We start from the raw sequence: 115,343 nt of genomic DNA, 5'->3' as shown, positions 1-115,343 counted from the left end.
AGATTGAAGAAAACGAAATGAAAAGACCTATTCAAGATGCTATTATAGCAGCTTGCTTACAACGTTTTAGACCTATTTTATTAGCTACATTTACAACCGTGTTAGGTTTAATTCCACTATACTTAAGTGGAGGTGAAATGTGGGAAGGTATGGCTGTAAGTATAATGGTTGGTTTATTGTTTGGAACCTTTATAACATTGTTGTTTATTCCATCATTTTACAGTGTGTTGTATAAGGTAAATTATAAGGATTACACGTTCAATGAAGAATTAATGGAAGATTAACATGCTATTAAAAAAGCTTTATACATATCGCTTTGAGTTATTCTTTTACAGCTTAATTGTTATTTTATTTGGTTCATTAATATTTCCAAAGCATGTTTTAAATACGGTTATTATGCCACTGTTATTTGTTTTAAATATTGCTTCTGGTTTGGTGATATTTAAAAAAAGGAAAAAACAAACGTGGGTTGTGGTAATTATGTTAATCCTCGTGTCATTAGTTTTTCTTTATCGATTGATTTCAAAAACAGATGAACGCATACTTGACTATATAAGGTTTTTTGTTTATTTCGGATTTTATGCTTTGGTCTCTGTGGAAATTATTTCTCAAGTGTGGAACTCCAAACGCGTCAATAAAACAGTTATTTATGGTTTAATGAGTGGCTATATTTCTCTTGGGCTTATTGGTTTTTTTATATTTAATTGTATCGAAATGATACAACCTGGTTCCTTTAATGGGTTAATTGAATCAGGAATGACCACTACTAATATTGACGACTTAATGTATTACAGTTACATAACACTTATGACTATTGGTTATGGCGATATTACACCTATAACTGATGTGGCTCAAAAAGCGTCCATATTTTTAGCTATGATTGGTCAATTTTATTTGGTGATTGTTACTGCTGTCGTTATCGAAAAGTATATCAAGCATTCTCAAAAAGAGTAAAATTTCACAGTTTTTCAATAATTAGAATTGTATTTTTGCAGCACAAAAGAGGCAATATGTATAAATTACTAATCCGACCATTATTTTTTCTTTTTGATCCAGAGAAAATTCATCACTTTACCTTTTCAACTATTCGTTTTTTTAACAAATTACCGTTTGTTTCAGGCATTATTAAAAGCCTTTATAAAGTTGATAATAAACAATTAGAACGTGACTTATTTGGGTTGAAATTCAAGAATCCAGTTGGTTTAGCTGCAGGTTTTGATAAGGATGCAAAACTGTTTAATGAATTATCGAATTTTGGATTTGGTTTTATAGAAATAGGAACACTAACACCAAAGCCGCAAGATGGCAATCCGAAAAAGCGTTTATTTCGATTACAATCAGATTCAGCTATAATAAATAGAATGGGTTTTAATAATGGTGGTGTAGAAGCTGCTGTTGAAAGACTAAAGAAAAATAAAGGCGTTTTAATTGGTGGTAATATTGGGAAAAATAAGGTAACACCTAACGAGGAAGCTGTTGAGGATTATAAAATATGTTTTGAAGCCTTGTTTGATTATGTCGATTATTTTGTAGTCAATGTGAGTTCGCCAAACACACCTAATTTACGCGAACTGCAAGACAAGGAACCACTTACCAAGTTATTAAACACTTTAAAAGAAGAAAACAACACCATGTCACTTCGAGCGGAGTCGAGAAGTCCCAAGCCTATTCTATTAAAAATAGCACCTGATTTAACCGATTCACAATTATTAGATATTATTGATATTGTTAGCGTAACGCAAATTGATGGTGTAATTGCCACCAATACAACTATATCACGAGATGGATTGACAAGTGCTAATAAAACTGAAATGGGTGGCCTAAGTGGAAAACCATTGACCAATCGTTCTACCGAAGTAATCCGGTTTTTATCAGAAAAAAGCAATAAAGCATTTCCGATAATTGGAGTAGGAGGAATTCATTCTGTTGCTGATGCTTTAGAGAAATTTGAGGCAGGCGCAGACCTCATTCAACTTTATACTGGGTTTATATACGAAGGTCCTAAACTTATTAAGGATATAAATAAAGCCTTACTTAATAATTAGTTTTTGCGTTTTAACTTGACCATCAACACTTTCCAATCGCGCTAAATAAATTCCTTTTGTAAGATTAGTTAAATAAATAGTATTATTAGCATTGGTTTTTAATGGCATATCTTGTACTTGATTACCAAGAATATCATAAATACTAATTGTACTCAATTTGGCTGCAGTATTATTCTTTATTGTAACAACACCATTACTTGGGTTAGGATAAATCTTAACATTGTCTGAAAAATCAGGAGTTTCAATACTTAAAACAGATTTAAGAGTTAGTGTTAGTGTACCCATTTTATTTCCGTTAATAGGAAAACCGTTAATCATACTTACAGGAACTGGTGTATTTGCGTTATTTGCTGAATCATAATTGGAACCATTATCTGTTCCAGCATCATATGCAAAAACATCAATTGTGAAGGTGTCTTTCCAGTCATTATCCGCATCATTTCTTAAATTCAAACTATTTACTGCAATAAACCAATCTGGACTTGGTGCAACCATTGAAACTAATGTGAGTAACGGAAAATCTTCGCTAATTTCAATATCTGCCAAAGTAGTAACAGCTTGGGCTATGTTGGGCGAAAAACCCATTTGCAACCACTTATCTGCTTTATTTTGATTGATTGCCATATTTATTTCATCTTCAAAAGCTGCATTATTCCCTAATTCAGCAACATCTTGTATTCCAGGAGTAGCATTTTGACCAAGTTGTACAAATTCATTTGCTGTATTGTGCGTGGCTCCGACTAAATTAGACCAATGGGCATTATTAGGAATTGAAGTATGCTCGGAAGCGTTCCAAGTACTTTGAAATGTTATGTCATAAGTTGCAACAGATTGACTAAATATAAAAGAAGCATTAAGAAGTAAAAAGACAAAAAAGTAAGTTTTTTTCATGGCAAGATGTTTTGAGTTAAGTCGTGCCATACTATAGATTGCTTACAAACTAAGAGTTAATTTATTAGTAGTTCTAATAGATAATCGTCCATTACATAGCCGTTCCCTATATCCATTACTATTTCTTTTATTATTCTGAACCCCTTTTTTTCGTACCACTTTATAGAGTTTGTATTGTATTTGTTTACTGTTAACCAAATAGTTTTAAAGCTTTCTGTTTTAGCTTTTTTAATGGTGAATTCTAAAAGTTTAGTACCCAAACTTAAGCCTCTGTAATCTATGTCAACATAAATTTTACTAATCATTAATTTATTTTCTGATTTATTAGGAACTAAAGCGAGATAGCCACATGGTTTTGACTGATGTTCAATGAGAAAATATAGGTAGCCATCCTCTAGCTGTTTGGTTATGGCGGATTCACTTTGAAATTTATCAACCATATAATTCACTTGGTCTTGCCCAATTATGGGCTCATAATGTTGGTTCCAAATTTTATGGGCTAATTGAGTAGTTAATTTTATGTCGGCTATTGAAATTACTTGTTTTATCAAAGCAAAAATTTATTTGTTTTTAATCAGTTAAGGTATTATAAATCTATTAAAAATAGAATCATGCCTAAATTGTTTTTTACTAATGTTTAAATATTCTATTTTTGAGAATATGACAGAAATCAAAATCATAGAGTGTCCACGTGATGCCATGCAAGGTATCAAAGCGTTTATACCCACTGAAAAGAAGGTTCAATACATTCAATCGTTATTGCGTGTGGGATTTGATACTATTGATTTTGGAAGTTTTGTGTCACCTAAAGCCATTCCACAAATGGTGGATACAGCCGAAGTTTTAGCACAACTTGATTTATCGAAAACAACCAGTAAGCTATTGGCTATTATTGCAAACACAAGAGGCGCGCAAGATGCTTCACAACATACAGAAATCGATTATTTAGGGTATCCGTTCTCCATTTCAGAAAATTTCCAGATGCGTAACACGCACAAAACTATTGCACAATCGGTTGTAACTTTGAAAGAAATTTTAGAGATAGCCGATAAATCAAATAAAGAAGTGGTGGTTTATATTTCTATGGGATTTGGTAATCCTTATGGTGATCCTTGGAATGTTGATATTGTAGGGGAGTGGACTGAACGCTTAAGTAATATGGGTGTCAAGATATTATCCTTGAGTGATACCATTGGGAGTTCAGATCCAGAAAATATAGATTATCTGTTTTCTAATTTAATTCCAAAGTATCCTGAAATTGAATTTGGTGCCCATTTGCATACTACGCCATCAACCTGGTTTGAAAAAGTTGATGCGGCTTATAAAGCCGGCTGTAATCGTTTTGATGGCGCGATCCAAGGTTTTGGTGGTTGCCCAATGGCTAAGGATGAGCTTACTGGAAATATGCCCACTGAAAAATTACTGTCGTATTTCACAACAAAAAAGAAATCTGATTTAAATGCTATGAGTTTTGAGAGTGCTTATAACGAAGCAACTAAAATATTTTCAGCATTTCACTAATCATAAAAAAAGCTACTTGAATCAAGTAGCTTTATAAATTTAGACTAATTCATAGTTTTAAAACCTGAACTCTAATCCTGCATTAGCTGCAAAAGGCATACCTGGCCTCAAGCCAGCAGGTACTCTTGAAACGGCATACGTCGTATCTAAAGCATTAATTATATTTCCAGTTAAACTGAAGTGATTATTAAAATGGTATTTAGCTGAAAAATCTAATACAAAATTCGAATCAACTTTTTCGTTTTCTGGTATCGCACCAGATCCAGCCATTGTTCTAAATTCACCTAAATAGCGACCACTGGCATTTAGTTCGTATTTTTCATGTTCCAATGAAATCATAAGGTTAAATTGATGTTCTGGAATGTATGGTAATTGATCGCCTTCTTGCACGTCTCCCCATAAACCATCATCGCTACCAAAGCTATTTTGGAATTCCGCATGAGTATAAGTATAACCGAATGAGATTGGTAAAGAAAGTTTAGCGTTATTGGCTAGCAGGTCATAATTAATTAAAGCTTCAAGACCAGCTACGTTTACTTCACCAGCGTTAAACTGTTCTAATGAACCTGTTCCACCAGTTGCAGCTAAATCACTACCTAACAGGTTACTGTAATCATTGTAAAAAACAGCGATTTCACCTTTTAATTTTGAAATAGCAAATCTACTTCCTAATTCATAATTTATACTTTCCTCAGGCTTTTGTCCGGCTTGATTACTTGGTGGAGAGAATCCTTTATGAACACCGCCGAAAATTGATGTCATATTGTTAAACTTATAACTAAATCCAATACCAGGAATAAAGACATCTACTTTGTTTTCACGAGAGGCCAAATTTACACCTGTACGGTTTACATCATTTTTACCATAATCATCACGAGTAAGAACAATGTTTTCATAGCGCAACCCAGGAGTTACGGTTAATTTATTATATCGAAATTTATACATGGCGTAGGCAGCAAATGCTGTAGCTGCACTAACTCTGTTTGCATCCGTTCCAGGAGTGCCAGCAGAAGTTAAAGTCATTAATCCTTGATTATTTATCCTGTAATTATCTACCCATTGAAAACGATCTTCTTCATCATAATGATAACGCAATCCAACTTCTATATCGTGGAAGGTATTATCGCCTTTATAATGATAATCTAGTTTGGTTTGAATACCCTTTGAATGATATAATCTGTTATTGGCTTTTACTCGTAAGGCATCATCAGGTGAGTCGACTTCACCTTTTACAACCTGCATATAATTCGCATAGGTTTCTGGGTCGCTGACAATATTGGCTATTCCAACACGGTCATCATTTAGGGTCACATCATTTAATTTATACCAGTTACGTTGAAATCTGTTATAATATCCTGTTGTAGTAACTCGAAAATCTGGTGTAAAGTCTAATCTATGCGTTGCCATAAATTGAATATGTTCAGTATCCATTCTATCAAATTGAGACGAGGCGTATCTATCAAAAGGACTAGTTTCAAAATCTTCATCTGTTAACCCTAAATAGGTTTCGTTTGAAAGTTCATCTGAATATTGAAATTTAAATTCTAGGGCTTGATTAATTTTTGCTCCTGGACTAGAGTTCACTCGAAACTTGGCAACCACATCGTTTTTGTCAAAACCTGTGTTTTGGTTGTCTAAAAGATTTTTAAAACCATCTGAATTGTAGTTTAAATACTCAACCATGTAACCAAAGTTTTCTTTGCTATCTCCAATTTTGGCTTGAAATTGCCCAGTATTGAAGGAACCATAACTACCAAAAACTTTTCCATAGAAAGAATCTGGTATTTGAGTTGATACCATATTTATGGCACCACCTGTTGTAAATGGTCCATATTGTACTTGGCTACTACCTTTTAATATTTCAATGGCTTCCATTCTTGCAATTGATGGAAAGTAATAGGCTGCAGGAGCACTGTATGGAGCAGGAGCAATTAAAACACCGTCTTCCATAATTGAAATTTTTGCGCTACGTTCTGGTGATGTACCACGCAGACTAATGTTTGGTCGAAGACCATAACCGTCTTCTTCATATATGTTGACACCAGGAACTGTACGTAAAACACGATTAATGTCAGTATAATTAAATTTTGCTAATTCTTCTGGTGAAATGTAATACGCGGAACCTGTTCTGTTTTTGGCTACATATTTATTTCCAAAAATAACGTTTGTGGAAATTATAACTTCGTTTAAATCTTGAACAGAATCAAGAGGTTTTTCATTTTGAGCAGCTAACGATAAGCTTAAAAGTACTGTAAATATTGATAAGTAGTATTTCATTTTTATTTAGACTTATTATAAATAGATTTGATTTTCCGGCTGCAAAAATAATATCAAAAGTTACTTCTTGCAAGTTTATTTAGAATAAATAAAAATAATATTTCTTAATGCTTTGAATATCAGAATTTAAATTCGAAATAAAATTTATATTATTGTTTGGCTTTTATATTTATAGTTAATTTAGGATATGAATAAAGAGGTAATTTATTATTTAATAGCAGTAATGACTATTTGTTCGGGCTTAGAATATTCATTTGCTAAAGAATATAAATCTTTAAATGATTTTCAAAAACAAACTGGTTTAAAAGAATTAACAGCCTCCGATTGGTTGAAATCGGACAGGAAGCGTCATACTCAAGTTTGGCATGAGGCCAATATTTATAATTTGAATAACCAACAGCCCTTTGAATATACTACAATAGTTCAAAGGCGTGATTTCTACGAATGGCTATATCATTGTTTAGAAGAAAAAAACAGTGAGGTTGTTTGGCCAAAAATGGCACATTATATCTCAAAAAAGTTGCGATTAACCAAAGCGTTTCCGTTTAATATTTTTACAAAAAAGAGCGTACAGGATTATGCTTATCAAGGCAGTGAGACTGTTTTTAATAATGCCTTTGAACTTATTACTCGATTGGTAAATTCAAACAACAATTTAAAAGGGCAGAATGCTTTAGAATGGGATAAAATGTTTTTACAAAAAGAACAATATGTGTGGTTGTCAGAAATTTATTCTGATGTGGATAATGAAACCTTAAAAACGATAACAAAAATGGCAAAAGGGAAGGGGTTTTATGCACTTTTGGTGCCAAAAGCTATTCGCTTTGAAGGTGATATTAAGAGCGCTGAAATGCGCTACGAATACGCACTAAACAAGTTGAGAACTTATTGTAAAAAGCATTACCAATAAATTAACGCTTGCTAAAAACGTTATTCCTATTTTAAGTTGTATATTTGCATGCAATTATAATCGTAATTGCATCATGATTGCACATCAAAACAAAATTGTCGGAGAAGGTTTAACTTATGACGACGTTCTTCTTGTCCCAGCTTTTTCTGAAGTTTTACCACGCGAAGTCAGTATTCAAACAAAATTCACTAAAAACATTACCATTAATGTACCTATAGTTTCAGCAGCTATGGATACCGTTACCGAAAGTAAAATGGCTATTGCCATGGCACAAGAAGGCGGTATAGGTGTGTTGCATAAGAATATGACTATTGAGGAGCAGGCATCAAAAGTTAGAAAGGTTAAACGTGCAGAAAGCGGTATGATTATCGATCCAGTGACACTTCCTTTAACGGCTATTGTTCGTGATGCTAAAGAAAACATGGCAGAGCATAGTATTGGTGGTATTCCCATTGTTGATGATAATGGTGTTTTAAAAGGTATTGTGACCAATCGTGATTTGCGTTTTGAGAAAAACAACAATCGTCCAATAGTGGAGGTTATGACTTCTGAAAATTTGGTGACAGCAGGTAAAGGAACGTCATTAATGGATGCCGAAGATATTCTTCAAGAAAATAAAATTGAAAAATTACCTGTAGTTGACGAAAACTTTAAACTTATTGGTTTAATAACATTTAGAGATATTACGAAGTTAACACAAAAGCCAAATGCCAATAAGGATTCTTATGGTAGATTGCGTGTTGCTGCTGCTATTGGTGTTACAGGCGATGCCGTTGATCGTGCTGAAGCTTTGGTAAATGCAGGTGTTGATGCTATTATAATTGATACAGCTCATGGTCATACTAAAGGTGTAGTAAACGTGTTGAAAGATGTCAAGTCTAAATTTCCAAATTTAGATGTCATTGTTGGTAATATAGCAACAGCTGCTGCTGCAAAATATTTAGTTGAAGCGGGAGCAGATGCCGTAAAAGTTGGTATTGGTCCTGGTTCTATTTGTACAACACGTGTTGTTGCAGGTGTTGGATTTCCGCAGTTTTCGGCAGTTTTGGAAGTAGCTGCAGCCATTAAAGGTTCAGGTGTTCCAGTAATTGCAGATGGTGGTATTCGCTATACAGGCGATATTCCTAAAGCCATTGCAGCAGGAGCAGACTGTGTAATGTTAGGTTCTTTGTTAGCTGGTACCAAAGAATCACCAGGCGAAACAATAATTTATGAAGGACGTAAATTTAAGTCCTATCGCGGTATGGGTTCAGTTGAAGCCATGAAGCAAGGTAGTAAAGACCGCTATTTTCAAGATGTCGAGGATGATATTAAAAAATTAGTTCCAGAAGGTATTGTTGGACGCGTACCATATAAAGGTGAATTAAACGAAAGTATTCATCAGTTTGTAGGCGGTTTAAGAGCTGGAATGGGTTACTGTGGTGCCAAAGACATAGAGACATTAAAAGAGACTGGACAATTTGTTAAAATTACGGCTTCTGGTATTAATGAAAGTCATCCACATGATGTGACAATTACTAAAGAATCACCTAATTATTCACGTTAATCGGTGTCTTTCTTTTTGTAGGCATTTGAATTCGATTTGATTAAAAGGTATGGTAAACCAGTTATTGTTGCTAGAATAATAGCGTACAGGCCAATTTTGTCATTTTCATAATATTTAGACAGCAGATAACCAAGTATCGTAATAATGGCCATGTAAAACATGACATTTCTAAATAGTATAGCTATTTTTACAATATTATATTTGGCTTTTTCTTCTTTGGACATGGTATTGTAACCAGCAATGAGATTATAAAATTTGCCATGCTTTATTAAAACTCCTAGAACTATAAAAATTAAGGCTGTTAGTATCATATTTATTCTTGATATAGTTGGCCACGATGTGGTTTTAAGGTATCACGAATGGGTTTCATAATATTTTCTGGTACAACCATAAAAGCAATTGCATGTATATTGGATATAGATTGAAATCCAGTTATATCTGTCTGTAACTGTTCAGTTTTAATGTAATCTTTTAAATGAATTTCATGGTGTTCAGCTGTTTTTAGGGCATCTGGTCCTCTGAAATCCCAAATTAATTTTAATTGTCTCATGCAATAATTCGATTTTGTTAAGTCTAAATTTGAGGAATTTTAAAAGGAATTCAATTTTTTATTCAAAATTAGGTAATTTTGTGTTATTATTTACACAAGTTAATTTTGTAATTATGAAGCCACGAGTCACAACAGAATTTCAAACAGGTCAAGCGCAGATTTTTAAAAATCCTTTTTTAGAGCGTTTGACAAAAACAGACCCTGTATCCAATATCATAGTATATGGTATAACTAATTTAGTTTTAGGCTACATTGCGATTGAAGTTATGGGCTTAAGTGTATTGCAGTTTGCTGGACTATTTGTTATAGGCTTATTTTTTTGGACTTTTGCGGAATATGTTTTACATCGCTATGTATTTCATTGGGTCACTGAAGCCAAGTGGTCACAACGTTTTCATTTTATTATGCATGGGTCTCATCACCATTTCCCTAAAGATGAGGAGCGTTTATTAATGCCTCCAGTACCTGGATTAATACTAGCGTCAATCTTATTTGTTTTTTTCTTTATCATTTTTTGGATAACAGGTTACACACAATTAGTCTATGGCTTTTTCCCAGGGTTCTTTGTAGGTTATCTCATGTATTCATTTGTGCATAGAGCAACCCACATAATGAAGCCACCTAAACGATTTAAGCATTTATGGCATCATCATAGTTTACATCATTATCAATATCCAGATAAAGCGTTTGGTGTTTCTAATACCTTTTGGGACAAAGTATTTGGTACAATGCCGCCAAAGGCCAAGCGTAAAAAGTAACCGTTATTGTTTTTAAGATTTTAAATTTCTAATTCTATTCAAAAGTGTTGGATGCGAATAATGCATAAACACATAAACTGGATGAGGTGTTAAGTTGCTCAAACTATTTTTAGATAGCTTTTTAAGTGACGTTATTAGCGGTTCAGCTTTGTAAGTTTCTTTGGCATAATTATCGGCTTGATACTCAAACTTTCTTGAAACCCAATTCATGATGAGTCCTGTAATTTCTGAAATGGGCGAATACAGTAGTCCAAAAGCAATAAGTCCTATATGGAAACTTGGAATTTCAACACCCAATGCGTTAGATAAAAGCGGATTAGAAATAAAGATTGATAGGATATATAAGGTCAAACCAGTCAGAAGTATTGAAGTTATAAGGTTAAAAATGATATGCTTCTTCTTATAATGCCCAACTTCATGCGCTAGAACAGCAACTATTTCCTCATCTTCCAAATCATTGATTAGGGTATCATATAGTGTTACCCTTTTTTCACTACCAAACCCAGAAAAATAAGCATTTGCTTTGGTGCTTCGTTTTGAGCCATCAATCACAAAAATCTTATCTAATTTAAAACCAACTGTTTTTGCGTAAGATGAAATTTTATCCCTTAAAACCCCAGCTTCTAATGGCGTTTGTTTATTAAATAGCGGTACAATAAGTTTAGCGTAAAACATATTCATAATTACAGTAAATACAGTAACAACGGCCCAAGCATATAACCAAAAGTTGTCTCCAGTAGCTTGATAGAACCAAATAATAAGCGCTAAAATACTACCTCCTAAAACAGCTAACATCAGCCAACCTTTTATCTTGTCTAGGACAAACGTCTTTTTTGTGGTTTTATTAAATCCAAATTGTTCTTCAATTACAAAAGTTTTGTAATAGGAAAAAGGAGTCGTTATTATATCACTACCAATCATGATAATACCAAAGAAAATCAAAGCAATGATTATAGGATTGTCTGAATAACTTCTGGCGAGGTTATCTACATATTCAAAACCATCAAGGAATAAAAACACTAAAGTTAAAACCAACGAAAATGTTGAGGTTAAAATCCCGAATTTGTAATTTGTTTGTTTATATGCTTGTGATTTATTGTATTCGTCTTCATCATAAACATCATTGATAGCTTCAGGCAAGTCGTCATTAAAGTGTTTGGCATTCAGGGCATCAAGTATTTTATCAATGATAAAATTAATGAGGATTATTGCAATTATGATCCAGAATAGAGTGTTTACTGTCATGATAATTATTTAAAATCGCGTTGTCTTTTGGCTTCAAAAATAAGAATTCCTGCCGCAACAGATACATTCATAGAGTCTATTTCGCCATGCATGGGAATGATAATATTCTGGGTAGATTCCTCGCGCCATTCATCGCTTAATCCAGTCGCTTCTGTGCCAACTACAATAGCTGTGGGTATTGTGTAATCTTGGGTATGATAATCTTTTGATGCCTGCAGGGCAGCGCAAAAAATATGGATATTGTTTTTTTTCAAAAACCGAATAATTTCAGATGTTGTTCCCATCGCAATTTGATTGGTAAACACGCAGCCAACACTAGAACGAATAATGTTTGGGTTGTATAAATCGGTTTTCGGGTTAGCAATAATTACAGCATCCAAATTGGCAGCATCAGCTGTACGCAATAAAGCACCTATATTGCCCGGTTTTTCAGGAGCTTCTGCAACCAATATTAATGGGTTGTTTGAGTTAAATTTCAGATTATCAATTTCATGCTCTTTAAATTTTGCTACTGCTAAAACACCTTCGGTTGTATCACGATGTGCTAATTTTTGATACACATCTTTTGAAATTTCAATGAGTTCTGTAGGCGTCCTAGTTAGTTTGGTTACAGCTTGTTCCGATATTAATTCTGGTAGAAATAGGATATTTGATAAATTATAGCCACCTTTTATAGCAAGTGTTATTTCGCGGACGCCTTCAATTAAAAATTGACCAGATTGTTTTCTGATTCGCGATTTTTCCTTGAGCTGAAAGAGTTCTTTGATAAATGGGTTTTGGTAACTAGTTATTTGTTTGTGCATTCAAAAGACGTATTTTAAAAGTCAACTCAAAATTAATTCTTATTTGTAAATTAATGTTTCTTTTCAACGATTATTAAAATTAATCATTAAATTAACGCAACCTTTTGGAATTTTTTGCATCTAATGCATGTACGCTAATACTAATTAACCAATCTTTATGAAAAATTCTTTTAAAATAAATAAAATTACAATTTGCATATTGCTATTAATTTATCCAATAATTTATATTTCAGCTCAAGTGTGTCCGCCAAGCGTTTTGTCTAGTGGTCAAGGCAGTCATAACTTAACAATTGTATCTAGTGATGAAGATTTTATTATTTCGGAAGGAGAATGTGTTGATTTAACAGCAAGTTTTAACGAAATAGGACAAACTAATACATACGCCGTTCGTTCAATACCTTATAACCCTTCGTATAGTTTTGGTGATGTAGGTACTGATACAGGTCTCTATTCTGATGATCAATGGAGTCAATTAATTCCATTAGGTTTTAATTTTACATTTTATCAGCAGTGTTACACCGAATCTAGATTATCTACTAATGGTGTTGTGAGTTTTGATCCAACATTATTAACAAATGAGTTTCATTTTTGGACACCAGCAGCAGGCGCTACAATTCCAAACAATACAGATGCTGCATTAAGAGATGGTAATATTTTCGGAGCTATTCATGATTTATTTCCTCTTGCACCAGGAGTAGATCCTGATTCATATTTCATAACTTATGGTGTAAAAGGTGAAGCACCATTTAGGGTGTTTACTTATAATTTTTATAATGTACCACAATATAGTTGTACTAATTTAAGAACCTCGCAGCAAATATTTTTATATGAAACAACCAATGTTGTTGAGGTATATATTTATAGCAAACCAGCTTGTAATAGTTGGGCAGGAGGAAGAGCAGCTTTGGGTATTCAAAATATGGCAGGCACTCAAGGATTGGCTCCACCAGAGCGAAATACAGAACAATGGGAAGTAACAAACTTTGAAGCTTGGCAATTTTATCCTACTGGTGATTCAGTTAATGAAATTAGGTGGTATGATGATACTAACACAGTCATTGGAACTGGAAATTCTATCAATGTATGTCCTACAAGAGCATCAAATTATACTGCAGAGTTAACCTATACTGTTCTGAATTCATTCTGTCAAGAAACAACAGTAGTTGTGACACGTTGTGTAACTATTAATATGGATGGATCTGAAGCGGCAGCTTTTGAATTGTCACCTACTTGTGATGGCGCAACTGCAACTATAATTGGAGAATCTGGAGGTGTTTTCTCTTTAGTTCCAGATTCTATTGGAAATAATGACGTTGTTATTGACCCAGATACTGGTGAAGTGACCAATGGAATTCCTGATACTAACTATTGTGTTGAATATACAGTTACAAACTCTGAAGTTGTATCAAGCATAAGCTGTTTTGAAGTTTTATCAGCTACTGATGCTAGTTTTTTTATGACACCAACTTGTGATGGTGGAACAGTGAATATTACAGGTACTCAAGGAGGTGTTTTTTCTTTTGAAGAAGAACCGATAGATGATGCAATACTTAATACCGAAACAGGAACCATTACAGGAGGTACATTTGGAATGACATATATTATTAGATATACGTCCCCTGGAGCTTGTCCTGACTCTTCGATACAAAGTGTTACGGTGTTATTGCAGGATGATGCTAGTTTTTATATGACACCAACCTGTGATGGAGCTATAGCGACTATTACAGGTGATGATGGAGGTATTTTTAATTTTAATCCTGATCCAGCAGATGGCGCGGTTATTGATCCTGTAACTGGAACAGTAACGGGTTGTATTCCTGGTGAGACCTATTATGTAGAATATATCGCAAATGGAACATGCTCAAATTCAACTATTGAAAACTTTACGGCAGGTTGTGTTGGTGTCATTGAAGTTAAAGCCTTTATAGATGAAAATTCTAACGCAATTTATGATACTTCAGAAATGGACTTCAATCAAGGTGTTTTTACATATGAAATTAATAATGACGGTATAATTCATTACTTAAATTCAAATTCCGATAGTTTTTTAATTTATGTAACAGAAGATGGCGATATGTATGATATTGGTTTTACTATGTACGATGAGTATAATACTTGTTTGAGTCAGACTTTGAGTATGGTTGAAGATGTTACAGCTACTAATAATGAAACTGTTCAAGTTGAATTCCCTCTAGAGGCAATTAGCAATTGTGGTGATATAGCGGTCTATCTAACGGCAAATGCTTCACCGAGACCTGGTGTTTTATATAATAATACATTAACCATATCAAATTTAGGGCTTTTACCTAATTCTGGTTCTATTGAATTCACTTATGATCCAATGCTAACATTAGAAGGTGTTTACAATGTTAATTCTGGAAATTCTGTTACAAATACGACTACAGGTTTTATTTTAAATTTTAATGATTTACAACCTGGTGAGTCAGAAACTGTAACAGTTAGATTGGATGTTCCTGCAAGCATTATGGCTGGAGATTTACTTACAAATTCTGTTGTCTATAATATAAGTGATCTTAATATTGTCAATAATGAATCTACATTAACACAAACTGTGGTTAATTCTTACGACCCTAATGACAAAATGGAATCCCATGGGCCTGAAATTATTTTGAATGATTTTACCAGCAATGATTATCTGTACTACACTATTCGATTTCAAAACTTGGGAACTGCCGAAGCTATAGATATCCGTATTGAGGATTTATTGGATTCCCAATTGAGTGCCTCGACATTTAAAATGTTACATGCCAGTCATGATTATGTATTAACGCGCATAGATAATAATTTGACATGGCAATTTGACGACATTGATTTGCCAAGTGAAAGTATGGACGAACCCAACAGTCATGGCTATGTCTATTTTAAAATCAAACCTACGCCTGGTTATGCTTTAGGCGATGTTATTCCAAACTTTGCAGATATCTATTTTGATTTTAATCCCGCAATTACGACGAACACTTTTGAAACAGAATTCGTTAATAATCTATCAGTAACAGAATTTGATAGTTCACAATTTTCAATCTATCCTAACCCGACAAATGATTTCCTGAATGTGAACATGAGCAATCAGATAGGAAGTCAGTTATCTGTGGCGATTTATGATATTCAAGGAAAATTGATTTCGGATCAATTGTATAAAACTGACACAACAAATTTCCAAATAGACGTTTCTAACTTATCTACTGGTTTGTATGTTATTAAGTTATATAACGAAGAATTCCAAGAGATAAAAAAGCTTATTATAAATTAATACAAAAAAGAAGCTGTCTAAAAAATCGAAAATCTGTCATTCTGAATTTATTTCAGAATCTTATTTCTTTTTGATTTTCAGTTTGTTTTAGAATCTGAAACGCGTTCAGATTGACAAAACAATAATTTTTTAGACAGCTTTTTTTTATTCGTTTTTATATTTATCCGAATACCGTTTCGCTAATTCTGTTTGATGGGTCTCTAAACTAATATTTCGACCTTGTATAAAAGCGTGGGTTAAAATATTGGTTCGCATATCAAGTGCATCGCCTTCACTAATGAAAAGTGTGGCATCTTTGCCTTCTGCAAGAGTGCCACAAAAATCATCTATACCTAAAATTTTAGCTGTGTTTGAGGTTAATAATTTTAGAGCTTCTTCTTTATCTAATCCGTATGCCACACACGTGCCAGCATAAAATGGTATATTACGTGAATTAATACGTTCATTTCTACTTTCAGATTGTAAACCAACCAATACACCTTGGTCAACTAATAGCTTAGCAGCTTTAAAGGGAAGATCATAATCATCATCATCACTTTTAGGTAAGCTGTGAACACCATTTAATATCACAGGAATATTGTTTTGTTTTAACAAATTAGCAACCTTGTAAGCATGATAACCTCCAACAATTACAATATTCAATTTGTTTTCTTTAGCAAATTCAACAGCATCAGTTATACCTTTTTCATCATTAACATTTATAAACAGTTTTTGACTACCATCTAAAACACCCTTTAATCCTTCATATTGGAGATTTTTAGTTTTTCTATCACCTTCTAAATACGCTTTTGAAGCAGCAAAAAAGTCAGTGAGTTCTGTAATTTGATTGTTATAATTTTCATTAGGTTTTAACACATTTGGCTCACCTAACCACCAACGACCTCTAGAATAGGGGCTAGGCCAGTTTAAGTGAACACCATCATCAACTTTTAGTGCTGCATCTTCCCAGTTCCATGCATCAAATTGTACAATGGATGAGGTACCAGATATACGACCGCCTTCTGGCTTTATTTGACCTATAAGTACACCACTTGGTCTCATGGATTCAACAATTTTAGATTCGGCATTATAGGCAATTAAGCTTCTTATATTTGGATTCATTTGCCCAACTTCATCACTGTCTTGCGTGGCACGTACGGCATCAATCTCTACCAAACCCAAAGTAGAATTTGGAACAATAAAACCTGGATATACATGTTTGCCTTGAGCATTGATGATATCAGTTTTAGTTCTATCTATTCTTATAGTAGATCCATCTGCTACCGTTTGGATTTTACCATTTTCAAAAATAATGACACTGTTTTCAATAACATTACCATCTCCAATATGCGCTGTTGCTCCAACAATAGCTATTGTTTTTGATTGTTTGGGAGCTGGTGTCTGTTGTGCTTGACTCATATTTGTTATTAAAAAGCAAGCAATTAATATATATAGTTTTCTCATGTTCATTTTTCTAATTTATAGTTTCGCAATGAAATTCTTTATCTATTTTCTTTTCAATAGGCTTTGTTTTTAAACCTTTGTTTTTGGCTTGAAGCATCATGGTTGTGAGTTCATTTTTTTCACGTTTCATGGATGCTCTCATTTGTTCATCGCGCTCCATGTCAAAATAAACCGTGCCATCAATAAGTGTTTTTTCAGCTTTGGCATAAATAGATAATGGATTATCACTCCATAAAACTATATCAGCATCTTTACCTACCTTTAAACTACCTACGCGATTGTCTATATGTAATAGTTTTGCAGGATTGAGTGTTACAAATTTCCAAGCTTCTTCTTCACTGATACCACAATATTTAATTGATTTTGCTGCTTCTTGATTCAAGCGTCTAGACATTTCTCTGTCGTCACTATTTATTGCGGTTATAACTCCTTGATTGTGCATAATTGCTGCATTTTGTGGAATAGCATCGTTCACTTCAAATTTATAAGCCCACCAGTCACTAAATGTAGAACCGCCAACACCGTGTTCTTTCATTTTATCAGCTACTTTATAGCCTTCTAAAATATGTGTAAACGTATTGATGTTAAAGTCAAATCTTTCAGCTACTTTCATGAGCATATTAATTTCACTTTGAACGTATGAATGACAAGAGACAAAACGCTCTTTGTTTAAAATTTCAGATATGACTTCCATTTCTAAATCTTTACGATATGGTTTGCCACTTTTTTTGGCAGCATCATAAGCTTTAGCTCTGGTGAAATAATCTGTGAACATTTGCTCGACACCCATTCGTGTTTGAGGAAAACGAGAACGTACGTTGTCACCCCAATTGGATTGTTTTACATTTTCGCCTAATGCAAACTTTATAAATTTTGGTGAATTGTTATAAATTAAATTATCTGGTGATTCACCCCATTTTAATTTAATGATTGCTGAACGTCCACCAATTGGGTTTGCAGAACCATGTAATATTTGGATGGAAGTCACACCACCAGCCAAATTTCTATAAATATTGATATCTTCAGAATCAACAACATCTTCAATACTAACTTCGGCAGTAGAATTGTGCCCTGCTTCGTTTACAGCTGCTGTTGCTATATGAGAATGTTCGTCAATAATTCCAGAAGTTACATGTTTGCCAGTAGCATCAATTACTTTAGCATTACCAGCGCTCAAGTTTTGCCCTATTTTTGCAATTTTTCCATCCTTAATTAAGATATCGGTTTGTTCTAAAATACCTTCTGATTCATTGGTCCAGACCGTTGCATTTTTAAATAGAATAGTTTCTTGTTTTGGTTTTTCACTAAAGCCATAGGCTTCATTTGGATAGGTTACTGGGAATACTTTTGGATGGTCTTTCTCTTTCTTGGCATCAGACTTTTTATCTTCAGAAGTGTCTTCATTAACTTTTTTGGTAGCATAAAAAGTGGTCTCGTTACCGTTTGGTAAAATGGCTACACCATTAAAGTTTTCTGTTGATTTTATTTTAAATGTTAAACGCACAAAATCTTGTTTCGTGGTATCAATACTTGAGAAAATTAGAGTCATCCAATCATCAGTCATCGAAATACTAGAGCCTAATTCTTGACTGTCTGTTTTGACTTTTGATTTTGGCTTATTGACATCTCCAGAAATAGAAACTTGGTATTTCTGTCCAGCTACATTAACATCGTAATCACCACGCAAATCTACTGCATTCATTGGAGTAATTTCATGTCTATCACCAATCACCCAGTTTTCGTATAAGGTAGTTTCTTTATCAAAAATATCTCCTGATGTAATTAGAAAATTGGCATAATAGCCAGCTTTTAATTGCCCTAAACTAGCTTCTTTACCAAGTGTTTTAGCAGGAATAGTCGTTAGTGATTCTAATGCAGCTATTTCGTCAAAACCATATTCAATAGCTTTTTGAAGTTTCTCTTTAAATTCTTTAGGAGCTTTTAAATCGTGCAGTGTTAATGCAAATGTTACACCGTTTTCATTTAAGACTTTTGGGTTTGTTGGGCGTTGATTCCATTCGCGTAATTCAGATAAGCCAACAGCTTGAGCTAAAAACGGATCTTCCATGTCGTAAGCATCTGGGAAGTTTATTGGAATAACAAATGTGGCATTTGTTGCTTTTATGTTATTTATCATTTCATATTCATCACCACCTCCAATAATAACATACTGTGTGTTGAATTCATCGCCAACTTTATCAAATCGTAAAGCATTCATTTTATTGCCTGCTTCTATGAATTGCACTAATGACTTGTTGTTATTGAAAGCTTCTAAAGAACGATCTGTTACTTTTGACAATCCTTTTCCATACCAATCGGCATCGTAATTTACTTGTTTAAGTAAAGCTATAGTGCCCATTAATGATGTAGGATAGGCTTGGTTAGAGGTCACACTTTTACGTGTTGAATAATATTGTCCAGATCTATCATCTAAAATACGTTCAGCATCATTAGTATTTGGTGCTAAAGCAATTAGACTTCCCGAACCTCTAATGATACCATCAGCAATATGGGTGTTAACAACTCCAAAACCAGCTTCACGTAGATCTTTAGCGGCTTTTGAGTCAAAATTATAATGCTCTATAGCGTTTTGTTCAGGCCTGATATGGTCATTCCAATAGTATCCTTCTCGAGAAGCATCGTATTGAGGAGCATTGGAACGTTCAGAACGTTGTGGTTTTTTAACCCCAAAATCAGAGTAAACATCAATAAATGACGGGTAAATATGCTTGCCTGATAAGTCATGAACGACAGCATTTTTTGGAATGCTAATATTTGTTCCAGAAGAAACCACTTTACCATCTTTAATTAAAAGTGTTCCGTTATTAATGACCTCTGAAGGTGTGGTATGTATAGTTGCATTAGTAAATGCTACATAATTAGTATTTTCAGCTTTTACGCCATCGTTTTTAGGAACATAGTCTTGTGCGGAAACGAAATAAAAGCACAAAACCAGAACAGGAAATAGAATTTTTTTAATCATAAAATATTGGTTAGAAATTTTGAAGTCTAAAGATAGGCAATCACGAGTCTATAAAAACTATAAGACCCTATTTTTAACATTTAGGGAGCAGGTTGATTCAAATAATTCACAAGCAAAGCAACGACATAACTATAGCTTTGCATACCATCTTTTTGATTATTTGCAATAAGGTAGCTGTCATAGGTTTTTTTGAATAAGGGTTCTAATGGGTTTTGGTAGGAATCCCAGAATAGCTGAACTTCTTGATAGTTTTTTATAATGCCTTTGTTAATAGTTTCAACTAATTCATAATATAAATCTTGGTCTCTTTTGTAAACTTCAAATAAACAATGCCTCAACGCAAACGTATAGCCACTATATTTAAAGTAAATATCGTCATGAGATATGGCTGCAAGTGCACCAATAAAATTAGCTTCGTTTTCAGCAGCATAACCTAACTGATGTGCAATTTCATGTGAAACTGTTGTTGGAAACTTGTAAGTTGGAATCAGCTTGTCAATATGGGCTTCGTTGGTTAATGGATTCAAATAACCGCTAAATCCCATATATGTTAAAGGTAAACTAAACAAGGATTTTTTTAGGCTAGGAGGTGAGTAAGCTAGATGTGGATAATCATTTTGTAGATTTTGATAACCTTTTGGAGATAAATCTAAAATATCGTTTTTGGAATAGGGTAATTCAATTTTGAGACTATCATTTTTGGAAATGGATGTATGTAACTCATTGGACTTATCAATAAGTTTTTTAGTAACCATAAGCAATTCTTGGGTGCTGTAATTTGCTTGTAAACCCAAATTTTCATGAAGCGGTTGTCTGTAATAATTTAAAGCCCACAATACATGAAAGGCAAAATAAATAACAGATACAGCAGAAAAGACATCAATTATCCAGCCTTTTAAATCTTTAACAAAACGCCACCTATTTTTTATGAGCCATCTTACAACATAAATAATAGCTAGTGCGTAAAAAATGTCTCCAAATGAAAATGGAAGCCAGCCAAAAATATAACGTGATAATTTTGAAATCCATTGATATAATCCATTACTATAATATGTTTCAACAAATTCTGGGAAGTAGGTTAGAATTTTAATGATAATGAGTTGCGGAATTAAAGCAAGCGCTAAATAAAGTTTTGGGTTTCTTCGCATGATTCAAAAATAGCGAATTGTTTGTAATACGCTATACATTAATTACCTTTGTTCGACTTAAAAAATAGACATATGAATGAAGCAATAAGAGAATTAGAACCCAAAGCCTTATGGAATAAATTTGTCGATTTAAATGCTGTGCCCAGACCTTCAAAAAAAGAAGAACGTGTCATAGCATTTATGAAAGATTTTGGAGAGCAATTAGGATTGGAAACTACAGAGGATGAAGTTGGAAACGTTATCATAAAAAAACCAGCAACTCCAGGGATGGAGGATCGTATGACAATCGTCATGCAATCACACTTAGACATGGTGCATCAAAAAAATAACGACACTGAATTTGATTTTGATTCGCAAGGAATAGACATGTATGTTGATGGCGATTGGGTTCGCGCCAAAGGAACTACTTTAGGAGCAGATAATGGATTGGGCGTAGCAACAATAATGGCTATATTAGAAAGTAAAGATATTGAACACCCTGCTATAGAAGCCCTATTTACTATAGACGAAGAAACAGGGATGACTGGAGCGATGGGTTTAAAAGGTGGTTTACTTGAAGGTGATATTTTGTTGAATTTAGATACCGAAGAAGATGATGAAATTGGTGTTGGCTGTGCAGGAGGTGTTGATGTTACGGCAACACGATCTTATAAAGTTGAAGAAACACCAGAATTTAAAATCGGTTATAAAATTACTGTAAAAGGATTGCAAGGTGGTCATTCAGGCATGCAAATTCATGAAGGATTAGGAAATGCTAACAAAATTATGAACCGCATGGTGTTTGATGGTTTTGAAAATTTTGGTTTGCGTATATCCGAAATACAAGGCGGTAGTTTGCGTAATGCCATTCCGAGAGAAAGTGTTGCAACCGTTGCTATAGATGCCATTCATGAAGATGCTTTTATTATGGAAATGGCACAATTAGCCCAGACTATTAAAACAGAATTGCGTACAATGGAACCTGATTTAGAGATTGTTATTTCTAAATGTGAAACTCCTAAAGCTATAATGGATTTAGGTGTTCAAGAAGGAGTAACTCGTGCCTTATATGCTGCTTGTAATGGTGTTTATAGAATGAGTGCAGATATTCCCGATTTGGTTGAGACTTCTAATAACATTGCGAAAGTTTCTATTAATAATGGCGAAATAAAAATTGAATGTCTAACACGGTCCTCTGTTGAAAGTTCAAAGTGGGACTTGGCAAATATGCTTCGTGCAACATTTGAACTAACAGGATGTGAAGTAGAATTTTCTGGTGATTATCCAGGTTGGAAACCTAATATGGATTCAAAAATTTTGAAAGTATTAGAACGCATTTACGTTGAAATGAATAATGAGAAGCCTCACGTAGCAGCTTGTCATGCTGGATTGGAATGTGGTATTTTAGGTCAAAACTACCCGGAAATGGACATGATAAGTTTTGGCCCGAACATTAAAGGAGCGCATTCACCTGATGAACGTGCACAAATTTCTTCAACACAAAAATATTGGAAGTTTGTTTTAGAAATTTTAAAGCAAATTCCTAAAAAGTAATATGATTGTTAAATAAAAAAAGCAGCTATCGAGCTGCTTTTTTTATTTATATATTCTCAAAATTATTTTATTCCAACAAGTTCTATGTCAAAAATAACATTCGCATTAGGTGGAATTGGTCCAGAACCTTGTTCACCCCATCCTAAATATGATGGTATAAATACACGTGCTTTATCACCAATATTCATATTGAGCATGGCATCTCTAAAGCCAGGAACAACTCTTGCAGTTTCATTGTAGGCATCATCGAATGGCTTATAACCGCCTTGTTTGTCACGTTGTTCATTGTACACATTATTTTCTTTGGCCACATCTGCCCAACTCGTATCAAACAAACGACCATCTTCAAAATAGCCAGCATAATTAATCAATACACGATCTGCACTACTTGGTTTTTTACCATCTTTATTCTTATTGTGGAAAATCATGACAACTCCAGTATCTAGTTTTTCAACTGGTCCAGGCAAATCACTGTTCTTTTCAATGAAATTTTCAGCAGCGATACTTGCAGATTCTTGAAGTTTTTTGCGGGCCTCTTCTTTAAGTGCTTTTTGTTTTTCTTCTATTTTTGGTAATTCTTCTGTATAGACTTTAACTGCAGCAAAACTCGCTGCATCTTGACCTCTTCTTAAAATATTTAGTTTTTCAATTACTACGGGATCAACAGGTTTGTTGTTTCCAGGAGCCACTTTTACATTTGAAATTGTATCTAATACATCTAAACCAATTACGAGTTCTCCAAAAACTGAATGTTTGTTGTCAAGATGTGGTGTAGGGACTTCTGTGATAAAAAACTGACTGCCATTTGTGCCAGGTCCGGAATTGGCCATTGACAAAATACCCGGCTTGTCATGCTTTAAATCTGGATGAAATTCATCAAGGAATTTATAACCTGGCCCACCAGTACCAGTACCAGTAGGATCACCACCTTGAATCATGAATTTATCAATTACGCGGTGAAAAACGATACTGTCAAAGTAAGGTTTTCCTTTAAACTGTTCTGAAACATTAGGATGCATACCTTCTGCTAATGCGACAAAATTAGCAACTGTTACAGGAGCTTTGTCATAATAAAGCTTGGCAACCATAGTTCCTTTGTTGGTTACAAATTCAGCATACAATCCATCTTCTAAATCTGGATATTTTTGTTGCTCACAAGAATTTAAGCTCATTAAAAGAGCAAGTACTAAAATTTTCATAGTATGTTTTAAAATGTTCATATTATTTATGTTTGTATTGTGATTGGTACTTATTGTATATCTTTAATATTATGGACAGTAACCTCACATATGAGAGGCATGCTGGTTCCAATTTTATTCTCGTCTCCATAATAGCCATAAGCTTTTTGGGAAGGGAATAAAAAAGTAGCTGTCTCACCTGGGCGCATTAGTTTTAAACCTTCACGCAAGCCAGTAAATAGTTCTTGTTTGTCCATAACATAATTTTGTGTTTGTAAGGTTTCTTTCGAGTAAATTACTGAACCATCTATGGCTTTGACATTGTAGTCAAAGTTTACTAAATCACCAAACTTTGGAGTGTTTAATGAATCTGCTGCTTTGTCATTGAAATAATACCAAAAACCACTTTCAGACGCTATATAATCAATCTCTGGGTTATTAGACATAAGCTTTTCAAATCGTGCTGTTTCGCGTTCATTCAGCTTAATATTACGTTCTACTGATTGATCAATAAATGAGCCAGTTGAAGCAGATATAGGTCGTCTTGCTTCTGGAGACTTGCAGGCTGAAAGAAGCAACGAAAAAACTAATATGTATAAAAATTTATTCATTATTTAGGGCATTTTTATAAGCCGGTAAGATACTAATAAATTTATCAATAGTATCTTGTAAATTGAAATCGCTTTTACCACCAGCAGCATTGGTATGTCCACCACCATTAAAATGTGCTCGTGCAAATTCATTCACGGAGAAGTCGCCTTTTGAACGGAATGATATTTTTACAATATCCTGTTGTTTATCCTCAATGAATATGGCGGCAAAAATAATATCCTTTAATGAAAGGGCATAATTTACAAAACCTTCGGTATCTCCTTTTTTAAAATTGAACGCATTTAATTCTTCTTGAGATAAGGAAATATAAGCTGTTTTTGATTCTGGGATAACCTTCAAATTTGACAATGCTTTTCCTAATAGCTGTAAACGCTCATAACTATTTGTGTCGAAAATTTGATTGTGTATTTCAGAATGATCAGCACCACAATCCATTAAAAAGGCCACAACTCGAAGCGTATCACTTGTAGTTGATGGAAATCTAAAAGAACCGGTGTCTGTCATAATACCTGTATAAAGACAGGTAGCTATATGTGTATCAATAATATTTTTGTCACCCAACATATCTATAAAATGATAAACCATTTCACAGGTAGAACTCATTTTACTATCAGAATAGGTATAAGTGGCATAATCATCAGGTTGTTGATGGTGGTCTATCATGATTTTTATCGCTGAACTGTTCGACAGAGCAGTTTCCATATCGCCAACCCTATTTAGAGCATTAAAATCTAGCGTAAAAATGATGTCAGCTTCTTTAATTAAGGTATCACAAGATTTAAAATCAGAATCATACTTTAATATTTCCGATTCATTGGGTAACCATTTCAGAAAGTCTGGATAATCATTAGGAGCAATAATAGTACAACGGTGCATCTTCAATTCCAAATAAAGCTGTAAGGCCAGAGTAGAGCCCAAGGCGTCACCATCAGGATTTTTATGTGGCACAATCACTATTTTTTTTGGTGATTGTAAAAGTTGCTTAATTGCTTTTAAATCGTCATTTGTCATAGGCAACGAATATACAATTTTTTAATAATGAATTGTATGGGTTTTTTATTTAAAAGTCTTACTTTTGCAGCCAAATTAAAACAAGAAAATGGCAACAAATAGAACATTTACAATGCTTAAGCCAGATGCTGTTGAAAAAGGACACATTGGCGCAATACTAGAAAAAATTAACGCTTCAGGATTCAGAATCGTCGCAATGAAGTTAACGCAAATGACAACTGCTGACGCTAAAGAATTTTACGCAATTCATAAAGAGCGACCATTTTTTGGTGAATTGGTGGAATACATGACACGTGGACCAATTGTTGCTGCAATTTTAGAGAAAGAAAATGCAGTAGAAGATTTTAGAACCTTAATAGGTGCTACTAATCCAGCAGAAGCTGCCGAGGGAACTATCCGTAAGTTGTATGCTGCCTCAATTGGTGAAAATGCGGTACATGGAAGTGATAGTGATGAGAACGCTGCCATTGAAGGTGCTTTTCATTTTTCAGGGCGTGATATGTTCTAAAACAAACATAAATATTAGCATAAAAACCTGTACAATTTGTGCGGGTTTTTTTGTGTCTGAATTTCAGTGTTTTAATCCTCAAAACTAAAATTATAAACTGTTTCTTTTGGTTACGTTCATCCTATAAAATTGCATTTTTGTGACGATAATCTATAAAAACATGACACTCATCTATTTTCTATATTTCTTTAACACTTTTTTTAACAATTTTTCTATTTTTAGAAATGGTTTTTGCTATTAGAACCATAACACATATATTATTTATTTGATTTATTGACAGTTAAAATACAGTTTTGAGATTGTAATAATCTTCAAATCAATAATATATTCCAGATCTACATTTTAAGCCTAAATATTACAAATGATTTTTGTGGTAATAATCATGGGTTTATAATGAACCTGCATAATTAATTTTTAACCAATTTTTAACAATTATGAGAAAAACTAACTTGGAGTCGCGTAATCGACTTAAAAATCAAGAAAGTTGTTGTAGTTTTAGAGGTTTACTCTATTCTAAAGCAACTTTGTTTTTTGCGTTATTGTTACTCCCTGCATTGATTTTTGCACAAAGTAACAGGCAACAGCAATTAACAGAAAAAGAAGCTAGAAATCAAGCTTATTTGGATGCCAAATATGGTAACAAAGTAGAACTTGATCAACCTATGGTGTTCCAGAAACAAGCTGTTCAACAAGTATCATTAAGTACTCAATCAGTTTCAACTGAAGCAGAAAGAATACTTCAAAAAGAAGAAATTAAGTTACGTCAGAAAGGCCTATCTGATATTCAAATCCAGGCTGAATTAGATGCAATCAAGAATCCTGAAAGTGTTCCTGCATATTATGCTAGACAAGGTAGTAATGATTGCTCAAACGCTGTTGAAATAGACTGTAATGATGGTCCAATTGCCGGTAGTACGGCAGGATTTTCTAATGCTGGATTTATTAATTGTGGAGGCGGTGCTTCTGCAGGAAATGGCGTTTGGTATGTGATGACTGGAGATAATGCCAATAATGTAATTTCTGTCACGGGAAGTGGTGGTTTTGCACCTAGAGTACATGTATATTCTGGTTCATGCGGTGCAATACAATGTCAAGGTGGTGTTATTGGACAAGGAACTGGTTCGGCATCGTTCTTTGCTGCTGGAGGGGATACCTATTATCTATATGTAACAGGAGGAGCTACTGCTTCAGGTGCTTATACTATAGAGTTGACTTCTGCTAATTGTCAAGCACCAACTGGTGATGGCTTATCAGCTGCAACGGCTTATCCAGCGTCATGTGGTGATCAATATTCTGAAGATACTTCAGGTACTTCATCTATTCCAGGACATCAACAAGGACCTTCATGTAATGGTGCTACAAATCCAAATGGAGTTTGGTATGTATTGAATGTTACGGGAGATTATTCGGATGGTACTGGTGTAACTTTAGATTTATGTGCTTCTGATGATTATGATACTGAAGTTCATGTTTATGAAGGAGTTGCTTTAGATTGTGTTGGTAGTGACGATGATTCCTGCGGTATTAATGGTTGGAGATCTGAATTTTCTTTCGATGCACAACCTAATACAGATTACTATATATATGTAGGTGGTTTTGGAAGTTCTTCTCAAGGTGTATTTGTAATGGATGTTCTTTGTGATGGTATAGCACCACCACCACCACCTAGCATTCCAGCAAACGATTTATGCGCCGATGCTACAGAATTAAATTGCGGTGAAACTTTAGTTGATCAATCAACTATTTTAGCTACAGGAGGAAGTTCTACTTCTTGTTTTGGTACTATTGGTAATGATGTTTGGTATTTGGTTGAAGGCACAGGTTATGGTCTTAATCTAACGGTTAATGCTACTGGAGATGAAGAATTACAAGTTGAAGTTTATGAAGTTGTTGACGCCAATTGTAATAACTTTACATTAGGAAGTTGTACGATAGGTGATGATGGTTTTTCTAACCCATCAGTTGTTGATTTCGTTTCAGATGAAAATATGATTTATTATGTAAGAGTTGGTAGCTGGATTAGTTCTTCACCTGATACAACTTTTGATATTACACTTACATGTCAAGATCCACCTTCACCACCAGACAATGATAACTGTGAAGATGCTGAAACTATTGTATGTGGTGACACGGTTTCTGGTGATACTTATTTAGCAACTAACACAGGAGTGCCTTTTTGTGATTCAGATGCACCAACTAACTCTCCAGGCGTATGGTATGCGTTTACGGGTACTGGTGAAGTTGTAGATTTAGATTTAGAAGGTGTTAATTATGATGCAGTCATTTCAGTTTATACTGGAGGTTGTGATGGATTAACGTGTGTTATAGGTGAAAATGGAGATTTTAGCGATGATTCTTCTGTAAGATTCTTATCTGAATCTGGTACTGATTATTTAATTTTTGTATCAGGTTTCTTTGGAGCGGTAGGTGATTTTAATTTAGAAATCTCTTGCCAACCAGATCCATGCTCTACAGCGGAGCAAATATCATGTGCAGATACTTTAGTTATTGGTAACAATTCTGGAGCTAATGGTTCTACAGCTGGTCCTGTGGGAACTTGCGGAACATCGGCATCATCACCAGGTGTGTTTTATGAATTTATTGGAAACGATCAGTTTGTAAATATTACAATGTGTGGTTCTAATTTTGATACAAAATTGAATGTTTATACTGGTTCTTGCGGAGCTTTAGAGTGTTTAACAGGAAATGATGATGGTCCAACATGTGGTGCTTTTCCTGAAAGGGGTGCAGAAGTGGATTTCTTTGCAGATTCTAGCCAAACTTATTATATATGGGTAAGTGGCTTTAGTGGAGCAACAGGTGATTTTCAAATGAATATTACTTGTCAAAATGCAGCTGTTAATGATACATGTGATTCACCAACAGCTTTAAGTTGTGGTTCGACTGATGTTCCAGGTTCAACTGAACTATCTACGGATAGAGATGCACCAGACTCTGTATGTGATACAGGTGTGGCTGGACCAGGTGTATGGTATACAGTTATAGGTCAAGGAGGTGATTTAGTAGTTTCTACTTGTGACTCTGCTAATTTTGATACAAAAATTATTATCCTTACTGGTTCAGGTTGTGAAGACTTAACTTGTGTAGATGGTAATGATGATGGTGATGGTTGTTCAGGCGGTACTTCTGAAGTTCAATTTAATGCTGTTGATGGTCAACTATATTACATCTATGTGACAGGTTTTGGTGAGCAAAAAGGTGACTTTACAATAAGTGTTGATTGTGTTTGTTATACTGAAAGCACCACAGCTGAATGTTTAACATTATATGGTGGATACACTGATGATTACTCGCAAGCTGTTTTAAGTGGTAATCTGCTTGGGACAGATGGCGATGTAACTTATTCTTGGAATACAGGCGCTACAAGTCAGTCCATTACCGTGGATGCTGCAGATGGCACACAACAATATTCAGTTACTATGACTGATGAATATGGTTGTTCTTCAATTCAAGAATGGTTTGTTTATTCTATAGATGCTGATTGTGATCGTGGTAATAGTAATAAAGTTGAAATATGCCATAATGGTACAACCATTTGTGTTAATGAAAATGCGGTTGCATCTCATTTAGCTCATGGCGATTCTATAGGAGCTTGTGGTACTCCATTATGTGATGAGTTACTACCTTTCTGTGATGCTAGTATTACTGCTCCAGCTAATGGGGAAACAGGAGTGTCACTTACGCCAACAATTTCATGGTCTTCTGCAACAGGAGTTGTAGATTATTATAATCTAGTAATTAGTATTGGAGGAACAGAAGTTGTTAATGAAGATGTTTATGGTTTATCCTATACTGTTACTACAGAATTAGATTATGAGAGTGAGTATAGTATATCTTTAGTACCATTCAATGTTAATGGTTCAGGTAATTGTGATATCACATCGAGTTTTACAACTATTGAAGATCCATTACCAAATGATGATTGTGATGGTGCTATAGCATTGACCGTTAATGCAGACCTTAATTGTGGTGTTGTATTTGCAGGCAATAATATAGATTCAACGCCTTCACCACAGCCAGATGATGTAACAGGTACACCTAATACAGATGTTTGGTTTAGCTTTGTGGCTACGTCAAGTCTTCATAGAATATCTTTAAGCAATGTTGTAAATGTTGGAGGTGGAACTTCTACTAGTACGGATATGGGTATGGGCGTTTATAATGCCGATAGTGGATGTGAATCTCTAGTATTCGTTGACGATAGTGATCCAAATACGTTGAATTTGTCAGGTTTAACACCAGGTGACACTTATGTCGTTCGTGTTTACGGATGGTCTTCGACTATACAATATACTACGTTTGATATTTGTGTAGGAACACCACCACCACCACCAGTAAATAATGATTGTTCAGGTGCTGTTGCTTTAACAGTAAATACTGATGGAACATGTGATATAACATATTCTGCAGATCATGGAACTGCAACTGATAGTGGAGGAACAACAGTTACTGGTTGTGATTTATTTGGAAATATTGATACTTGGTACACGTTTGTTGCGCCAGCATCTGGTGTGGTTGAATTGAGCACCATTAATGGAACTCAATCTGGAAACCCAGGTTTCCAAGTCTATGATACATGTAGCGGGACTCAACTATTTTGTTCTAATAACTTATCAGGAACTCAAACTGTTAATGGTTTGACTGCTGGAACAGAATATACTTTAGCAGTTTGGTTTGATAGTGGAAATGGAACATTTGATATCTGTCTTTCTGAACCTGTTGTTCTTCCTCCAGGAGGAGATGTAGTGACTTGTGGAGTACCTGTAAATGTAACTTATTGCTATGGTAGCAATGAAATTACTGAGTGGGCTTACCAATCATCTGATGGTTCTCCATTAACTTTATTTTTCAATTCAGGTGAGATAGAAGAGTCTTCTTTTTCTGGTAATGCTTGGGATGATTTATATATTTATGATGGTTTTGATAATGGTGGTATATTATTACATGAACCTAATGATGGTATAGTTGGTAATGCTGATTTAACTGGTCAGTCATTTACAGCTAACAGTGGTTACTTGTATATGTATTTTGATTCAGATGGTTCTGTTTCATGTCAGTCTAGTTCATCTTATGACCCTTGGGATTTTGATGTGACTTGTAATGGATCTCGTCAAGCAAACCCAGATTTGGAGTGGAGTTTATATCCAAACCCTTCTAGAGGTCAAGTAAATTTAGACTTAAAAGATTTTGTTAATAATGATATTAACGTTCAGGTAATTGACTTGAGAGGCAATGTTGTTTTAAACAGAACGGTTCAAAATTTACAAGATCCTAAATTACAAATAGAGCTTAATAATGTACCTTACGGTATGTATTTTGTTCGCGTACAGTCTCAAGACAACGTATCTACTAAACGATTAATTATTAATAACTAATTGTTTAAGTAATATTAAATAAAAGAAAACCACCAGGAAACTGGTGGTTTTTTTATTGTTATAAACGCTGTGGAGTATGTGTTTTTTTAGCGTAAACTTAATTCAGGATATCCATGATAAAGTCATACCAAAAAATTGTTATAAACTACCTTAAAACTAGTTTTTTAATAAGCTCTTTTCCTAGACTTTCATTGAGCATACTTATGATTTTTTGATTCCCATAGCTTAATTCTTCGCGTAACACGCTTGAGCTTAATTGTACATATAACACATCACCTTTTAATTGAATATTAGTTGTGTAATTATTAACACCATTACCCATCATGTTTTTCCAAGCATCTTGTACGTTAACTGCATCTAAACCTTTATCCAGTTTATTGGTTTCAACAAACTCTTTTAAAGCATCAGCTATATTTCGGTATTCTGTGTGTCGTTTTGCCATGAACATTTCCTGCGAAAGCAGGATTCTTTAATTTAGGTTGTTTAAATTTATGGGTTCGTAACGTTTATAGTTATAAATCACATTATTCGCATTGATAATTGTTAGTTGTGTTTCGGTTGCTTTTAAAACTGTTTCCTTCCAATTATCAAATGGTGTTTCATAGTACATATTTAAACTGTCATTTTCAAATTTTATAGTAAAACTTTCAGAGTTTTTTGAAGTTTCAAATGTACCACTAAAATTAGGTTTTAATTTTTTTCTTATACCATTAAGGCTATCGTTGATTGAAATAAAATCAATGGTATTGCTAAACCTATAATCTATTTGCTCACCATTATTTAAAATAACGGATTCTATTTCCCAGTAGCCCTCAAGATGATTTAGATAATCAGTTGTATCAGGCTTGCAATCTAATAATAGCAAAAAAGTTAATAGCGTTAAGGCGAATTTATAGTTTGAATATTTCATAAGATTGATGTACTTGTTTTATAGCAGCTTCCGTTCTATCAGCATGTGTATCACTAATAAATAACTGACCAAAGTTTTCATCATCTACTAATTTGATTATTTGTGAAACACGCTGTTCATCTAATTTATCAAAAATATCATCCAATAATAAAATAGGGTTTACACCACTTTGTGCTTTTATAAAATCAAACTGTGCCAGTTTTAGAGCAATTAAGAAAGACTTTTGCTGGCCTTGGCTACCAAATTTTTTAATGGGATGATTATCAATGTTAAAGAGTAGATCATCTTTGTGAATACCAACGCTTGTGTATTGCAGTGCTTTATCCTTATTGATAACTTCTGCTAGTAGTTGTCCTAAATTTTTATCAGTTAAATCACTTTCATAAAGTAAATTTACTAATTCATTGCCATTGCTTATGGCTTTATAACGATTTTTAAATATGGGTATGAAAATCTCTAAAAAACGAGTCCGTTTCTTATGGATATCGTGACCAAATTGATTTAGTTGTTCATTATAAATGAGCAATGTATCATTGTTGAACGTATTGTTTAGCGCAAAATATTTTAGTAATGAATTGCGTTGTGCCAATACCTTGTTGTATTTAATGAGTGTTTCTAAATAAGCTTTGTCACTCTGCGAAATAACACTATCAATAAACTTTCTGCGTGTTGCACTACCTTCAATAATCAAATCACGGTCGGCTGGTGAAATAATGACCAATGGCAAAAAACCTATATGATCACTAAAACGCTCATAGGCTTTGGCATTGCGTTTAATTACTTTTTTCTGTCCTTTTTTTAAGCTGACAACTATTTTTTCAGTAGCATCATTTTTATCATATTCACCATTGATAACAAAAAAAGATTCATCATGCTTGATATTTTGAATAGCGATAGGATTAAAATAACTTTTCCCAAATGATAAGTGATAAATGGCATCTAATACATTTGTTTTACCCACGCCATTATTTCCAACAAAACAGTTGATTTTTTCATTAAAATCAAACGAACGATTTTCAAAATTTTTATAATTGAGTAAGGCTAATGACTTTAGAATCATAAAAAAGCGACGTATTAATAATTTTTGTGTTTTTTTCGCTAAAGGATGTGCAAATTATTGAAAAATAACAAATAAATACCCTTTTAAATCTAAAGAAAAATTATATTTTTGCGGCGCATTAATTTACAATATATGGCAACGTACAAGAAGAGAGGATATAAACCAAAGACGAAAGAAGAAAAGGAGCACAATATTGAGGATAACTCAACAACAGCTGAAGTATTTAATACACTTGATGAAACGGCATCAAAAACCGAAGATTGGGTAATAGCAAATCAAAAGTATATTTTTGTTATTATCGGAGTTGTCGCAGCCGTAGTTTTGGGATATCTTGGTTACAATGAATTTATAGCGAAGCCTAAACAAAGTGAGGCTATGAATGATATGTTCCAAGCTCAAAAGTACTATGACCAAGCAGTTACTTCAACCACTGCAAAAGATTCGCTTTTTAATTTAGCATTAAATGGTGGTGAAGGAAAGTATGGCATGTTAGATATTGCTTCAGAATATAGTGGCTCAAAGGCTGCTGATATGGCTAATTACTATGCAGGAATGGCTTATTTAAATATGAAAGATTATAAAAATGCTGTAACCTATTTAAGTGAGTTTTCTGGAGAAGATGAAATTTTGGCACCAATGGCAAAAGGCGGAATTGGTGATGCTTTCGTTCAACTGAATCAAGAAGAGGATGCATTAGGCTATTATGAAGAGGCTGCTAGTATGCGTAGCAATGATTTCACAACACCATTATATTTGTATAAAGCAGGTATCGTTGCTATGGAATTAGGTAAGACTGATAAAGCTTTGAAGCACTTTGAAAGTATTAAGGAGAATTATCCAGAGTCATCAGAGGCTGCCAATATTGATGTTTTTATAGGTAAAACAAGAGCATTAGCCAATAAATAATTGGCCAAATACTCATAAAGTACTATGGCAACAGAAAATAAAAATTTATCTGATTACGATAAAACAACAATCCCAAACGCGAAAAATTTTCGGTTTGGGATTGTTGTTTCAGAATGGAATGATACCATTACCGAAGGCCTTTACAATGGCGTCTACAACACATTAATTGAAAATCAAGTAGGTCAGGAAAATATCCTGCGTTGGAACGTGCCTGGCAGTTACGAATTAATTTTTGGTTGTAAGAAAATGCAAGAACAACAGGTTGATGCTGTGATTGCTATAGGTAGCGTGATTCAAGGAGAAACAAAGCATTTTGATTTTGTTTGTGATGCCGTTTCACAAGGTATCAAAGATTTAAATATACTTCATAATACACCTGTTATATTCTGTGTGCTTACTGATAATACTATGCAGCAAGCCATTGATCGTTCAGGCGGTAAACACGGTAATAAAGGTACAGAGGCTGCCATTGCTGCTATTAAAATGGCTCATTTGAATACGATAAGCTAAACTTGAAAACTTAAAGTTCAATAGCGCTTTAACTTCTACTTGTTAACAATTTTTGGGACTATTACTTTAGTATTTCTGTGTAAATTCTGTATTTTTGAATTTATCTCTTAACAGTAGGTGCTTTGGCAAAATCAAATAGAAATTTTAATTACAAACCGAGATTTCAAGATGATGCGGCTAAAGATAATAATGCCAATATTAAGACAGAATGGCAAAACTTAAAGCACTCTAGGTCAAGAAAAAAGAGTTTTTTAAGCTCACCGCTTTTTTTGGTCTTGTTTTTGATTACAGTACTGATAATTATGTATGTTTTAAGTCAATATGAATAAGTAAATTATGGGTGTTTTTAAGACAAGAAAAAATAAAAAATTCAGCTATACGCCAAGACACTACAAAGGTGAAGGAAATCCGTATGAAATAAAACATAAGTTTGATGATTTTAGAACAACGGTTGGAAGTAATAAAGGTCTGAAAACGAAATTTATTTCGGCATGGGACGATTATCGAAATAATGCCGATAAAAATGCCGATAAACGTGTTTTAATTATTGTTTCCATATTAGTTCTCATTTTCCTGTTTATAATTGGTTTTGATTTGTCAATTTTCTTTTCTAAAAGCTAATGGCAGATATCATACAGTTACTTCCTGACCATGTAGCCAATCAAATAGCAGCTGGAGAAGTGGTGCAAAGACCAGCTTCAGTAGTAAAAGAATTACTTGAAAATGCTATTGACGCAAATGCTACTATCATAAAATTATTAATTAAAGACGCTGGTAAAACATTGGTTCAGGTTATAGATAATGGTGTGGGTATGAGCGTTACAGATGCGCGCTTGAGTTTTGAGAGACACGCTACATCCAAAATACGATCAGCTGACGATCTGTTCCAATTGCATACCAAAGGATTTCGTGGTGAGGCATTGGCAAGTATTGCAGCCATTGCACATGTAGAATTGAAATCAAAGCAAGAACATGATGATGTTGGCACACAAATAGTCATTGAAGGTAGTGAAGTGACATCTCAAGAAGTGATAGTAACACCAAAAGGAACATCAATTGCTGTTAAAAATTTATTCTTCAACATTCCAGCTAGACGTAATTTTTTAAAGTCAAATCCTGTTGAGTTAAGACATATTATTGATGAGTTTCATCGTGTAGCTTTAGCTCATCCCAATATTGAGTTTGTGATGTATCATAATGGGAGTGAGGTTTTCAACTTACCAGAGAGTAATTACAGACAACGTATTGTCAATATTTTTGGAAGCAAGACCAATGAGAAATTGGTTCCTGTGAATGAAGAAACCGAAATTCTCAAAGTGTCAGGATTTGTGGGTAAACCAGAGTATGCTAAAAAAACAAGAGGTGAGCAATTTTTCTTTGTAAATCAACGATTTATAAAAAGTGCTTATTTAAACCATGCTATCAATGCTGCTTTTGAAGGTTTATTGAAAGATGGTACACATGCCAGTTACTTTTTAAATTTAGAAGTTAATCCACAAACTATAGATATCAACATTCATCCAACAAAGACAGAGATCAAGTTTGATGATGAGCAAACACTTTATGCTATTTTAAGAGCATCAGTAAAACACAGTTTAGGGCAGTTTAGTATTGCACCTGTTTTAGATTTTGATAGAGATTCAAATCTAGATACGCCTTATAATTATAAAGATAAAAATGCGTCGTTTCCAACCGTAGAAGTTGATAGCACTTTCAATCCATTTAAAGAAGAAAAAACAATGAGGTCTGCCGTAAAAACCGCATTCAGAAAAGAACCTGTTGCCAGTTGGGAGAGTTTATATGTTGGTTTGGAATCAAAAGGTACCAAGTCCCCAAATGATTTTAGTGAATTGCAGTTTGAAAGTGAAGAACAAACAGGCGATATGTTTAGTGATGACAAGGATGCTGAAGCCATTCAAAACACCTATCAACTGCACAATAAGTACATTATTAGTAATATAAAATCTGGGATGTTAATGATTAATCAACATCGTGCGCACCAACGTGTATTGTATGAAGATTTTTTAAAGCAAATTACAATCAAAGAAAGTGTTAGCCAACAATTGTTGTTTCCTGTTGAAGCACATTTTTCTCCAGAAGAGGTTGAAATAATAAAAGACGTTAGAGACGATTTAGAGCATACAGGGTTTGTTTTTTCTAATTTCACCAAAGACGTAATTGAAATAACGGGTGTGCCAATTAATGTTCCAGCTAGTGAAGTGTCTTTGATTTTTGAACAATTAATTGCTGATATTCAAAACGAAGTTCCCGAAAGTAATTTTAGTGCTACAGATTTATTGGCTAAATCCATGGCAAAAAGTTTAGCTATTAAAATTGGGCAATCATTAACAGCAAAAGAACAAGACCACTTGGTGAATAGTTTGTTTGGATGTAAAGAACCAAATATTTCACCGGCTAATAAGCCTACGTTCATAACCTTGAGTATGGATGAGTTAGATAGAAAATTTGTATAAGCGAAACATATGTTGAATAATATTACTGATACCGTCAAACACTTAATAATCATCAATGTGATTATGTTCATTGGTACGCTTGCAATAGGAGGCGCTGCTTTTGGTGAAAATACGGTTTTCTATGATTGGTTTGCATTACATTTTCCTAAAAACCCTGCTTTTAAGCCTTGGCAAATCATCACACATATGTTCATGCATGGCGGTTTTATGCATATTTTCTTTAATATGTTTGCACTTTGGATGTTTGGGACTGCTGTAGAGCAACGTTTTGGAAGTAAAAAGTTTTTGTTTTTCTATATTTCATCTGGATTGGGAGCAGCTTTGCTTATGATTGGATACTACTTTTTTCAATTTTATTCAGGATTAAATATTTTAAATGCAGCAGGTTTTGATCAAACACAGACATTAGAAACACTAAAGTCTGGCTATGCTATGTACGATACAAGGTGGTCTGAATTTCTGACTGAAGATAAATTAAAAACTTTTATTACTGTCTTTAATGGTACAATGGTTGGTGCATCTGGAGCTATAATGGGTGTGCTAGTTGCATTTGGTATGATGTATCCTGAATCTAAACTGATGCTTATATTCTTACCAGTTCCCATTAAAGCCAAATATTTTATACCAGGAATTATTGCTTTAGATTTAATTTCTGCCATAACTGGTCAGTCATTTTTTAGTCCAAGTAATACAGCTTATGTAGCACATTTAGGAGGTGCTTTAACAGGATTCTTAATCATGTTGTATTGGAAAAAGACACAGTTTAATAAAAACCGTTGGGATAGGTAATGACAAGTTTGAACTACGATATCAAAGATAAACTGCAACGACTTAATGTTTTTGAAAAACTTATAGTAATCAACTTTGCTCTATTTGTCATTGGTTTGTTATTGAAAAATATTTTCCATTTTGGATTTGAATGGTTTGAACTACCTAGTGATTTCAATGATTTCATTTTAAAACCATGGAGTATTATTACCTATGCTTTTATTCACTATGACTTTTGGCACTTTCTATTCAATATGGTTTGGTTATACTTTATTGGAGGGATGTTTTCTAATATGTTCAGTATTAAAATGGGCTTGAATGTCTATTTTCTAGGGGCTATTTTTGGAGGTCTCTTGTTTTTACTGGGTTATAATTTATTTCCTAATATTTTTCAAACCAGTCCAAGATTGGTTGGAGCATCAGCAGCTATTAGAGCGTTGTTGATTTTTCTTTGTGCCTATATGCCTACAATGGAGGTACGTTTTTTTACCTTCAACATTAAGCTATGGTATATTGGTGCTGTGATTGTGGTTTTTGATGTTTTGGGCGTTGTAGCTGGTATCAGCGATCCTATTTATGGGAATGCTGGTGGAAACCTTGCCCATTTGGGAGGTGCAGCTCTAGGATATGTTTATGCCAAGCAACTTGTAAAAGGGAACGATATTGGTAAGGGGTTTGAAAAAATGATGGATCGTATTGCTAGTCTATTTAAATCAAGTGGCAAATCTCCCTTAAAAACAGTTCATAAAAAGAAGTCAGGTAAAGTGGCTGGTTATACTAAAGCAGAATTTAATGAGTTTAATAAACAGAAAAAAATAGACCTCATACTTGATAAAATTAGTAAGAGTGGCTACGACAGTCTGACAAAAGAGGAAAAGGAGTTTTTGTTTAAGGCAGGAAAATAATCATGAAAAACCTAAAGTTAATAGACAAAATAATCTACCTAATTAATGGTCTATTAGCTTTTATGCTGTTGCTTTCATACGCACTTACTTATGTGCCACCAAAATCATTTGCACTCTTATCTGTGTTAAGTTTAGGCGTTCCGTTTTTAATACTTGTTAATGTTTTATTTCTGTTATATTGGTTAATTAAGCTGAAGAAACAATTGATTTTACCACTGACAGTTTTAGCTATTGGTTACTTTAGTTTTGGTTCGCTTTACAAGTTTTCTTCTAATGAATTTGTATCGCATGATGATAAACTTGATGTGATGAATTTTAACGTTAGGTTATTTAACCTATATGATTGGATACCTGAAAAGCATGTCGAAAATACTATTGTTGATTTCATTAAGTTAAAAGCACCTGATGTTTTAAGTATCCAAGAATACCATCCTCACAAAAATATTGATTTATCATTTTTCAAGTATAAATTTGAAAAACTTTCAGGTAATAAAGTAAAGAACGGACAGGCTATTTTTTCACAGTATCCTATTGTCAATTCAGGTTCTATAGAATTCCCAAACACTTCCAACAATGCTATTTTTGTTGACATTGTAAAGGCTTCAGATACTTTGCGAATTTATAATATCCACTTACAATCTATGAAGATTGATGCCAATGCCGAATTGAAGCAAGAGGATTCTGAACGCCTTTTAAAACGTGTTGAGAAAACATTTGAAATGCAACAAGAACAAACAGAATTATTTTTGAAACACAAGAACCAATGTCCTTACAAAATGATAATCTGTGGTGATTTTAATAATACGGCTTTCTCTTACGTGTATAAAGAAGTACGAGGTGATTTAAACGATGCTTTTAAGGAAGCTGGAAATGGATTTGGTAGAACCTATGAGTTTAAGTTTTTTCCTGTACGGATAGATTACATTTTTTCTGACCCAGAAATTGAAATCACCAGTTTTAAGACCTACGACAATAAGTTGTCTGACCACTATCCAATAATGGCTCGTTTTAAATTACATTAACCAGCAATCCACATAATCTGCTAGTATGTGAATAATCAATCCCAAGCCAATTATTCTAGTACGTCTAGGTATTATTAAAATAAAATAAGCAACTATAGCATAATAAGTATGCAACGGATGAAAATTGATGCTGCATCTGTTTGAATCAAAAATTGGACTAGCAAGCAGATGATCTAAATCAATGAGCATGCATGCTAGCATAATTATATATACTTTTTTCCATTGTTTAGGATAAATAAAAAGAGCAACGAGCAAAGGCAGAATAAAATGAATACCATAATGCCATGTAGTTCTAATCATGGCAATTTAGACTTTGTGATTCTAGATAAGAAATAGCATTTGGACCTTCATTGAACAATAAATCCAGAATACTTAAATTTTCAATAAATCCGTGTTTTTCACTAAACACCTGTACGTATTTTTCAAAGCCAAACGGTTTTTCGCGCTTGGCATTAACGAGTTGTCGATAATCAACTTTATCTGGTGGTTGATGTATATATTCTAACGATTTCTCTACTGGTAAATCCAATTGTAAACACGTGCAAATGGTATTAAAACAAAGTGTGTTGAAATCATATAAGTTTTCAAATGGCGTTTCAAATAGGAATTTTAAATCATCTTCGTAAAACTCAAAGAAAGGCGACGTTCTATACGCAGACTCCAAAGATTTCCAGTGATTTCGTTGCCAGTTTTCAGTATTCTGAATCTTGACATTTCGGTATTTTTGACGTTGCTTTTGCGTATGAATTACTGGAACATTAAGTGACAGCTTGCCATTAGCGCCATAAACATAACAACGATTTCTATAGGTTTGCTTTTGGAAATTATCATCCCATTCAATGGTTATGGAATCAGCCTGAAGCATTGCCACAAAATGAGCTATGTTAGGAAAATATGTAGAATGAATCAATATATTACTCATAGCCATATTTCCAATTTAACACAGGATGAAATTGATTAAGATTTTGCTTTTTTACGCTTGCGAAATTGATTAAAACCAAACCAAATAGCCAACAGGACTAAAAATGGAATAAAGAAAGATATCGGTTTGCCACTACCATTAACAGTCGTAAACAAACGTTCCCAACGTATTTTTTCTTTAATGCCGTTTCCGTTGCTGTTCCAGCTCATCCAAATAAATACAGGTTTCCCAACAACATGGTCAAAAGGCGTAAAACCCCAAGATCGTGCATCTAATGAGTTATGGCGATTGTCTCCCATCATCCAGTAATAATCTTTTTTAAAGGTATAGTTGGAGGCTAATTCACCATTCACAAAAACCTGGTTACCTTTTACTTGAACTGTGTTGTTTTCATAATCAGTAATAATACGTTCATAAAGCGGTAAAACCTCTAAATTAAGATCAATGGTTGCGCCAGCTTTAGGGATATATAACGGACCGAAATTATCATTGTTCCAATCGTAATTGGCATTATGAGGGAAAATACCACTATCTCTTGTTTTAGAATTGTTTTTTACAACCGATATAACATTCGGGTCATTTTTTATAGTATTTGCCAATTCTAAAGTAGCGTTGGCACTTATTTTATTACCTACAAAATTGAATTTCAGCCTATCAAACGCAGTCTGACTCATTTGCCCAACTAAATGCACATTTGTGCTGTCCTTATGTACAACATCTAAATGTGTATTGTTGGTATTTAAAAAATCTTGAACACGTGAGTCATTCCAAACATTAGTTGGTAACATATAAACACGCGTGTATTCAGTTATACCATATTTATCTAAAAAATTCTGGCTGATATCTGATTTTGTCTCAACAGTATGGAAGAACTGTAATTTGGCTCTATCTGGTAATACATTCTGTTTACCATTAATATAAACGAAACCATCCTTTATTTCTAGAGAGTCACCTGGCAATCCAACACAACGTTTTACATAGTTGGTTTTTTTGTCAATAGGCTTTAAATATTTTCTATCTGGATTGTTTACAGCCATGCTATATGATGAATCTGCAGGCCAGTTGAAAACCACAATATCATTGTGCTTTATATTTTGAAACCCAGGAATTCTTAAATAGGGAAGAGACAGCTTATTTACAAAAGCATCTTTATCATTGTCATTGTATAAATACGATTTCTTTTTAAGGACTGGAATGGTATCATGAACCATAGGAGCTGCAACCGTTGTCATTGGTACTCGAGCACCATAGTGAAACTTGCTCACAAATAAGAAATCGCCAACGAGTAAAGATTTTTCTAAGGAAGAGGTTGGAATGGTGTAAGGTTGAATAAAATAGGTGTGAACAATAGTAGCGGCTACAATAGCAAATAATATAGAACTTACCCAATCACCTAAACCAGTTTTAGGATGTAAGTCTCTATCTTCTTTGTAATCTAAATCAAGTGCATAATTAAGGTAGTAATTATAAAAACCAAAAGAGATAATGGCTAAAAAAGTATCTAAAGATGAATTTTTGCCAAAGCTTCTAGCCGTTTCAACCCAAACTACAGGAAACATAATAAGGTTAACTATGGGAAGAAATAATAAAATAACCCAATACCAAGGTCTGTTAATTATTTTCATTAAAATCACAGCATTGTAAACAGGAACAAATGCTTCCCAGGCTTGTCTGCAAGCTTTAACGTATAATTTCCACGTTCCTAATCCGTGTATAAGTTGAATTACTAGAAATACAAAAAATAATTGCGTAAGTGTCATATCTTATTTTTTTCTGTCTTAATTAGTGGTTCAAAATTCTAATTCGTTACCACAAGATTCTATCTTAACCAATATTTAACACATCTTTCATGGTATAAACACCAGTCTTGCCCAAAAGCCATTCAGCAGCAATAACTGCTCCCAATGCAAAGCCTTCACGATTGTGTGCTTCGTGTTCAATTTTAATACTATCAGTCTCGCTCTTATAATTAACAATATGCGTTCCAGGTATATTGTCAATGCGCTTGGCTTTTATAGAAAGAGCATCTTCTCTGTTTTCATCAAGTGACCAATTACTATATCGTCCTTGTTTGTTAATTATCGATTCTGCAAGGGTAATGGCTGTGCCACTTGGAGCATCAAGCTTTTGAGTGTGATGAATTTCTTCCATGGAAACATGATATTGTTCCAGACCATTCATAAGTTTGGCCAAATGACTATTCAATTCAAAAAATATGTTGACACCCAGACTAAAATTAGATGCATAAATAAAAGCGCCATTTTCATCTTTACAAATTTCAATAGCTTTATCATAATTATGCAACCAACCAGTAGTTCCTGAAATTACGGGAATTTGATGCTTAAAACAGTTTACTATATTAAAAAAAGCTGCAGTTGGAACGCTAAAATCAATAGCAATATCGGCATCAGTAATGTCGTAGCCATCTTCTTCTGACGTTTTTATGACTATTTCATGACCTCTATTTATGGCTACTTGCTCAATGATTTTGCCCATTTTCCCATATCCTAGTAATGCAATTTTCATAAACTAAAATTTAAAATTTACGGTTAAACCTAAATCACCAGTGTTATCAAATTCATTGATTTTATAATGGGGCTTAAAGGATAAATTTTCATCAACATTATATTGAAGTAAATGTGCGTCAACGTTGGCATCTATGATATTTAAGGCATAAATACCAATGGTTACTAAAAGTGAAATTTCTTTATTTCGGCGAAGGGTTTTTTGAGCCTCGCGTAAACCATCATCTGTTACGGTTCCGAAAAATTCGTCATCCTCAAAACCGGCTAATCGTCGTTTATAAGCATCTCGGTAGCGATTATATTCTTTATCATTATCCAAATAAAAATACATACCAATTCCCAATCCAGCATAAACAATGGGTATTTTCCAATATTTTTTATTGTAAGCTTGCCCTAACCCAGGTAATACAGCAGAATAAAATGCAGCACGTGCAGGTGACAGCGGATCTATAGGGTCACTGATGACTGTTTTTGCTTCAACATTCAGCTTTTCAGTTTCAGTTAATGCTTTTTTGTCTTCCTTTTCATCATCCTCTTGGGCAAAAGATGTGGTAACAAAGCCAAAAATTAATAAAAGCGCTATTGAGAATTTATTTAGCACGCTTAATCAATTTAATTATTCTATTGAAATCTTCTTCGGAATGAAAAGGAATGCTAATATTGCCTTTGCCATTTTTTGAAACTTTCACATCAATTTTATGACCAAAATAGTCAGAAAAATCCTTAACACCTTTTTTGATGTATTTAGGAAGTTCAGGTTTTTGTTTTTGTGAGGTTTTTGAAGGCTTGTCTGATTGAAAATTTCTTACCAAAGCTTCCGTTTCACGAACAGATAATTTATTCGTGATAATTTGTTCATAGATATCCAATTGCAAACTTTGGTCGTCAATATTGATAATAGCTCGACCGTGTCCCATGCTTATAAAACCATCACGCATGCCTGTTTGAATAATGGGATCCAGTTTTAATAATCTCAAATAATTGGCAATAGTCGAACGTTTTTTACCAACGCGTTCGCTCATTTGCTCCTGTGTAAGATTAATTTCATCAATTAAACGTTGATAAGAAAGCGCAATTTCTATAGGGTCTAAATCCTGACGTTGAATGTTCTCAACCAAGGCCATTTCAAGCGATTCCTGGTCGTTGGCAATGCGAATGTAAGCTGGAATAGTTTCCAGACCAATAGATTTTGATGCTCTAAAGCGACGTTCACCAGAAACCAATTGGTATTTATTGAAATTTAATTTTCTAACCGTAATAGGCTGAATAACGCCTAGTTCTTTAATAGAAGACGCTAATTCACGAAGTGATTCTTCATTGAAGTTGGTACGTGGTTGAAACGGATTTATTTCAATAGCGTTGACATCCAATTCAACTATATTTCCTATGACTTTGTCTGCGTTTTTATCTTTGGCTGAAGCAATATCATTTGAAGGATCTTTCAGTAATGCCGATAATCCTCTACCTAAAGCTTGTTTCTTGGTTGCCTTCGCCATAACTAGGAGTTTTTATTGATAATTTCTTTGGCTAAACTTAAATAATTGTTGGCACCTTTACTACTGGCATCGTAATTAATGATGCTTTCACCATAACTAGGTGCTTCACTTAAACGTACATTTCTTTGAATGATTGTTTGAAAAACCATATCATTAAAATGTTTTTGTACTTCTTCAACAACTTGATTAGATAATCGTAAACGCGAATCATACATGGTTAAAAGAAGCCCTTCAATATCCAATTGTTGGTTGTGAATTTTTTGAACACTTTTAATGGTATTCAACAATTTACCTAAACCTTCTAAAGCAAAATATTCACATTGTATGGGAATAATAACAGCATCAGAGGCTGTTAAGGCATTTAATGTCAATAAGCCCAAAGAAGGTGCACAGTCAATTAGAATAAAATCATAATCATCCTTAATATCTTCTAATGCTTTTTTGAGCATGTATTCGCGCTGATCTTTATCAACTAGTTCAATTTCTATAGCAACTAGGTCTATATGAGCAGGTATAATATCTAAATTTGGTGTACCACTATCAATAATGGCTTCTTTAGCATTATTTGTGTGTTCTAATAATTGGTAGGTGCCAATTTCAACAGATTCAACATCAATTCCCAATCCAGATGTGGCATTGGCTTGAGGGTCTGCATCTATAAGTAGGACTTTTTTTTCTAATACACCCAAGGAAGCGGCTAAATTAACCGAAGTGGTTGTTTTCCCAACACCGCCTTTTTGGTTAGCAATTGCTATGATTTTACCCATTAAATGATTTGGTTTTAATACGCGTAAAAATACAATTATTTGTGGGTTTAGAAAACGTAAGTTGTTAACAAACGTTAAATAATTATAGGCGTTTTTTTATAGTATAAAATGTTATGAATTACGCTTTTTACTGCGAATCATTTCTTCCAATTGATCCCACATTTCTTGCGGAATTTCTTCCAAAAGATTAAATTCACCAGCACCTTTAAGCCATTCACCACCATCAATGGTAATAACTTCGCCATTGACATATGCTGAAAAATCGGACACTAAATAAGCCGCTAGATTAGCCAATTCTTGATGTTCACCAACGCGATTTAAAGGGACCTTTTTAGCCATATCAAATTTATCTTTCAAATTGCCAGGAAGTAATCGGTCCCAAGCACCTTTGGTTGGGAATGGTCCAGGAGCAATAGCATTAAAACGCATACCATATTTGGCCCATTCAACCGCCAAGCTACGAGTCATAGCAAGTACGCCAGCTTTGGCTGCAGCACTTGGCACAACGTAGGCAGAGCCTGTCCATGAGTAGGTAGTCACGATATTTAAAACAGCAGTATTGGTTTGCTTGGTGTCTATCCAATGTTTACCAATAGCCAAGGTGCAGTTTTTTGTGCCTTTTAATACAATATCAATAATGGTATCAAAAGCGTTGGCTGAAAGTCGCTCGGTGGGAGAAATAAAATTACCTGCTGCATTGTTTAATAACACATCAATTTTTCCAAATTTTGCAATCACGGCATCACGCATGGCTTCTACTTGGTCGTAATGGCGCACATCGCATTGTAAGGGTAGGCACGAGCCACCAGTTTCGGCTTCCAATTCTTTGGAGGTGTTTTCCAGTTTCTCTAAATTTCTGGATGTAATAGCTACATTGGCGCCTAATTCCAAAAAGTATTTGGTCATGGCCTTGCCTAAACCAGAACCTCCACCAGTTACAATAATAGTTTTGCCTTTTAAGGCGTCATCTCGAAGCATTTTTTGTGTGTGGTTCATTTTTTAAGTTTCGTTTACGGTTTGGGCTATGAGTAGTTGCGTGGGTTAGCACGAAACTTTGCAAGTACACACCAGACTGAAAATCCGTGAGGATTTTCAGAAGTAGGCGAGAACAAGCAATTACTTATAGCCATTGTTGTGCTTTCGTTATTTTTTTCCAAATTGATTAAGTTAGATAGTTTTTCAATTTCTTTGAGCAATTTATTATAATTACTTACCTCATAATCGGCAATATCTCTCATATGACTAAAATATCCGTAGAACACTAAATCTTCTTCGGTTGTTAATTCAATATTTGAATTTTTCTTGTAGAAAAACTGCATAAGCCTTTTCCGTTTAATTATTTCATTTGTGTAATTTGACATTTGAGTATTTAGATGATTAAGCTCTTCTTGATTCACTTGTTCAGCAAGTGCATAATATTCTGAAATTGCCTTTTGTAGTTCAACCTCATCAATTAATTCTAATATGTTACTTGATTGAATTGCCTGGTAAGTAGATTTATGCACTATAAAGTTTTTCCATAAGGCTGAATACCTAAATGTTTCGTTGCTTAATTTTAATCTACCAGAGCCAATGTATTGATTCAATAGCCGACTTTTTGTAGAGTCAAATTCAATACATTTCAAAAGGCTTAATTTATCCTTATTTAAATCTTCAATTAGTGATGATAAATATTTATCCAGTTTTTTTTGATTTGATTTATTTTGTTCATTGACATTAATTTGAAGAGCAATCAAGATTCCAATAACAACAAGTATAATTTCTCCTATAGCATAAATAAGATACTTACTGAACTTATTTTCAGAGAGTAATTTTTGTCTAATTTTTCTAAAGAATTTTATCATTGGTTAGCGGTTTGTCATAATGAAGCACAACGATTTGATATGAATCCGTTTCAATGATTTATATCTACTGTAAACGAAGTTAGTTGATTTTTGATTTAGAATCAAAACAAACTAATCAATCAAAATCTCCAAAATTTTAATGGCTGCATCACTAATTTTAGTCCCTGGACCAAAGACAGCCACAGCACCAGCATCAAATAAATATTGGTAATCCTGTTTTGGGATTACGCCACCTACAATCACCATAATATCATCGCGACCATAGCCCTTGAGCGCTTCAATGACTTGTGGTACCAATGTTTTGTGTCCTGCTGCCAATGAGGAAACTCCTAAAATATGGACGTCGTTTTCTACAGCTTGTTTGGCAGCTTCTTGAGGTGTTTGAAATAATGGGCCAATATCCACATCAAAACCAACATCAGCATAACCCGTAGCCACTACCTTGGCACCACGGTCATGACCATCCTGTCCCATTTTGGCAATCATAATTCGTGGTCGTCTGCCATCTTGTTCTTCAAACTTATCGGCCAGTTCTTTGGCTTTTTTGAAGGATTCGTCGTCTTTTATTTCTTTGCTATACACCCCTGAAAATGATTTGATTTGTGCTTTGTAACGCCCAAATTCGGCTTCCAGAGCATCACTGATTTCACCTAGTGTTGCACGTTCACGAGCCGCTTCAACAGCTAAAGCTAATAAATTTTCTTCTCCTGTTTGCGCTGCTTTGGTTAAATTTGCTAATGCCTGATTAACTTTATTGGCATCACGCTCTGCTTTAATTTTGTTTAAACTGGCTATTTGCTGACTACGAACCGTTTGATTATCAACTTCTAGCGTTGTAATAGGATCTTCTTCATCCAATCGATATTGGTTAACACCCACAATAATATCTTGACCAGAATCAATGCGAGCTTGTTTACGAGCAGCCGCTTCTTCAATGCGAATTTTTGGAATACCAGCTTCAATAGCTTTGGTCATACCACCTAAATCTTCAACTTCTTCAATAAGTTTCCATGCTTTTTGAGCAATGTCGTGAGTTAGTTTCTCAACATAATAGCTACCAGCCCACGGGTCAACCGTTTTGGTAATATGTGTTTCTTCTTGTAAATAGATTTGTGTATTTCTGGCAATACGTGCAGAAAAATCTGTTGGGAGTGCAATGGCCTCATCCAGTGCATTGGTGTGTAAACTTTGCGTTCCACCAAAAGCCGCAGCAGCCGCTTCAATAGTGGTTCTCGCTACATTGTTAAACGGGTCTTGTTCTGTTAAACTCCAACCAGATGTTTGGCAATGAGTACGTAATGCTAGGGATTTTTCGTTTTTAGGATTGAATTGTTTAACCAATTTTGCCCAAAGCATACGTGCCGCACGCATTTTAGCAATTTCCATAAAATGATTCATACCAATAGCCCAAAAGAAAGACAAACGAGGCGCAAAGGTATCGATGTCCATACCAGCTGCAAGTCCTTTTCTAATATACTCTAAACCATCGGCTAGGGTATAAGCCAATTCAATATCACAGGTAGCACCAGCTTCCTGCATGTGATATCCAGAAATACTAATACTGTTGAATTTAGGCATGTTTTGACTCGTGTATTCAAAAATATCCGAAATGATTTTCATAGAAGGTGTTGGCGGATAGATATAGGTATTTCGCACCATAAATTCTTTGAGAATATCATTTTGAATGGTTCCAGCAAGTTGCTCCGGCTTGACACCTTGTTCTTCAGCTGCCACAATATAGAATGCCATTATGGGTAATACAGCACCATTCATAGTCATAGAAACTGACATTTTATCTAGTGGGATTTGGTCAAACAGAATTTTCATATCCTCAACCGAATCGATTGCCACACCAGCTTTTCCAACATCACCAACAACACGTTCATGATCGGAATCGTAGCCTCTGTGTGTTGCCAAATCAAACGCTACGGAAAGCCCTTTTTGTCCGGCTGCTAGATTACGTCTGTAAAAAGCATTACTTTCTTCAGCCGTTGAAAAACCAGCATATTGACGAATTGTCCAAGGTCTTCGGACATACATAGTACTGTATGGACCACGTAAGTTTGGTGCAATACCAGCAACAAAATTCAAATGTTCCACACCTTTTAGATCAGTTTTAGAATAACGTGATTTAACAGGGATATCTTCAGCTGTGATAAAGGAACTGTTTGATTTTAGGTTTTGTTTGCCTATTTCTAATTTTATATGTTGGATATTTTTTCTTGACATTTACAGAATATTATAAGCTAGTGAGTTCTAGTCATGATCATGACCAGCATGTGGGTCATTAGCAGGAGTTTGGTTTATTGTAGGCTTACTAGGCGTTGTTTGAATAGCTTCATCTGTTTCAGGTTTTTCAGTTACTTTAGTAGGATCTACGTTAAATAAGTTTGCATAATACATGTCTAAAGCAATATACGCAGCTAAATAGCGATCACTATTAGCATTTTTTATTACTTTTTGTAAAGGCGCAGCTATTAAATCCAATCGCATGCTATTGGTTTGTACCAATGCGTTAAAAGTAGTTGCTAAACTTTGATTTTTGAAATTACTGCTTAAGCAATTAAAAATATCAGCACGATAATTAATGCTATTGTCATCATTCCATAAGTTATGCTGACCCTTTAAGGCTTCAAATACTTTCATACTGTGCGGTGAAGCGACGTCTTGAAATTGAACACGGTTACCTTGTAAAGTTCTGAAGAATGTGGTGTATGCTACTCTTAAGTCGTTATTACGACTATTAAATGCTTTTAAAATGTCGTTTTCAAAAGACAGTAATGCTTCATTATATAATTTGGTGTCAATGTCATTACAGTTTAAAACATTTTCTGAATCTACATACTTATAATCATCAAAAGTAGCAGCAGAAGGCTCATTTTTACAACCATAAAATGATAAGCATAATACAAGTACAGTAAGTTTTAATAATGTTTTCATTGTTTTTAAATTTAATGTTTATTCAGTTTGTAATCGTTGTTGTTCTATTTTTTCAGAAAGTCTTTTTTCTATTATTGGTTCAATTAATGTTTTACGAATATTCGTTTTTACAAAAGGATACAATTCCAGTTCATGTTCCATTTTGTCATTTGGATTAGGATGTTTATTTGTACCTAAAAGCGTAATCTCTCCATTTTCAAATTGTTCTTGTTCCTTCTGGTCGCTTTCTTTTATTTTTCGTTGAATAGTACCTTCTTTTAAAGCAGATAAGAAACCACCTTTGGCTTCAATTTCTTTAAAAAGAATTAAAGCTTTTGTGGCCAATTGATTCGTTAGTTCTTCAATATAATAGGCTCCATCAGCAGGATTATTGACCTTGTCAAAATAGCTTTCATGTTTTAGTACCAACAATTGATTGCGGGCAATACGCTCACCAAACTCATTGTTTTTGTGATAAATGGCATCATAAGGCATATTGCAAATAGCATCACTCCCTCCTAAAATTGCACTCATACATTCCGTAGTTGTGCGCAACATATTGGTGTTATAATCATATATTGTTTTGTTGCGTTTACTTGGTTTTGCAAAAATGGTACAAGTCTCATTAAAGCCATATTCACTTGCTAAAGATTTATATAATACTCTCAAAGCACGAAGTTTGGCAATTTCAAAAAAGTAGTTTGAACCAATTGAAACGTTAAACAAGCATGTGAAACTAGCTTTATCTTTTGGTTTTATTTTGGCGTCCAAATGGTTCAGATATTCATTAACGTGCGAAAGGCTATAGGCTAATTGCTGAACAATATTGGCACCTGCGTTTTGGTATAATGATAAATTTATGGTTAAGGCATTTGTAATTGAAACGATGTCATAAAGATTATCATGATCGGTATTTAAATTTTGAAACCAATTCCCAGTTTTACAAAGATTGCCAATAATGTCTAACTCAAGTTGAATATTATCTTTACTTAATAATTCTTGGTGTTTTTTTATGTATTCTGGATCTATAAACAAACACTCTAAATAAACGTTTACAGCGCTTAAATCAATTTCAAGTAATAATTCACTTAATGAAATATCTGTGGAAGGTATAATAAATTTAATAGCATTAGCACCTCTTTTTAGGGCATTAATGGCTTTTTGGTTAGAGGCTTTGGCGCTGTGTGCGTAAATTGTTTGGCAAATTGACCACTGGTTTAATGAGTTGTCAATTGCCAAAGGCTCTTCTACTATATCTTGATGATAAAATGGTTTAACATTAATACCTTCAATGGTTTTCCAAATAAGAGTGTCATTATAATCAGCACCTTTTAAATCGGCTTGTATTTTTTGTTTCCATTGCTTTGATGAAACTTCTGGAAATTCTTGAAATAATGGTTTAGTCATTTTTGTCTTCTTTTGGAATACTATCTTCATATTCTATAATAAAGATTTCTTCATTGTCTTTCTTCATATAGTATTTCTCTCGGGCTAGTTTTTCAATACCCTCCTCATTACTCAATTCTTTTATTTCTTTACGGTCTTTTTCAATTTCTTTTTTATAGTATTCTTTTTCATCCTCTAATTTATCAATTTCACTATTCAATTCATGATGAATAAACCAAGAATTTGCATCAAAAAACAACATCCAAATAGCAAACACAACAAATATTAATAAAAAAATATTTTTGAATGGCTTCAAGTATTTACTTTTAAATTTTGCCATTTATACTAAACGTTGATTAATGATGGTTTTGACAATATCAACAGCAACCGTGTTGTATTTATTGTTTGGAATAATAATGTCCGCATATTCTTTCATGGGTTCAATAAACTGTTGGTGCATCGGTTTTAATGTGTTTTGATAACGGTTTAAAACTTCTTCCAAATCACGACCACGTTCTGAAATGTCACGTTTCAAGCGTCTTATTAAACGTTCGTCACTATCAGCATGCACAAATATTTTTATGTCAAACATATTGCGTAATTCAGGATTTGTTAAAATCAAGATGCCTTCAACAATCATAACCTTCCGTGGATTGGTTTTAATAGTGTCTCCAGTGCGATTGTGCTTTACAAATGAGTAAACAGGTTGGTCAACAGCATTGCCTTTTTTTAACTCTTTTAAGTGTTCCTCAAGCAGTTCAAAATCAATAGACCTAGGATGGTCAAAATTGATTTTTACACGTTCATCATAGCTCAAATGTGAGGTGTCCTTGTAATAGGAGTCTTGTGATATGACACCAACTTCACCTTCAGGTAATTGATTTAAAATTTGATTGACAACTGTGGTTTTACCACAACCAGTTCCACCAGCAATTCCTATTATTAACATGCATGAAAAGTTTACAAACACAAATTTAGTTATTTAACCAATAAATGAAAGGCTTTGATACAAAGCTTTTAATTTTATTGGAATTTTATTTTTGTTTTGTAGAAAAACTATATATTTGCAGTCCTTTAAGATAACCAATTTTCGGGGTGTAGCGTAGCCCGGTTATCGCGCCGCGTTTGGGACGCGGAGGTCGCAGGTTCGAATCCTGCCACCCCGACTTTAAAGCTCAACATTTTGTTGGGCTTTTTTATTTGCGATACTTTTTTAATTGAAACAATCACATAGAATTTTTGAAATCGATTATCATTGAATGTTATGATAAAGATCAAAACCTATCTAATCAGTTTTTTAATCGTTTCTATGAGTCAAACCAATGCACAGCATATTATTCCCAAATCTATTAGCAATGAAGCACAAGTCGCTTTCATGCATTTTCCAGAATTGGAAAATATACCTATTGAAATTCGGTTTAAAAAGAATATAAAAAAATCTACTATGCTAGCCCAACCAAAGTTTGGTAGTTTTTTTAGGAAGAAATCATATAGAAGTTATGTGATATTAATAAGTGAAACTTTTAAAATATCTAATAAACAATTCTCAACACGTGATATACCCTCAGATATTTTAATTGGATGGATTGGCCATGAATTAGGGCATATTATGGATTACCAAAATCGTAGTAAAATTAATTTGATTTGGTTTGGATTGAAATACTTATTATCAGAAAATCATATAGTTGAAGCAGAACGTGCTGCAGATCGTTTTGCGGTTAATCATGGTATGGCAGATTATATTTTAAAAACTAAAAATTTCATACTTAATCATGCTGATATATCCGAAACCTATAAGAACCGTATTAAGAAATATTATTTGTCACCTGAAGAAATAATGGAAATTGTTGCAGAACAACATAAAGCCTCAAATACTTATGAGTAATTGTTGACAAACTGTTCCCATTCTTCAAATTTTTCTTCACCCATGACACGTTCCATTTTTACTTGACCGCCTTTCTTTTTATTGGCTCCACTCCATTCATAAAAAACGTCTGATGAAACAATTTGAACTTTAACACCTTTCAATGCTTTAGACCGTGCAACTTTATAGTTTTTATTGGCGTCACTCAAATGTTTATCTAGTTTTTCTGCCAATATTTTAGAGTCTATATTCAATTTATCACACGCCAAATACCAACTGTGATAAAAATCGTCATCATAGCGTTTAGCTGACAAGGTATATTCCGGTATTTTTAGATTTAATTCTTCCTCTAAAAACTGAACAGCTTTATCAAGTTTATTGACTGATAATTGTGATCCAACGGTATTCAAGAAAAACTTTGTTCGACCAGTAATTTTAATTTCAGCGTTTTCAATATCAGTAAATTCAATGGTGTCTCCAATGAGATATCGCCAAGCACCACTTACTGTACTTATGATTAGAATATAGTCTTGATTGGGTTTTACATCAGCTAAAGTAATAGCGGGAGCATCAGCCACAATAGATCCATCTTGATTGATATATTCAGGTTTAAAAGGAACAAATTCAAAATAAATCCCATTATCCGTAATTAACTTCATTGATGATGTTTCTGGTCGCTGTTGGAATGCAATGAATCCTTCAGAAGCCAAATAAGTGTCAATAATGGTAACAGGTTTTCCCATTAAAGCCTCGAAACTTTTTTTATAAGGTCCAAAGGCAACACCGCCAGAAGTGAAAACCTGAAGATTAGGCCATATTTGGTGGATGTTATCGAGATTATGATGTTCAATAACTTTTTCAAGCATGAGTTCAATCCAAGATGGAATGCCACTCAACGCACCAATATCCCAGTCTTTCGCACGTTCTGCAATTCGTTGAACGCGCTTATCCCAATCGTCAATTTTTGCAATTTCTTCTCCTGGCTTGTAATAACCATTAAACCAACTGGGAATGTTACTTGCGCTAATACCACTAATTTCTCCTTCAAGAAATTGATCGTTTTCATTTAAATCTGTTGAGCTACCTAGCATCATAATTTCTTTCTCAAAAAAATCTGCAGGGAGATCAAAATTCTTGAGTGCAAAAACTTGCTTAATTCCAGCTTGCCTAATAACTTCAATCATATCATCAGTAACCGGAATACGCTTACTTTTTTTACCAGTAGTCCCTGAACTCAAAGCAAAATAACCTAAATCACCTGGCCATGTAATATTAGATTCACCGTTGTGAAGTCTGTTCCACCAATCAGTATTCATTTTGCTATAGTCATGATAGGGAATACTTGTAGAAAAAGTAGTTTGGATATTATCAGAAGCCAGTATGTTTTTAAATTGATAATGTTTTCCAAATTCAGTGTCTTTCGCTTTTTTCAATAAATCAGATAGCACACTTTTTTGCTCTTCAACAGGATTAGGATCTGATTCCAAAGTTCCTTTTAAGTTTATAACTCCTTTTATTAGGTTTCCTATAATTGCCATAAAGCAAAATTATTTTTAATCCCAATAGGACTGTTACTTTTTTACTACAAGATTTAACTCAATCACAATTTTAAATAGTGTTTAATGTAATTGATTAACTTTTATTATATTAAAGGTATGTTTAAATTATATATAATTGGAGTAAGCATTCTCATTATTGCCATTATCGCAAATGCACTAGTTGTGAAAATTGGCATAAAATCTTGGTATGATTTTATTGAATTATTAAACGAATTTGGAATACACGCTTTTGGTAAATTAGGTATTGTAGATTATTTGTGGCTATTTATTGGTTATCCATTCATTTTAGGTTTTGGATATTGGATTGGTTCTAAAGTACATAGTCTTCTAATGTAGTATTTCAATAGTGAGTGTCTTATTGAATTTATAATTATTAAATACGATAATATAAATTTTATTAGCGTTACATATGTAACTGAATTTCATGTTATTTAAGGGTAAACCAAAAAATAAAATAATTATGAAAATTCTAAAAACATGTCTTGCTGTTTTCTTAATGATTACAATGACAGCAACATCCCAAACAGAAAAAGATAAGAAAATAATTAACGATGCAGAAGCTGCTAAAACTGAACTTATTAAAATGAATTCAGACATTAGCCCATTTTTTAGTACATCTTCTGGTTATGTCATTTTTCCAAATGTTGGAAAAGGTGGTCTCATTATAGGAGGAGCAAGCGGCAATGGAGTAGTGTATGAAGATGGTATGAAGATTGGTATGGCTGATTTAAAAAAATTGAGCGTTGGTCTTCAGGCTGGTGGTCAAGCTGTAATTGAAGTTATATTTTTTGAGACTGATGATGCATTATCTGATTTTAAAGAAGGTAACTATGAGTTATCAGCTGAAATTTCTGCAGTTGTTCTTGACAAAGGAAAGTCTAAAAACCTAGATTATAGCGATGGCGTACTCGTTGTCACTATGACAAAGGGCGGATTGATGGCTGATATTTCAGTAGTTGGTCAAAAATTTGATTTTACAGCTTTCAAATAAATCATTAAATAAAATTCCTAAAGGTTGGCGTTAATGCTGACCTTTTTTCTTACTTCTAATAAATTTAAATTCTATTTATGTCAGATGTTAATGAAAAACATTTTAAGATTAATCACCTTCCTAGGTTGCTTGTTGAAACTTACAAAGCGTGGGAAAAGGATAAGCCTTTTAGGTTAAGTGCCATAGTAGCATATTATGCAGTTTTATCATTGCCAGGTTTACTAATTATTATCATTAATTTGGTAGGCTCGGTTTGGGGTACTGAAATTGTTCAAGGACAATTGACTGATGAAATTTCTAGAGCATTAGGAAGTGATGCAGCTAATTCTATTCAAACTATGCTTGCGGAAACCCAAAATAATACCAGAAACACAATGGCTACTATTTTGGGTATTTGTACTATAATTTTTGGCGCAACAGGTGTATTTTATCATTTACAACTATCATTAAATCATATATGGGAAGTAAAAGTAAAAGATGATTTAAGTATTTTAAAAATGTTTATAAGGCGCTTGAGAAGTTTTGCTTTTATACTTGCAATTGGTTTTCTTTTACTTATTAGTTTTATAGTAACAACAGCTATTACAGTACTGACGACTTATATAAAGAGTTTGTTTCCTGATTTGGTGGTGTACATTGCTTATGGTTTAGATGCACTACTGTCTGTTGGAATTATTACTGTGTTATTTGCTTTAATGTTTAAATATTTACCTGATGCTAAAATTAAATGGAAAGCAGTATGGGTTGGTTCCATAATTACTGCAATTCTTTTTGTATTAGGAAAATCATTATTAGGTTTTTATTTTGGAGAAGCCGATCCAGGTTCAACTTATGGAGCTGCAGGTACAGTTGTACTTATTTTATTATGGGTATCGTATTCTTGTTTAATCCTATTTTTTGGTGCAGAGTTTACGTGGGTTTATGCCAATGCATATGGCTACAATATTGAAAAAGATTTAAAAACAATTGCATAAAAAAACCTCAACATTTGTCGAGGTTTTAAATGAGTGAAATAAATATATTACCACTCACTTATTTCTTTTCTCAAAGCTTCTTTTTGTTTGCCGGTTTTCTCTTGTAATTTACCTAGCATTTCATCAAATTTTCCTTCAGCAAAAGTTACGTCATCATCGGTTAAATTGCCGTATTTTTGTTTGAATTCTCCTTTGACTTGATTCCATTTTCCTTTTAATTCTTCAGAATTCATAATATTGTGTTTTAAATTAATACTTCATTTTCGTTACTGTAAAATTAACTCAAGGTGACTTGTTAAATTATCGCAAACCAATAAATCCTTGACTATAACCATTAATAAGCTATTAAAGGCGTTAAGTTTTATAGTAAATGTGCTAAATAATTATCTAAAGGAAGCTAATCTTTGTAAGTGAATTAAAAATATTAATATCATGGACATTCCCAGTGTGAAAAATGAAGAACAGTATGAAGCTCTTAAAGATAAAGGATATAGTTAGCAAAAAGCTGCTAGAATTGCTAATACACCCAATTCAAGTGAAAAAGGAGGTAAGGCTTCAGCCTATGAAGATCGTACAAAAGAGGAGTTGTACAACAAAGCTAAAGAGATTGGTATTGAAGGTAGATCAAAAATGTCTAAATCTGAATTAATACAAGCATTAAGGAATAATTAAAAAGTGTATTTTTATAAATAATTACATATTAATTTATGATTGAAGCTAAAACCATCAGACAAATTTTTGTGCTCTTAACAATTGTTTTAATGGGCACATTAATTTTCAAGGAAATGTTACCATATTTTTCAGGTGTTCTGGGAGCCATAACGCTATATGTTTTGCTCAAAAAGCCATTGGTTTTTTTAATTAATAAAGGATGGAATGTTAATCTTGCGTCGGGTTTTCTCATGTTTATGTCATTTATTATCATCTTAATTCCAGTAGGAGGTGTGATTCTGATGCTGACCAATAAAATTGGTTATGCTATTGATAATTCAAAAGAAGTTGTAACGGCTTTTAAGAAAGAGTTGAATCATATTGAATCGTTTATTGGTCGTGATATTTCCTCGCAAATAGATGTTTCGGCTATTTCATCGTGGCTTTCAGATAACTTACAAAGTTTGGCAGGAGGTACTTTCAATGCGTTTTTAGCCATTACAATCATGTATTTTTTATTGTTCTATATGCTTACTAACAGGAAAATGTTACGAGAATCACTTTATGAGTATATGCCAGTAAGTACGGAAAATTTAAAAACATTAGGTAAGGAAATTAGAGAAATGGTACGTTCCAACGCTTTGGGAATTCCATTAGTTGCCATTGCTCAAGGTTTTGTAGCCTTAATTGGGTTTTTAATTTTTGGTATTGATGATCCGTTGTTTTGGGCTGCAGTAGTTGCTATAGGGTCAATGATTCCATTTGTAGGTAGCATGCTGGGAACCTTTCCTGTTTTTATACTCTCCTTATCAAATGGTCATGCATTCCAAGCGTGGGCTATTTTAATTTATGGAATTGTTGTAGTTGGAGCAACAGATAATATTATTAGATTATTTATTCTCAAAAAATTAGATAATGTTCACCCTTTAATTACACTCATTGGTGTTATCATTGGTATTCCTTTATTCGGATTTATTGGTTTAATTTTTGGACCACTTCTAGTAAGTCTGTTTTTAATAATTGTGAGAATTTATAAAAAGGAATACGCATCAAAACCAAAAGGAAATCTCTAAACAAAAGCTAAACTGCTTTTAAAGTATGTCATGATTTGACAATACTATTTGCATCAAAATTAATTTTTTTACGGTCAAGATATTTGGAAAAAAGTATTTAATTAATTGTAACCATTAATTAAAAAATAAAATTATGATACGTAATTATGAAGCATGCATAAAAGCCTGTCAGGACTGCTTAACAACTTGCCAAGACTGTTTAAGCCATATGTTAGGTAAAGAAAGCTTTAATGATTGTCCTGAATGTTGTTTGCAGTGTGTAGAGGCTTGTTCTATCTGCATAAAATTTATGATAATGGACAGTAAGTTTACAAAAGAGTACTGCCTCTTATGTGCTGAAATTTGTGAATGGTGTGCCGAACAATGTAAGCAACACGAACATGAACACTGCCAAAAGTGCGCAGCCTCATGTTTAGCTTGTGCCGAAGCATGTAGATTGCAGGCAGCATAATAAAAGAAACTAATAATTAAAAAAAATATAAAATGAAAAATAGAGATTATACAAAAGACAAAAATGGATTGGAAAAAATGCGTGAACTCATTGATGCACCAAAAACGGTAATGTTAATCACAGGATTGAATAAAAAACCACTTTCTGTGTGTCCTATGACCTTGCAACAAATAGATGAACAAGGAGAGTTATGGTTCTTTACTTCAAAACAAAGCGATCATTTTAACGATATTGACTATAATAATAAAGTTCAGATTGTATATGCTGATGAGGCTAAAAATAGATATATCTCAATTTATGGAAATGCGACGCACATAGAAGATAACACCAAACTAAATGAATTATGGAAACCAGAATTAAGTCATTGGTTTAAAGGAGGTAAGGATGATGAAAATTTGGCTCTTATGTGTGTTAATATGGAGGATGCCTACTATTGGGATGGTCAAGACCAAAAACGTGTTTACGTTTTAGAAATGGCTGAAGATTCCATGGGTTTTGTTCACGAAACTAATAGTGAGAAAGGTTATGTTAATCTTCACAACCATTAACCTTAAAAATAATTGCTATATTAAAGAAAAGCCCAACACATGTTGGGCTTAATTTTTTATGTTATTTGGTTTTAAAACCATTCAAAATAGAATCCTGAAACTATTACAGCTATTACTAATACTATTAAAGCTACAATAACAAAAGTTCCAGTAAAAATGGTTGTTTTGTCATCTTGTAATAAATAATCTTCTCTATCTGAATCACTATCTTTTATAAAAGGCATAATATAATTGTTTTTATTTGTTAATATAAATTGTTTTTCTGTTCACAAACTCATGAATTCCCTCTCTGGAAAGCTCTCTGCCGTATCCTGATGCTTTGGTGCCTCCAAAGGGTAGTCTAGGGTCAGATTTTACCAATTCGTTAATAAAAAAGGCACCATCACTTATTTTTGATGATTGCTTTAAGGCTTTTTCTGTGTTTTCGGTAAAAACCATTGTACCTAAACCATACTTGGTTTTACTAGCAAGCTTGTAGGCTTCTTTTTCTGTATTAACTTTTGTTATGGCGACAATGGGCCCAAAGGTTTCATCATCAAAAACAGGCATGCCAGGTTCGACATTGGTAATAATTGTTGGCTCAAAAAAGGCCTTATCTTGATTATTTCCAATTAGGATTTTGCCTCCTTTTTTTACCGATTCATCAATTTGCTCTTTTAAGGTTTCAGCCAAATCAACTCTAGCCAATGTGCTTATGGTTGTTGATTTGTCCTTGGGATTACCATATTTAAGGTCTTTTATCTTTTCTGTAAACCGTTCTATAAATTCGTCATAAACAGATGCCATTACTATAAATCGTTTTGCAGCAATACAACTTTGACCTGTATTTTGCATACGTGCATTCACAATGGTGTCCATGTACTTATTCAAATTGGCATCTTTTAAAATTATACAGGCATTGTTACCTCCTAATTCCAAAACAGTTTTCTTCAGATTTTTACCTGCTACTTCTGCGATGTGTTTACCTGCTTTTTCGCTACCTGTCAATGATACTGCTTTAATTCTTGAATCTGATATGAGCTTTTCAATTTGGTCATGCTCTGCGATTAGAGTCTGGAAACATCCTTTTGGGAAACCGCTATTTTCAAATAATTCTTGTATAGCAAGAGCGCAACCCGTTACATTGGATGCATGTTTTAATAGAACGGTGTTACCAGAAGTCAGTGTTGGAATGGCAAATCTTAATACTTGCCAAAATGGATAATTCCATGGCATGATACCTAAAATTATTCCCATAGGGTCATAACTTACAAAACTTTCTTTGGCATCAGTTTCTATTATTTCATCAGACAGAAAAAGGGCTGCATTTTTAGCATAAAAATCACATAAAAACACACATTTTTCAATTTCTGCCCGACTTTGAGTGATGGGTTTTCCCATTTCTTCAGTCATCAACGTACTATAGCTGTCAATATTTTGCAATAGTGTTTTTGAAAGTCTTTCAAGAAAATCTGTTCTTATGGCAAGATCTTGGTCTTTCCAATGACTAAATGCTTCTTCTGACATTTTTAAACAAGCATCAATCTTGTTGTCAGAAAATAATTCATAAGTTTTTATCTGATTACCCGAGTAAGGGTTTAAGGTTTGTATAGTCATCATTTATCTTTTCTTTTCAAAATTATTTACAAAGAGCTTTTCTGCTTATCTTTAAACGTGAAATAGTTAACTCTTTTACGTAATTTTGTTTACGTTAAGATTTAAATTTATAACGATAACATAATTCAACATTTATCTTGATATTGCTGATAAGAAATTTAGTTTAATTAAAAACAAAAAATAGACATGAGTAATAACGGAAATACAGTTTTAGGAATTTTAGCAGGAACAGCAGTAGGTGCTATTTTAGGCATTTTGTTTGCTCCTGATAAAGGAAGCGTGACAAGACAGCGAATAGCAGACGAAGCTGAAGCTCAAAAAGAAAGATTAGCATCATCTGCAGTAGATTTAAAAGATCGCGTAGTTAATAGTGTTGGAGCTCAAAAGCAAACATTAGACGAACAAGTAGAATCTATTGTTTCTAACGCTAGTTACAAGGCAGAAGATGTGATAACAACATTAGAGGCTAAGCTAAAAGACCTCAAAGAAAAAAACAAAAAGTTTCAGAAGAATTCTGTTAATGTATAATAATAATTCAATTTATGAGCGTATTTGATTCATTAGGAGAAACTGCTGATAAAGCAACAGATACTGGTGAGAAGTTTTTAAAAACTTCTCACCAGTATTTTAAACTGAAAGTCTTTCAGCAAATCACATTCTCTATTAGCTTGATTACTAAACTTATAGCTATTGGTTCCTTTGTATTTATTGGCTTTATTTTTGGAGCTGTGGCTGGTGCAATAGCTTTGGGAAATGCTTTAGAGAGTATGTCGCTGGGCTATTTGTTAGTTGGGCTAATATTTATCTTGATAGGCGTTATTATTTATGTTAATCGTTCGTTTATCAATAAAATAGTTTTGGAGAAATTGGGATCAAAGTTTTTCTCTGAAGACAATTAATGATATTTTTTAAATAAGAATTGCACATTATGAAACCAACATATAGAAATTTTCAAGAGGTTGAAGCCGATTTAAAACGTCTAAATCTAGAACGAAAAATTGCATGGGAAGAACTCAAACTTGTTAAAAATGATTTCAAGGAAGATCTTCAACCTTATAACTGGATACAAAGTATGATAAGAATTGCAGGTAAATATGGCGCTTTTATTTTGCTCAAAAAATTGTTTAAAAGATAGATTTAAACACTCACCGATAAAGCTTGTTTTTTAAACTCATGGGGCGTAATGCCATACTTTTCTTTAAATATTTTTGAAAAATAACTTCTACTCGTAAAACCAATTGTATATACTACTTGTGAAATGTTTAATTCAGAATTACGAATTAAATCTCTTGCTGTTTGCAACCTTATATGTCTTATATAATCTGTAACCGTTCGGTTATAAAGGTGTTTAAAGCCATCCTGTAATTTTAACTGTGATAAACCAGATTCCATGGACATGGATTTTAGGTCATAATTTTTTGAAGGATTATCAACAATCTTTTTTGATAGTTTCCGTATGATACGCAACTCACTTTTTAAAAGCGAATCTGGGATTTTAATATCGTCTAAAGTGTTTTTGTGCGTTTGAATGTGAAGTGATAATATTTCATAGACAATAGCCTCTATCTTTAAAATCCTTATCATACCTTTAGACTTAAGATTCTGAAGCTCATTAATTTTATCAGCGATTTTTAAATTAAAACTTCCGAAAAAGCGAAATTTATTTTCATGATCGGTGTCCATAAACACCTCGTATAGCTGTTTGTTTAGTTGGGATACGTTTGAATGCTTTTTCTTTAAAAACTCTTGTCGTACGATTTGTATTATAGTTATTTGCAGATTTTGATCTTTAGGAAAAACAAAATTATTTTTACTACCATCTTTACTGGTAAGAATTAAGGTGTGAAATTCTTCAACATATTGTAGATCTTTAGGATCTTCATAATAATGCCCTAAACGCCCATTTGACGAATAAATAAATTGAATGGGATTAAACTCACTAGCATCAAGTGTTAAGTTATAATATTCTGAAAATCTAATATCTAATTGAATAAGCTCAACACCCCAATCTAATTGGAGATATTTTATAGTCCCAAAACCATTACTATTATTAACAGTAAGCTTAATTTTTCCGAATGTCTCTGTTATGTTGCCTCCTAACTTTGTTTGCAGTTTTGATAGTAAATCAGTATTGTTTCTTGGAAGTATATGTAAATTGTTCATGATGATTAAATAATAAGTGATTGCAATTTCGACTTTTTTTTCAAAATAATTTAACTTTTTACTTTATTGAGTTAATTTATTTACTCAAATGAGACCATGCGTTATGGTCTTTTTACAACAAACACATGCTTTTAGACTTCATCGCGACGCACTAATAATGTTATAACGCATAATCATATAAGTCATTAAATACACGGATTGTATCCAAAGTTTACGATGATAGGTATTAATTTCGTAACTATATTAACATTAAAACCAATTTTCAATGACCATTTTTGAAGCTATTAGACATGACCATGACATTCAACGAGATTTATTAGATAAATTAATAAATACCAGCGGAGACACAAAAAATCGAGATTCTATATTTAAAGAACTAAAACAGCAACTGCAAATACATGCTGAAGCTGAAGAACGCCATTTTTATAAACCATTAATTAGTAATGACATGATGCAAGAACACGCAAGACATGGTATTGCTGAACATCACGAAATTGATGAATTAATAGAAAAGCTTGAAAAAACAGAATACGATTCATCAGCTTGGCTTAAGACAGCAAAGGATTTAAAGGATAAAGTTGAACATCATTTAGAAGATGAGGAACACACATTTTTTCAGTTGGCAGGAAAGGTATTTAATGAATCTCAAAAGATGAATTTAGTCAAGCCGTATAAATCTTATATGTCTGAAAATTTATAACATATGTATACACATACGAATGTACGTGATAATTTTGCCAGCAGTCTTAATAATATGTGAGCTATTTCTAAAATTATACACCAAAAATTGTGGTATAATTCAATTTTATCTTATCGAGTTAATTTAAAAATCTATTGAATTAATTACTCAAATAATGAAGTGTTAATTTTACTGTGAAAGCAAAAAAAAGGTGCGATATGACGAGCATCGAATAGGTTAATCGTCTGTAATTTTAAAATTAATAGAATGGAAACTTACACAGAAAAAATTGGCAGTAAACTCAATGAGTTATTAGAAAAGAATTATGATGCAGAAAAAGGATATAAGAAAGCTGCGGAAAATACAGAGAATTTAAGTTTAAAGAATTTCTTTCAAAGAAAAGCCCAAGAACGATACAATTTTGGTCATGAAATAAAAAGTGAATTACAAACTTTTGGAGAAGAACCTGATAAAGGAGGAAGCTTCACAGGTAGCATGCACAGAACATGGATGGATGTTAAAGCAATATTTTCTTCTGATAATGAAGAGGCTATGCTCGAAGAAGCCATTCGAGGAGAAAAAGCATCTGTTGAAGAATACGAAGATGTATTAAATGAAATGTCTTTGCCTGATTCCACAAAAAACGTGTTGTTAAATCAAAAAAATACAATTTATAATGATCTTAATAATATTAAGCGTTTAGAAGATCTAAATGATTAATAATAGTTAGTTGGTTGGTTAGTAAAAAAGGATGAACTCATAGTGAGTTACATCCTTTTTTCATAAGTAGAGGTTCTATTTTCAATATTTTGAGTAGCTTATTGTAATAAGCTAGGGCGCTTTTTGTATTCTCTTGGACTGCAGCCATATTTCTGTCTGAAAATTTTACAGAAATAACTTCTGCTGGTAAAACCTATAGAGTAAACAACTTCAGAAATGTTTAAATCCGTGTTTGCCAACAAAATTTCGGCCTTTTCAATTCTTGCATTTCGCACAAAATCTGCTACTGTTGTAGCATGCATACATTTAAATCCTTCTTGCAGTTTTGCTGGAGAGAGTCCAGTATGATCACATAATTTTTTAATTGAGTGGTCATGATCAGGATTGTCAACGATAAATTCGGTAACCTTGCAGATTTTATTTAACTGTGTCTTATTAAGTTTGTTGTCTTGTTTGGAGCCATAGATTTCACCAAATAGCTGATCTAAATGGAGAGCGACAATGAAATAATAGCGACTTTCTAAGCGTATAGAGTCTACAATTTCAAAAGTTTCAGTTTTATTATGAATCACGCGTAGTTGTTCAGCGATTTTCAGACTATATGACGATACATGTATATGATTTTTTAACAATTTAAAAGAGTCAAACAGTTTATCATATTTATTAGTGCTTTCATTATTTCTGGCAATGAAACGCTTAAAATATAATTCTTTGTCCAAGCTAATTATATTCATGATAAAGTGCATATCCTTACTAATAGATATTTCACCTTCGTTTCCTACTTCACATCGCGTTGAGCTCGATTTATATTCTTCAATACGTTTAGATTTATGATGATTTTTAAATTCATAGAAACAGATACCTTGAGTAACATACATAAAATATAGAATGTCCTTCATATCATTTCCCAACTCCAAAGTAAGATGATCTTTAAGTCTGAAATTTAAGTCTATGGAAGTAAAACCTCGTCCGAAATCTATAAACCTAACATAACCTGAACCCTCATTTGTACTCAAATTATATTGATGAATACCATGACTTAATACAGGGATTTCTGCAATAAAATCAGCTAGATAACTTGCTTGAGTGTTGCAGCTCATTGTAATTAATTGATTTTCCATTCTAATTGAGTTAATAAGGTCTTGAATGTTAAAAAACATATTACTGTAAATTTATTGCAACTAATTGAGCTTGGTTAACACTATTGGGTTTATGTGTGTCGTTATTAAGGCAGTTAAGAGATAAAGTAATTTCTAACACTTTTTTTTAACATTTTAAATTCATATGTGTCAAAAAATAATTTTATTCGAATAATTCCAATTATTGATTTTCACGTACTTGCGTCTATAAAATATGTTTTACAAATTATCAAATACGGCTTCAAAAGAGCGCATTGAAAAAGAGTTCAATGCGAAGTTTAAATATCCAAATCTGTACGAATCAAACCCATTGATTAACGGATTCAAGGAAGAGAGCATTTATATCATAACAGATGAAATGCCCCATCAAATTGTTCCTGGAATTTGGGGTTTACTTCCGAAAGATTTTGAAGATGATTGGATTATTTTTCAAAATGTTAATAACACCTTGAATTTTGACGAAGACATGTTACAGAACGACGATACATTGAATAATCAATTCTGTAGTAAAAGATGCCTCATTATTATAACAGGTTTTTTCACCTCCTATATAAAGAATGGAACAATATATCCATATTATGTTTATACTAAACTAAATAATCCAATTAGCGTGGCAGGATTGTATAATAAACTAAATGATGGTTTTAAAACTTGTACTATACTAGTTTCTGAAGCGAATAATTTTATAAGGAATATTCACAATATTAATGTAAAAATGCCCTTAATTATACCAAAAGAAGCCAGGGAAAACTGGTTAAAAAATGAATCTAATATGGATATAGAGAGTTTTGCAAAAGCTTCGAACGAAATTGATTTACATGCTCACCCAATTGCAAAAGAGTTTTTTAAAAACGACATTGTATTTGAATCTATGTTGGATCCGGTTAGATATAAAGATTTACCTTAATCAATAATATTTGCTTTAAATTTATTTTTCAATTGAGATCGGTATTCGGTTGGTAAAATACCATAGTATTCAAAAAACCGCTTTGAAAAGTAACTCCTGCTTTTATAACCTATAGCGTAAACAATTTCAGATATATTCATATCAAAATCCTTTAATAAGTCTCTAGCTAGTTCAAGTTTTAATTTGCGCACATATTCATTAACAGATTTGTTATATAGTAATTGAAAACCTAATTGCAACCGTTTCGGGCTTAATCCAGATTCTCGAGATAATACCTCAATGGACAAGGGACTTGAAATATTGTCAATAATGTAATCTGCCAACTTATGAATTTGTTTTAAATCGCTCTTTGAAAGTGAATCTGGTAATACGGTCCTATTTTCGTAATTACGATGCTCTAAAAGTTGCATGGCTAAAATAAGATTCAATTGACCTTCTATAGTCAAGGACTTTATCATTCCTGTCTCCGAGCATGCATTCAAATCTTTAATGTAATCAGCAATTCTAATGTTGTAATTACCTAAATGTTGGAAAGCAACATCCGGATTATCCATTCTAAATATGGATAGTATAGAGTCTTGTAACGAATTAATATTATTATTCGCTTTTTTACGATACTCTTGCTTTATTATTTGAATAAAATTAACTTTAATTAATTCATTAGCAGGAAATAAGAAAGAGTTTTCTGCATTTGTCTTATTCGATAATATAACGTTTTGAAAACGCTCAAGATCTACAAATTTTCCATTCGGACTATATTTTAAATTACCTTCAGATATAAATAGAAACTCAATAGGACTATTTCCTGATATTTCAAAAACCATTTTTACGTCTTCATAAAATAGGACATTGTAATCTAAAAGTGAGATTCCCCAATCAAAACCAATAATTCTTATACTACCCTTACCTATTTTATTGTCAAAATGCAAAGTTTGCTCACCAAACTCATTTTTTATTGTGCCTTTTAGGCCTTTGTTGATCTCATCAATAATCTGCTTTATTCCAACAGACTTAACAAATATTGTTATCATTTTAAAAATAAAAATTAAATTTTTAGAATAATTTCAATTCTGGTTGTTAGTGATGCAAAGCACGAATAATCAACAGATTTTGTTTAACATTATACGCACGAAGTTTAACACTATTGGGTGCTTTTAGAGTATAATGATACGTGAAGAAATATATGTAAATGTTTCGCTATGAGGCTTTGTTGCGAACTTGCGATAAATATTGGTTTGGAGTTACACCAAATTTTTCTTTAAATACTTTAGAAAAGTAGCTACGAGAATTAATACCTATTTTGTAGGTGATTTCAGTTATATTTAAAGCAGAGTTTTCAATTAAATCTTTAGCCTGTTCTAATCTTTGATGTTGTATATATTCATTGACCGATTTCCTAAATAACGTTTTAAATCCGTTTTGAAGCGTATTTTGGTTAAGTCCAACTTTTTTTGCCAGGGAATTAACACTTATTCTGGTTTCGAGTTGACTTTCAATAATATCAACTGCATTTTTAACTTTATTAATGGTTGCATTGCGCAATAACGTGCGTCCATCTGGTCCGTTCTTATTGCTTAAATAATTTTCTAATTGTCTTGTGAGAATTTCATAAGCTTTACCTTCTAAAAAGGTTGCTTTCATGAAATCTGTTAAGTCACAATTTTTAAACTCTTCAATTAATTTAGAGATTTCTAGTGTAAAAAAGTTTTTATAATCAAACTGATTAATTCCGTTAACGTCTCTAAATAACATTTCAATATTATCGTCCATGTCTTTAACAAACGCTTCTACTTTAGATTCAAATAATTTACGATTAATTATTAGCGTAAATACATTTATTGGATTGCCTTTTTTTAGTATTAGTGAATGTGATTCATTATTTCCGGCACTACTCATCAAGCATTCCAATTGTTTTATTGAATTGGCTTTGCCGCTCGCGCTGAATTTATGACTTACTGATGAATCTAAATTGAATAGAACGTATAAAGCATTTATGGAATCTTTTTCAAAATTGATTACCAACTTCTTTTTTAGTAGCACATCGATTTCAAAAACACTAAATCCAAAATCAAATAATACCGATTTAATATGACCAGATCCTACTTCTTCAGGAAGATTAAAACATAATTCATTTCCGTCTTCATTAATAGTTGTATTCAGTTTATCTGCAACAATTTGAATTATATCGTGTGCATTTTTTGCCTCGCAGTGAATTTCCAAAATAGAATTTGTTTAAGGAATTAAAAATACTATAATTATTTTTAACGTATTGACTCAATCCATAATTTAAAAATTAAAGAAATTTTGTCTTTCATTTGAGTTAATGAATAATTCTAAAGAGCAAATAAACCTATGTGAATAGTAAGATATTTATACTATAGAAATTTGAAAGTCAAGTTTCTTTTTTAACTTAAAACACAAACACTATGTTACGTTGGACAATAATTTTTATAGTTCTTGCAATTATTGCAGGTATTTTAGGTTTTGGTGGTATTGCCGCTGGAGCTGCTGGAATAGCCAAAGTGCTCTTCTTTATCTTTTTAGTTCTTTTTATCATTTCGCTTATCAGAGGTAAAAAAGTCTAGATTTTATTAATTAACAAATCACTTAAAACAAACACTTATTATGAAGAAACTAGCATATCTATTTTTATTGCTATTTACATTTTCTATTACTTTAAATAGCTGTAGAGATACTAAAGAAAGTGAAGCCGAAGAAGCTGTAGAAGAAGTTGCGGATGATGTTGAAGATGCAGTGGATTGATAACATAAAGAAACTAGTAGTTAGTTAATTAGTTAGTTGGTAGACGGTATGTTACTGAAACATGCCTCTACCTTTTTTTAAATTGAATATTATGGAACAAGAAAGAAATGAATTAGATTATATAGAAAAATATCAGGCTAGGGGTTACACCAGTAATTTCAGATGTGAAAACAACAGTTTAATTGAACTGAAAACAAAAAAAGCTTATAAGCCAGAGCAAGTCATTATAAAACGAGAGCATAGATTTGAGGGCTTAAGTAATCCATCAGATATGTCTATACTTTATGTGATTGAAACAGAAGATGGTATGAAAGGTTTGGTCACAGCTAATTATGGTTCAAATAGTGATACGGAACTCGATGAGTTTTTTAAGAATATTCCCAAAGAAAATGATCAGTCAAATGAAGACATTTAAATTCAGTCTGAAGATCGTGCATCTTGAGAATACTCTTCACCTTCCAGAATTTTAGCGATTTTTGAAGGCGTTTGAATGAGATGATAATTTTCACCATTTATTAAAACAGGACAACAAAGAACTTTAGGATGCTTTTGAAGTACTTTTATCCAATCATCACTTGATAATTTGGTAGAGATATCATAATTTGATTTAAAATCAGGATGATCTTTTGCAACTAAATCTGATAAATTCATGTTTAGTTTTTTAGCAATTTCCGCCCACTGTGTACCAGTGACTTTGGTCTCGGAAATATCTATAATCCGAATATCAAAATCTGATGATTTCAAATATGCTAATGATTGTTTCCCTAACGAAGATTCTGAATGAAAAAATAGCGTATTTTGTCTATTATGAGTTGTTATGCTTCCCATGAGTTTAATTTTAGATAAAATTATTTCTAAAAATCAAATCACTGTAACCTTAATACTTTTAAAATTAACCCAATTGCAATTAAATGAAGGAATTTTTAAAACAAAATAAGAGAGCTATATATGGCGGACTAATCACTTTTATTTTTGTTGCCTTAAGCGTATTTCTATTAGGAAATATATCAGGTTATGAGGCAAAACAGCTGTTAAGTGCGTCACTACCAGGTATAAATATGCTTTGTAATACTATTGTATTGGCTTCGGCTACCATTTTGGCATTGTTACTTACCCTGTTAGCAATAAGCACAAGTACCAAATCAAAATTAAAAGATGGTCATTATCTCGAGGTATTGAATATTGCGAAAATTGATACTTCACTCTTTATTGTTACGCTCATTTTGTTTCAATTATTTAACATACCCATTACAGAATCTGATAATGTGCCAACGGTATGGTTTACTGCTATTTATTGGGCAACATTATTTTTGTCATCCCTGTTGAGTGGTGTTATGGTGGTAGTAATTTTAATGCTATATAATACTGTTAAAAATATTATCCTTATAGTTGGGCTTAAAAAAGATCATTCTTTGTTGAGTGAGGAACAAGAAAAAGTAAAAGAAAACCACGAGGATTTAGAGGACGAGAATGCTAGTTAGGTCGATAAATACGTTTTTCTTATGGCTTTATAATAACTGTTGATAACTTATAAGTAAGGTTTTTGACAAAAATTCTACTTTTGTCTTATAAATTATAATCAAATTATGTCAGATACAATCGAAAAAGTAAAATGTCTTATCATAGGTTCAGGACCTGCAGGATATACTGCGGCAATATATGCTGCAAGAGCCAATATGAAACCAGTTTTATATCAAGGTTCGCAACCTGGAGGTCAGTTAACAACCACTAATGAAGTAGAAAATTTTCCGGGTTATCCAGATGGAATTACAGGACCAGAAATGATGATTGAACTGCAAAAACAAGCCGAAAGGTTTGAAACAGATGTTCGTGATGGTTGGATTACCAAAGTGGACTTTTCAGGAGATGTTCACAAGGTTTGGGTTAATGATACCAAAGAAATACATTGTGATACCGTTATTATTTCAACTGGAGCTTCTGCAAAATATTTAGGTCTAGATTCTGAACAGAAATATCTAAAATTAGGAGGTGGCGTATCAGCTTGTGCTGTATGTGATGGATTCTTTTATAGAAATCAGGAAGTTGTGATTGTTGGAGCAGGAGATTCTGCGTGTGAAGAAGCACATTATTTATCAAAACTTTGTAAGAAAGTAACTATGTTAGTGCGTCGTGATGAGTTTAGAGCTTCTAAAATTATGGCAGCGCGTGTAAAAAATACTGAAAACATTGAAATACTATACAATACTGAAACCGATGAGGTTTTAGGTGACGGTCAAGTCGTAACAGGTGTGCGTGTATTTAATAATCAGACTAATGAAAAGTTTGAAATTCCAGCAACAGGATTTTTTGTAGCCATTGGACATAAACCGAACACGGATATTTTTAAGGATTATCTGGAACTAGACGAAACAGGTTACATTATTAACAAACCAGGAACATCCAAAACCAACGTTGAAGGTGTTTTTGTTTCTGGTGATGCTGCGGACCATGTGTATAGACAAGCTGTAACTGCAGCAGGAACAGGATGTATGGCTGCTTTAGATGCTGAAAGATGGTTAGCTGCTAAAGATTCAACTTTTGAAGTAAGTACATCTACTTATAATTAAATAGTTAAAGAAATTAACTTTATTTTAAAATCCGGGTTATCCCGGATTTTTTTGTTTTTATAGCTAATTGACTCTTCATGATATAAATCATGTTTTAGATTACTCATAACCCCGAAATTTGTAATGCAAAATTAATTTATAGAGGTATGAGAACAATTAAACAAAACGGAATGATGTGGTTATTCGCCATATTAACAGTAATCTTCACAAGTCAAAATATTTTAGCTCAACAATTCAATCTTAATAATTCAAAATCTGACATGTCTATTCTGGGAACCTCCAGTTTGCATGATTGGGAGGAGGTAGTTGAAGAACATTCTGGTAGTATAGAATTGATTGCAGAAGAGGAAACAGATATCAGTAATCTCAATGTTAGTATTGTTGCTGAAAGTATTAAAAGTGGAAAATCTGCAATGGATAAAAATACTTACAAAGCTTTGGATACAAAAAACCACAAGACCATAACTTTTAAAATGATAGATTCTAAAAAGGTCACTGCTTTGGGGAATTCTGTTTATCAGGTAACAGTTTCGGGTAAATTAAGTATCGCAGGTGTCGCAAAAACGATTGATCTATCTTTTAAAATGAAAGTAGCTTCAGGTGTAGTAACCTTGGAAGGTGAGAAAACATTTAATATGACAGATTACGGTATTGAACCGCCTAAAGCTTTATTTGGAACCATAACTACAGGTGATGAAGTAATAATTAAATTCAATTCAGTTTTTAACTAATTAAAAATCAATCTTTAAACTATTAATAACATGAGAACTACAATTAAAAGGACGCTAATTTTTTCGTTAATGTTAATGGGTATAAGTTTATACGCCCAAAAAAGAGATCTGGATAACTACAGAGCTCCAGATAAAAGAGGAATCAATGTGTTTGAAGCACCAAAGGATACCGTATTTACTTTTGAAAATGTAAGAGTAAGAATAGGTGGATCTTCTACGCTTCAATTTCAAGCATTAGATCATGAGAACGGTGTGTCTCAAGACTTAATAGATGATGGTACAGTCATGCCATTGAAAGAAATAGGTTACAACTTTAACTTGGCTACTGCAAATTTAGATTTAGATGTGGCTTTAGCCAAAGGTGTTAGAATGCACTTAAGAACGTATTTATCATCACGTCACCATCCAGAACCATATGTGAAAGGTGGGTATTTTCAAATTGATAATTTGGACTTCATTTCAGAAGGACTATTAACTAATGTTATGAAATATACAACGGTAAAAGTTGGTCACATGGAAAATAACTATGGTGATGCACACTTTAGAAGAACAGATAATGCGCAAGCTATCTACAACCCATTTGTAGGAAACTTAATTATGGATTCTTTTACTACAGAGGTTGGTGCCGAGTTGTACTATCAACGCAATGGTTTTTTAGGTATGGTAGGGTTTACTAACGGTAAGTTGAATCAATCAGTAGCAGAAGGTTCAAATGAGAAAACTGGAGGTGCTTCATTCATAGCTAAATTAGGGTACGACAATCAGTTAACAGAGGATTTAAGAGTGAGATTAACAGGATCAATATACACAACAGGTTATGTTCCTAACAACTATCTTTATACAGCTGATAGAGCAGGTTCTAGATATTACTTTGTTATGGAAGATGTTGATGCTACTGCAAAATCTCCATTCAGATCTGGACGTTTTGATCCTGGATTCAGAAATAGAATCACAGCGGTAATGTTCAATCCTTTTGTAAAATATAATGGTTTGGAATTCTTTGGAACAGTTGAACTTGCAAAAGGTAGAGCATCTGCTGAAACAGATAATCGTAGTACTACACAATTAGCAGGTGAAGTAATCTACCGTTTTGGACAAACTGAAAACTTCTTCCTAGGTGGTCGTTATAATACGGTAAGTTCTGAACAATCATTCGGTGATGTAGATATCAATAGATTCCAATTTTCTGCTGGATATTTCTTAACGAAGAATATATTAACTAAACTAGAGTATGTTTCTCAAACGTATGATGGGTATCCTGTAGATAATATTTTGTATGACGGTAAATTCAATGGTTTAATGGTTGAAGCAATAATTAGCTTCTAAATAACTAATGGTAATTTTTAATTTTCATGTCTTATGTTCACAGATTTACAATTTGAAATTTGTAGCATAAGACATGTTTTTTTAAATTTAATTCTATGAAAAGGATATACCTTTTAGTAGCGTTTTTAATAATCACAGCTTTTAGTACGTCATATTTATCTGAAAAGGAATCTTTAGAAATAAAGGTCAAAAGTGAAAGTGAAGTTTCTATTTCTGGCACTAGTAACATAAACTCTTTTAATTGTTTTTATAATGTTGCCAATTTAGAAGACCCTATTTCTGTTAGCTTTGAATCTAGAGACAAAAAAATGTTTTTTCAATCTACTGTTCTTGAACTAGAGAGTGACTGTTTTGATTGTGGTCATAAGGCTATAAATAAGGACTTTAAAAAGCTTTTGAAAACAGAGTTGTATCCTAAAATAAGACTAAAACTAATTGCAATTGAAAAAGCCTCAAAATTAAGTAACACTTATGATGCACGAGTAAAAATTCACATAGCTAATTGTGCCAGTACTTATACTTTTCCTGTTCATGTGACTAAAGATAACGATATTCAAATTAAAGGAAGTCTCTTTTTAGACTTACGAGATTTTGATTTAGAGCCACCAAAAAAAATGATGGGCTTAATCGTTGTTAACCATGATATTGAGGTGAATTTTAATCTTTATTTAAATCAACTTTAGAAGGCTCTGTCTCTTTAAGTTTGCAATATTTTAAAAGTATCTAAATATATTCTTTAATTCTCAAATTATAACTTTACTTGATAGTTATAATAATTTAAAAACCATTTCAATCTAAAATGTAAAGATTAAAATGGTTTCTTCTTTTGGTTGGTTTTAAATAAGTGTGATTATTTTTTCCGAATTTCTCCAGAAACACCTTCAGTTTTTTCTAATTTTTCAGGATTCCCAAAGTATATAACATCGCCACCACTATTGGCACTCGCTATAAGTTCTTTAGAAGTGTTAACACTAACGCTGGCACCACTTGTTGCTTTAACATTGGATGTATGAGCTTGTAAATCGGCTGCATCTATGTCGCTTCCGCTATTGGCTTCAGCATCAAAATTAGTAACCTTTCCAGTTAGCTCCAAATCGCTACCACTTGTAGCTAAACAAACCAATGAGTTCACGTTAAGGTCTAAATTCATATCACTACCACTATTTGTTTCTAATTTTAAATTTTCAGTGGTTATGGTTTTGGTAGAATAAACATCACTGCCACTTGTTGCCACAATTTTATGAGCATTTTTAAAACTTACTAATACTTTTTTGGAACTTGCAGTTCCAATATTCTCTTCTGTGGTAATTTTAAGAACATTATTATCAATATGCGTTGTGATAATGTCATGCAGATTCCCATCGGCTTCTATAATTATCTTATCAGTATCAGCAGGAGTCAGATAAACATCTAGTCCACGGCTAACATGAATTTCATTAAAACTACCTTCAACGGGTCGTTCTTTGGTTATCACATTACCATCTCCTTTTATTCCTGAATTCCAGTTGGTACTGAACTCACAGGAAAATAAGAGTAAGGCCAAGATTGTAGAAACAATTAATTTAGTTAAAGTTGTCATGATTAGTTGATTTTTTGATTGATTGATTGATTGATTGATTGATATATTTTTTTAATTGTCTTCCGATGTTATTTCAATACCGTTTTCGTCAATATTTACTTTTACTTCCTCACCATTTGCTTTAAAGCCATCGTCATTGATTTCAAGACTTGAATCGGTAGTTTTAATTTCTATTCCTTTATCATTAATTTTAACGCTAGCGCCATCATTATCAACATCTACCTTTAATTGAAAATTTTCATCTGGACAATCTGAACAGATAACATCATCATCAATAACTTTAAGATAGTGTTCTTCCATACCGTTATCTAGAATATCATTATAATAGCTTGAATTTCTATGGAAACTATATGTGTTATCATCAGCATAAAGTGTGGAGCCTTCTGGTAAGTACAAAATAATTTCAACTTCTTGATCACTAAACTTATTTTCTATTTTAGTAGTTAAATAACCATCAAGCAATAATTCATTTCCTTTTAATTCGTAATTATAGTTTATGTTGTTGGCGCGCTTTTTTGCTATTTGATAGTCGCTACCTTCAGCATTTTTTTCAATACTAATTGATGCTAAAGAATCTTTAGTTGAACGTACTATCAAACGAACATCTGAAGAGTAAATAATTTTTTCATCATTTTCATCGCGTAATAGTCTGTAGGAACTTCCATGTCTGTAAACACCTTTTCTATATTCATCATTTCCAACCATTCTAACCTTTAAGGTGTCGTTGGCACTAATGTTTAAAACCTCTTTTTTAGTAACACTAGCATCAAAGGCATGTTCACTTGCTTGTCTAAGTCCAATAACAGTTAAACTAATTATTGATACTAACCAAACACCAAGCAATACGAATTTAGCTATGTTTCCAATGGATTTAAGGTTGTTTATCAGGATTTTTAAACCTAAATAAAACACAAAGAAGAATGGAATGCCTACAGCAAATAATGTTAGCATAGACACCAACCAAACTGGTGTATTGGCTGCATTTGCTGCATCAACAAAATCAAAACCTGGAACGTTAATGAAGTCAGATGCACCAAAAGTAAACAACCCAATTATTAAACCAATTAAGGCCGAAGCACCTGTAATAATTAGAATAACTCCAATAAACTTGGCTAGTACTTTAAAGAAGAACATAAAGATGTCTCCAATGGCATCAAAAAAGGATTGAGACCCTGACTTTATCTTATTACCTTGTCTCTTTAAATCGACGTTTTTAGCAGCATCAGAGACTGATTCTGAAACATTTTTTGCTGCTCCAGTTACAGAATCAGTAACATTTTTTGCGACATCCGATACGCTATCAAATCCGTCCTTGATTTTTTTTTCAATGTTTGAAATATTCACTGGCTCACCACGCATCATTAATTTGTCTGCTGTGGTAACTGCTTCAGGTAATAAAATCCATAACAGTATGTACAGTAGGACACCGGTTCCTGCTCCAAAAATCAATAATATCCAAGCCAATCGAATCCAAAGGGCATCAATACCAAAGTAATGACCCAATCCAGCTGATACACCACCAATATAAGAGTTTTCAGTATCTCTGAATAATTTTTTGGAAGGCCCTGATGGTCTTTGATATGATCGTTTTGGTTCGTCTTCAAAGATTTCATCATCAACAATGTAGTCTTCGGGTTGTCCCATAATGGTAATAACTTCATCTACCTCTTTGTTACCTATGACTTGTTTATCGTGTTTAATACGTTCGCTAAATAATTCGGCGATTCTAGCTTCAATGTCTGAAATAATTTCTGAACGACCTTGAGAGTCTGTAAATGAACGTCTTATAGCCTCAAGATAGCGTTGTAGTTTGGCGTATGCATCTTCATCTATATGAAAGAATATACCTGCTAAATTTATGTTGACTGTTTTATTCATTTTGATTTTTGTTTTTGACTGGTTACTATATTAACTGCATTTTGTAATTCACTCCAAGTTGTATTCAACTCCTTTAAAAACAACTTGCCTGTTTCGGTAAGACCATAGTATTTTCTTGGCGGTCCAGATGTGGATTCTTCCCAACGATAGTTGAGTAGTCCAGCGTTTTTAAGCCTAGTAAGCAATGGGTATATGGTGCCCTCAACTACAAGCAACTTGGCGTCTTTTAAGGTGTCTAGTATTTCTGCTACATAAGCATCTTCATCCTTCAAGACTGAAAGAATGCAATACTCCAGAACACCTTTACGCATCTGTGCTTTTGTGTTTTCTATCTTCATATTCTAAAGCGTTTTAAATTTTTTAAACTGTTCATTTTTTGATTGATTTGATGAAGCTGAAAATTATTCAGCGTTTATTTTAAAAAGTTGATGGTTAAAGGGTAATTAAATAACTCACCTTCTTTAGCTGCTAAACCAGCTCTAACAATGAATACCATTTCTAATAAAAAAGCAATGACTGCCAGAAATCCTAATCCACCTCCAATGTATAATAGAGGAGAAGGCTGGTCAATATTTATGTGGATACTATCAAAAGCGTGAATGTCAATAAAATCTAATCCATTAAAGATGTTAAATAGAAAAAAAGGAACGGTTATCATACCAATTACTAGCGCATAAAGCAAAATACTAATTTGGAAATTGATTATTTGCTTTCCATGTGCATCTATAAATTCAGATTTATCCTTATTGGCTATCCATAATATGATTGGTCCAAGAAAATTTCCAAAGGGTATTATAAACCTTGAAAAGCTAGATAGATGAATAAAAGTGGCTATGTTTTTTTGGTGATTATCGATCATTTTTAAAATCATATAATAGTTTCTTATGCAAATATATATCTAAAAGAAGGTATTATGCAATACAAAGTACTAAAATTTAACAAAAAATTAACAAATTGAGTTGTCGATTATTTTCAATAATTTTAGAAAATAAAATATCACAAAATGAAGCTAACACCTAGAAAAATAAACCTATTCAACCTATTTAAATTACCTGCTGCTTACTTTACAGGCGTACGCGTTACAGAGATTGATGATGTATCTTGTACTGTTTCAGTCAAACACCGTTGGATAAATCAAAACCCATTTAATTCTATGTTTTGGGCTGTTCAAGGTATTGCTGCCGAGTTAACAACTGGCGCTTTGGTGTTAGGAAAAATTAAAACCAGCGGCAAAAATATATCCATGTTGGTTTTAAATAATAATGCCACATTTACTAAAAAGGCCACAGGACGAATTAATTTTATTTGTAAGGATGGTTATAAAATTGACGAAGCTATCAATAAAACTATTGAAACAGGTGAGGGGCAAACCATTTGGATGCAGTCCATAGGTATAAACTCCGAAGGAATTGAAGTATCTACATTTAATTTTGAATGGACCTTAAAGCTGAAAAAATAAGAAGATTTGTAACAAACTTATATTTTAAACAACACATAGTAGTATCAATCAATTAAAATAAATTACAATGAATGCACACGAAATAGACTATATCATTTACGGCGAGGAAATGCAATATGTTGAAATAGAACTAGATCCACAGGAGGGCGTAGTAGCTGAAGCGGGAAGTTTTATGATGATGGCTGATGGTATCAAAATGGAAACCATTTTTGGTGATGGCTCTACCAAGAACAAAGGATTTTTAGGTTCTATATTAGGAGCCGGAAAGCGTATATTGACAGGTGAAAGTTTGTTTATGACCGCTTTTTATAATGATTTATCAGGTAAGCGGAAAGTGAGTTTTGCGTCACCTTATCCTGGTAAGATTGTTCCTATTGACTTGACCAATTACAGAGGAAAATTTATTTGTCAAAAAGATGCTTTTTTATGTGCGGCAAAAGGCGTGAGTGTAGGCATAGAATTCAGTAAACGTTTGGGTCGTGGACTATTTGGAGGTGAAGGTTTTATCATGCAGAAACTGGAAGGCGATGGTATGGCTTTTGTACATGCAGGAGGAACCTTGGCAAGACGCGAATTGCAAGCGGGTGAAACCTTGCGTGTAGATACAGGTTGTATAGTGGGCTTTACACAAGATGTAGATTACGATATTGAATTTGTAGGCGGAATAAAAAATACCATATTTGGAGGTGAAGGTCTATTCTTTGCAAAATTACAAGGACCAGGAATAGTTTATATTCAATCACTACCATTTAGTCGTTTGGCAGGACGTGTGTTAGCATCTGCACCTAGAGGAGGAGGAAAAGACAAAGGCGAAGGCAGTATTTTAGGTGGCTTGGGTGATTTATTGGATGGCGATAATAGGTTTTAATGTTTGAACAAACTTATTAACAAATTTAAATGAATCAAATCCTTATTTATGCTTGAGTTTAATTGATTATTTCTAGATAGATGCAGTTTTCATCTGTTAAAATTTTCTATATGGTGAATTTTGAATGTAATTTTTTTGTACATTTAATCGGAATAATAAAACCGTTCGCCTATAACTAAAACTACTTTTTTAACCAAAAAACCTTAAGATTAATGGCAAGAGCAATGTTTGAGTACACCAAAACGGTACTTAATAAAGTAAGTTTTGATGCTACGTTGTTTTGCAAAGAAGTACAAAAAGCGCTTCAACGATTATTACCGTATGAAATTGAAGAGTTAAAGATTTTTATTCAATCTTTAGTACAGCAAAACCCCGAATTAAATCAATGTCTAATTTATTTAAAATCATAAAAATTAAAAAGCGACCAATTGGTCGCTTTTTTAATAAATTAAACGTGCTATTTTTTGGCCTTACACACTATGGTATCTGCTTCTGGTAGGGTAGTAATATATTGTAACTTGTAATCTTTAAATGAGAATACTTTTTTCTCCTTATAATTGCTTACGTGTAAAAGCCCTTTTGCATTATAAGTGAGCCCTACAGGAACATCCAATGGGTATCCTTTATAGAGTTTGGTGATTTTTCCATGCTCTGAAAGTTTATTAATACTGTTGTCCGTAACGTTTGTAAAAATCATAGCATCTGAATCAAATGATTTAATAATATGAAGAGGATAACCATCTGTGACTTTAAAAGTATTTAAAACTACGCCATCTTCATCATACTTAACGATTTGTGATTTGCTATGTTCTACAACATAAATATGTCCTTTACTATCAAACGCTAAACCATTGGTTTTCTTTAAATCCCCAAATAAGTCATCAGTTGATTTAGTTTTTATTACAGGAACATTTGCAAGGAAATAGGAGCTATAGAGCATGGTACTGTAATTCAGGTTTTGATCTTTCAAAGATTTGTTTACATGAACAGGAGGATATTGAATTTGCAGATAAACAATTAAACAAAAAACAAAAATGATAGATGAGTAAAGATATTTCATAGCAATTTGTTTTGGTGATTGTACAATCAAGGTATTCAAAATGGTACCAAAACACTATTGATAATGAGTAAACGGGTCACTTCAATGAGTGAAATGACTTAAAAAAGGTATGCGATTTCCTTTTATTTTGAAATGGGGCTAATAATTTGCACATTTTGAAATGTAATGGCTCCACGTATAATACCTGAAATAACGGTTTGCATAGCCTCAATAATCTGCATTTTTAATTCACTCTTATGATAAATTAAACTGACCTCTCGAGCTGGTGCTGGCTCATTAAAATAATGTAAATTTTGTTTGCCTTTTTCACTTAAATCTAACGTGTGTAAATAAGGCAATAATGTCATGCCCAAGCCCTCATCAGAAAGCTTTATTAAGGTTTCAATACTACCGCTTTCCAATTGAAACTGATCATCATTGTGATCCTTAAATGCTTTACACAAGTTAATGACACCATCTCTAAAACAATGCCCATCTTCCAATAAGAGCATGTCATCAATTTCTAAATCCGAAACATCTATTTTCCCAGCATTATAGAGTCTGTGGTGATTAGGAATGTAGCCCACAAAAGGCTCAAAATACAAGACACGCTCCTTTATGTTCTCATGTTCCAGTGGTGTTGACGCAATGGCAGCATCCAAATGACCTTCATTAATACGTGAAATTATCTCCTCGGTTGTGAGCTCCTCAATTTTTAATTTGATTTTTGGGTGCTTTTTTATAAATGTTTTTAAAAACATAGGTAATAAAGTGGGCATTACTGTGGGAATGATTCCTAATTTAAATTCTCCACCAATAAATCCTTTTTGCTGATCTACAATATCTTGAATGCGATATGACTCATTAACAATGTTTTTTGCTTGATTAACTATTTTACGACCAACATCAGTCAATTCAATAGGTTTTTTACTTCTGTCAAATATTTGCACATCCAATTCGTCTTCTAATTTTTGAATTTGCATGCTTAATGTTGGTTGCGTTACAAAGCATTTTTCAGCTGCTTTAGTGAAGTTTTGATTTTCGGCAACTGCCAAAACATAATATAATTGTGTGATTGTCATGTATATCAATATAATTGTGTGATTGTCATGTATATCAATATAATTGTGTGATTGTCATGTATATCAATTTAGGCTATAAAAATATAAAAACTATCAATAAAATTTATGGAAATAGCTGTTAATTATAAATTAAATTTGTGGTAATAATAAAAAATATAAAAAAATGACATTAAATAGTATAGGATTAGACGAGAATAAAACAAAACAAATAGCTGATGATTTAAATCAATTATTAGCAAACTTTCAGATATATTATCAAAATTTAAGAGGTATTCATTGGAATATTAAAGGGAAACGTTTTTTTGACTTACATGTGAAATTTGAAGAATTATATACTGATGCCAACTTAAAAGTTGATGAAATAGCCGAGCGGATTTTAACATTGGGTGTCACGCCCTTACATACATTTGAAGATTATTCAAAAGCGGCTAAAGTGCCTGTGGGACAAAATGTTTCACAAGACGAAAAGGCTGTTCAATTAATCGTAGAGTCTCTAACCGAATTATTAAAAATAGAGCGTCACATTTTAGACAAATCTGATGATGCTAATGATGAAGGTACTAACTCTATGATGAGTGATTTTATAACAGAGCAGGAAAAAACAGTTTGGATGATGAAAGCTTGGTTGGGAGAAACCGTTTAAGTTTCTTTAATTGGTTAATAGTTTAAAGTGGTTAGGTTTTACAGGTATCAAATCTAACCACTTTTATTTTTGAATAATGTCAGTTTGACTCCACTTATCATAGATACTCGACTTACCGTTTGACCATATGATACTTATGCAATACAAGAATACTGTAGCTTGTGGCGTGATCAAGCAAAACCATACCCAAAAAGGTGTTTCAATATTCTTATTGGAGTAATAGAATATCCAATGAACACCTAAATGGGCCATTTCCCATGGCAGGAATTTAAACAAGTTACGTTTAAGTATTGAACCTGTGGAACTAACTTGAATTTTAGTTATTCGTTTTCCAATGGTTGCCCTGTGACTGCCTTTTTCTGAAAAATAGAAATATAAAAATACTGGTAATGTTAAAGTTATAAACCCAATTAATTGACCATTAATTGGGTTTGATGTTTTAAGTAGTGCTTCAAGCGGAGCGACAGAAGTAACAACAACATAAAGTGCCAATGCATAAATTCCTATAACTACATAATCCAAGAAACCTGCTATTAAGCGCTTTAGTAAAAGTGTCATTTAGAAACGAATTACAACTTCTTTGTCTTCAGTTAATTCAAACTTGGCGTCGGTAAATGTAGGAGGTCCATATAGCATTGGGTTATTAGACATACCATATGATTCTTTTGGCATACCATTGACTTCCAAATCCATACGTTGATTATCGTTTTCATCATGCAATACCATAATGGCGTAATCACCTGGTGTTACATTTTCAAATGTTACAATTATCTGTCCATCTTTAACTTTTTCTTTTGCGTTTTGAACACCTTGTCCTTTCATAAAGGTATCTACAGTGTGCAAGCCAATGAGAACATGACCATTGTCGTTTAAAGGGTTGTCAACCTTTACTGTTATTGTAAGTGTTTCTGATTTGTCTTGTGAATAGCCAAAAATTGCCGTTAAGGTTAGTGCAATAAATAGTGCAAGCGTTTTCATATTAATTGGTTTTTTATAATTACAATGTAAAAGTCAGACTATTTTAAAGAAGTATATAATCTGTTTTACCGAATTGTAGTATCTGTATGATGAACTGTAATTATGCTATCCACTATCCACTAAATAAGTCCTCTAGCTTTGATTTCTAGATATTTATTTATCGTATTTATGGTTAAGTCTTCAGGAGCTGTTAGAATACTTTGAATACCGTGCTTTTGAAGTTCTGTGATAATCAGCTTTTTTTCATAAACAAATTTTTCTGCAATGGTCTTTTCAAAAATATCATAGGTGCTAGAGGATGGTTTTTGAACAAGTTTATCCAATTCGGTATTTTCAAAAAAGATAACCACCAAGACATGATTTTTAGCAATAGCTTGCAAATACGGTAGTTGCCTGTGCAGTGCATCTAAAGTTTCAAAATTTGTATAAAGTAATATGAGGCTTCTTTGGGTAAGACTACGTTTAATGTCAATGTACAGCCTAGAAAAATCAGATTCTGAAAAATCAGTGTTTAGGTTGTATAGGGTTTCCAGTATTTGATTCATTTGCGAAGGTCTTCGTTCTGCAACTACCTTATTTTCCACTTTTCTTGAAAACGAAAACATGCCTGCTTTATCCTGTTTTTTTAAGGCGACATTACTAATGACTAACGTGGCATTTATAGCATAATCCAATAGACTTAAGCCGTTAAAGGGCATTTTCATAGCACGACCTTTATCAATTACAGAATAAATAGGTTGTGAGCGTTCATCCTGATATTGATTGACCATTAACTGGTTACGTTTAGCCGTTGCTTTCCAATTGATATTACGTATGTCGTCACCTGGTACATAATCTTTTATTTGTTCAAATTCCATAGTATGGCCAATACGACGGATTTTTTTCAATCCGAACTCAAAAATCTTATTGGAAAAAGCGATGAGCATATACTTTTTGAGCTGTAAAAATGATGGATAATTAGGAACCATAGATTCATTTCCAAACTGAAAGCGCCTAGTTATAATACCTATAGGAGAAGTAGTGTAAATGTTCATATGACCAAATTGGTATTCGCCACGTTTTAAAGGTCTTAATGTATAAGTGATTTTTTTATCAGCTCCTTTTTTAATTATGGTTTGAATTTGAAAGTCACGTTTTTGATATTGAAAAGGCAGCTCATCAATAAGATTGAGCGAAACAGTAAAATTATAATTATTATGTATTTTGATTTCTATAGGATTCTCATCGCCATTGCTCAATTTTTCAGGTAAAATTCGACTAGCTTTTATTCCTTTTTGCTTAAAAAGTAAAATGCTATCAATAATTACGATAGCCAGAAAAACATAGAATAACATGTTTGTAATGACCAATAACCCTGGAAATTGATAAGACAGAATATACAGGAATATCAAGACCATTAAGCTTAAAAAAAAGCGAAACTCTAAATAAATATTTTTAAAAATACGCTTCAATTATCTAGGTATTTCAATAGTTTCTAGGATTTGATCAATAACTTTTTCAACGGTGAAAGCCTCCATTTCACGTTCAGGTGTTAACACCAATCTATGTTTTAAAACGGCTTTTGTACAACGTTTAATATCATCTGGTGTTACGAAATCCCTTCCGTTAATAGCAGCATTTGCTTTTGCTGCATTCAGAATAGCTATGGAAGCTCTAGGTGAGGCTCCCAAATACAAATTGGCATTAGCACGTGTGTTATTTACTATAGATGCAATGTAGTGTAGTAAATGATCTTCAACTAAAATTTGCTTAATCAAACTTTGATACTTTGTGATATCGGCAGCGTTAAGTACAGCATTTATAGTACTATAGTCTAACTTGTCTTCACGTTTATGATTATCAACCAGAATCTGAACTTCATCTTCTAGTGATGGGTAATCCACATCAATCTTGAATAAAAAACGGTCTAGTTGAGCTTCAGGTAACCTATAAGTACCTTCTTGCTCAATTGGGTTTTGGGTAGCAAACACTAAAAAAGGAGCTTCCATTATAAACTTATTGTTATCAATAGTTATTTGACGTTCAGCCATAACTTCAAAAAGAGCAGCTTGGGTTTTAGCTGGTGCTCTATTTATTTCATCAATAAGGATTATATTAGAAAATATAGGTCCTTTTTTATATTCAAAATCATTGGTTTTTACATTAAAAATGGATGTTCCCAATATGTCGCTCGGCATTAAATCAGGTGTAAATTGAATACGACTAAAATCAACATTTAATGTTTTGGCAAGTAGTTTGGCAGTAACGGTTTTGGCAACACCAGGAACACCTTCTATTAACGTATGTCCATTTGATAAGATTGAAATGATAAGCAATTCAATCATATCGTTTTGGCCAACGATTATTTTACCAATTTCTGTTTTTATTTTTTCAACATGGTCTTGCAATGGTTTTAAATCAATTCTATTTTCAAAATTGACATGTTCTGGCGTTGCTTGATTATCGCGTGTTTCGGATTGATTGTCTTCCATTTGATTTTACGTTTTTAAGAATTCTTCTATTTTATTGTTAAGTTCAATGAGTTCCTTTTCTGTATGGTAGCTTTTGGATTTTAAATAAGTTATAAAGTCTATTAGTGCTTTAGTGTCCTGTAAAGTGTTTGATGATTTAACTGCTAATTTCTGAATAAAACGCTCACTAAACTCATTGGTATCTAAATAATAACTACTGCGAACATGCTCAAGAAAGTAAGTAATTTTTTTATGTATGATGTTGGAGTAATCACCATGCTGAAAATATAAGTCACCAATGGTTTGTGTATAATCTATCGTAGCATTTTTTAATGGCTCAATAACTGGAATAATACGCTGTGTACGTTTTCCTTTAAAAATCACAAATAATATAAGAGCTAATAGACTTGTGTAAAATGCCCATTTCAAGGCTTCATTTGATAGTATAAACCGTAAGGGACTTGAGACTATCTTACGACCGCTTTTGTAGTAGTTGTCCCAAATTATTGGTTGTTTGGGTAAATATGATAGTACAGAAGCTACATAATTTTCCTTACCATCCAACATGTGGTAATTAGTAAAAGCAAAAGGATTGCTGTGAAAATAAAATGAGCCACCGTTAATGCCAAAAGCTACTTTTATAAAGTTAACTTCAGAGACTTCTTTGTCTTCATCCCAATAGTAACCCAAAACAGTCGTACTGCTTGTGTCAATAGATGTGATGTAATTATTTTCAATTACATCTGTAAAGAACGTGTTGTTTTTTTCTAAAATAGGATTAGTAAAGGTGCTATGGGAAGGACTTTTTAAAAAGCCTTCATAATTCCTATCAAACTCTAAATGGAGTGTGTCAGCTATTTTTCCATAAAAATAATTGGTGCTAATAAATACTGTATTGCCTTTGTCCACAAAATCTAATAATGATTCTGAACCTTCATCTTCAATACTGATATAATTATTTATTAATAAAATAGTGCTCTTGGTTGAGTCAGGAATTTCTTTGAGTTTTTCGTAAAGACTTTTGGAAGATGTTTCAACCTTCTTGTAGCTACTATTTTTTAGTTCGTTAAAAATGACATAGCAACCTAAAGGAATTTTATCAGCAGCCGAGTATGAGTCACGCCAATTGAGTGCCTTGGGTTTTGATATTTCAGCAGCCATTAATAACAGAATTATAAAGCCAATACTATACAAAGCGAATTTAGAACGTTTATCCATTAAGCACTTTGTTTAGTTTATTAAAATCTTCTTGATTCTTATTGAATGCTGATTGATCAATGCTAAATTCGCCATACCAAACATAGTCATATATATAGGAAATACGTTTAAAATATCCTTTAATAGTAACATCCTGTATTTCGTTCAGATAGTCAGAATTGGTTTTGTCATAATGCCATTCAATGACATTTTTGCTAGTTAATTTTTTGAGTGATGCTAAATATAAATAACGCGTTGCCAGACGATAGTTGGAATCTTTCAAAGCCTTTTTAATCAACGCATCAAAATTGACTTCGGTAATGTTTTCTTCTACATATTTAAAGTTCTCTATAGATTGTTCTTCTGTTTTAAAAACAGTGCTCAATGGTGCTTGTAAAAAGAATTTAAAAAGCAGATAAATGGAGCCGAGAGCCAATAAACCGTACACAATATATTCCATGGTTTGATAGTCAATAAAATCAATGTCAATTCCAAATAAATCGCCTAACCATCTAAAGAATTTTCTGAAAATATCTTGAATAAGATTAACACCTCCAGAATCATTAATATTATAATTGAAATCATCTCCATTGTAACGGTCTTTTATTCCGTCTTTAAAATACTCTACGGTTACAGTAGAAGAGTCTTTTTTTATCTTTTCTTGGCCGAAAAAAAAGTGAAATGGGATGATATATAACCAAACTGAAAAATAAGTTGTGTATGTAATTCGTTTATTCATTAACACCAATTTCTTCAATACGTTCTCTTAAAAATAAATTATATTTTTCTTCATGCAGATTAAAATATAACACGCCATAAGCCAGTTGTGACAGAGCTTGAGAAAAAATAAATGTTAAAATAAAAATGGCAAAACCCATTGTGAACATGACCGTTGCAAACACGCTCGTAGATAAGTCGATACCGCTTTCTGCTGAAAAATAAGTGTAAATAGCTAAAATAAAGCCTGGAATAGCAGCAATCAAACCAGCAATCATTAAATTTAGAATACCAATGATCAATCCGTAAAATACTACACGCATAAAATTACCTGTTGTATAATTCATACCTTCGGTGAGAGCTTGCCCCACACTTTTTCTGCTTGAAAACATGACCATAAATGATAATCCAAAAAATGCTGAAACTGTAAAATTTAAAGCATATTGTGCAATCATACCCAAGAATGGTATAATGGCCAAAACAAATGTGGCTATGAGGTAAATGATATAAATTACAATACCAATCAGGATTAATAAAATTAAGTCGCCTAATTTATTAACGATAGCCTGCCAAACACTTTTGGCTTCAACATGACCTTTGTTTTTTACATATTCACTTATATAGGCACTTGAAAGGCTATTGTTAAGAAAAGCTGTTGCCGCATAAATAATTAGGAGTACAATGGCACCTAAACCAACATACATGTTATTATCAATATTGCTTCCCATGCCAAACCGAAAATCACGACTTGCCAAACCCATAAAGCCTGTTACTAAAAGATAGGTTCCAATTATGGTTAAAATGATACTAATGGCGTTATAGCGTAGATACAAATTACTGTAATGTTTGAAGTTGTACTTTAAGAATAAAAAATACGTATTGATTATGTCTCCAAAAGTATTTCTTGTACGTAGTTCAATATAGGGTTTCTCACTCATGAGTAGGTTACTTATTAATTACTGATAATTTTCGATTCAAACGGATTGGGTAAATAATATAATAATAAACAATAAGGCTTAATGAAGCTAAAATAATGCTGTAGGATAAGGTCCAATGCATGTGTTCGCCAAACCGTGTGAAAAAGCCTTCAATAAAACCAGCAATTATGAAAAAAGGAATGGTGCTTACCACTATTTTTAGCCCGTCTTTAGCGCCTTTCATGAAGGCCACACGTCTGGAGTAGGTTTTAGGAAAAAGAAAGCTATTGCCCATTACTAGTCCAGCACATCCTGCAATAACAATTACAGATATTTCGATGGTGCCATGCAGCCAAACGGTTGATGTTTTTTCTAAAATACCATAATTATAGAAGAATGTAATAAAAGCACCTAGCATGATACCATTACTAAATAGTACATATATAGTTCCAACACTAAACATTACACCAAGCGCAAATGCTATAATGGCCACTCGGATGTTGTTGATGGTTATCCCCAAAAATGTGCCTACCTGACTACCACTTTTATAAACTGCCATGGGTTCGCCATTTTCAATATTTTCAATAGTCATGTTTACGTAGCCATCACCTAAAATAAGTCTCACAAAACTAGTGTCATTTAAGGTTGAAATCACACCAATTAAAACAGCTGACATAAAAATTAAAAAGGCGTATAGGAGGGTTTTGTGATATTGTTTAAAGAACAATGGAAATTCATGTTTCCAGAAAGAAATAATCTTGTTTTTTGATTCTCTTTTAGTAATGTATATTTTCTGATGTGCTTCAGATGCCAACGAATTCAAATACAACAACGTCTTACTATCAGGGTAGTAGGTTTGAGCATAAGACAGGTCATTTGTTAATTGTATATAGTATGAAGCAAGGTCATCAGGATTTATTTTTACATTATTGTGTAATGCCTTTTCAAATACCATCCATTTTTCCTTATTTTGCTTCACGAAAGATGCTTCGCGCATAGAAAAATTAAATTTAAACGAATATACATTTCCATGAGCAAATTAGCAATTAACACTGCCCAAAATGTCAATTTAGATTATAAACTTATTGGCATCGGTGAACGCTTTGTGGCTTTCTTGATTGATGGGTTAATTTTAACGGCTTATATGTTTGTGGTTGAGAATTTGGTTGAGATTTCTGCAATTTTTGATGTAGATAGTTGGACACGACGAGGGTTTTTAGGACTATTTTTATTGCCAGCCTTTTTTTATTCACTACTCTGTCATGTGTTGTTTGGTGGACAGACTGTTGGTAAAATGATTATGAAAATAAAAGTAGTTCGTTTTGATGGTTCACCCACGCAGTGGTATAATTTTTTAGTAAGGTGGATGCTGCGTATTGTGGATATATGGCTGTTCTTTTCCTCTATTGGTGTTATGAGCATTTTGCTATCAGAAAAAAAGCAACGTATAGGCGATGCTGCGGCTGGTACAGTTGTTATTAGTGTAAAGAAAAAACACAAAATTACAAGTACTATTTTGGAGGACATTACAGATGATTATCAACCCGTATTTAATACAGTAACCCAATTAAGTGACAAGGATGTGCGAATAATTAAAGACACGTTTATCATTTCTAAAAAGAATAATGATTTTAAAACATTAACAATCTTACGCAATAAGATTTGTGATGTCCTCCAGGTAGAATCTGATTTATTTGATAAGGAATTTATTGACACCATCTTAAAGGATTATAACTACTATACACAAAATATGTAATGTTTTACTTTATTGATATTTTAGGAACCATTGCCTTTGCTATTTCAGGGGTTTTGGTAGCATTGAGTAAGAAGATGGATCCCTTTGGAATATTAATCATTGCTTTTGTAACGGCCGTAGGAGGTGGAACATTACGTGATATTCTTATAGGAGATACACCAGTAAGTTGGATGGAAAATCTAACCTATACTTATGTAATAATTGGTGCTGCTTTTTTTGCAGTAATCTTTAAAAACAAAATTGATTATTTAAGAAAATCATTGTTTTTGTTTGACACCATTGGTATTGGGCTATATACGGTTGTAGGAGTTGAAAAAGGTATTTCGGCAGAATTGCATCCTATAATATGTATAGCTTTAGGTACTATGTCTGCCTGTTTTGGTGGTGTTATTCGTGATATTCTTTGTAATGAAATTCCTGTGATATTTAGAAAGGAAGTTTATGCAACTGCTTGTATATTGGGCGGTTTATCTTATTTTCTCATCAAAAAACTGCCAATTGATAACAATGTGGTTTTTATTATTTCTGGAATGGTAGTTATCGTAACGAGGTTACTAGCGGTACGTTTTAAAATTAGTTTGCCGAGTATTTATAAAGAATAAAATTTACTCACGGTTATTTTTCACTAACCACTATTCAATAATCTCCACATTTTTAATATAAATATTGCGCATAGGCCATTCGCCACCATCCGTTTTTTGAGCTGCAATTTCATCAACGACATCCATGCCACGTATTACTTCTCCAAAAATTGTGTATTCACCATCCAAATGATGGGCACCATTTTCAGCTTGAACTATAAAAAACTCAAAGGGAGAAGCTAGCTTATAGGCGTTTTCTATCTCGCTACTTGGCATACTTACAACACCTCTTTTGTGTTTAAAACCACGTTTGGTGTCTGGAGGCAACAAGTAATAACCAATTTTTTTACGTTTACGTTTTACCTTTGGGTCATCCGTATTACCTGCTTGAATAATGAAATTGTTGACCACTCTATAAAATTGGGTTTTGTCAAAATAACCGCGTTTGGTCAAGTAGATAAAGTTAGCGCGATGGAATTTGGTTTTATCATAGAGTAAGATATCAATTTCACCAAAGCGGGTGGTAATGCGTACTTTGTTTTCTTTGTTCTCTTTTTCGTATTCCAAAAAGAATTCCATGGCATTGTCATCAGTTAAATAAGGAAATTCAGGCTCTTGGTTTGCCGAGGTGTCCTCTTGCTTTACTTGCTTTTCAGTTGATGAGGTTGGCTTTAAGATTGTATTTTTTTGTTTGGATTGTTTATCTTCACAACCTAGTAGAACAATACTGATACCAATTAAAAGAATCTGTTTCATAAATGAATTTTGATCAATTTTTAGAATCTGCTTCAAAAATAAAAAATATCCCACTACCAGCAGAGGCTTCGCAGTTTAAAATGTCGCCTCCTTTTAGATTAAAACTTCAAGAAATACAAAGGGATAATATAAAAAAAGCCAAGCATGCGGGTGTAATGGCACTTTTTTATCCAGATGATAAACGCCTGACAAAATTAGTATTGATATTGCGAAAAACCTATAAAGGTGTGCATTCCGCACAGGTTGGTTTTCCAGGAGGTAAGTTAGAGCCTGGTGACAACAGCCTTATGGAGGCAGCTGTGCGTGAGACCTATGAAGAGATTGGTGTGCCTCGGCAAGAGATACATGTTTTAAAGCAAATGACACAAGTTTATATTCCACCAAGTAATTTTTTTGTGCAGCCTTTTGTTGGTGTTGTAAAACACAAACCGTTATTTGTAAAACAAGATGATGAGGTTGAAGCCATTATTGAAGTTGCGTTAACGGATTTTATTGATGAATCCAATGTGATAACCGAAAGAGTGTCAACATCCTATAAGGTTGATGTGGTTGTCCCAGCATTTAAATTAAATGGTCATGTGGTTTGGGGAGCTACAGCTATGATGTTGAGCGAAATAAAAGACTTGTTAAAAGAAACGCTGTAAACTATCAGTTTTATTACATTTGTAATCTTAACTATCAAGGAAATTTAAACATGGGATTGTTCAAAAAAAATCCTTTCGGACACATACTCTTTATAAAAAAATGGCTTATCAGAATACTGGGAGCTGCCACTCATAGGCGTTTCAGAGGGTTTAATGAATTACAAATAGAAGGTTCTGAAATCATTAAAAATTTACCAGAAACTAACGTGTTGTTCATTTCCAACCATCAAACGTATTTTGCTGATGTTGTTGCCATGTTTCATGTATTTAATGCGAGTTTGAGTAATCGTGAAGATTCTATAAAAGGTATAGGTTATTTGTGGAACCCGAAATTGAACATTTATTATGTAGCGGCCAAGGAAACCATGAAAGCCGGATTACTACCAAAAATATTAGCTTATGTAGGTTCTGTAAGTATTGAGCGTACGTGGCGAGCAGAAGGAAAGGATGTAAACCGACAGGTTAAAATGAGTGATATTTCTAATATTGGTAAGGCTCTAAATGATGGTTGGGTAATTACATTTCCGCAAGGAACAACAACGCCTTTTAAGCCTATAAGAAAGGGTACAGCGCATATTATCAAAAAATACAATCCTGTAGTTGTTCCCATTGTTATTGATGGTTTTAGACGTTCATTTGATAAAAAAGGACTACGTATTAAGAAGAAAAATATTTTACAGTCTATGGAAATTAAAGAGCCATTGCAAATAGACTACAAAAATGAAAGTGTTGCTGAAATTGTTGAAAAAATAGAATATGCTATTGAACAGCACCCATCATTTTTAAAGGTTATTCCTCAAGAAGAGTTAGAAGCTCAAGAAGCATTGAATGCACAAAGACGTTGGCGTTCATAAACCTAAAACTAAACCTCCATTTTCTGAAGTTCTCGGTAGTTTTTATTAAGTCTGCCTAGTAAAATGCCATAAACCAGCCAGTAAAATAATAAAAGCACACCAATAGCTATAGCTAAAAACAACATGGTTGTTAAAATAAAAATAGCGTAGAACTTAAGCACTTCACCATCGGCAGCTGCCTTTTGAACTTGAGCAATGATTTGTGGGTCTTGATCAAATTCTATAAAAAGAACAACGATTACGGAAACTATTAAATAGCCTAGATTAAAAGCGACATAGTGTTTTACAGTACGTCGCGTTTTGAGAATGTTTTCCATAAGAATCTTGGCATTGTCTGTAACCGAAATATTACGATAATTCTTAAAAAACAAATAGAAAAAATAAGCCAAAATAATGTAGCCAACTACAGCTAATGGGATGATAATAGCATCAGCATTGTATTCATTAAAGCGTTCCATGCTTTTAGTATCCTTTAGTGCAAAGGATATTATAATCCAAAATACAAATTCAATGATACTGATAATAAAAATCCATTTTACAATGGATGATGATTTCTTTAATATCATCTTATACAGATCATTATAGGAGAGTTTCGGGTAATTACTATCCGATTTCTGCCAATCTTTTTTTAATAAATCTAATTCATCCATAGTATTACGGATTTAAAATGGTTCTTAACTTTGTTTTCACACGATTCATCTTCACACGAGCATTCACCTCGCTGATACCCATTGTTTCACTTATTTCTCTATAGTTTTTGTCTTCTAGATATAAAAACACGAGTGCTTTTTCAATATCGTTTAATTGATGCACGGCTTGGTAAAGCAATTTCAGTTGCTGTTCTTCAGTGTCATCATACTCTTCACTTTTAATTTTAAATTCAAACGCATCAAAAGCTTCAGTGTTTATAGTCCGTTTCTTTTTTCGGTAGAGCGTAATGGCTGTGTTTAGGCCAACACGGTACATCCAAGTGCTAAATTTTGCTTCGCCACGAAACTTTGGAAAGGCTTTCCAGAGTTGTATGGTTATTTCTTGAAACAAATCATTGTGTGCGTCCTGATTGTTGGTATAAAGCCTACAAACCTTATGCACGATGTTTTGGTGCTTCTCTAATTGCTCGATAAAACTATGTTCTAATTCTTCGCTCAAATCGGTTGTTTAGTTACACTATATGTAACATTAATTTAAAAATGTTACAGACTCATGAAATATTCTATAAAAATAGTCTTTAAGTTGGGTATGTTGTATCTTTGTTAGACATTTTTTCTTACAAATATTATGAACATTCCCGAGTCCAATTTCCCAAGACTAATCATAGTTGGTGGCGGTTTCGCTGGTATTAATTTGGCTAAATCACTAAAAAACAAACCCATTCAAGTTCTTCTAATTGATAAGCATAACTACCATACGTTTCAACCTTTATTGTATCAAGTTTCAAGTTCAGGGTTAGAGCCCGATTCCATTGCTTATCCGTTACGGAAGATTATTAAAAAATCAAATAATGTTATTTTCCGTTTAACTGAAGTCCAAGAAATCAATCCTCAATCAAATTCTATAGAAACAACTATAGGTACTATTTCTTATGATTATCTGGTTTTAGCAACGGGTACAACTACTAATTTTTTTGGTAATAAAAATGTGGAAGCCTATAGCATGCCTATGAAAACGGTACCTGAAGCACTGAATATTCGTAGTTTAATTTTACAAAATTTAGAAAAAGCTACCATAGCAAAAACCGAAGAGGAGCGGAAGGCCTATTTAAATTTTGTTATTGTTGGTGCAGGGCCAACAGGTGTAGAGTTAGCAGGTGCAATAGCCGAACTTAAAAATCACGTTGTTCCGCGAGACTATAGAGATTTAAATGCTCAAGACATGCAAATACATCTTTTGGAAGGTGCTGGCAGAGTCTTGCCACCAATGAGTAAGCAAGCATCTGCCAAAGCTGAAAAATTCTTGAAAGATTTAGGTGTGCAAGTACATTGCAACACTTTAGTAAAAGAATATGATGGTAAAAAGGTTGAAACCAATTCGGATTTAGAATTGGAGTCGGAAACCTTAATTTGGGCAGCTGGTGTAACAGGAAGTCCTGTAAAAGGGTTGGCTGCCAATGCCCTTATGGAGCGTTCAAATCGCTATAAAGTTAATCGGTATAATCAGGTTGAAAACTACTCGAATATTTTTGCTTTAGGAGACATTGCATATATGGAAACTGAAGCCTTTCCAAAGGGTCATCCACAGGTGGCTCAACCAGCAATTCAGCAAGGGCAATTATTAGGTAAAAACATCATGAATTTGATAGCGAATAAACCGATGCGTAAATTTAAATATAACGATAAAGGTTCCATGGCAACTATAGGAAGAAATAAAGCAGTTGTCGATTTAGGGAAGGTAAAGTTCGGTGGATTTTTCGCTTGGTTTGTTTGGATGTTTATTCATCTCATGTCACTCGTTGGATTTCGAAATCGCGTGGTCGTTTTCTTTAATTGGGTGTATAATTATGTCAATTTTGACAAAGCAGCACGTTTGATTATACGTCCTTTTGATAAGTTAAATAAATAGTTTATCAAAACTATGCAAAAATATTGATTATCAATTTTATAAAAGTTAACTATAAGCAAAATCTATCGTTGTTTTAAGAGCCCAAAAACGATAAAAAGCTGTGCGAAAGCGTATGTAAACATAATACTAAAATTTGAATATGCCAAAGGTGTATAAAATTTGTTGATTGCTAATAAACTATCTGAAATTAAAAATAAAATGGCACCAATAAGAACAAAATTGTAACTCACTTTACCTAAACTACTTTGACGTAAAAATGCGCTTGTTGCCATAGTTAAAATTACGAGCATGTAAAAAAATACCGGTAGAAGCATCGCGCCTAAATTGCTTTTTATAATATAGAATAAACAACCTCCATAAACTAATAAAACACCAGTAAAGAGCCATGGTTTTTTGTTGGAATCTCTCACTTTTAAAAACACCAAAATATATAGAATGTGAGCCAATAAAAAAGACGCCAAACCTGCAGTAAAAAAATGAGGCGATTCATTAACAAACATCAATAAAATGTCTCCTAAAAGAGAAAACACCAAAGCACCTAAAGTTATAGTTTTAAATTTTTGAGAAATGGACTTGCAATGGTACCAATAGAATAGAATAAGTGATATAAGTAATGCTGGTTTTGCAAAATAATGCCACTTGGTATAATAGTTGGCGGTTAGTATTTCAAATAACAGGATAAAACAAAACAGGATAGTGAAGTTTTTATATGATTTAGTTAGCATACTTTGTGATTTCTTCCAAAAATATGCAATTCATCATAGATATTTAACTGTTCAGTTTCTTTTAGTTTCGTTATTTTTGGTTTGTGAGCACTTTTGCTGTATCAATTAATTAGCGAACAGTAAAATCATTAACATGAAATCACTAACCTTCCTATTATTCTGCCTCAATGCATTGTCACTACTGGCACAAACCACTATTTCAGGTATCGTAACCGATTCTAAAGGTAATGAGCTAGTAGGTGCCAACGTTTATTTGGACGGCACTTATGATGGAGCTACATCACAAGCCGATGGCTCTTTCGCTTTTGTCACGCAAGAAACTGGACAACAAACACTTATTGTTTCATTTTTATCTTTTGAAACCTACAAACAAATTGCCGATGTAAGTTCATTCAATAATATCACTGTAAAACTTCGCGATGATGTTAATTCTCTTGATACAGTCGTTATTTCTGCGGGAACCTTTGAAGCAGGTGATAACAGTAAGGTTTCGGTTTTAAAGCCTTTGGATGTTGTTACCACTGCTAGTGCATTAGGCGACTTTGTTGGTGCTTTACAAACATTACCTGGAACATCAACAGTAGCCGAAGATGGTCGTTTGTTTGTGCGTGGTGGCGATGCCAACGAAACGCAAATTTTTATTGATGGTATTCGTGTATTTACACCGTTTACACCAACAACAAATAATATTCCTACGCGTGGTAGATATTCACCATTTTTATTTGATGGTATAACCTTTTCTACAGGTGGTTATTCTGCTGAATTTGGTCAGGCGCTTTCCAGTGTCTTATTGTTAAATACTATTGAAGAACCCGATCAAGAGAAAACCGATATTGGTATTATGAGCGTTGGTGCAGCATTAGGGCATACTGAAAAGTGGGAGAAAAGTTCCTTAAGTGTTAATGGTTCCTATATTAACTTGGCACCTTATATTGCCTTGTTTCCAGACCGTAACGATTGGGATAAACCCTTTTATGGTGGTTCAGGAGAAGCTGTGTTTAGACGTAAATTTAATTCTGGGATGCTAAAACTTTATACAGCTTTTGATGCTGGTGGATTCGCCTTAACCCAAGAAGACATTAACATTCCTGAAGGAGTTTACACAAAGTTGAACAATAATAATTTATATTTTAATGGTTCATATCGTGGTATGCTGACCGATACTTGGTCTGTTTTTGGAGGGATGAGTTATACCTATGCCAAAACCGATGTGCAATTTATTAATGACGAAATAATAGATACCGAAAACTCTTTTCATGCCAAGCTGAAATTTAAACGTCGTTTTAGTAGCCGATTTAAATTGAATTTTGGAACCGAATATTTTGCAACCGATTTTAACGAGAATTATCGTAACCCCTTTACAGAAGCCATTGATTATGGATTTAATAATAATATTGCTGCAGCTTATACCGAAGCCGATGTTATATTTTCCAAACAACTCGCCTTAAAGGCCGGTTTGCGTTTAGAGTACAGTGAACTGTTCAAGCAGTTTACATTATCACCACGAATTTCATTTGCTTATAAAACAGGACAAAACAGCCAAATGTCCTTGGCATACGGTAATTTTTACCAAAACCCAAATAGTGCTGTTTTAAAGTTTAATCAGGATTTAGAAGCCGAAAACACACAGCATTATATTTTAAATTACCAGTTAAACCGTGAAGGACAAATATTTAGAGCTGAAGCATATTATAAAAATTATGACGATCTAGTAAAATACAATACCGAGTTTACCATGTTTAATAGTAATTATACCAATACAGGTTCTGCCTATGCTACAGGATTGGATTTATTTTGGCGCGATAACAAAAGTTTTAAAAACCTTGATTACTGGATTAGTTATAGTTTCTTAGATACCGAGCGTGATTACCAGAATTATCCAGAAGCAGCTACGCCAAGTTTTGCCAATACACATAATCTTTCTGTGGTAGGAAAGTACTGGATTGAAGATTGGAAAAGTCAGGTAGGGATAGCTTATGCGTTTGCTACAGGTAGAAGTTACACAGACCCCAATTTGGGTGATTTTTTAAACCAAAAAACCAAAAACTATAATAATATAAGTTTGAACTGGGCGTATTTAATAACCCAACAAAAAATATTGTATGTTTCTGTAAATAATGTGTTGGGTACACAAAACATTAATGGATACCAATATGCCAATACGCCAAATGCTAATGGTGTGTTTGATAGACGTGCTCTAAAGCCTGCAGCAGACAGCTTCTTTTTTATAGGCTTTTTCTGGACCATAAGTGAAAATAAAACCGATAATCAATTGGATAATTTATAGAACTTCGTGCTTCACTACTAACTGACCGATTGTAACCAAACCAATTAAGAGTATTAAGACTAAAGACAGGATACGAAATTTTGTTTGAGGTATATAGGCCAAAATCCTTTTACCTAAATAAGAGCCTATAATACCAATAAGAAATAAAAATGGCACATATTTCATATCATGACTATGAATGTAGCCGTTTTGATAATAGACAAATGTGCGTGAGAAATCTATCATGAAATCTATAAAAGCGGAAGTAGCAATGAACGCACTCTTTTCTAAATTAAATGCTGCCATAGTCAAACCCCTAATAGCACCTCCTGTTCCTAATAAACCCGCCGAAAATCCAGAAAGTGAGCCACCAAGAATGGCATTTTTCTTATTAGGTAAAACAATAACTTTATTCTTTATTAAAAAAAATAAACTAAAGGTCACCAAAAATATGCCTAGAATAACTTCAAGATATTGACTGTTTACATACTTGGATAAAAAGCCGCCTATTATAACAAAAAGAACCGATGGAATTCCAATTTGCATCAGTAGCTTTTTGTCTAGCCCTTTTCTAAATAGAAAAATTTTACTCAGATTACTTGACAAGTGAAATAAGGCTGTTAACCCTAAAACTGAATAAAAATCAAAATAAAAGTTAGCAACTGGAACAAAAAAAACGGATGAACCAAAACCACCTACGGTACCAACTATTTCAGCTATTAATGCAAGAAATAAAAAGATGTAACTAATATCTCTCACTCAAATCACTTCAGTTTTAGCAATAAATAAGAAAAGGATAATGCGGTTGATTTTGCACGTTGTTCATTGGTTGAGGCACCTGCATGACCACCTTCGGTATTTTCGTAATAATAAATAGGGTAGCCCATATCCAACATTTTAGCTGCCATTTTCCTAGCATGACCTGGATGCACTCGGTCGTCTCTTGTGGAGGTATAGAAAAATACTTCAGGATAGGCTGTATCTGTTTTTAAATTGTGATAAGGCGAGTATTTTTTAATATAGGCCCATTCTTCAGGTACATCAGGATTACCATATTCGCCCATCCAACTGGCACCTGCCAATAATTTGTTGTAGCGTTTCATGTCTAATAGTGGTACTTGACACACAACAGCATTGTATAAATCCGGACGTTGTGTAAAGGCTACACCAACCAATAAACCACCATTACTACCACCCATTATGCCTAAATGTTCTGGTGTCGTAATTTTTTTTGCAATGAGATCTTTAGCAACAGCATGAAAATCATCATAAACGCGCTGTCTGTTTTCTTTTAATCCTGCTTGGTGCCATTTGGGTCCGTATTCGCCACCACCGCGAATATTAGCCAAAACAAACACGCCGCCTTTATTTAACCAAGATGAACCAAAGCCTCCAGAGTAAAAGGGTAGGGAAGACGATTCAAATCCACCATAAGCATATAGTAAGGTTGGATTACTACCATCTATTTTCATGTCTATTGCACCAACAACAAAGTATGGAATCATTGTTCCATCTTGTGACTTGGCCATAAACTGCTTTACCTTGTATTTACTTGCATCAAAATAAGCAGGTAAGGATTTAAAGGCCTTAAATGTATTCTCGTGCGCATTGGCAGTAAATAGAGTTTCCGGAGTTAGGAAATTTTCAAATTGAAAATAGTAGTCGTCAGATAATTCATTGCTGTTGACTATTGAAAGTGTTCCGTAATCAGGTGCATCAACTTTTGTGCTACTCCATGAATTATCTTTAAGCGTGTAGATGTGTAACTCACTGATAACGTTGTTAAGGACATTTAAAAGCAAATGGTTTTTGGTTGTTGAAATACCTGATACGCTAGAAAAGGCATCAGGTTGGTAAATAAGATTAACCGTATGTTTTCCATTTAATAAATCGGTCATATTCAAGCTAATTATCGCACCTTGCTTATAGGTTGTACCATTCACGCTCCAATCTGATTTTAAATCAACTAGTAATTGATTATTCAATACGCCACTTGGAGCAGCGTCATCAGGAATATCCAATGTCACAAGTTTGTCATTGTGCCAAACTTTGGTATTTCGAGTAAAGAATGTTACGGCTTGAAATATTACAATATATTTTTTATCGCCATCTCGCAATACACTTGGCCAAGAGCCAACATCGGTTTGATTTCCCTCATGAATTAATTGTGCATCTTTTAAATCTGTGCCACGTTTCCAGAGTTTAATTTGATTGGGATAGCCAGATGTGGTCATAGTGTTTTCACCAAAATCTGTAGCAACAATAATAGTGTTCATATCTACGTAAGTCGCACCACCTTTGGCTTCTGGAATAAAAAATTCATCTTCAATAAATTGCTTAGTGTTAACATCAAATTCTTTTGTAACTACTGCATCACCACCACCTTTTGATAATTGTACTAAAAATCTGTTATAATCTGGATACAAGCCACTAGCGCCTTTGTAAACCCATTTTACACCATCTTGTTCTGATAGTGCATCAATATCTAGCAGAATTTCCCAGTTTGGATTTCCACTTGTATAGTCTTCTTTCAAAGTTCTTCGCCAAATACCTCTCACATGATCTTGGTCTTTCCAAAAATTATAAACGTAATTGCCATTGGTAGATGGGTAAGCAATACGGTCTGTTGAATTATAAATTTCGAAAGCCTTATCATAAATGTTTTGGTAATAAGGTGATTTGGTGAGCTTTTCTTCTGTTTTTTTATTTAAGTCGGTAACAAAAGCAAGTGCTTTTTCACTGTCAACTTCTTCCAACCAAAGATAAGGGTCTTCTTGTGCTTGCATATTGATATTTAAAAGTAAAAGGGCTGCGGAAAGTAAAAATAATTTTTGCATGTTGTTGGCAGTTTGCTGTGAATATTAAACACTAATTTAGTGAATATAGAACAGATTCAACTGAAAAGCACCAAATGTTTAATTGTTTACAAGTTGTTTTAATAATTCTTTATCTTTTTTTGTTTCAAATACAGATTCAGCTTGATTGATTAAGATAGTTATTTGCTCGCTTATTATGGATTCATAATCGTCTTGGTGCTTCACTTGTTTTTTCAAATAATGCAACATATTTAAGAGTTTTTGCACAACTGTTGGGTCGTGCTTGCAATAGGTGCGTAATGATGCCATCATATTGGTTAATAGGGATTCAAAAGTAATAACAGCTACTTCACCGTAGCAAGTTTTTGATTCTTTATCAAAAATTAATTCAGAATCGTTTTTAAGTAATCGTAAAGCAAGTAACTCAGTAAGATAATCAATACCATTTAAAGCAGTGCCTGGATCATTAATTCCTGGTGACATAGCCTTGACAATTATCTCGCTAATTTGCTTGAAAGCTAGATTGTAATTTTCTTTAACCAACTCGTTTTTAGATAGGTATATATTAGAAAAACAATTTGCAAGTTGATCATCATCTAATGGTTTTTCAGATAGCAGAAATGACTCGTTTTTTAAAATAAATAAACCTTTGGGCTTAATGATTTTAATTTTAGTTTCACAGTTCTTGCAAAATTCTATAATGCCTTCTACATTGTAATTTTGAAAGTAACCACTAGTTTTATAAGTATAAGCATGCCACGATTCTGTGTTGTAGGTTTTTGATGGTGAAACAGGGTTTTCGTTTTGAATTGTTATCATTTTTTGTAAACGCTTTTTGGCCTGTTCGTATATGGCATCAAGTATTTTGGAAATTTGAATACTTTGTGACATGTTATGAATGAAATAAATAAACGCACCCAAGCACACCATGGTTGCTAAAATACCTAAAAGAACGGCAAAGCCTGGTAGGTTATATTCCTCACCATTAGGTTCAATTGTAAACATGGTAAAGATGTTGTAAACAATTGTGGCCAAATAAAGTCCTAAAATTATTTGATTCCGTTTGTCAGAAACCAATCCTGGCAACAATCTAGGAGAAAAATTACTGGAAGCCTGACTCAATAAAAGCATCACCATGGAGAAGCTAAATACCATCATAGAAATCAGTCCAGTTATGCAAACGCTTAAAATATTTAAGGCTGTGTTGCCATTTTCAACAACCAAAATTGGTGTTGTTTCCAATAGAAATTTTGAAATACCTTGCTCCTCAAGGAGTATCATTAATAAAGAAAAGGAAAAACCAATAAACGTTAAAACAGTAGGATAAAAGGCTATATTGCCTTTTATGTTTTTGATTATAGAATAGAGATTGTTGAAAATTTTAGACATACATCACAGTTTATCTGAAAGATACAGTTTTTATAAAACGCATCCTATCAAAAAATGAATGCAGCTAATATTTGTAGCATTAAGGCTATAATTTTTTGCTTTAAGTTAATCGCTTACAAAACATATGAGGTATAGCTGAAGTTACCAATGCTTTACGTTATCTTGCCCATGAATAACTTTCCTAAAATCATTTGGTGTTTTTTCATTCAATAGTTTTAATCCGCCTGACGCTTGTATTAATTCTTCAAAATGAATTTCTCGGCTGTCATATTGATTTTGATTAGCATAGGTAGTTATTAAAATAAAACTGTAAGGCGTGGCTTCATTGGGTTTAATTTCTAGTAACTCATAACTTTCAATATAGCCTCTTTTCATAGCAGCCTCACGCAATACTTTCCAATTATTTTGATAATAGTAAAGTGTTTCAGCGTGGTTGTCGTTCAGTACAGTAACAAAATCAATAGAAGATTGCTTATCGTTAGTTTGTGCATGGAATGTATTTATTACAAAGAAAAAAACAATACCAGTTAATAAGTTTTTCATAGTGTTTAGCTTTAGAAGTAACAAAGTAAAAAATCTTTCAGCTATTAGTTGTTAAGGAATATTTAAATCACTTATGTAAAGATGATATTTATCATGTTTTTTCTAGGCTATTGTGTTTAACTTCAATGATATAAATATGAATATTATGAAGCCTAAAAAAAATCCCAATTTAGAAATAGGTCGCAATAGTGGTATTTATTTTGCTATTGGACTAAATGTGATGTTGCTTTTTACATATTTTGGTTTGGAGTATAAAACTTATGACAAGGATATAATTGCTCAAGATATTATTCTATTGTCAGATGATTTAGAAGATGATATTCCAATTACCAATATTGATGCGCCACCACCTCCGCCACCACCACCTGCAGCTGCTGCACCAGATGTTATTACCATAGTAGAAGACACTGAAGAAATAGAAGAAACAGTTATAGAAAGTTCTGAAGCTAATCAAGAAGATGAAATTGCAGAACCAATTGAAGTGGCAGATGTTGAGGTTGTTGAAGTAGAAGAAGAAGTGTCTGTTCCTTTTACAGTAGTTGAAAATGTACCTGTGTTTCCAGGGTGTGTTGGTAAGAATAATGCAGAATTAAGAGATTGTTTTGCTCAAAAAATGAATGAACATATCAAAAAACACTTTAAATACCCAGAAAGTGCCTTAGAAATGGGTGTGCATGGTAGAGTATTCGTGTTGTTTGCTATTGATTCCAACGGTCGTGTATCTAATATTAAATCACGAGGTCCTGCTGCTTTACTCGAAAAAGAAGCAGAGCGCATAATTGGTTTGCTGCCCACTATGGAGCCAGGTAAGCAACGCGGAAAACCTGTAAAAGTGCCTTATAGTATTCCAATAAATTTTAAGATTCAAAAATAAGTTAGTTGCCCTTTTTAAGGGCATCTAACTTTTCTTGCGAATAACTATTACCACCATCTGTATTCATAGCTTTTTGGTAGGCCTCAATGGCCTTGTCGGTTTGTTCAACAGCGGCATAATAATCTCCCAATGAGTCATAAACATTAGAACTGTTGGGGTAGTTTTTTACATTTAATTTAAAGAAGGCTTCAGCTTTTTTTGGTAAATCATTTTGTAAACAACCATAGCCTATTTGATTAATCAAGCTTTCGTCAGGTAATATGGTATATCCCATATTATTTGAGACGGTCGCGTAATGTGATTCTATTTTGCTTATAACAGTTTCAGCATTTGATTCGGGATTCATTATTAACGGGATTAAATCATTGTCAATATCATACCATCCAAAAATATAACGTAAGCCATCATAGGTAGAGATTAGAGGGACACTTCCATGGGTATCTTCATTATAGTATTTGTAACTAAAATCTAATCCACTAGTTGAATTTGGAACAACTTCTTTTGAGAATGTAAGAATATCCCGAATGTGCTGCGTAGTTTGTGTTGTATCTTTTATAACCGTATTAATGGTCATATTTGAATCCATAGTGTTGGCAATGCCTACAAATAATTTTTCATTCAAATATTGTTTCGAATTCAAAAGCGTTGAAGCTTCCTTAAGTGTGCTAGATTCAGCCCACCATAAACTCGGGTCAATAGCAATGTAGCTGTTAAATAATTCAGGACGCTTTAACAATGTGTTAATTACAGTTAATCCACCCAACGAATGACCAATATATACTTTGTAAGGACTCGTTGGGTATTTCTCGTCAATATAAGGCATGAGTTCCTTCTGAAGGAAATCCATAAATGCTTCGCCACCACCAGAGGTATTGGGTTCATTCATATTTAAATCCTTTGTAGGCGTTAAATCACGCATCCTGTCCGTATTCGGGATACCAACTACAATCATTTTAGGTACAATGGTATTGCCATTAATAGAACTTAATTGATGAATCATACCAACTACTGATGGGAAATGCGCACTTCCATCTAGTAAATATACAACAGGAAAGCGCTCTCCAGAATTAGGTTCAGTAAGTGGCACATGCACCCATAACCTGCGAGGTTCATTTAAAACGGTTGATTGAATGGTGTCAATAGAACCAATATTTATCATGCCAAAATCGATATGTTGAGCCGTTCCCTGAAAACAATACAAGAGACTGGCTAGCGCAAAACAGATTAGTGATTTCATTTTGTAATTGAGTTAAAAAAAGCAGGCAAAGGAAACTTTAGGTTGATTAAAGGTATAAAAATTTGAGCCTAACAAACGAAGTTTAACAATTCATCATAAAAAAATAACAGTTCAGATGTTTCCATTTTACTTCTCTTTGATTTATATTGATATTTGTACCTGTCAATTAATAACGATCAGTATAACACTAAAATCATCATTATGAAGAAATTACTATTTATTGCTTTTGCATTATTTTTTGTTAATGTACAATCCCAAAATCAGTATGAAAAAGGTATGTCTAAAGCTTTTGAGCTTTGGGGTTCAGGAGACATGACTGCTGCTGAACAATTATTTGAACGCATTGCCAAAGCAGAAAAAGATGCCTGGCTCCCTTATTATTATGTAGCTCAAATTAATAGTTTGAAAAGTTGGGAAGAAAAGGATATTAATGTGCTCAAGGCTCAATTGGATAAAGCGCAAGAATATATAGACGTAGCAAAAAGTATAAGCCCGAATAATCCTGAAATTATGGTCCTACAAGCACATATTTATACTAATTGGGTCGCCTTTGATGGTGCAACCTATGGTATGAAATATGGTGGAGTTGTTGCTGAAATATATAATAAGGCATTAGGTTTGGCACCTAAAAACCCAAGAGTAGTCTATAATAAAGCTGAATGGGATATGGGAAGCGCGCGCTATTTTGGAAAAGATACAGCTCCATATTGTGAAGATATCAAAAAGTCAATTGAGCTATTTGATAGCTTTGAACCTGAAACTAAATTTTCGCCTAATTGGGGAAGGGAGCGTGCTGAACAAGTGTTAGCTGAATGCAAAAAATAATTATTGAATTCTGATTACAACGTATGAACAAACATGTAAAAAATATCATTATTACATTCTTTATTGGAGTTGGTGTTTTTTTAATTGGAAATTTTCTTTCTGATGGATTCAATTTTGATAATGCTAAAGATTTTCTTATAAATTTTGTGTTTTATCAGTTGTATGCTTTTGTACTTGGGTATTCTAATATGTATTACTTTACGTTTTTGGAATCAAGAAATTGGAAAAAGAACGAAAGCATTAAGCGTATTGCTATTGGTTTATTTGGTTCTGTTGTTATTACATTAATCGGGTTATTCTTTTTAAGAATGCTCACTTCATTGTATTTCTATAATAATTCTTTTGATCAATTCTTAAATAATGAGAGTTGGAAACCTTATCAATTTGGATTATGGATTACCTTGAGTATAGTTGTGGTTTTTCATGTCATATACTTTTATAATAAGTATCAACAGAATAAAATTAAAGAACAGAAGGTAATAGCAGGTACGGCTAGTGCCAAATTTGATGCTTTAAAAAATCAATTGGATCCACATTTTTTGTTCAATAGTTTAAATGTACTTACCAGTTTAATTGATGAGAATCCTGATAATGCACAACGTTTTACAACATCTTTGTCTAAAGTGTATCGCTATGTTTTGGAGCAAAAAAATAAGGATTTGGTTTCAGTTGATGAAGAATTGAATTTTGCCAGAACCTATATGATGCTTCTTAAAATGCGATTTGAAGATAGTATTGTCTTTGAAATCCCTGATAAAGCTTCAAATCCTGAAAGTAAGGTAGTGCCTCTGTCTTTACAGCTGTTATTAGAAAACGCTGTTAAGCACAATACTGTTACATCAAGTAAACCATTACATATTAAAATTTATGAAGATGAAGGGGATTTAATAGTCGAAAATAATTTTCAACCTAAACAAATTATAAAAAAGAGTAGTGGTGTAGGATTGAGTAATATCATGCAACGCTACCAATTATTGACAAACAGAAAAGTTAACATCAATCAACAAGCAAACCGTTTTGCAGTAGCAATTCCTATGCTTACAAAACAAATATCAATTATGGAATCAAATTACACAAATAGTAAAGAAGAGGCTTATTATAAGGCCAAGAAACGCGTAGAAGAGATTAAGGGATTCTATGGTAATATCATTTCTTACATAGTGGTTATACCCTTTCTAATCTTTATAAATTATAGAACATCATGGAACTTCCAATGGTTTTGGTTTCCTGTTTTGGGTTGGGGAATGGGAATAGTTTTCCATGCCTTTGGAGTTTTTGGTTATGGTAAGAACTGGGAAGAGCGTAAAATTCAAGAAATTTTGGAGAAAGAAAATCAACGTAAAAATTGGAACTAATGGAATCAAATTTTGATAAACAAAAACGACTAGAACGTGCCAAAAAGCGCGTAAAAAAGATTAAAGGGTTTTATTCACATGCTTTGGTCTATGTGGTCATAAATCTAATGATAGTCATTATCAATGTACAAAATTTAGGTCCTGGAGAGAGTTACTTTCAATATGAAAATTTTTTCACGCTATTTTTCTGGGGAATAGGTTTAGCAGTGCATGGTCTTTCGGTTTTTTTACCCAATTTTATATTAGGGAAGAATTGGGAGGAACGCAAAATTAAAGCGATTATGGAGCGCGATAAAAAACACTGGAGTTGATATGAATCAAGATTCAAATAAACCTTACCAATTACGGAAAGCAGAAAAAAGAGTAAAGGAAATAAAAGGCTTTTATGTTCATTTGTTTGTGTATTTCGTTATTAACCTGATATGGATACTAATTTTAGTTGTTTCAAATGACTTGTCAAGTTATACGCAATACGGTTTTTGGGGAATGGGATATGGTCAAGTTTCTATGGCGATTTTTTGGGGAATAGGTATCTTAACACATTGGTTTTTAGTGTTTGGAAAGAACATGTCATTCTCAAAGAAATGGGAAAATAGAAAGATAAAAGAGTTACTTGATAAAGAAAATAAGTACTGGGAATAAATTAATTATTCTGTATAAATTATAAGTTAATGAACGTAATAATAATTGAAGACGAAAAACCATCTGCAAGGCGGTTGCAGCGCATGTTAGACAAATTAACTATTCAAGCAGAGACCATGCTTCATTCTGTTGAAGAGTCGATTGAATGGTTTCAAAACAATCCACATCCAGATTTGATATTTTTAGATATTCAGTTGAGTGATGGCTTGTCGTTCGAAATTTTTGAAGCTGTCGAAGTGAAATCTGCAATCATTTTTACAACAGCTTATGACGAATATGCACTTCAGGCATTTAAACTTAATAGCATAGACTATTTATTGAAACCTATTGATGAGGACGAACTGAATAAAGCCATAAAAAAATATCAGGAAAATCAACCACAAAAACAACAAGTTACAATAGATTTTAATGATATAAAGAAACTATTGATCAATCCAATAGAACGCGAATACAAAAAACGATTCTCTGTCAAGGTTGGGCAGCACTTAAAGCTCATTAATATTGATGAAATAGAATGTTTTTTCAGCGAAAATAAAGGTACCTATTTACATACCATTGAAGGTAGAAACTATCTCATTGATATGACTTTGGATCAGTTGGAGGAGGAGTTGGAACCACAAATGTTTTATAGAATAAACAGAAAGTTTTTTGTAAATATAAATGCTATAAAAGATATGGTAAGTTATACCAATTCAAGACTTCAAATAAAACTAAATAACTATAACGACCAAGAAGTTATTGTAGCACGAGAACGTGTTAGAGATTTTAAGAATTGGTTGGAGTAATCCTATTCTTCAATCCTATTATCATCAAAGGCAGATGGTAATAATTTAGGAATAAACTTAATTACTAAAGGCAATAATAAAGCACCACCTGGTAACATAAAAATGGCCAGGCTAGGTATGGATTTAAAAATATCAAGCAATTGTTCGTTTACTTTTTTCTGCTCATCATCATTAAGGTCACGTACTGTAGATTGTGTGAGTAATTTCATTAATTCCTTGCTTTCGCGTAATTCATTTAACAAACGTTTGCTGTTTCTGGAAATCAGTTTGTTAACCATTTTACTCGAATTATCGTAAAAGGTTTTTACAAGGTTTTTAGAACTTAATAATGCAATTTTATCTTTATGCTTTTCATAGAAAAAATTAATAGACTCCATGGCATTGGCAATAATGTGATGATCCAACTTTAAATCACGACCTAATTGGTTCAAAAACTTTTTCTCGTCTTTATCAATAACAGAATCACCCCAAGTAGCCATACACGCTATATCAATTATATAGTAAGATTCTTCAATTGTTTTAATTTTACCTATAGCTTCATGATAGCTTATTTTTTGACTGTGCTGATAGCGTAGTGATTGTTCAAATAAATTTATTAAACTATGGTCATAATTGCTTTTTTCAACTTTAGCATTTAAGGCTTCCACGACAATAGTTTCAATGGATGACTCAAAATTCTTTATGTAGGATTCAGAAATTTTATTGTTCTTCAAATACGTCTTATAGGCTAAAATGTCAGTAAATAATAAGGCGTTAGTAATAAAGTAATTAAAGCTTTTGTCAATGATGTTGTCATCAATTTGAATGCGCTTGTGAATTATTTTCTCTAATAGGCTATTTGATTTCTTTTCACCCAATAAATCAGAAAAAAAAGTGGTTTTATGTGCATTTATTTTAGTGTAAAAATCAATAACACTATCTGCGAAATCATCGTTACTATCAGAGATATGGTGTGTATAATAAAAGGCTAACAGGAAATTTATTTTACAAATTTCCTCATTTGTAAAGTCATCATTTTTTATAAGGTTACCAATGACCATGATATTGCTACCATATATAAAGCCACAATATCTTAAGCTTTCATAAAAAGAAATGATTGCTGTCTTATTTAGTTTTTCAATAAGAACAGCATCCTTGAGTAGTTTTTTTATCCAGCCATTAGCCGATGGATTCATGCTATTAATTTTATTGGGTAAAGATAATTTTTATATCCATAAGAAGAAGCCTTTTTTCCTTTAACAAAATATTAACAAAACCGACTTTCGTGTTTTTCCGTAGGTATGAGTGAGAATCAAAAATAATTAACAAAAACCTCACATTATGAAAAACATGAAAATTTATTTAGGAATCGGAATTTTTGCGATTGCTGGTTTCCTATTAGTTGCAGCCGACCATATTGATGCGCCAGCCGTATCTGGTGGCACAAGTGATGTTACTGATTTCTATGCCTTCCAAGGTGAAGATACAGATAACGTTGTATTTGTTGCAAATCTACAAGGTCTTTTGGCGCCTGGATCAACAGACGCAGCCACATTTGATGAAAATGTGCTTATTGAATTCAATATTGATACCGATCAAGACAATGTTGAAGACCTCGTTATTCAAGCTATTCCTAGAGATGGTAAAATGTACTTTTTTGGGCCAGTAGCACCTTCAATTACAGGATTAAACAGTTCTATTATGACAAGCGCAACACAATCAAGTGTTGATATTTCTACGAGAATGACGCCAGTTTTAGAGCAAAATGCTGGAATGAAATTTTTTGCAGGACCTCGTGATGATCCATTCTTTATGGACTTTGCACAGTACAGTGATATTATAGCTGGAAACGCTACCGGATTTGATAATCCAGGCAGTGACACCTTTCAAGGAACTAACGTATTGTCAATAGTTGTGGAAGTACCAAAATCAATGGTTGGTGGTTCTGGAACCGTGAATACTTGGGTGGAATCAAAAAGAAAACAATAATAAACTAAAAGACTTTAAATTATGAAAATTATAAATATAAAATACCTAATAATGACATTAGCTTTAGCAGCAATTAGTTTTAATTGTTCTAATGATGATGACTTTACACCGCCAAATAATGGTGGAGGCAATAATGAACCTGATTTTTCAGGTGTATATGCCCAGCAAGATCAAATGGGACGTCCTGCAGTGAATACTGTGTTTGTTTCAAGTGGAAGTAAAAATATGTTTAATACTACTATTCCTACGCAACAAAACGCAGCCTTTCAAAGTATGTTTCAAACTAATTTAGAAGCTTTAAGTCCTGCTTTTGCAAACCCAGGTGATATGAATGCACTTGGACAAGACTCTGCAGCATTTACTACGCTATTAGCTACTGATGTGCTTAATCTATCATTGGATGGTGAAACCACGTTTTACAATCCAAATTCTGGTGCACTTCTTACAGGTCGCGCTTTAACAGATGATGTGATAACTGTTGAGTTGTTATTGATTTTTGGAGGTGAGGATTTTACAGAAAATCCAACCTTATCCAATGATAATGTAGATGCAAACGACAAACCGTTCTTAACCTCGTTTCCCTACCTAGCAAGCCCTTGGTAGGGTATTAAAAAGCATCAAAGTCTGCCTTGACTTTGATGCTTAATCTAAACCTACAAAGATACGAACACAGCTTTTAACCCAAACCATTTCTATCAATTTGCCTTATTATTTGTGAATATAAATTATTAATTAAACACTATTTATTATGAAAAGATTTAGACAAATTTTTGGAATCAGTTTGCTGTTAGGCGCTGGTTTATTCATTATCGCAGCAGACCACATTGATGCTCCAGAAGTACAAGGTGGTACAAGTGATATTACTGATTTTTATGTTTTTCAAGGAAAAAACACAGACAATATGGTATTTGTTGCTAACCTGCAAGGACTGTTAAGTCCAAATGCAACAGCAAATGCTAGTTTTGACGAGAATGTCATGATTGAATTTAATATTGACACCAATGGTGATAATGTTGAGGATTTAGTAATTCAAGCCATTAAAAAAGACGACAAAATGATTTTTGTTGGTCCTGTAGCGCCTTCGCAAACAGGTTTAGTTAGTACGCTTGAAGCTTCAAACTTTGGTAACGATGTTTCTAAAGTAGAAATCACGCCTTATGGTTCACCAGCAATTATAGGTACATCAAGAGATGGTATGTCATTTTTTGCCGGTCCTAGAGACGATCCGTTTTTTATGGATTTTGCCCAGTACAGCGCTATTATAAGTGGCAATGCAACTGGATTTAATAATCCTGGATCAGACACGTTTGCTGGTACCAATGTGCTATCAGTAGTTGTTGAAGTTCCAAAGACCATGATAGGTGGTTCGGGAACAATCAATACGTGGGTAGAATCAAAAAGAAAACAATAATCCTTAAAAAACGAAAATCATGAAAACTATTATAAAAACACACGCTTTCTTAAATGATGTTAGAAAGGTGTTTGCTCAAAAAACAATAATTATAGCTGTTGCTACATGTTTTGCTGTCGTAGCTTTTAGTTGTAGTAAAGAGGACGAGATAACCAATGCGTCTGAAACGGAAATAGCAAGTAAAAAAGGTGGTCCTTTTAATGCCGTTTATTTACAAGAAGACCAAATGGGAAGACCAGCAGTAAATACAGTATTTGTAAGTTCTGATAGTAAGGACTTATTTAATGTAACTGTACCTTCCGAACAAAACGGATTATTTCAATCCATGTTTCAGAATAATTTAGAAGCCTTAAGTCCGGCATATGCCAATCCTGGTGACACAAATGCTTTAGGTCTTGATGCAGCAACTTTTACTGGACTTTTAGCTACAGATGTTTTAAACGTTTCATTAGATGGAGTAACAACCTTCTTTGACGGAACCAATGTGCTTACAGGTCGCGCTTTAGCTGATGACGTCATAACGGTAGAGTTATTACTAATATTTGGTGGCGAGGACTTTAGTGAAAACCCAACATTATCCAATGATAATGTAGATGCTAATGACAAAGCTTTTTTAAGCGACTTTCCATATTTAGCATCTCCATGGTAAAATAAATTCAATCAGGGCATGCTACGGTGTGCTCTGATTTATTAAAACAACAATAACAACAAAAAACACAATATGATGACATTAACAACAAAAAATATAATCGTATTAATCTGTTTAATGGTCATGATGAGTTGTCATGATAACAATAAAACAGTAACAGATCCAACTACATATAATACATACCTTGAATTAGTCGAGAATGATGCGTTGCAAATGGTGAATAATGATTTACTATTTTGGGAAAAAAAGCTAGAAAAAGAAGAAGGACAGTTTCCATATCTTGCCAAAATTGCAGCCTGTCATTCTCAATTATTCAACGCAACTGGAGAAGTGGTTCACTTAATCCAAGCTGAAAAAAACTTACTAGAAGTTAATGAGCGAACTAATTATAACCATGCAGGCTATTTAAGAACGCTTGCAAGAAATTACATTTCGCAACACCGCTTTAAAGAAGCCTTACAACTACTTAAAAAGGCAGAATTAAATGGCGAAAATATTTCTGCGACCTACAAAATGCTTTTTGACGTTCAATTGGAATTAGGTAACGCTGCAGATGCCAAAAAGTATTTAGAACGTATCAAAAACTTTAGTGATTTTGATTATTTAATTAGACTCTCAAAATGGAGCGATCACGAAGGTAATTTGGATGCGGCTATTAAGTATATGGAAAAAGCCACAGCAATTGCTGAATCTTCAAATATTAGCACAACCATGCAATGGGCTTACACCAATTTGGCGGATTTTTATGGACATGCAGGAGAAATTCAAAAATCTTATAACCATTATATCAAAGCATTAGAATTAGATCCTAACGATGCTTATGCCAAAAAAGGAATAGCCTGGATTGTGTATTCCTATGAGCGTAATCCAGAAGAAGCCATGCGCATTTTAAATAGCATTACGACCAATTATCAAGTGCCAGATTTGTATTTGCTTAAGGCTGAAATAGCTGAATTTTTAAATAAAGAAGAAGACCAGATAGAAAACGTTAAGACCTATCAGCAATTGGTTTCAAATGAGCTATATGGAGACATGTACAATGCTTACAACATTGAATTGTATGTCAATGAAAAGGAAACAGTTAATATGGCTATTGAATTAGCCCAAAAGGAAGTTCAAAACAGACCAACAGCGCAATCCTATGATTTATTAGCTT

The 115,343-nt window shown here is 33.2% G+C and carries 122 protein-coding genes, 1 tRNA gene and 2 pseudogenes (2 of these 125 running past the window's edge); 62 read left to right on the top strand and 63 right to left on the bottom strand.

Translation table 11 applies throughout. From position 1 onward, the window contains the following. The 3 genes in view from HGK31_RS07195 to HGK31_RS07185 are tightly spaced (at most 56 nt apart) and all read left to right on the top strand, a layout consistent with a single transcriptional unit that may run on beyond the window. A protein-coding gene (locus HGK31_RS07195) for an efflux RND transporter permease subunit (protein ID WP_191859133.1) crosses the window boundary here: on the top strand, positions 1-284 show its final stretch. It extends 2,830 nt beyond the left edge of the window; 284 of the gene's 3,114 nt are visible here — the last part of the coding sequence; its start codon lies beyond the left edge, outside the window; it ends in the stop codon at positions 282-284. A gap of 1 nt (position 285) precedes the next feature. Then, entirely contained in the window at positions 286-954 is a 669-nt protein-coding gene (locus tag HGK31_RS07190) for a potassium channel family protein (RefSeq protein WP_191859132.1), read from the top strand. A gap of 56 nt (positions 955-1,010) precedes the next feature. Continuing rightward, a complete protein-coding gene (locus HGK31_RS07185) occupies positions 1,011-2,045 on the top strand; it encodes a quinone-dependent dihydroorotate dehydrogenase (RefSeq protein WP_191859131.1) in 1,035 nt (344 codons plus the stop codon). Here HGK31_RS07185 and HGK31_RS07180 read toward each other — a convergent pair. Together HGK31_RS07180 and HGK31_RS07175 are read right to left on the bottom strand one after the other, a co-directional pair. After that, positions 2,031-2,936, bottom strand: a complete 906-nt coding sequence (locus tag HGK31_RS07180; RefSeq protein ID WP_191859130.1) for a spondin domain-containing protein — start codon at positions 2,934-2,936, stop codon at positions 2,031-2,033. The genes HGK31_RS07185 and HGK31_RS07180 overlap by 15 nt on opposite strands. 56 nt (positions 2,937-2,992) lie before the next feature. Continuing rightward, entirely contained in the window at positions 2,993-3,487 is a 495-nt protein-coding gene (locus HGK31_RS07175; RefSeq protein ID WP_191859129.1) for a GNAT family N-acetyltransferase, read from the bottom strand. A 109-nt stretch (positions 3,488-3,596) separates the two neighbouring features. Here HGK31_RS07175 and HGK31_RS07170 point away from each other — a divergent pair, with 109 nt between their 5' ends. Further along, entirely contained in the window at positions 3,597-4,457 is an 861-nt protein-coding gene (locus HGK31_RS07170; protein WP_191859128.1) for a hydroxymethylglutaryl-CoA lyase, read from the top strand. Between the two features lie 57 nt (positions 4,458-4,514). On the opposite strand, the gene HGK31_RS07165 is transcribed toward HGK31_RS07170, so the two are convergent. Then, positions 4,515-6,734, bottom strand: a complete 2,220-nt coding sequence (locus HGK31_RS07165; protein ID WP_191859127.1) for a TonB-dependent receptor family protein — start codon at positions 6,732-6,734, stop codon at positions 4,515-4,517. Between the two features lie 187 nt (positions 6,735-6,921). Between HGK31_RS07165 and HGK31_RS07160 the strand changes: the two genes are divergently transcribed. Together HGK31_RS07160 and guaB are read left to right on the top strand one after the other, a co-directional pair. Continuing rightward, on the top strand, positions 6,922-7,644 hold the full coding sequence (locus tag HGK31_RS07160) for an Insecticidal toxin complex protein (RefSeq protein WP_233451024.1): 723 nt from the start codon (positions 6,922-6,924) through the stop codon (positions 7,642-7,644). Between the two features lie 73 nt (positions 7,645-7,717). Continuing rightward, entirely contained in the window at positions 7,718-9,190 is a 1,473-nt protein-coding gene (gene guaB, locus HGK31_RS07155; protein WP_104734261.1) for an IMP dehydrogenase, read from the top strand. Here the strand turns inward: guaB and HGK31_RS07150 are convergent. Beyond that, the gene (locus HGK31_RS07150) at positions 9,187-9,501 is read right to left on the bottom strand and encodes a DUF3784 domain-containing protein (protein ID WP_191859126.1); all 315 of its coding nucleotides are present in this window, start codon (positions 9,499-9,501) and stop codon (positions 9,187-9,189) included. The genes guaB and HGK31_RS07150 overlap by 4 nt on opposite strands. A gap of 2 nt (positions 9,502-9,503) precedes the next feature. Continuing rightward, complete coding sequence (locus HGK31_RS07145) at positions 9,504-9,740, bottom strand: hypothetical protein (protein WP_191859125.1); 237 nt, start codon at positions 9,738-9,740, stop codon at positions 9,504-9,506. Positions 9,741-9,853: 113 nt separating this feature from the next. Here HGK31_RS07145 and HGK31_RS07140 point away from each other — a divergent pair, with 113 nt between their 5' ends. Continuing rightward, positions 9,854-10,498 carry a sterol desaturase family protein gene (locus tag HGK31_RS07140; protein WP_104735770.1) on the top strand — a complete coding sequence of 215 codons (645 nt, stop codon included), beginning with the start codon at positions 9,854-9,856 and terminating at the stop codon, positions 10,496-10,498. Positions 10,499-10,510: 12 nt separating this feature from the next. Here the strand turns inward: HGK31_RS07140 and HGK31_RS07135 are convergent, their stop codons facing one another. After that, complete coding sequence (locus HGK31_RS07135) at positions 10,511-11,743, bottom strand: M48 family metallopeptidase (protein WP_191859124.1); 1,233 nt, start codon at positions 11,741-11,743, stop codon at positions 10,511-10,513. A gap of 5 nt (positions 11,744-11,748) precedes the next feature. Beyond that, positions 11,749-12,546: a TrmH family RNA methyltransferase gene (locus tag HGK31_RS07130; RefSeq protein WP_191859123.1), complete on the bottom strand. Its 798-nt coding sequence runs from the start codon at positions 12,544-12,546 to the stop codon at positions 11,749-11,751. A gap of 157 nt (positions 12,547-12,703) precedes the next feature. On the opposite strand from HGK31_RS07130, the gene HGK31_RS07125 reads away from it, so the two are divergent. Further along, a complete protein-coding gene (locus HGK31_RS07125; protein WP_191859122.1) occupies positions 12,704-15,817 on the top strand; it encodes a T9SS type A sorting domain-containing protein in 3,114 nt (1,037 codons plus the stop codon). A 144-nt stretch (positions 15,818-15,961) separates the two neighbouring features. On the opposite strand, the gene HGK31_RS07120 is transcribed toward HGK31_RS07125, so the two are convergent. The 3 genes from HGK31_RS07120 to HGK31_RS07110 form a co-directional block, all read right to left on the bottom strand. Continuing rightward, positions 15,962-17,215, bottom strand: coding sequence for an amidohydrolase family protein (locus tag HGK31_RS07120; RefSeq protein WP_233451023.1), 1,254 nt, complete (start codon positions 17,213-17,215; stop codon positions 15,962-15,964). A 55-nt stretch (positions 17,216-17,270) separates the two neighbouring features. Continuing rightward, positions 17,271-20,243: an amidohydrolase family protein gene (locus tag HGK31_RS07115; protein WP_191859120.1), complete on the bottom strand. Its 2,973-nt coding sequence runs from the start codon at positions 20,241-20,243 to the stop codon at positions 17,271-17,273. Between the two features lie 80 nt (positions 20,244-20,323). Beyond that, positions 20,324-21,391 carry a DUF3810 domain-containing protein gene (locus tag HGK31_RS07110; protein ID WP_191859119.1) on the bottom strand — a complete coding sequence of 356 codons (1,068 nt, stop codon included), beginning with the start codon at positions 21,389-21,391 and terminating at the stop codon, positions 20,324-20,326. A 72-nt stretch (positions 21,392-21,463) separates the two neighbouring features. On the opposite strand from HGK31_RS07110, the gene HGK31_RS07105 reads away from it, so the two are divergent. Further along, positions 21,464-22,924: an aminoacyl-histidine dipeptidase gene (locus HGK31_RS07105; RefSeq protein WP_191859118.1), complete on the top strand. Its 1,461-nt coding sequence runs from the start codon at positions 21,464-21,466 to the stop codon at positions 22,922-22,924. A gap of 62 nt (positions 22,925-22,986) precedes the next feature. Here HGK31_RS07105 and HGK31_RS07100 read toward each other — a convergent pair whose 3' ends face one another. The 3 genes from HGK31_RS07100 to HGK31_RS07090 are packed head-to-tail and all read right to left on the bottom strand — an operon-like array spanning position 22,987 to position 25,725. Beyond that, positions 22,987-24,144 carry a peptidylprolyl isomerase gene (locus HGK31_RS07100; protein ID WP_233451022.1) on the bottom strand — a complete coding sequence of 386 codons (1,158 nt, stop codon included), beginning with the start codon at positions 24,142-24,144 and terminating at the stop codon, positions 22,987-22,989. 29 nt (positions 24,145-24,173) lie between these two features. Further along, positions 24,174-24,713, bottom strand: coding sequence for a gliding motility-associated peptidyl-prolyl isomerase GldI (gene gldI, locus HGK31_RS07095; protein WP_191859117.1), 540 nt, complete (start codon positions 24,711-24,713; stop codon positions 24,174-24,176). Beyond that, positions 24,706-25,725 carry a DHH family phosphoesterase gene (locus HGK31_RS07090; RefSeq protein ID WP_191859116.1) on the bottom strand — a complete coding sequence of 340 codons (1,020 nt, stop codon included), beginning with the start codon at positions 25,723-25,725 and terminating at the stop codon, positions 24,706-24,708. The genes gldI and HGK31_RS07090 overlap by 8 nt, the downstream gene beginning before the upstream one ends. Before the next feature lie 88 nt (positions 25,726-25,813). Between HGK31_RS07090 and HGK31_RS07085 the strand changes: the two genes are divergently transcribed. Together HGK31_RS07085 and HGK31_RS07080 are read left to right on the top strand one after the other, a co-directional pair. After that, a complete protein-coding gene (locus HGK31_RS07085) occupies positions 25,814-26,233 on the top strand; it encodes a nucleoside-diphosphate kinase (RefSeq protein WP_104734247.1) in 420 nt (139 codons plus the stop codon). Between the two features lie 434 nt (positions 26,234-26,667). Next, positions 26,668-31,629, top strand: a complete 4,962-nt coding sequence (locus tag HGK31_RS07080; protein WP_191859115.1) for a T9SS type A sorting domain-containing protein — start codon at positions 26,668-26,670, stop codon at positions 31,627-31,629. Positions 31,630-31,774: 145 nt separating this feature from the next. Here the strand turns inward: HGK31_RS07080 and HGK31_RS07075 are convergent, their stop codons facing one another. From HGK31_RS07075 to recF, 3 genes are read right to left on the bottom strand one after another with little or no spacing between them, the layout of a single operon-like run. Beyond that, a complete protein-coding gene (locus tag HGK31_RS07075) occupies positions 31,775-32,071 on the bottom strand; it encodes a DUF721 domain-containing protein (RefSeq protein WP_104734245.1) in 297 nt (98 codons plus the stop codon). Between the two features lie 27 nt (positions 32,072-32,098). Continuing rightward, positions 32,099-32,539 carry a hypothetical protein gene (locus tag HGK31_RS07070; protein WP_191859114.1) on the bottom strand — a complete coding sequence of 147 codons (441 nt, stop codon included), beginning with the start codon at positions 32,537-32,539 and terminating at the stop codon, positions 32,099-32,101. Continuing rightward, on the bottom strand, positions 32,520-33,599 hold the full coding sequence (recF, locus tag HGK31_RS07065; RefSeq protein ID WP_191859113.1) for a DNA replication/repair protein RecF: 1,080 nt from the start codon (positions 33,597-33,599) through the stop codon (positions 32,520-32,522). The genes HGK31_RS07070 and recF overlap by 20 nt, the downstream gene beginning before the upstream one ends. Before the next feature lie 132 nt (positions 33,600-33,731). Between recF and HGK31_RS07060 the strand changes: the two genes are divergently transcribed. The 8 genes from HGK31_RS07060 (at position 33,732) to HGK31_RS07025 (ending at position 40,184) form a co-directional block, all read left to right on the top strand. Further along, positions 33,732-34,505 carry a tetratricopeptide repeat protein gene (locus HGK31_RS07060; RefSeq protein WP_191859112.1) on the top strand — a complete coding sequence of 258 codons (774 nt, stop codon included), beginning with the start codon at positions 33,732-33,734 and terminating at the stop codon, positions 34,503-34,505. 24 nt (positions 34,506-34,529) lie between these two features. Then, entirely contained in the window at positions 34,530-35,015 is a 486-nt protein-coding gene (ribH, locus tag HGK31_RS07055) for a 6,7-dimethyl-8-ribityllumazine synthase (RefSeq protein ID WP_191859111.1), read from the top strand. Between the two features lie 122 nt (positions 35,016-35,137). Then, the gene (locus tag HGK31_RS07050) at positions 35,138-35,344 is read left to right on the top strand and encodes a hypothetical protein (RefSeq protein WP_104734240.1); all 207 of its coding nucleotides are present in this window, start codon (positions 35,138-35,140) and stop codon (positions 35,342-35,344) included. A gap of 7 nt (positions 35,345-35,351) precedes the next feature. Then, the gene (locus tag HGK31_RS07045) at positions 35,352-35,636 is read left to right on the top strand and encodes a riboflavin synthase subunit beta (RefSeq protein ID WP_191859110.1); all 285 of its coding nucleotides are present in this window, start codon (positions 35,352-35,354) and stop codon (positions 35,634-35,636) included. Further along, a complete protein-coding gene (mutL, locus tag HGK31_RS07040) occupies positions 35,636-37,489 on the top strand; it encodes a DNA mismatch repair endonuclease MutL (RefSeq protein ID WP_191859109.1) in 1,854 nt (617 codons plus the stop codon). The genes HGK31_RS07045 and mutL overlap by 1 nt, the downstream gene beginning before the upstream one ends. 12 nt (positions 37,490-37,501) lie before the next feature. After that, complete coding sequence (locus tag HGK31_RS07035) at positions 37,502-38,278, top strand: rhomboid family intramembrane serine protease (RefSeq protein WP_191859396.1); 777 nt, start codon at positions 37,502-37,504, stop codon at positions 38,276-38,278. Next, positions 38,278-39,162, top strand: a complete 885-nt coding sequence (locus HGK31_RS07030; protein WP_191859108.1) for a rhomboid family protein — start codon at positions 38,278-38,280, stop codon at positions 39,160-39,162. Before HGK31_RS07035 ends, HGK31_RS07030 begins: the two co-directional genes overlap by 1 nt. A gap of 2 nt (positions 39,163-39,164) precedes the next feature. Beyond that, positions 39,165-40,184 carry an endonuclease/exonuclease/phosphatase family protein gene (locus tag HGK31_RS07025; RefSeq protein WP_191859107.1) on the top strand — a complete coding sequence of 340 codons (1,020 nt, stop codon included), beginning with the start codon at positions 39,165-39,167 and terminating at the stop codon, positions 40,182-40,184. Here the strand turns inward: HGK31_RS07025 and HGK31_RS07020 are convergent. The 14 genes from HGK31_RS07020 to udk all read right to left on the bottom strand — a co-directional run bounded on the left by HGK31_RS07020 (position 40,176) and on the right by udk (position 52,992). Further along, positions 40,176-40,484: a DUF6122 family protein gene (locus HGK31_RS07020; protein WP_191859106.1), complete on the bottom strand. Its 309-nt coding sequence runs from the start codon at positions 40,482-40,484 to the stop codon at positions 40,176-40,178. The genes HGK31_RS07025 and HGK31_RS07020 overlap by 9 nt on opposite strands. Continuing rightward, positions 40,477-41,106 carry a WbqC family protein gene (locus tag HGK31_RS07015; protein ID WP_191859105.1) on the bottom strand — a complete coding sequence of 210 codons (630 nt, stop codon included), beginning with the start codon at positions 41,104-41,106 and terminating at the stop codon, positions 40,477-40,479. Before HGK31_RS07015 ends, HGK31_RS07020 begins: the two co-directional genes overlap by 8 nt. A gap of 35 nt (positions 41,107-41,141) precedes the next feature. After that, on the bottom strand, positions 41,142-42,866 hold the full coding sequence (gene lepB, locus HGK31_RS07010) for a signal peptidase I (RefSeq protein WP_191859104.1): 1,725 nt from the start codon (positions 42,864-42,866) through the stop codon (positions 41,142-41,144). A gap of 64 nt (positions 42,867-42,930) precedes the next feature. Further along, on the bottom strand, positions 42,931-43,632 hold the full coding sequence (gene dapB, locus HGK31_RS07005) for a 4-hydroxy-tetrahydrodipicolinate reductase (protein ID WP_191859103.1): 702 nt from the start codon (positions 43,630-43,632) through the stop codon (positions 42,931-42,933). A gap of 3 nt (positions 43,633-43,635) precedes the next feature. After that, the gene (locus tag HGK31_RS07000; RefSeq protein ID WP_191859102.1) at positions 43,636-44,232 is read right to left on the bottom strand and encodes a DUF5683 domain-containing protein; all 597 of its coding nucleotides are present in this window, start codon (positions 44,230-44,232) and stop codon (positions 43,636-43,638) included. Then, a complete protein-coding gene (locus HGK31_RS06995) occupies positions 44,222-45,127 on the bottom strand; it encodes a ParB/RepB/Spo0J family partition protein (RefSeq protein WP_104734231.1) in 906 nt (301 codons plus the stop codon). The genes HGK31_RS07000 and HGK31_RS06995 overlap by 11 nt, the downstream gene beginning before the upstream one ends. A 2-nt stretch (positions 45,128-45,129) precedes the next feature. After that, positions 45,130-45,894 carry a ParA family protein gene (locus tag HGK31_RS06990; protein WP_104734230.1) on the bottom strand — a complete coding sequence of 255 codons (765 nt, stop codon included), beginning with the start codon at positions 45,892-45,894 and terminating at the stop codon, positions 45,130-45,132. Positions 45,895-46,005: 111 nt separating this feature from the next. Then, a complete protein-coding gene (locus HGK31_RS06985) occupies positions 46,006-46,890 on the bottom strand; it encodes an SDR family oxidoreductase (protein ID WP_191859101.1) in 885 nt (294 codons plus the stop codon). 26 nt (positions 46,891-46,916) lie between these two features. Beyond that, positions 46,917-47,738: a hypothetical protein gene (locus tag HGK31_RS06980; RefSeq protein WP_191859411.1), complete on the bottom strand. Its 822-nt coding sequence runs from the start codon at positions 47,736-47,738 to the stop codon at positions 46,917-46,919. Positions 47,739-47,849: 111 nt separating this feature from the next. Then, on the bottom strand, positions 47,850-49,967 hold the full coding sequence (gene scpA / locus HGK31_RS06975; RefSeq protein WP_191859100.1) for a methylmalonyl-CoA mutase: 2,118 nt from the start codon (positions 49,965-49,967) through the stop codon (positions 47,850-47,852). 27 nt (positions 49,968-49,994) lie between these two features. Next, positions 49,995-50,678, bottom strand: coding sequence for a hypothetical protein (locus tag HGK31_RS06970; protein ID WP_191859099.1), 684 nt, complete (start codon positions 50,676-50,678; stop codon positions 49,995-49,997). Between the two features lie 18 nt (positions 50,679-50,696). Next, entirely contained in the window at positions 50,697-52,064 is a 1,368-nt protein-coding gene (locus tag HGK31_RS06965) for a methylmalonyl-CoA mutase subunit beta (RefSeq protein WP_191859098.1), read from the bottom strand. Then, positions 52,057-52,383, bottom strand: a complete 327-nt coding sequence (locus HGK31_RS06960) for an FtsB family cell division protein (RefSeq protein WP_104734224.1) — start codon at positions 52,381-52,383, stop codon at positions 52,057-52,059. The genes HGK31_RS06965 and HGK31_RS06960 overlap by 8 nt, the downstream gene beginning before the upstream one ends. Beyond that, positions 52,384-52,992, bottom strand: a complete 609-nt coding sequence (gene udk, locus HGK31_RS06955; protein WP_191859097.1) for a uridine kinase — start codon at positions 52,990-52,992, stop codon at positions 52,384-52,386. Positions 52,993-53,134: 142 nt separating this feature from the next. Between udk and HGK31_RS06950 the strand changes: the two genes are divergently transcribed. Beyond that, a tRNA-Pro gene (locus HGK31_RS06950) sits at positions 53,135-53,209 on the top strand. 98 nt (positions 53,210-53,307) lie between these two features. Then, a complete protein-coding gene (locus HGK31_RS06945) occupies positions 53,308-53,928 on the top strand; it encodes a hypothetical protein (RefSeq protein ID WP_230401567.1) in 621 nt (206 codons plus the stop codon). Here HGK31_RS06945 and HGK31_RS06940 read toward each other — a convergent pair. Then, positions 53,919-55,445: a GH3 family domain-containing protein gene (locus HGK31_RS06940; RefSeq protein WP_191859096.1), complete on the bottom strand. Its 1,527-nt coding sequence runs from the start codon at positions 55,443-55,445 to the stop codon at positions 53,919-53,921. The genes HGK31_RS06945 and HGK31_RS06940 overlap by 10 nt on opposite strands. Positions 55,446-55,562: 117 nt before the next feature. Here HGK31_RS06940 and HGK31_RS06935 point away from each other — a divergent pair, with 117 nt between their 5' ends. From HGK31_RS06935 to HGK31_RS06925, 3 genes are all read left to right on the top strand, one after another. Then, on the top strand, positions 55,563-55,802 hold the full coding sequence (locus HGK31_RS06935; RefSeq protein ID WP_191859095.1) for a DUF7672 family protein: 240 nt from the start codon (positions 55,563-55,565) through the stop codon (positions 55,800-55,802). Between the two features lie 124 nt (positions 55,803-55,926). Further along, complete coding sequence (locus HGK31_RS06930; protein WP_191859094.1) at positions 55,927-56,457, top strand: lipid-binding SYLF domain-containing protein; 531 nt, start codon at positions 55,927-55,929, stop codon at positions 56,455-56,457. A 77-nt stretch (positions 56,458-56,534) separates the two neighbouring features. Beyond that, positions 56,535-57,431: a YihY/virulence factor BrkB family protein gene (locus HGK31_RS06925; protein ID WP_104734220.1), complete on the top strand. Its 897-nt coding sequence runs from the start codon at positions 56,535-56,537 to the stop codon at positions 57,429-57,431. Positions 57,432-57,478: 47 nt separating this feature from the next. Here the strand turns inward: HGK31_RS06925 and HGK31_RS06920 are convergent, their stop codons facing one another. Next, entirely contained in the window at positions 57,479-57,664 is a 186-nt protein-coding gene (locus HGK31_RS06920; protein ID WP_104734219.1) for a CsbD family protein, read from the bottom strand. Between the two features lie 199 nt (positions 57,665-57,863). Here HGK31_RS06920 and HGK31_RS06915 point away from each other — a divergent pair. The 4 genes and pseudogenes from HGK31_RS06915 to HGK31_RS06900 all read left to right on the top strand — a co-directional run bounded on the left by HGK31_RS06915 (position 57,864) and on the right by HGK31_RS06900 (position 60,154). Further along, positions 57,864-58,103, top strand: a pseudogene (locus HGK31_RS06915) (DUF7218 family protein). 35 nt (positions 58,104-58,138) lie between these two features. Beyond that, positions 58,139-59,155, top strand: coding sequence for an AI-2E family transporter (locus tag HGK31_RS06910; protein WP_191859093.1), 1,017 nt, complete (start codon positions 58,139-58,141; stop codon positions 59,153-59,155). 133 nt (positions 59,156-59,288) lie between these two features. Further along, positions 59,289-59,606: a four-helix bundle copper-binding protein gene (locus HGK31_RS14730; RefSeq protein WP_191859092.1), complete on the top strand. Its 318-nt coding sequence runs from the start codon at positions 59,289-59,291 to the stop codon at positions 59,604-59,606. Positions 59,607-59,638: 32 nt separating this feature from the next. Continuing rightward, positions 59,639-60,154, top strand: coding sequence for a pyridoxamine 5'-phosphate oxidase family protein (locus HGK31_RS06900; protein WP_191859091.1), 516 nt, complete (start codon positions 59,639-59,641; stop codon positions 60,152-60,154). A 71-nt stretch (positions 60,155-60,225) separates the two neighbouring features. Here the strand turns inward: HGK31_RS06900 and HGK31_RS06895 are convergent, their stop codons facing one another. Then, on the bottom strand, positions 60,226-60,378 hold the full coding sequence (locus HGK31_RS06895; RefSeq protein ID WP_162919911.1) for a hypothetical protein: 153 nt from the start codon (positions 60,376-60,378) through the stop codon (positions 60,226-60,228). Between the two features lie 13 nt (positions 60,379-60,391). Further along, on the bottom strand, positions 60,392-61,753 hold the full coding sequence (locus HGK31_RS06890; protein ID WP_317169721.1) for an NAD-dependent succinate-semialdehyde dehydrogenase: 1,362 nt from the start codon (positions 61,751-61,753) through the stop codon (positions 60,392-60,394). 183 nt (positions 61,754-61,936) lie between these two features. On the opposite strand from HGK31_RS06890, the gene HGK31_RS06885 reads away from it, so the two are divergent. Genes HGK31_RS06885 through HGK31_RS06875 form a run of 3 tightly spaced genes read left to right on the top strand, consistent with a single transcriptional unit; the run spans position 61,937 to position 62,885 of the window. Then, on the top strand, positions 61,937-62,278 hold the full coding sequence (locus tag HGK31_RS06885; RefSeq protein ID WP_191859090.1) for a YtxH domain-containing protein: 342 nt from the start codon (positions 61,937-61,939) through the stop codon (positions 62,276-62,278). 14 nt (positions 62,279-62,292) lie between these two features. Next, positions 62,293-62,649, top strand: coding sequence for a hypothetical protein (locus HGK31_RS06880; protein ID WP_104734214.1), 357 nt, complete (start codon positions 62,293-62,295; stop codon positions 62,647-62,649). A 29-nt stretch (positions 62,650-62,678) separates the two neighbouring features. After that, positions 62,679-62,885: a hypothetical protein gene (locus HGK31_RS06875; protein ID WP_191859089.1), complete on the top strand. Its 207-nt coding sequence runs from the start codon at positions 62,679-62,681 to the stop codon at positions 62,883-62,885. A 2-nt stretch (positions 62,886-62,887) separates the two neighbouring features. On the opposite strand, the gene HGK31_RS06870 is transcribed toward HGK31_RS06875, so the two are convergent. Beyond that, a complete protein-coding gene (locus HGK31_RS06870; RefSeq protein ID WP_191859088.1) occupies positions 62,888-63,913 on the bottom strand; it encodes an AraC family transcriptional regulator in 1,026 nt (341 codons plus the stop codon). 265 nt (positions 63,914-64,178) lie between these two features. On the opposite strand from HGK31_RS06870, the gene HGK31_RS06865 reads away from it, so the two are divergent. Next, positions 64,179-64,613, top strand: coding sequence for a hemerythrin domain-containing protein (locus tag HGK31_RS06865; RefSeq protein ID WP_191859087.1), 435 nt, complete (start codon positions 64,179-64,181; stop codon positions 64,611-64,613). A gap of 246 nt (positions 64,614-64,859) precedes the next feature. Further along, positions 64,860-65,312 carry a ferritin-like domain-containing protein gene (locus HGK31_RS06860; protein WP_191859086.1) on the top strand — a complete coding sequence of 151 codons (453 nt, stop codon included), beginning with the start codon at positions 64,860-64,862 and terminating at the stop codon, positions 65,310-65,312. 98 nt (positions 65,313-65,410) lie between these two features. Here HGK31_RS06860 and HGK31_RS06855 read toward each other — a convergent pair whose 3' ends face one another. Continuing rightward, a complete protein-coding gene (locus HGK31_RS06855; protein WP_191859085.1) occupies positions 65,411-66,433 on the bottom strand; it encodes a helix-turn-helix domain-containing protein in 1,023 nt (340 codons plus the stop codon). 232 nt (positions 66,434-66,665) lie between these two features. Between HGK31_RS06855 and HGK31_RS06850 the strand changes: the two genes are divergently transcribed. Next, entirely contained in the window at positions 66,666-67,358 is a 693-nt protein-coding gene (locus tag HGK31_RS06850; RefSeq protein ID WP_191859084.1) for an SOS response-associated peptidase family protein, read from the top strand. Here HGK31_RS06850 and HGK31_RS06845 read toward each other — a convergent pair. Together HGK31_RS06845 and HGK31_RS06840 are read right to left on the bottom strand one after the other, a co-directional pair. Further along, on the bottom strand, positions 67,355-68,389 hold the full coding sequence (locus HGK31_RS06845) for a helix-turn-helix domain-containing protein (RefSeq protein ID WP_191859083.1): 1,035 nt from the start codon (positions 68,387-68,389) through the stop codon (positions 67,355-67,357). The two genes, HGK31_RS06850 and HGK31_RS06845, sit on opposite strands and share 4 nt — an antisense overlap. Before the next feature lie 166 nt (positions 68,390-68,555). Further along, positions 68,556-69,578 (bottom strand): helix-turn-helix domain-containing protein, encoded by a 1,023-nt coding sequence (locus HGK31_RS06840; protein WP_191859082.1) that lies wholly within the window; start codon positions 69,576-69,578, stop codon positions 68,556-68,558. A 206-nt stretch (positions 69,579-69,784) separates the two neighbouring features. On the opposite strand from HGK31_RS06840, the gene HGK31_RS06835 reads away from it, so the two are divergent. From HGK31_RS06835 to HGK31_RS06825, 3 genes are all read left to right on the top strand, one after another. Continuing rightward, the gene (locus HGK31_RS06835; RefSeq protein WP_104734205.1) at positions 69,785-69,943 is read left to right on the top strand and encodes a DUF1328 domain-containing protein; all 159 of its coding nucleotides are present in this window, start codon (positions 69,785-69,787) and stop codon (positions 69,941-69,943) included. Between the two features lie 40 nt (positions 69,944-69,983). Then, complete coding sequence (locus tag HGK31_RS06830) at positions 69,984-70,121, top strand: hypothetical protein (RefSeq protein WP_162919909.1); 138 nt, start codon at positions 69,984-69,986, stop codon at positions 70,119-70,121. A 91-nt stretch (positions 70,122-70,212) separates the two neighbouring features. Then, positions 70,213-70,536, top strand: coding sequence for a hypothetical protein (locus tag HGK31_RS06825; protein ID WP_191859081.1), 324 nt, complete (start codon positions 70,213-70,215; stop codon positions 70,534-70,536). A gap of 2 nt (positions 70,537-70,538) precedes the next feature. Here the strand turns inward: HGK31_RS06825 and HGK31_RS06820 are convergent, their stop codons facing one another. Beyond that, complete coding sequence (locus HGK31_RS06820) at positions 70,539-70,949, bottom strand: arsenate reductase family protein (RefSeq protein ID WP_191859080.1); 411 nt, start codon at positions 70,947-70,949, stop codon at positions 70,539-70,541. Between the two features lie 83 nt (positions 70,950-71,032). On the opposite strand from HGK31_RS06820, the gene HGK31_RS06815 reads away from it, so the two are divergent. The 5 genes from HGK31_RS06815 (at position 71,033) to HGK31_RS06795 (ending at position 75,428) form a co-directional block, all read left to right on the top strand. After that, entirely contained in the window at positions 71,033-71,602 is a 570-nt protein-coding gene (locus HGK31_RS06815) for a hypothetical protein (protein WP_191859079.1), read from the top strand. A gap of 105 nt (positions 71,603-71,707) precedes the next feature. Next, entirely contained in the window at positions 71,708-72,688 is a 981-nt protein-coding gene (gene trxB, locus HGK31_RS06810) for a thioredoxin-disulfide reductase (RefSeq protein ID WP_191859078.1), read from the top strand. Between the two features lie 146 nt (positions 72,689-72,834). Further along, on the top strand, positions 72,835-73,419 hold the full coding sequence (locus HGK31_RS06805; RefSeq protein WP_191859077.1) for a YceI family protein: 585 nt from the start codon (positions 72,835-72,837) through the stop codon (positions 73,417-73,419). Between the two features lie 30 nt (positions 73,420-73,449). Then, positions 73,450-74,745, top strand: coding sequence for a hypothetical protein (locus tag HGK31_RS06800; protein ID WP_191859076.1), 1,296 nt, complete (start codon positions 73,450-73,452; stop codon positions 74,743-74,745). A 95-nt stretch (positions 74,746-74,840) separates the two neighbouring features. Further along, on the top strand, positions 74,841-75,428 hold the full coding sequence (locus HGK31_RS06795) for a YceI family protein (RefSeq protein ID WP_191859075.1): 588 nt from the start codon (positions 74,841-74,843) through the stop codon (positions 75,426-75,428). Between the two features lie 167 nt (positions 75,429-75,595). On the opposite strand, the gene HGK31_RS06790 is transcribed toward HGK31_RS06795, so the two are convergent. The 4 genes from HGK31_RS06790 to HGK31_RS06775 all read right to left on the bottom strand — a co-directional run bounded on the left by HGK31_RS06790 (position 75,596) and on the right by HGK31_RS06775 (position 79,061). After that, positions 75,596-76,324: a head GIN domain-containing protein gene (locus HGK31_RS06790; protein WP_191859074.1), complete on the bottom strand. Its 729-nt coding sequence runs from the start codon at positions 76,322-76,324 to the stop codon at positions 75,596-75,598. A gap of 51 nt (positions 76,325-76,375) precedes the next feature. Further along, entirely contained in the window at positions 76,376-78,202 is a 1,827-nt protein-coding gene (locus tag HGK31_RS06785) for a PspC domain-containing protein (RefSeq protein WP_191859073.1), read from the bottom strand. Continuing rightward, complete coding sequence (locus HGK31_RS06780; RefSeq protein WP_104734198.1) at positions 78,199-78,540, bottom strand: PadR family transcriptional regulator; 342 nt, start codon at positions 78,538-78,540, stop codon at positions 78,199-78,201. The genes HGK31_RS06785 and HGK31_RS06780 overlap by 4 nt, the downstream gene beginning before the upstream one ends. Positions 78,541-78,614: 74 nt before the next feature. Beyond that, entirely contained in the window at positions 78,615-79,061 is a 447-nt protein-coding gene (locus HGK31_RS06775) for a DUF4870 domain-containing protein (protein WP_104735764.1), read from the bottom strand. Positions 79,062-79,205: 144 nt separating this feature from the next. On the opposite strand from HGK31_RS06775, the gene HGK31_RS06770 reads away from it, so the two are divergent. The 3 genes from HGK31_RS06770 to HGK31_RS06760 all read left to right on the top strand — a co-directional run bounded on the left by HGK31_RS06770 (position 79,206) and on the right by HGK31_RS06760 (position 80,939). After that, positions 79,206-79,661 (top strand): DUF4442 domain-containing protein, encoded by a 456-nt coding sequence (locus HGK31_RS06770; protein ID WP_191859072.1) that lies wholly within the window; start codon positions 79,206-79,208, stop codon positions 79,659-79,661. A gap of 67 nt (positions 79,662-79,728) precedes the next feature. Further along, on the top strand, positions 79,729-80,529 hold the full coding sequence (locus HGK31_RS06765; protein WP_191859071.1) for a TIGR00266 family protein: 801 nt from the start codon (positions 79,729-79,731) through the stop codon (positions 80,527-80,529). A 212-nt stretch (positions 80,530-80,741) separates the two neighbouring features. Continuing rightward, positions 80,742-80,939 (top strand): hypothetical protein, encoded by a 198-nt coding sequence (locus tag HGK31_RS06760; protein ID WP_104734194.1) that lies wholly within the window; start codon positions 80,742-80,744, stop codon positions 80,937-80,939. A gap of 47 nt (positions 80,940-80,986) precedes the next feature. Here the strand turns inward: HGK31_RS06760 and HGK31_RS06755 are convergent, their stop codons facing one another. Further along, positions 80,987-81,589 carry an NHL repeat-containing protein gene (locus tag HGK31_RS06755; protein ID WP_191859070.1) on the bottom strand — a complete coding sequence of 201 codons (603 nt, stop codon included), beginning with the start codon at positions 81,587-81,589 and terminating at the stop codon, positions 80,987-80,989. A gap of 122 nt (positions 81,590-81,711) precedes the next feature. Further along, positions 81,712-82,650 carry a hydrogen peroxide-inducible genes activator gene (locus tag HGK31_RS06750; RefSeq protein WP_104734192.1) on the bottom strand — a complete coding sequence of 313 codons (939 nt, stop codon included), beginning with the start codon at positions 82,648-82,650 and terminating at the stop codon, positions 81,712-81,714. Between the two features lie 163 nt (positions 82,651-82,813). On the opposite strand from HGK31_RS06750, the gene HGK31_RS06745 reads away from it, so the two are divergent. Next, the gene (locus HGK31_RS06745) at positions 82,814-83,293 is read left to right on the top strand and encodes a Dps family protein (protein WP_191859069.1); all 480 of its coding nucleotides are present in this window, start codon (positions 82,814-82,816) and stop codon (positions 83,291-83,293) included. A 63-nt stretch (positions 83,294-83,356) separates the two neighbouring features. Here the strand turns inward: HGK31_RS06745 and HGK31_RS06740 are convergent, their stop codons facing one another. The 8 genes from HGK31_RS06740 to HGK31_RS06705 all read right to left on the bottom strand — a co-directional run bounded on the left by HGK31_RS06740 (position 83,357) and on the right by HGK31_RS06705 (position 90,549). Continuing rightward, on the bottom strand, positions 83,357-83,851 hold the full coding sequence (locus tag HGK31_RS06740; RefSeq protein WP_191859068.1) for an RDD family protein: 495 nt from the start codon (positions 83,849-83,851) through the stop codon (positions 83,357-83,359). Beyond that, on the bottom strand, positions 83,852-84,271 hold the full coding sequence (locus tag HGK31_RS06735) for a DUF2141 domain-containing protein (RefSeq protein WP_191859067.1): 420 nt from the start codon (positions 84,269-84,271) through the stop codon (positions 83,852-83,854). It abuts the gene before it with no gap. 119 nt (positions 84,272-84,390) lie between these two features. Then, on the bottom strand, positions 84,391-85,668 hold the full coding sequence (locus HGK31_RS06730) for a DUF58 domain-containing protein (RefSeq protein WP_191859394.1): 1,278 nt from the start codon (positions 85,666-85,668) through the stop codon (positions 84,391-84,393). Positions 85,669-85,722: 54 nt separating this feature from the next. Next, positions 85,723-86,742, bottom strand: a complete 1,020-nt coding sequence (locus tag HGK31_RS06725; protein ID WP_191859066.1) for an AAA family ATPase — start codon at positions 86,740-86,742, stop codon at positions 85,723-85,725. A gap of 6 nt (positions 86,743-86,748) precedes the next feature. Further along, positions 86,749-87,939, bottom strand: a complete 1,191-nt coding sequence (locus HGK31_RS06720; RefSeq protein ID WP_191859065.1) for a DUF4350 domain-containing protein — start codon at positions 87,937-87,939, stop codon at positions 86,749-86,751. Then, positions 87,932-88,657, bottom strand: a complete 726-nt coding sequence (locus HGK31_RS06715) for a hypothetical protein (RefSeq protein ID WP_191859064.1) — start codon at positions 88,655-88,657, stop codon at positions 87,932-87,934. The genes HGK31_RS06720 and HGK31_RS06715 overlap by 8 nt, the downstream gene beginning before the upstream one ends. Further along, on the bottom strand, positions 88,650-89,573 hold the full coding sequence (locus HGK31_RS06710) for a hypothetical protein (protein WP_191859063.1): 924 nt from the start codon (positions 89,571-89,573) through the stop codon (positions 88,650-88,652). Before HGK31_RS06710 ends, HGK31_RS06715 begins: the two co-directional genes overlap by 8 nt. Before the next feature lie 7 nt (positions 89,574-89,580). Further along, positions 89,581-90,549: a stage II sporulation protein M gene (locus HGK31_RS06705; RefSeq protein WP_104734183.1), complete on the bottom strand. Its 969-nt coding sequence runs from the start codon at positions 90,547-90,549 to the stop codon at positions 89,581-89,583. A 33-nt stretch (positions 90,550-90,582) separates the two neighbouring features. Here HGK31_RS06705 and HGK31_RS06700 point away from each other — a divergent pair, with 33 nt between their 5' ends. Further along, positions 90,583-91,308 carry an RDD family protein gene (locus HGK31_RS06700; RefSeq protein ID WP_191859062.1) on the top strand — a complete coding sequence of 242 codons (726 nt, stop codon included), beginning with the start codon at positions 90,583-90,585 and terminating at the stop codon, positions 91,306-91,308. Further along, positions 91,308-91,910 (top strand): trimeric intracellular cation channel family protein, encoded by a 603-nt coding sequence (locus tag HGK31_RS06695; RefSeq protein ID WP_104734181.1) that lies wholly within the window; start codon positions 91,308-91,310, stop codon positions 91,908-91,910. The genes HGK31_RS06700 and HGK31_RS06695 overlap by 1 nt, the downstream gene beginning before the upstream one ends. Positions 91,911-91,940: 30 nt before the next feature. Here the strand turns inward: HGK31_RS06695 and HGK31_RS06690 are convergent, their stop codons facing one another. Further along, entirely contained in the window at positions 91,941-92,645 is a 705-nt protein-coding gene (locus tag HGK31_RS06690; RefSeq protein WP_191859061.1) for a peptidylprolyl isomerase, read from the bottom strand. 2 nt (positions 92,646-92,647) lie between these two features. Between HGK31_RS06690 and HGK31_RS06685 the strand changes: the two genes are divergently transcribed. Then, a complete protein-coding gene (locus tag HGK31_RS06685) occupies positions 92,648-93,289 on the top strand; it encodes an NUDIX hydrolase (protein WP_191859060.1) in 642 nt (213 codons plus the stop codon). A gap of 50 nt (positions 93,290-93,339) precedes the next feature. Next, positions 93,340-94,143 (top strand): lysophospholipid acyltransferase family protein, encoded by an 804-nt coding sequence (locus tag HGK31_RS06680; protein ID WP_191859059.1) that lies wholly within the window; start codon positions 93,340-93,342, stop codon positions 94,141-94,143. Positions 94,144-94,151: 8 nt separating this feature from the next. On the opposite strand, the gene HGK31_RS06675 is transcribed toward HGK31_RS06680, so the two are convergent. Continuing rightward, positions 94,152-94,793: a hypothetical protein gene (locus HGK31_RS06675; RefSeq protein ID WP_191859058.1), complete on the bottom strand. Its 642-nt coding sequence runs from the start codon at positions 94,791-94,793 to the stop codon at positions 94,152-94,154. Between the two features lie 4 nt (positions 94,794-94,797). After that, the gene (locus HGK31_RS06670) at positions 94,798-95,292 is read right to left on the bottom strand and encodes an RNA polymerase sigma factor (protein ID WP_191859057.1); all 495 of its coding nucleotides are present in this window, start codon (positions 95,290-95,292) and stop codon (positions 94,798-94,800) included. 129 nt (positions 95,293-95,421) lie between these two features. Between HGK31_RS06670 and HGK31_RS06665 the strand changes: the two genes are divergently transcribed. Beyond that, the gene (locus HGK31_RS06665; protein WP_191859056.1) at positions 95,422-96,702 is read left to right on the top strand and encodes an NAD(P)/FAD-dependent oxidoreductase; all 1,281 of its coding nucleotides are present in this window, start codon (positions 95,422-95,424) and stop codon (positions 96,700-96,702) included. A gap of 62 nt (positions 96,703-96,764) precedes the next feature. Here HGK31_RS06665 and HGK31_RS06660 read toward each other — a convergent pair whose 3' ends face one another. Then, the gene (locus tag HGK31_RS06660) at positions 96,765-97,427 is read right to left on the bottom strand and encodes a lysoplasmalogenase (RefSeq protein WP_191859055.1); all 663 of its coding nucleotides are present in this window, start codon (positions 97,425-97,427) and stop codon (positions 96,765-96,767) included. A gap of 133 nt (positions 97,428-97,560) precedes the next feature. On the opposite strand from HGK31_RS06660, the gene HGK31_RS06655 reads away from it, so the two are divergent. Then, a complete protein-coding gene (locus HGK31_RS06655) occupies positions 97,561-99,714 on the top strand; it encodes a TonB-dependent receptor (RefSeq protein WP_191859054.1) in 2,154 nt (717 codons plus the stop codon). Here HGK31_RS06655 and HGK31_RS06650 read toward each other — a convergent pair. The 4 genes from HGK31_RS06650 to HGK31_RS06635 all read right to left on the bottom strand — a co-directional run bounded on the left by HGK31_RS06650 (position 99,709) and on the right by HGK31_RS06635 (position 104,441). Next, complete coding sequence (locus HGK31_RS06650) at positions 99,709-100,452, bottom strand: sulfite exporter TauE/SafE family protein (protein WP_191859053.1); 744 nt, start codon at positions 100,450-100,452, stop codon at positions 99,709-99,711. The genes HGK31_RS06655 and HGK31_RS06650 overlap by 6 nt on opposite strands. Positions 100,453-100,457: 5 nt before the next feature. Further along, positions 100,458-102,530 carry a prolyl oligopeptidase family serine peptidase gene (locus HGK31_RS06645; protein WP_191859052.1) on the bottom strand — a complete coding sequence of 691 codons (2,073 nt, stop codon included), beginning with the start codon at positions 102,528-102,530 and terminating at the stop codon, positions 100,458-100,460. Positions 102,531-102,608: 78 nt separating this feature from the next. Continuing rightward, positions 102,609-103,898 carry a DUF2254 domain-containing protein gene (locus tag HGK31_RS06640; protein ID WP_191859051.1) on the bottom strand — a complete coding sequence of 430 codons (1,290 nt, stop codon included), beginning with the start codon at positions 103,896-103,898 and terminating at the stop codon, positions 102,609-102,611. A 141-nt stretch (positions 103,899-104,039) separates the two neighbouring features. Beyond that, positions 104,040-104,441 carry a hypothetical protein gene (locus HGK31_RS06635; protein WP_233451019.1) on the bottom strand — a complete coding sequence of 134 codons (402 nt, stop codon included), beginning with the start codon at positions 104,439-104,441 and terminating at the stop codon, positions 104,040-104,042. Positions 104,442-104,586: 145 nt separating this feature from the next. Here HGK31_RS06635 and HGK31_RS06630 point away from each other — a divergent pair, with 145 nt between their 5' ends. Further along, entirely contained in the window at positions 104,587-105,315 is a 729-nt protein-coding gene (locus HGK31_RS06630; protein WP_191859050.1) for an energy transducer TonB, read from the top strand. A gap of 1 nt (position 105,316) precedes the next feature. On the opposite strand, the gene HGK31_RS06625 is transcribed toward HGK31_RS06630, so the two are convergent. After that, on the bottom strand, positions 105,317-106,552 hold the full coding sequence (locus HGK31_RS06625; RefSeq protein WP_191859049.1) for an alpha/beta hydrolase-fold protein: 1,236 nt from the start codon (positions 106,550-106,552) through the stop codon (positions 105,317-105,319). Between the two features lie 201 nt (positions 106,553-106,753). On the opposite strand from HGK31_RS06625, the gene HGK31_RS06620 reads away from it, so the two are divergent. Genes HGK31_RS06620 through HGK31_RS06600 form a run of 5 tightly spaced genes read left to right on the top strand, consistent with a single transcriptional unit; the run spans position 106,754 to position 110,159 of the window. After that, on the top strand, positions 106,754-107,377 hold the full coding sequence (locus HGK31_RS06620) for a tetratricopeptide repeat protein (RefSeq protein ID WP_191859048.1): 624 nt from the start codon (positions 106,754-106,756) through the stop codon (positions 107,375-107,377). Between the two features lie 23 nt (positions 107,378-107,400). Continuing rightward, positions 107,401-108,732, top strand: coding sequence for a 2TM domain-containing protein (locus HGK31_RS06615; RefSeq protein ID WP_191859047.1), 1,332 nt, complete (start codon positions 107,401-107,403; stop codon positions 108,730-108,732). Next, positions 108,732-109,043: a 2TM domain-containing protein gene (locus HGK31_RS06610; protein WP_104734167.1), complete on the top strand. Its 312-nt coding sequence runs from the start codon at positions 108,732-108,734 to the stop codon at positions 109,041-109,043. The genes HGK31_RS06615 and HGK31_RS06610 overlap by 1 nt, the downstream gene beginning before the upstream one ends. Position 109,044: 1 nt before the next feature. After that, the gene (locus HGK31_RS06605) at positions 109,045-109,374 is read left to right on the top strand and encodes a 2TM domain-containing protein (protein ID WP_191859046.1); all 330 of its coding nucleotides are present in this window, start codon (positions 109,045-109,047) and stop codon (positions 109,372-109,374) included. A 29-nt stretch (positions 109,375-109,403) separates the two neighbouring features. Then, complete coding sequence (locus tag HGK31_RS06600; protein WP_191859045.1) at positions 109,404-110,159, top strand: LytR/AlgR family response regulator transcription factor; 756 nt, start codon at positions 109,404-109,406, stop codon at positions 110,157-110,159. A 2-nt stretch (positions 110,160-110,161) separates the two neighbouring features. Here the strand turns inward: HGK31_RS06600 and HGK31_RS06595 are convergent, their stop codons facing one another. Beyond that, complete coding sequence (locus HGK31_RS06595; RefSeq protein ID WP_191859044.1) at positions 110,162-111,334, bottom strand: LETM1-related biofilm-associated protein; 1,173 nt, start codon at positions 111,332-111,334, stop codon at positions 110,162-110,164. Positions 111,335-111,479: 145 nt separating this feature from the next. On the opposite strand from HGK31_RS06595, the pseudogene HGK31_RS14670 reads away from it, so the two are divergent. The 4 genes and pseudogenes from HGK31_RS14670 to HGK31_RS06570 all read left to right on the top strand — a co-directional run. Next, positions 111,480-112,730, top strand: a pseudogene (locus tag HGK31_RS14670) (DUF4331 family protein). Positions 112,731-112,875: 145 nt separating this feature from the next. After that, positions 112,876-113,538: a DUF4331 family protein gene (locus tag HGK31_RS06580; protein ID WP_191859042.1), complete on the top strand. Its 663-nt coding sequence runs from the start codon at positions 112,876-112,878 to the stop codon at positions 113,536-113,538. A gap of 19 nt (positions 113,539-113,557) precedes the next feature. Beyond that, positions 113,558-114,187, top strand: a complete 630-nt coding sequence (locus HGK31_RS06575) for a DUF4331 family protein (protein ID WP_191859041.1) — start codon at positions 113,558-113,560, stop codon at positions 114,185-114,187. A 72-nt stretch (positions 114,188-114,259) separates the two neighbouring features. Continuing rightward, positions 114,260-115,343, top strand: the 5' portion of a protein-coding gene (locus HGK31_RS06570; protein ID WP_233451018.1) for a tetratricopeptide repeat protein. Its footprint extends 215 nt past the window's final position; 1,084 of the gene's 1,299 nt are visible here — the first part of the coding sequence; it begins with the start codon at positions 114,260-114,262; its stop codon lies beyond the right edge, outside the window.

Origin of the sequence: Hanstruepera ponticola (genome assembly GCF_012931685.1) — a bacterium.
Classification (GTDB): domain Bacteria; phylum Bacteroidota; class Bacteroidia; order Flavobacteriales; family Flavobacteriaceae; genus Hanstruepera; species Hanstruepera ponticola.
The sequence above is the reverse complement of the archived record's forward strand: the minus strand, read 5'-3'. Positions and strand labels throughout refer to the sequence as shown.

Bases quoted from the DNA above. Each gene is read 5' to 3' on its own strand.
- HGK31_RS07190 (WP_191859132.1), top strand. From the start codon at position 286: ATGCTATTAAAAAAGCTTTATACATATCGCTTTGAGTTATTCTTTTAC.
- HGK31_RS07185 (WP_191859131.1), top strand. From the start codon at position 1,011: ATGTATAAATTACTAATCCGACCATTATTTTTTCTTTTTGATCCAGAG.
- HGK31_RS07180 (WP_191859130.1), bottom strand. From the start codon at position 2,936: ATGAAAAAAACTTACTTTTTTGTCTTTTTACTTCTTAATGCTTCTTTT.
- HGK31_RS07170 (WP_191859128.1), top strand. From the start codon at position 3,597: ATGACAGAAATCAAAATCATAGAGTGTCCACGTGATGCCATGCAAGGT.
- HGK31_RS07165 (WP_191859127.1), bottom strand. From the start codon at position 6,734: ATGAAATACTACTTATCAATATTTACAGTACTTTTAAGCTTATCGTTA.
- HGK31_RS07160 (WP_233451024.1), top strand. From the start codon at position 6,922: ATGAATAAAGAGGTAATTTATTATTTAATAGCAGTAATGACTATTTGT.
- guaB (WP_104734261.1), top strand. From the start codon at position 7,718: ATGATTGCACATCAAAACAAAATTGTCGGAGAAGGTTTAACTTATGAC.
- HGK31_RS07150 (WP_191859126.1), bottom strand. From the start codon at position 9,501: ATGATACTAACAGCCTTAATTTTTATAGTTCTAGGAGTTTTAATAAAG.
- HGK31_RS07145 (WP_191859125.1), bottom strand. From the start codon at position 9,740: ATGAGACAATTAAAATTAATTTGGGATTTCAGAGGACCAGATGCCCTA.
- HGK31_RS07140 (WP_104735770.1), top strand. From the start codon at position 9,854: ATGAAGCCACGAGTCACAACAGAATTTCAAACAGGTCAAGCGCAGATT.
- HGK31_RS07135 (WP_191859124.1), bottom strand. From the start codon at position 11,743: ATGACAGTAAACACTCTATTCTGGATCATAATTGCAATAATCCTCATT.
- HGK31_RS07130 (WP_191859123.1), bottom strand. From the start codon at position 12,546: ATGCACAAACAAATAACTAGTTACCAAAACCCATTTATCAAAGAACTC.
- HGK31_RS07125 (WP_191859122.1), top strand. From the start codon at position 12,704: ATGAAAAATTCTTTTAAAATAAATAAAATTACAATTTGCATATTGCTA.
- HGK31_RS07120 (WP_233451023.1), bottom strand. From the start codon at position 17,215: ATGAGTCAAGCACAACAGACACCAGCTCCCAAACAATCAAAAACAATA.
- HGK31_RS07115 (WP_191859120.1), bottom strand. From the start codon at position 20,243: ATGATTAAAAAAATTCTATTTCCTGTTCTGGTTTTGTGCTTTTATTTC.
- HGK31_RS07110 (WP_191859119.1), bottom strand. From the start codon at position 21,391: ATGCGAAGAAACCCAAAACTTTATTTAGCGCTTGCTTTAATTCCGCAA.
- HGK31_RS07105 (WP_191859118.1), top strand. From the start codon at position 21,464: ATGAATGAAGCAATAAGAGAATTAGAACCCAAAGCCTTATGGAATAAA.
- HGK31_RS07100 (WP_233451022.1), bottom strand. From the start codon at position 24,144: ATGAACATTTTAAAACATACTATGAAAATTTTAGTACTTGCTCTTTTA.
- gldI (WP_191859117.1), bottom strand. From the start codon at position 24,713: ATGAATAAATTTTTATACATATTAGTTTTTTCGTTGCTTCTTTCAGCC.
- HGK31_RS07090 (WP_191859116.1), bottom strand. From the start codon at position 25,725: ATGACAAATGACGATTTAAAAGCAATTAAGCAACTTTTACAATCACCA.
- HGK31_RS07085 (WP_104734247.1), top strand. From the start codon at position 25,814: ATGGCAACAAATAGAACATTTACAATGCTTAAGCCAGATGCTGTTGAA.
- HGK31_RS07080 (WP_191859115.1), top strand. From the start codon at position 26,668: ATGAGAAAAACTAACTTGGAGTCGCGTAATCGACTTAAAAATCAAGAA.
- HGK31_RS07075 (WP_104734245.1), bottom strand. From the start codon at position 32,071: ATGGCAAAACGACACACAGAATACCGAAATATAGCTGATGCTTTAAAA.
- HGK31_RS07070 (WP_191859114.1), bottom strand. From the start codon at position 32,539: ATGAAATATTCAAACTATAAATTCGCCTTAACGCTATTAACTTTTTTG.
- recF (WP_191859113.1), bottom strand. From the start codon at position 33,599: ATGATTCTAAAGTCATTAGCCTTACTCAATTATAAAAATTTTGAAAAT.
- HGK31_RS07060 (WP_191859112.1), top strand. From the start codon at position 33,732: ATGGCAACGTACAAGAAGAGAGGATATAAACCAAAGACGAAAGAAGAA.
- ribH (WP_191859111.1), top strand. From the start codon at position 34,530: ATGGCAACAGAAAATAAAAATTTATCTGATTACGATAAAACAACAATC.
- HGK31_RS07045 (WP_191859110.1), top strand. From the start codon at position 35,352: ATGGGTGTTTTTAAGACAAGAAAAAATAAAAAATTCAGCTATACGCCA.
- mutL (WP_191859109.1), top strand. From the start codon at position 35,636: ATGGCAGATATCATACAGTTACTTCCTGACCATGTAGCCAATCAAATA.
- HGK31_RS07030 (WP_191859108.1), top strand. From the start codon at position 38,278: ATGACAAGTTTGAACTACGATATCAAAGATAAACTGCAACGACTTAAT.
- HGK31_RS07025 (WP_191859107.1), top strand. From the start codon at position 39,165: ATGAAAAACCTAAAGTTAATAGACAAAATAATCTACCTAATTAATGGT.
- HGK31_RS07020 (WP_191859106.1), bottom strand. From the start codon at position 40,484: ATGATTAGAACTACATGGCATTATGGTATTCATTTTATTCTGCCTTTG.
- HGK31_RS07015 (WP_191859105.1), bottom strand. From the start codon at position 41,106: ATGAGTAATATATTGATTCATTCTACATATTTTCCTAACATAGCTCAT.
- lepB (WP_191859104.1), bottom strand. From the start codon at position 42,866: ATGACACTTACGCAATTATTTTTTGTATTTCTAGTAATTCAACTTATA.
- dapB (WP_191859103.1), bottom strand. From the start codon at position 43,632: ATGAAAATTGCATTACTAGGATATGGGAAAATGGGCAAAATCATTGAG.
- HGK31_RS06995 (WP_104734231.1), bottom strand. From the start codon at position 45,127: ATGGCGAAGGCAACCAAGAAACAAGCTTTAGGTAGAGGATTATCGGCA.
- HGK31_RS06990 (WP_104734230.1), bottom strand. From the start codon at position 45,894: ATGGGTAAAATCATAGCAATTGCTAACCAAAAAGGCGGTGTTGGGAAA.
- HGK31_RS06985 (WP_191859101.1), bottom strand. From the start codon at position 46,890: ATGAACCACACACAAAAAATGCTTCGAGATGACGCCTTAAAAGGCAAA.
- HGK31_RS06980 (WP_191859411.1), bottom strand. From the start codon at position 47,738: ATGATAAAATTCTTTAGAAAAATTAGACAAAAATTACTCTCTGAAAAT.
- scpA (WP_191859100.1), bottom strand. From the start codon at position 49,967: ATGTCAAGAAAAAATATCCAACATATAAAATTAGAAATAGGCAAACAA.
- HGK31_RS06970 (WP_191859099.1), bottom strand. From the start codon at position 50,678: ATGAAAACATTATTAAAACTTACTGTACTTGTATTATGCTTATCATTT.
- HGK31_RS06965 (WP_191859098.1), bottom strand. From the start codon at position 52,064: ATGACTAAACCATTATTTCAAGAATTTCCAGAAGTTTCATCAAAGCAA.
- HGK31_RS06960 (WP_104734224.1), bottom strand. From the start codon at position 52,383: ATGGCAAAATTTAAAAGTAAATACTTGAAGCCATTCAAAAATATTTTT.
- udk (WP_191859097.1), bottom strand. From the start codon at position 52,992: ATGTTAATAATAGGAATTGCTGGTGGAACTGGTTGTGGTAAAACCACA.
- HGK31_RS06945 (WP_230401567.1), top strand. From the start codon at position 53,308: ATGATAAAGATCAAAACCTATCTAATCAGTTTTTTAATCGTTTCTATG.
- HGK31_RS06940 (WP_191859096.1), bottom strand. From the start codon at position 55,445: ATGGCAATTATAGGAAACCTAATAAAAGGAGTTATAAACTTAAAAGGA.
- HGK31_RS06935 (WP_191859095.1), top strand. From the start codon at position 55,563: ATGTTTAAATTATATATAATTGGAGTAAGCATTCTCATTATTGCCATT.
- HGK31_RS06930 (WP_191859094.1), top strand. From the start codon at position 55,927: ATGAAAATTCTAAAAACATGTCTTGCTGTTTTCTTAATGATTACAATG.
- HGK31_RS06925 (WP_104734220.1), top strand. From the start codon at position 56,535: ATGTCAGATGTTAATGAAAAACATTTTAAGATTAATCACCTTCCTAGG.
- HGK31_RS06920 (WP_104734219.1), bottom strand. From the start codon at position 57,664: ATGAATTCTGAAGAATTAAAAGGAAAATGGAATCAAGTCAAAGGAGAA.
- HGK31_RS06910 (WP_191859093.1), top strand. From the start codon at position 58,139: ATGATTGAAGCTAAAACCATCAGACAAATTTTTGTGCTCTTAACAATT.
- HGK31_RS14730 (WP_191859092.1), top strand. From the start codon at position 59,289: ATGATACGTAATTATGAAGCATGCATAAAAGCCTGTCAGGACTGCTTA.
- HGK31_RS06900 (WP_191859091.1), top strand. From the start codon at position 59,639: ATGAAAAATAGAGATTATACAAAAGACAAAAATGGATTGGAAAAAATG.
- HGK31_RS06895 (WP_162919911.1), bottom strand. From the start codon at position 60,378: ATGCCTTTTATAAAAGATAGTGATTCAGATAGAGAAGATTATTTATTA.
- HGK31_RS06890 (WP_317169721.1), bottom strand. From the start codon at position 61,753: ATGATGACTATACAAACCTTAAACCCTTACTCGGGTAATCAGATAAAA.
- HGK31_RS06885 (WP_191859090.1), top strand. From the start codon at position 61,937: ATGAGTAATAACGGAAATACAGTTTTAGGAATTTTAGCAGGAACAGCA.
- HGK31_RS06880 (WP_104734214.1), top strand. From the start codon at position 62,293: ATGAGCGTATTTGATTCATTAGGAGAAACTGCTGATAAAGCAACAGAT.
- HGK31_RS06875 (WP_191859089.1), top strand. From the start codon at position 62,679: ATGAAACCAACATATAGAAATTTTCAAGAGGTTGAAGCCGATTTAAAA.
- HGK31_RS06870 (WP_191859088.1), bottom strand. From the start codon at position 63,913: ATGAACAATTTACATATACTTCCAAGAAACAATACTGATTTACTATCA.
- HGK31_RS06865 (WP_191859087.1), top strand. From the start codon at position 64,179: ATGACCATTTTTGAAGCTATTAGACATGACCATGACATTCAACGAGAT.
- HGK31_RS06860 (WP_191859086.1), top strand. From the start codon at position 64,860: ATGGAAACTTACACAGAAAAAATTGGCAGTAAACTCAATGAGTTATTA.
- HGK31_RS06855 (WP_191859085.1), bottom strand. From the start codon at position 66,433: ATGGAAAATCAATTAATTACAATGAGCTGCAACACTCAAGCAAGTTAT.
- HGK31_RS06850 (WP_191859084.1), top strand. From the start codon at position 66,666: ATGTTTTACAAATTATCAAATACGGCTTCAAAAGAGCGCATTGAAAAA.
- HGK31_RS06845 (WP_191859083.1), bottom strand. From the start codon at position 68,389: ATGATAACAATATTTGTTAAGTCTGTTGGAATAAAGCAGATTATTGAT.
- HGK31_RS06835 (WP_104734205.1), top strand. From the start codon at position 69,785: ATGTTACGTTGGACAATAATTTTTATAGTTCTTGCAATTATTGCAGGT.
- HGK31_RS06830 (WP_162919909.1), top strand. From the start codon at position 69,984: ATGAAGAAACTAGCATATCTATTTTTATTGCTATTTACATTTTCTATT.
- HGK31_RS06825 (WP_191859081.1), top strand. From the start codon at position 70,213: ATGGAACAAGAAAGAAATGAATTAGATTATATAGAAAAATATCAGGCT.
- HGK31_RS06820 (WP_191859080.1), bottom strand. From the start codon at position 70,949: ATGGGAAGCATAACAACTCATAATAGACAAAATACGCTATTTTTTCAT.
- HGK31_RS06815 (WP_191859079.1), top strand. From the start codon at position 71,033: ATGAAGGAATTTTTAAAACAAAATAAGAGAGCTATATATGGCGGACTA.
- trxB (WP_191859078.1), top strand. From the start codon at position 71,708: ATGTCAGATACAATCGAAAAAGTAAAATGTCTTATCATAGGTTCAGGA.
- HGK31_RS06805 (WP_191859077.1), top strand. From the start codon at position 72,835: ATGAGAACAATTAAACAAAACGGAATGATGTGGTTATTCGCCATATTA.
- HGK31_RS06800 (WP_191859076.1), top strand. From the start codon at position 73,450: ATGAGAACTACAATTAAAAGGACGCTAATTTTTTCGTTAATGTTAATG.
- HGK31_RS06795 (WP_191859075.1), top strand. From the start codon at position 74,841: ATGAAAAGGATATACCTTTTAGTAGCGTTTTTAATAATCACAGCTTTT.
- HGK31_RS06790 (WP_191859074.1), bottom strand. From the start codon at position 76,324: ATGACAACTTTAACTAAATTAATTGTTTCTACAATCTTGGCCTTACTC.
- HGK31_RS06785 (WP_191859073.1), bottom strand. From the start codon at position 78,202: ATGAATAAAACAGTCAACATAAATTTAGCAGGTATATTCTTTCATATA.
- HGK31_RS06780 (WP_104734198.1), bottom strand. From the start codon at position 78,540: ATGAAGATAGAAAACACAAAAGCACAGATGCGTAAAGGTGTTCTGGAG.
- HGK31_RS06775 (WP_104735764.1), bottom strand. From the start codon at position 79,061: ATGATCGATAATCACCAAAAAAACATAGCCACTTTTATTCATCTATCT.
- HGK31_RS06770 (WP_191859072.1), top strand. From the start codon at position 79,206: ATGAAGCTAACACCTAGAAAAATAAACCTATTCAACCTATTTAAATTA.
- HGK31_RS06765 (WP_191859071.1), top strand. From the start codon at position 79,729: ATGAATGCACACGAAATAGACTATATCATTTACGGCGAGGAAATGCAA.
- HGK31_RS06760 (WP_104734194.1), top strand. From the start codon at position 80,742: ATGGCAAGAGCAATGTTTGAGTACACCAAAACGGTACTTAATAAAGTA.
- HGK31_RS06755 (WP_191859070.1), bottom strand. From the start codon at position 81,589: ATGAAATATCTTTACTCATCTATCATTTTTGTTTTTTGTTTAATTGTT.
- HGK31_RS06750 (WP_104734192.1), bottom strand. From the start codon at position 82,650: ATGACAATCACACAATTATATTATGTTTTGGCAGTTGCCGAAAATCAA.
- HGK31_RS06745 (WP_191859069.1), top strand. From the start codon at position 82,814: ATGACATTAAATAGTATAGGATTAGACGAGAATAAAACAAAACAAATA.
- HGK31_RS06740 (WP_191859068.1), bottom strand. From the start codon at position 83,851: ATGACACTTTTACTAAAGCGCTTAATAGCAGGTTTCTTGGATTATGTA.
- HGK31_RS06735 (WP_191859067.1), bottom strand. From the start codon at position 84,271: ATGAAAACGCTTGCACTATTTATTGCACTAACCTTAACGGCAATTTTT.
- HGK31_RS06730 (WP_191859394.1), bottom strand. From the start codon at position 85,668: ATGGTCTTGATATTCCTGTATATTCTGTCTTATCAATTTCCAGGGTTA.
- HGK31_RS06725 (WP_191859066.1), bottom strand. From the start codon at position 86,742: ATGGAAGACAATCAATCCGAAACACGCGATAATCAAGCAACGCCAGAA.
- HGK31_RS06720 (WP_191859065.1), bottom strand. From the start codon at position 87,939: ATGGATAAACGTTCTAAATTCGCTTTGTATAGTATTGGCTTTATAATT.
- HGK31_RS06715 (WP_191859064.1), bottom strand. From the start codon at position 88,657: ATGAATAAACGAATTACATACACAACTTATTTTTCAGTTTGGTTATAT.
- HGK31_RS06710 (WP_191859063.1), bottom strand. From the start codon at position 89,573: ATGAGTGAGAAACCCTATATTGAACTACGTACAAGAAATACTTTTGGA.
- HGK31_RS06705 (WP_104734183.1), bottom strand. From the start codon at position 90,549: ATGCGCGAAGCATCTTTCGTGAAGCAAAATAAGGAAAAATGGATGGTA.
- HGK31_RS06700 (WP_191859062.1), top strand. From the start codon at position 90,583: ATGAGCAAATTAGCAATTAACACTGCCCAAAATGTCAATTTAGATTAT.
- HGK31_RS06695 (WP_104734181.1), top strand. From the start codon at position 91,308: ATGTTTTACTTTATTGATATTTTAGGAACCATTGCCTTTGCTATTTCA.
- HGK31_RS06690 (WP_191859061.1), bottom strand. From the start codon at position 92,645: ATGAAACAGATTCTTTTAATTGGTATCAGTATTGTTCTACTAGGTTGT.
- HGK31_RS06685 (WP_191859060.1), top strand. From the start codon at position 92,648: ATGAATTTTGATCAATTTTTAGAATCTGCTTCAAAAATAAAAAATATC.
- HGK31_RS06680 (WP_191859059.1), top strand. From the start codon at position 93,340: ATGGGATTGTTCAAAAAAAATCCTTTCGGACACATACTCTTTATAAAA.
- HGK31_RS06675 (WP_191859058.1), bottom strand. From the start codon at position 94,793: ATGGATGAATTAGATTTATTAAAAAAAGATTGGCAGAAATCGGATAGT.
- HGK31_RS06665 (WP_191859056.1), top strand. From the start codon at position 95,422: ATGAACATTCCCGAGTCCAATTTCCCAAGACTAATCATAGTTGGTGGC.
- HGK31_RS06660 (WP_191859055.1), bottom strand. From the start codon at position 97,427: ATGCTAACTAAATCATATAAAAACTTCACTATCCTGTTTTGTTTTATC.
- HGK31_RS06655 (WP_191859054.1), top strand. From the start codon at position 97,561: ATGAAATCACTAACCTTCCTATTATTCTGCCTCAATGCATTGTCACTA.
- HGK31_RS06645 (WP_191859052.1), bottom strand. From the start codon at position 102,530: ATGCAAAAATTATTTTTACTTTCCGCAGCCCTTTTACTTTTAAATATC.
- HGK31_RS06640 (WP_191859051.1), bottom strand. From the start codon at position 103,898: ATGTCTAAAATTTTCAACAATCTCTATTCTATAATCAAAAACATAAAA.
- HGK31_RS06635 (WP_233451019.1), bottom strand. From the start codon at position 104,441: ATGAAAAACTTATTAACTGGTATTGTTTTTTTCTTTGTAATAAATACA.
- HGK31_RS06630 (WP_191859050.1), top strand. From the start codon at position 104,587: ATGAAGCCTAAAAAAAATCCCAATTTAGAAATAGGTCGCAATAGTGGT.
- HGK31_RS06625 (WP_191859049.1), bottom strand. From the start codon at position 106,552: ATGAAATCACTAATCTGTTTTGCGCTAGCCAGTCTCTTGTATTGTTTT.
- HGK31_RS06620 (WP_191859048.1), top strand. From the start codon at position 106,754: ATGAAGAAATTACTATTTATTGCTTTTGCATTATTTTTTGTTAATGTA.
- HGK31_RS06615 (WP_191859047.1), top strand. From the start codon at position 107,401: ATGAACAAACATGTAAAAAATATCATTATTACATTCTTTATTGGAGTT.
- HGK31_RS06610 (WP_104734167.1), top strand. From the start codon at position 108,732: ATGGAATCAAATTTTGATAAACAAAAACGACTAGAACGTGCCAAAAAG.
- HGK31_RS06605 (WP_191859046.1), top strand. From the start codon at position 109,045: ATGAATCAAGATTCAAATAAACCTTACCAATTACGGAAAGCAGAAAAA.
- HGK31_RS06600 (WP_191859045.1), top strand. From the start codon at position 109,404: ATGAACGTAATAATAATTGAAGACGAAAAACCATCTGCAAGGCGGTTG.
- HGK31_RS06595 (WP_191859044.1), bottom strand. From the start codon at position 111,334: ATGAATCCATCGGCTAATGGCTGGATAAAAAAACTACTCAAGGATGCT.
- HGK31_RS06580 (WP_191859042.1), top strand. From the start codon at position 112,876: ATGAAAAGATTTAGACAAATTTTTGGAATCAGTTTGCTGTTAGGCGCT.
- HGK31_RS06575 (WP_191859041.1), top strand. From the start codon at position 113,558: ATGAAAACTATTATAAAAACACACGCTTTCTTAAATGATGTTAGAAAG.